The organism is Aequorivita sinensis (assembly GCF_006346335.1).
GTDB lineage: Bacteria > Bacteroidota > Bacteroidia > Flavobacteriales > Flavobacteriaceae > Aequorivita > Aequorivita sinensis.
On the sequence record NZ_VDMC01000009.1, the window covers coordinates 1 to 105,331 of the forward strand.

Genomic DNA, 105,331 nt, shown 5'->3' on the forward strand with positions numbered 1-105,331 from the left:
CTATCTCCCAAAAGCGGAGTAACAGGGGTAATAATAACATTGCCTCCCACTCCAACTTCAAAAACACTATGGTCAGGGTTGTAGCTTAGGTGTATTATGCCTTCCTCTCGGTCGGGCCTCCCTCGTCGGAGGCAGGAGGGATAATATTGGTTTTCTTCAATTAAGGTTACCATCCCATCATTGGGGTCTTGAGTGTATTTAGCACGAATATTTATGCCTTCCTCTCGGCCTGCCATCACCCTCTCGGTCGTGCCTCCCTCGTCGGTGATGAGCCCTCGTCGGAGGCAAGAGTGGTCGGTATAGTTAAAAACATAATTATAACTTGTGCCACCCCCAGACGCTAACACTTTTACATACCCTTCGGCAGTAGGAAAGAAGTCTAATGCTGTGTTTTTGTATTGAAATCCACTTGTGCTGAGCAAAGTCGAAGTATCCATGTACTCAGTTGTTGTAATTGTTGAGCGGAATGTTGCTTTCTTTTTTAGTTTTATCCCTGTGGCATCGTAAAAATACTCAATTTTTCCGCCATTGTAAAATGTAATTTCTGTAGGTAGATTTAAGTGGTTGTATTTTATGTTAGTAATTTGCTTGTCTTTGTTTTCAATTAAATTGCCATATTCATCATAAAAAAATTCTTGTGAGCTTGAAGTGTTTTGGTCATCATATCCATCAGGATCTAATTCATAATCGCGAACATTAATTAATTTATTGCTATTATTGTTTTCGTCATATCTATAAACCAAATCGTCTATTCCCCCGCTGGTGCGCGATTGTATCGCGTTCCTCGCACAATTTTAATTAAACTATCCTATTCACCCGCTACAGCACGACTCCTATCCACGCTACAGCAAAAAAAAATCGACGGAGTCAATCCTTTTTTATGGTTCTCTGCATTTCAATAAAAAGCAAAATTTTTCAACCAAAATACTTAAAAACTATAAAATCTCTAATTTTTTTCTTTCCAGAAAGAAACGGTACCTAGCTTCGAGATGGAATTTTAAGACTGTGGAAAACCACGCGATGTTCTCGAAGCTTCGGGAATGCGGGAGCGGGGAAACCACATGAAGCTCACGTGACTTCAAAAATGCCGGAGCGGAGTTTTCGATCTACAGATTTCATGAATTGTAAACATATAAGTAAACTATGGCAACCAATCCAATTAATAAACAATTTTGAATGTATAACCAACCAAAGCGTTTTTCTTCAACTCGCGCTCATTGTAAAAAGTGTTGAATTTTTTCTTGCCCAAATGAAAAAAATACCGAATAATAGCACCAAACCATTCAGAAGAATTTAATTCTGCGTCTGCTTCATTTTGCCATTCCATACCTTCTTTATCGTCAGCTTTTTTCATAATTAATCACAATCAAAAATAAATAGTTATGGCAGCAAAATAAAAACAGCTATTCCTACAAATACCACAATCTGCAACCACTTTAAAACAGTATTTATGCGTTTCCACTTCATTAGCAAATTAGATATTCGTCCTGCTAAAAGCGCTATCAAGCTGAAAACAAAAAAAGAAACTATCATAAAGGTAATTCCCAACACATAAAACTGGTAAACCGTATTGCCTTCTTTATCCCAAAGAAAACCAGGGAAAAACGCCAAAAAGAAAATCATTACTTTAGGGTTTAACAAGTTCATTATCACCCCCGTTTTAAAGAGCTGCCAATATGTTTTTTTTGGAGCATTATTGGTAAAAGTAATTTCTGAATCACTTTTAAAAACCGAATACGCTAAATAAAGCAGGTAGCAAGCTCCCAAAATTTTAATGCCGTAGAAAACTTCTTCGGAAGTTGTTATTATCGCAGAAACTCCAAAAGCCAATAAGGTGGTATGCACAATACATCCACTAATTAAACCAGCTGTTGTGGCTATTCCACTTTTAGTGCCATTTACTAACGATTGTGTAAGCACATAAATATTGTCTGGCCCCGGAGAAAGTGCAAGTGCCAAAGTTGCAATGGTAAAAGAAATTAGGGTTTCAATCATAAAAAATGACTTAGTACTATAAGATATACGACCTAGGATTTGCTCTAATATACTTTTAAATATTGATTGCTGATAATTGAAAACGCTAAATAATTTGTCTTACGTCTTATGTCTTATTGTCTTAAGTCCTTTTAAGAATGGCTTTATTTATTCGTTTTATTAAACCCGGTCCTTCATAAATAAACCCTGTGTACAGCTGAACCAAACTCGCTCCAGCTTCAAGCTTTTCGAGTGCATCTTCAGCTGAATGAATTCCGCCTACTCCAATTATTGGAAACGATTTATTACTCTTTTCTGAAAGATAACGGATTACTTCTGTGGCACGCGTATTAAGAGGTTTTCCACTTAATCCTCCCATTTCGATTTTATTCTCTGAAGTAAGTCCATCTCGTGAAATAGTAGTATTTGTGGCAATTACACCATCAATCTTTGTAGTATTTACAATGTCAATAATATCGGTTAGCTGCTCATCTGTTAAATCTGGAGCGATCTTTAAAAGAATTGGCTTACGTTTTTCTTTTTTGTTATTTCTGTCTTGAAGCGTTTGCAACAAGTCGGTTAAAGGTTTCTTTTCTTGTAACGCACGAAGGTTTGGTGTGTTGGGCGAACTTACATTTACAACAAAGTAATCTACATAGTTGAACAATGAATCGAAACAAATGATATAATCATTAACCGCTTCTTCATTTGGCGTAACTTTATTTTTACCAATATTCCCACCAATTAAAACCCTTCTTTTATCTCCAAGTGCAGGGTTTTGCTTTAACCTTTCTACGGCTTCTGCTACTCCCCCATTATTAAACCCCATTCGGTTAATAACAGCTGAATCTTCCTGTAATCGGAATAAACGAGGCTTCTCATTTCCGGCTTGAGGTTTTGGAGTAACGGTTCCAATTTCGATAAAGCCAAACCCGAGATTTGACAATTCTTTATAAAGTTTTGCATCTTTATCAAAACCTGCTGCAAGACCTACGGGGTTTGGAAATTTTAAACCAAAAAGCTCGCGTTCAAGTTTTTTATCTTCAACTTTATAAATACTTCGGAAAAGACCTCCAAAACCAAGTTTATGGCAGAATTGAAGTAATGAAAATGTAAAATGATGAATTTTCTCAGGATCGAAGCTGAAAAATATGGGACGGATGATAGTTTTATACATAATTGCAAAATGTGGTACAAAAATACACTAAACTATGTATTTGTTATTTTGAATATGCTTTATTTTGTATTGTAAATGAAAAAGACATGATTGAAAAACAACACATTATTGACCGCTTTAAAAGTTATGTAACTATTGACACCGAAAGTGACCCAAATAGCGACACAACTCCGAGTACCGAAAAGCAATGGGATTTAGCAAATAAACTAGCTGAGGAGCTAAAAGAAATAGGTATGGAAGACGTAAGCATCGACGAAAACGCTTACATTATGGCTACTTTGCCATCAAATGTTCCACATGATGTTCCGGTAATTGGTTTTGTATCGCATTTTGATACTTCCCCTGACTTTACAGGTGCCAACGTTAAACCTCAGATAATCGAAAATTATGATGGGAAAGACATTGTTCTGAATGAAGAACAAGATATCGTTCTTTCTCCGGATTATTTCGAAGACTTATTGTTGTACAAAGGTCAGACCCTTATCACTACTGACGGAACAACACTTTTGGGTGCCGATGATAAAGCTGGAATTACCGAGATTGTTTCGGCTATGGAATATCTAATTAATCACCCTGAAATAAAACACGGAAAAATTCGTGTAGGTTTCACTCCCGATGAAGAAATTGGTCGTGGCGCACATAAATTCGACGTAGAAAAATTTGGTGCTGAATGGGCCTATACTATGGACGGAAGTCAAGTGGGTGAATTAGAATACGAAAACTTTAACGCAGCAGGTGCCGTAGTTACAATTAAAGGAAAAATTGTACACCCAGGCTATGCAAAAGGGAAAATGGTAAACAGTATGTACATTGCTACAGACTTTATCAATTCCTTACCAAGACTTGAAACACCAGAACACACAGAAGGTCGTGAAGGGTTCTTTCACTTACACAATATAAAAGGAAGTGTAGACGAGACGCAACTTCAATATATTATCCGCGATCACGACAGAGGGCATTTTGAAGCTCGAAAAGAAATGATTCAAAAACTTGCTGATGATTTAAATGAACAATTTGAAACAGAGGCTGTATCGGTTGAAATAAAAGACCAATATTTTAATATGCGTGAAAAGGTGGAGCCTGTAATGCATATTGTAAATATAGCTGAAGAAGCTATGTTACAAGCAAACATCAAACCTTTAATAAAACCTATTAGAGGTGGAACAGATGGCTCGCAATTAAGCTTTATGGGACTTCCTTGTCCAAATATTTTTGCTGGTGGTCATAACTTCCACGGTAGATACGAGTACGTACCTGTTGAGAGCATGATTAAAGCGGTAGAAGTAATTGTAAACATTGCGAAAATTACAGCTGAAGACCTTACTAAATTTAAGACAGAAGCAAAATAAACGCTGAAAAAATAAGCACCAAATTCCAAAGATATTCTTATGGAATTTGGTGCTTTTATTATTGTACAAATCAAAATTTAATCACTCCCTTATAATTACACAATTGGAGTATACTTTTATTAATTAACGGCTTAATATTAAGTTCACCAATTAAAGTTAATTTTAAAAACCTGATCAATCCATTTAACATTAATATAAAGTTGTCAAATATCAAGTCTTACGTCTTAAGTCCTACAGCGCAGCGGTCATACGTCTTACGTCCTACAGCGCAGCGGTCTTACGTCTTACATCCTTCAGCGCAGCGGTCATACGTCTTACGTCCTTCAGCGTAGCGGTCTTAAGCCCTATGTCTTACGTCCTTCAGCACAGCGGTCTTACGTCTTAAGTCTAAAAAAATACACAACCGAATTTTAGTGTTAAATGAACAAATGAGTAAGTGTATAAATTAGCAATCCTACAAAACCACCTACCAAAGTACCGTTTATACGTATAAACTGAAGATCTTTTCCCACTTCCAACTCTAGTTTCTCACTGAGTTCTTTCCCTTTCCAACCAGCAACAGTGCTACTTATAAGCGCTTCTACTTCATCTCTATTTTTTAATGTCATTCTATATAAAAAATGACGAACCCAACTATTTATCCTATTGCTAATGTCTTGATTATCAATAAGGCTATGCGATAACTTTTGAATATTACTTTGTAGATATCCTTGTAATTGTGAGTTAGGATTTTCTAGGTTTTGCAATAAAAGACCTTTAATAGATTGCCACGCATCATCGGTGTAAGATCTTAAGTTTTGCTCAGTTAATACTTCTTGTTTTAACTTCTCAAATTTCTCCTTCCATTGCTCAGAAACAAGAATTTCTTCAGAGAATCCTTGTAAATTTTTCGTAAGTTTTTTCCGAATAAAATGCTCCTTATCCGATTCTATTTCATCAATAAATTTTATCAAACCTTCAACTACTTCATTTGAAATTTTTCTACCAGCTAAAAAAGCGATAAATGGTCTGTTTTCAGATAATCGGTGAAGTATCATCTCTTGGCTTTCATTGATGTACTCTTTAATTTCAGGTAGTAGAATTTCCAATAAGGTGATATGTTCATTTTTATCAATAAAGTATTTAATACCTGAGGATGAAATTTTCTGAAAATCAATTTCACGTAAAATCTCCGTCCCTTTGTTTGCTAAAAATTGTTCTACATCCTTATCCTGAAGGTCTGAAATGATTTTTTGAGTAAGATTAATAATTTCTTTCTCCAGAATTTTTTGACTAGCGGGCTTATTTAGCCATTCCGAGACCCATTTTACAACATTTAATTTTTCTATATACGGCCGTATATTTTCGGGATTTAAGAAGTTGTCTTTTACAAACTTCCCTAAATTTTGTCCTAGATCGTCTTTTTTTCGCTCTATCAAATTTGTGTGAGGTATAGGAATTCCAAGAGGATGTTTAAAAATAGCCGTTACAGCAAACCAATCAGCCAGCGCTCCAACCATCCCAGCCTCCGAAAACGCTTCTACATACCCCATCCAAGCTTCACTACCTTGATGTTGAAGGTAAACCATCACTCCATATACAATCGCCATAAAAAAGAATAGCCCAGTCGCCAATCTTTTGTGTTTTCGCAATTGATTCTTCTTAATGTCGGACATAGTAAATACGGCGATAAATTAGGAGATAATATTTAAAACTAGCAAATTAGATATTCTGAAGAGCGTTTAGCCTCACAAGAATTCTCTAAAATAAAAAACTCCCTCAACTATATAAAATAGAGAAGGAGTTTTTAATTCAAAAAGGAACAATTTTCTATTTCTTTTCTTTAACAGGTGCGTTTAGTTTTGCTGTTCTTTCCATAGAAATGGCAGATCTTTCAAACTTCATTTTTCCAGCAAGGCTTTCAATAACACAAGTTCCATCATCAGACAGTTCTAATATTTTACCGTGCAGTCCTCCTGTTGTAATAACTCTATCGCCTTTTTTAAGCTGAGCAGCGAACTGCTTTTCTTGTTTGGCTTTTTTCATTTGTGGGCGTATCAAGAAAAGATACATCACCAAAAACAATAATATTATAGGTAAAAAACCTTGTATTTGTTCCATAGTAATTTTTAAATTCCAGTAAGTAAATTATGAGGTTGGTAGCTGTTTTGCTCCACCTTTAGGGGTAACGAAAGCCTTAATAGTTAAGGTTTCTACTCCTGCTTTAGTATTTGTAGTAATAGTTACAGTCTTGCTAACTTGGTTTTGACCAGCACCGTTGAATTTAACTAAAAGTTCACCAGATTCTCCTGGAGCAACTGGTTCCTTAGTATATTCTGGAACAGTACATCCACAGCTACTTTTAGCGTTAACTATCATTAATGGAGCATCTCCAGTGTTTTTAAATTTAAATACGTGCTCAACAGGTGTATTTTGCTCGATAGTTCCGAAGTCGTATTGACCTTCTTCAAAAGTCATTACTGGAAATTTTCCAGATTCTGCATCACGTGCTTCTGCTGCTGCTACATTTTCTTCGTTTACCTTATCTGCTGCATTATCTTTACAAGAAGAAAACGCAAAAACAGAAAGTATAGCTACAAATAAAACTGATTTTTTCATTTTTTTAATTTTTTATGTTTTTAGCAGGGCAAAAATAAACAATATTTTACTCTTATTGAAGCCCTCTTCCCATTTTATTAAGATCCCCATTTTCGGTAAACTCTTTTACCAATTTATCTAAGATACCGTTTACGAAAATGCTACTTTTTGGGGTAGAGTATTCTTTTGAAACTTCTAAGTATTCGTTTATTGTTGCACGAACAGGAATTGATGGGAAATATAAAAATTCAGCAATAGCCATTTTTAAGATAATCAAATCTATATCGGCAATTCGATCTTGATCCCAATTTGGAGTTTTTCCTTCAATTTGAAGATTTAGCTTCTCTTCATTTAAAATTACTTTTCTAAAAAGTTGAAGCGCATACTCACGGTCCTCATCATTTTTGTATGTATCAGGAACTAAAAGATCAGAAGCATTCTTTTCTGAAATTTTTCCTAACATTTTAACGATGGCAGTATTTACAATTGGAAAGTCGTCTATCCAAGTAAGACGTTTATCTTCTAAGTAATCGTAAAGCTTGTCGTTAGGAGCAATCACTTCTTTGTAGAACTTCGCAATGAAAGCTTGATCCTCTTTAAGGGTAGTATCTTTTCTATCTAAATAAGTTTGATACCAATCTTTTTCGCGTAGTTCTTTAAAAACAATACTTACATATTCGTTGTCTAACGCCCAATAGTTAAGTTTTTTCTTATCAATTATTTCAGAAAAAACGGCATTGTTGGCTATAATATCTAATACTTTGTTATCTACAAAAGTACGACTAGGATTTTTTTCAGAATCGGTAGCAAGATATTTATTTTGTGACTTAGCGAGAAAATCTTCTGCCTGATCTTTTACCGCAACTAACAACTCTAACATTAGTAAATACAAATCTTGCATTTGACCAATACTGTGATGAAGAAACTTTTCTTGTACATCGATGTTCGGGTTTACACTATGATTGTAAGCATAAACAGTCTGCAAAACTTTTACTCGGATATGTCTTCTAGTAAGCATATTATTTTTTAAAAGAACTTGTTTTTAAAATAGCAACGCACAAGAACATCTTGTGCGCTGCAAATATAAGAAATAGTGGTGTTGTAGTACTAAAAAGGTTTGTACTATTTTTCGTTTTTTCTTGCGTCTATTCTAGCTTGTGCAATATTGAAGGCTGCTTGATGTGTTGTAATTTTATCACTTTCAGCTGTTTTCAAGATCTCAAGAGTAGTATTGTAAATGTTTTCTGTCTTGCTCATTATCTCCTTACGGCCATAATTCTCAAGTTCAGCATATACATTTATAATCCCTCCAGCGTTAATTAAAAAGTCTGGAGCATAAACTATACCTCTTTCACGTAACATTTTACCGTGCTTTTGCTCATCGGCAAGTTGGTTGTTAGCTGCACCAGCAATAATCTTTGTGTTAAACTGGCTAATAGTTTGATCGTTAATTGTAGCACCTAATGCACAAGGAGCATAAATATCCATTTCTTCTGCATATAGATTGCTACCTGTGTAAATGTTCACATTGTATTTATCGCGAACTTCTTCTAAGCGCTCTTGGTTGATATCTGAAATATAAACTTTAGCACCTTCTTCACTTAAATGCTTAACAAGGTTTTCACCAACGTTACCAATTCCTTGAACGTAAACTACTTTCCCATCTAAATTATCTGAACCAAATTTATAGTTAGTTGCAGCTTTCAGTCCCATAAAAACACCGTAAGCTGTAATTGGAGAAGGGTTTCCTGAACCCCCGTTTGCTTCAGAAACACCAGTTACGTGAGGTGTAACTGTGCGTACTAAATCCATATCAGCCGTTGTCATTCCTACATCTTCTGCAGTAATATACTTTCCGCTTAATGAATTTACAAACTCACCGAACTTCAACATGTATTCTGGCGTTTTTTGAGTTTTAGCATCACCAATTAAAACTGCTTTACCTCCACCAAGATTTAAACCTGTAATTGCACTTTTATAAGTCATACCACGAGAAAGACGCAATACGTCATTCAATGCTTCCCACTCATTTGCATAGTTCCACATTCTAGTACCACCTAAAGCTGGTCCTAAAACAGTGTTGTGGATACCAATTATTGCTTTCAATCCAGTATCTTTGTCGTTGCAAAAAACGATTTGCTCGTGATCATCAAAAGACATTTGCCCAAATACAGGGTCTATTTTATGTAGTTCGTTTGTATTGATTACCTCAGTTTTCATAACTATTTTAATTTTTGTTTATCCTTTAAAAAGGCAGTGCAAAAGTAACTTTTACTTGTTAATTCCACAAAGCAAAGGGTGTTAATTTAAGAACTTTAAAAAAACATTCAATTTATTTCTAATGAAAGAATTAAAATATCTAAACAAATACTTTTTAAAATACAGGTGGCGACTTCTGTTGGGAGTGTTTATTACCATAGTTGCAACGGTATTTAAACTAGCCGTCCCTATGAAAGTAGGAGATTCTGTAACTGTTGTAAAACAATACTTAAATGGAGAAGTAACCGATTTAGCTTATGTTAAACACGAGCTTCTAATTAATATTTTACTTTTACTAGGCGCTGCATTGCTTTCTGCTTTTTTCACATTTATGATGAGACAAACATTTATTGTGGTTTCTAGATATGTGGAATACGACTTAAAAAACGAGATTTTTCAACATTACGAAAAACTTTCTTTAGGCTTTTACAAACAAAATCGAACTGGCGATTTAATGAACAGAATAAGTGAAGATGTTTCTAAAGTAAGAATGTATGTTGGGCCCGCGCTTATGTATAGCATTACTACAATTACACTTTTTATTGTAGTAATAAGTTATATGTTTTACACCGCACCTATTCTAACTTGGTATGCTATTGCTCCACTCCCAATTCTATCGATTGCTATTTATAAACTAAGTGTGATTATCAATCAACGCAGTACTATAGTTCAACAGTATTTATCGAAACTAACAACTTTTACTCAAGAGAGTTTTAGTGGAATTGCCGTTATTAAAGCCTACGGAACCGAGGAAAGCATTAATGCTAATTTTGAAGAGTTAGCCGAAGGGAGTAAAGTAAAAAACATAGACCTTGCAAAGGTACAAGCCCTATTTTTTCCCTTAATGATGTTACTTATTGGCGTAAGTAATATTCTAGTTATTTACATTGGGGGAAGTAGATATATTAACGGTCAAATTACCGAATTTGGAACTATAGTCGAGTTTTTAATTTATGTAAATATGCTTACCTGGCCTGTAGCAGTTGTAGGCTGGGTGACTTCTATGGTACAAAGAGCTGAAGCTTCACAGGAACGCATAAATGAGTTTCTAAAAACAGAACCTGCCATTAAAAACCTTGTTACAGAAAGTACACCTATTGATGGAGATATAGAATTCAACAATTTAACTTTCACTTATCCCGATACAGGAATTACGGCCTTAAAAAATGTATCTTTCTCAGTAAAACCTGGAGAAACTCTTGCAATTGTAGGAAATACAGGATCTGGAAAATCAACCATTCTAGAGTTGATAGGTAGATTATATGATGTTGAAGAAGGAATGCTAAAGATTGACCAAACTTCGATCAGAAACCTCAACCTCGATAATTTACGCAACAGCATTGGGTATGTACCACAAGATGCATTTTTGTTTAGCGATTCGATAAAAAATAACATTCGTTTTGGTAAGGAAGAAGCAACTGAAGAAGAAGTTGTTAATGCTGCCAAAAACGCTGCGGTTCACAAAAACATTATTGGATTCAAAAAAGGATATGAAACTATTTTAGGAGAACGTGGGCTTACATTGAGTGGTGGACAAAAGCAAAGAGTTTCTATTGCAAGAGCAATTATTAAAGATCCACAAATCTTATTATTTGACGATTGTCTTTCGGCTGTAGATACAGAAACTGAAGAAGAGATTCTTCAAAACCTATTTAAGATTTCTAAAGATAAAACCACTATCATTGTAAGCCATAGAATTTCTTCAGTTAAAAATGCAAATAAGATTATTGTTTTAGATGAAGGAAAAATTATCCAAAAAGGGTCCCACGAGGAGTTAGTTAACATCGAGGGTTATTATAAGGAACTGTATTCAAAACAGCTTTTAGAAAAAGAAATGTAATTTACTTTGGCTGGTTTGGTTTTTTTTTAGATTTTTGGCGACACCTAGTAAAAAATAATAGAAATTATGAGTGAGCACTATACGATGGAGCAAGAAGAAATTTTTTCAAAAGTAATGCGTGCAGGAAGACGCACCTACTTTTTTGATGTAAGGTCTACAAAAGCAGGAGATTTTTACCTTACTATTACCGAGAGTAAGAAATTTACAAACGATGACGGGTCTTTCCACTACAAAAAACACAAAATTTATCTATACAAAGAAGACTTTACTGAGTTTAAAGACACTCTTGAAGAAATGATAAATTACATTATAGATGAGAAAGGCGAAGAAGTTATAAGCGAACGTCATCAAAAAGATTACAAAAAGGAAACAGACAACACGTCTAATCCTGTTGAAGAAACAGTTGAACAAACTGCTACTACTGATACAAGTACTTTTACAGACATCAGTTTCGACGATATTTAGTAGTTGAAAAACAAAAATGTAAAACCGGCACGAATAATTTCGTAGCCGGTTTTTTTATTTCTTAAAAATCAATGTTTTAAATAGATTTACAACTTAAAATGCATTGAAACACTCAATCCTTTAATTTTATTTCAAAAAGATTATCTTTGCCGCCCTTTATAAAAAACATTATGTTCGCAAAAACACTTCAAAACTTCACTCAGAATCCAAAAAACGACATTCTATCAGGACTTACTGTTGCTCTTGCATTGGTTCCAGAAGCGGTAGCTTTTTCATTTGTAGCTGGTGTAGATCCTTTAGTGGGACTTTATGGTGCTTTTATAATGGGACTTGTAACAGCTCTTTTTGGTGGTCGTCCTGGTATGATTTCTGGGGCAACCGGCGCTATGGCGGTTGTTATGGTACACCTAATCCAAAAAGGAAATGAGGTTGGACTTACATTAGCCGAACCCGTTCAGAACCTTGGACTTCAATGGCTTTTTATAACGCTATTATTTGTAGGAGCTATTCAAATAATGGCTGGTGTTTTTAAGTTAGGGAAATTTGTACGACTTATCCCCCACCCTGTAATGATGGGATTTGTAAATGGTTTAGCAATTGTAATTTTTCTTTCTCAACTAGGTCTATTTAAAGAAACTCGCGGAACAGTACCTCAATGGATTTCCGGTTTGGACCTATGGGTAATGCTAGCGCTAGTTGGATTGACCATGGGTATTATGTTCGGTTTACCGAAAATCACCAAAAAACTTCCAGCTGCTCTTATTGCAATAATAGTAGTTGCAGCAATTACAATATTCGGAGGTCTAGATGTGAGTACTGTTGGCTCGTTTATTCGCGATGGTGGCGGATCTGGTTTAAAAGGTTCATTGCCGATGTTCCAAACTCAGATTTTTGGATTTATTGAAACTTTAGACGGACATTGGGGATTGATATTTTCTACTGCTTTTATATTGGCTGCTGTAGGTTTAATTGAATCGTTAATGACATTGAACCTTATTGATGAAATGACCGAAACTCGTGGTAGTGGAAACCGAGAATGTGTAGCTCAAGGTGGAGCTAACATTCTTAACGGTCTTTTCGGTGGAATGGGTGGCTGTGCAATGATTGGGCAATCTATCATTAACGTAAGTTCTGGTGGACGCGGAAGACTTTCCGGAGCTACAGCTGCAATAGCTTTACTGTGTTTTGTGCTATTTGGTGCTCCTCTTATTGAACAAATCCCTATTGCTGCATTAGTTGGAGTTATGTTTATGGTTGTGATTGGAACTTTTGCTTGGAGTAGTTTTAGAATTCTGCATAAAATTCCAGTTTCGGATGCTATAGTGCTTATTACAGTATCAGCGGTAACAGTTTGGCTAGATCTTGCAATAGCAGTGTTTATAGGGGTTGTTATGAGCGCCTTAGTTTTTGCTTGGAAAAGTGCTACAAGAATTAGAGCTAGAAAGAGAATTAAAGAAGACGGAACCAAAGTTTATGAAATCTGGGGACCTTTGTTCTTCGGGTCGACTACAGCATTTAACAGTAAGTTTGATGTTTCAAGCGATCCAGATTCGGTAGAAATTGACTTTATAGAATCTAAAATATCAGATCATTCTGGTGTTGAAGCTGTTCGTAATATTGCCAATAAATACCTTGATAACGGAAAGCAAATTAAACTAACGCACCTTAGTCCAGATTGTAAAGCGTTACTACTTAAGTGGAACCCAGAATTCGAAACAATTATAAAAAGTTCTGTTGAGGATCCGCGCTATTATGTAGTTACCGATACCTTAGATGCCGAAGCTTAATTAGGTTTTATTTTCTGGTGAAGTAAAAATCTGTTTTAGTTGGCTCACCCTCTATCTCTACTTCAATCCAAGTGTGTAAAGAGTCTTTGGCAGGGTTGGTATAGGTTACCTTTTCAGGGAAGTCTATATTTTGATTATCGAAAACAAATTTGCCTTCTTCTGATGAAATAAGTGTTAAGGTGTAAGGTTTAGGATTTTTTTCATCAACTTTTAGAAAGGATAAAAACAATTTGTTTTCTTTCTCCTCTAAGGCCATTGTTAGTGCTTGTTCAGGTTTACCATTAACCTCAACAAAGCTAAAGCCTGTATATGTACTATCATTTTCTTTAGACCATGATTCTTGGGAATATTCACCCTCAGTCTCGTTTGTCCAAGTTCCTATCAACCAATTTAGTTGATTTATTTTATCGTAATTTTTTACAACAACCTCTTTTTGTATCTGTTCTGCCTGAGTATTGTTTTTACATGAAATAATTAATACAGAAAGGAATATTAGAAATAAGTACTTCTTCATTTGTTGGTTTGTTATTTAGCCGTGGCATAAAATTTATAAAATTCGCAATCCGTTTTCAACAGGTTTATCTGTTCGCAATAAGGTGACATTTTTGCCATCTACAGCTCCCAAAACCAGACATTCACTCATAAAATTTGCAATTTGTTTCTTTGGAAAATTTACAACTGCCACTACTTGTTTCCCAATTAATTCATCTTTATGATAGCGTTTTGTTATTTGAGCTGAAGTTTTTCTTTGTCCTATTTCTTCTCCAAAATCTATTATAAGCTGATATGAAGGGTTTCTCGCTTCAGGAAAATCATTGGCTTCTAAAATAGTTCCAACCCGCATTTCCACCTTTTCGAAATCGGTCCAAGTAAGATTATTCGTCATGGGTAATTCTAAGTTTTTGAATCATTTCTGAAGAAACCACACTTTGGTCGGCACCATAAGCATCTACAAGAAGGCCTTTAATCCCTCCTTTGGTTTCAATTAAATAAAGAATAGTATTATCTCCCGGGTCGGTCATACCTTCAAAACGGTAATATTTTACAACATCCAGCTCCCCAGCTTTCCACTTCTTTTTAAGGTTTTTAGATTCTATTCCTTCCTCTACAAGATTAAAGTCTTCAGTATAACCTTCCTTTTGTAAATCTTGAATAGCTACAGATAGTGATGAATATGATTTTTTCATAATATTTTGATTTAATCTTTAAAGTTAACTGAGAAATTAAACATCGGCAAAGAATTATAAATTCTTTAATAAAATTATTACGCAGATTGTAAGTTTTAGCCCTCTGTCCTTAGTTAATTAACCCCTTAAAAATTGTATATTTAGACCTGAACACAATACATTTATTTTAAAAACAATATGGCAGACACTGAATCAAATATGCTACCCCTTGGCACCAAAGCCCCAGACTTTGTACTTACAGATGCAATAACAAACAAACTTGTTGCGCTAAAAGACATTCGTGGTGAAAAGGGTACTGTAGTTATGTTTATTTGTAACCACTGCCCTTTCGTAAGACACGTAAATGAAGAATTAGTTCGCATTTGCAACGATTACAGGGTGATTGGTTTTGGTTTTGTTGCAATCAACAGCAACGACATCATTAAGTATCCAGCAGATTCCCCTGCGGAAATGTGGCGAACTGCCCAGAAAGAAAGCTATCCTTTCCCATATTTATTTGATGAAACTCAAGAAATAGCAAGAGCTTATGATGCAGCTTGCACGCCAGATTTTTATCTTTTTGATGATGAACTTAAACTGGTTTACCGCGGACAATTAAACAACAGCCGACCTGGTAATAGAATTCCTGTAAATGGCCGTGATTTACGCGAAGCTATGGATAACATCCTTAATAATAATCCGCAGCGAAAGGATCAAAAACCAAGTATTGGATGCAATATCAAGTGGAAAAAATAAATTCCAACAATCAAATTAATCTATGAGTCAATTATATAATAAAACCGTTTTAATCACAGGCGGAGGGTCTGGTATTGGAAAGATAATGGTTCGATTAATGCTTGAGCGTAAAGCAAAAGTTATTATTTGGGATATTAGTCAGGAAAATATCAACCACACGTTAACTGAGTTTTCCAATAACAAAAATCTTTTTGGATTTAAAATAGATGTTTCTAATCCTGAAGAAATTAAAGAAACAGCTAATCGAGTAAAGCAAGAAATAGGAATTGTTGACGTACTAATCAACAACGCTGGAATTGTTGTAGGGAAATATTTCGACGAACACACAAATACAGACATTGCTAAAACTATGGAGATTAATGCCATTGGACCGATGTATGTTACTAAGGAATTTCTTGATGGCATGTTAAATCAAAATTCAGGGCATATTTGCAATATCGCGTCTTCCGGAGGACTAATTTCCAATCCAAAAATGTCGGTTTATGCCTCTAGCAAATGGGCAATGATTGGATGGTCTGATAGTCTTCGATTAGAAATGATGCAAAAAAATAAAGCCATTAAGGTTACTACCATCATGCCTTATTACATCAATACAGGGATGTTTGATGGTGTTCAATCTAAGATTCCAATTCTCGAACCTGAAGCAGCGGCGCTTACTATTATAAAAGCAATTGAGAAAGATAAAAAGATGGTAACTATTCCGGGGTACATATACCGCTTCACACGATTAGGACAAGCATTACTTTCTATTAATGCTTTCGATTGGTTTGCTGGCAAGGTGCTCGGTATATACAAAACAATGGAACATTTCGTTGGAAGGAAATAATAGTACTAAAAAAAAATCTTCATTACACCAAAAGTGGAATAATGAAGATTTCTTAAGATAATGATATAAATACGTAAACTTATTTTACGTCCATTAATTCAACGTCGAAAATTAAATTTGCATTTGGAGGAATTACTCCACCAGCTCCGCGCTCACCATAAGCAAGGTTAGAAGGAATTACAAATCTAGCTTTATCACCAACTTGTAATAAGGCAATACCTTCATCCCAACCTTCAATTACATGACCTTTTCCTAATGGAAAGTCAATTGGTTGTCTTCTCTTGTATGAAGAATCGAATTCGGTTCCGTCAGTTAGCATTCCTTTGTAATGTACAGAAACTGTCTTTCCTTTTTCAGCTTTCTTACCATCACCTTTAATGATGATTTTATAATGAAGTCCGCTATCTGTTTTCTCAAAACCTTCAGCTACTTTCTTAAGTTCAGCTTCTTGTTGTTCTTTCATTTTTGCAATTCGCGCTTCTCTTTCACCAGTAAAACTTCTAAAAGCTTCTACTGAATTCCACTTTTCAGCTTCTTCTCCTACGCGAATAATTTCAACTTTTTGCAAAGTATCCCCTTGAGCAACACTATCAACAACATCTTGTCCTTCTACTACATTTCCAAATACAGTGTGTTTATTATCTAACCAAGGCGTCGCCACGTGAGTAATAAAAAACTGACTTCCGTTAGTTGCCGGACCTGCATTAGCCATAGAGATTACACCTGGAGTGTCATGGCGAAGGTCTGGGTGAAACTCGTCATCAAAATTATATCCTGGACCTCCTGAACCTGTTCCTTTTGGATCACCTCCTTGAATCATGAAATCTGGGATTACACGGTGGAATTTTAATCCGTCGTAATAAGGTTTCCCTTGTGGAATTGCTGAGTTTTCTAAATTCCCTTCTGCTAAAGACACAAAATTTCCAACTGTTCCTGGAGTTTTATCGTGTGTAAGTTTAATAAGGATTTCTCCTTTTTCTGTTGTTATTTTTGCGTAGATTCCGTCTTGCATTATATTTATATTTTAAAAGATGTGCAAAGGTACTTAATTCTGAATATAGAATTCAATGTTCAGAATTGAAAATGTAACAAAAGCCTTTGCAATTCGTCATACAAACACTAACCACCAAAAACTTTTCTGTGGAAAACATTCTCACAATAAACAATCTTACTAAAAAATTCGGTTCACTTACTGCTGTAAACAACCTATCTTTTACCATCGAGAAAGGCAATGTTTACGGGATACTTGGTCCAAATGGAAGCGGTAAAAGTACAACACTAGGCATTGTGCTTAATGTAGTAAACAAAACTTCAGGCGACTTTCAATGGTTTAACGGAGATATTTCTACTCATGATGCTTTAAAAAAAGTAGGGGCTATTATTGAGCGACCTAACTTTTACCCGTATATGACGGCAGTACAAAACCTTAAACTGGTTTGTAAAATCAAAGAAGTTTCTGAAGCTAAAATTTTAGAAAAGCTAGAATTAGTTGGTTTATCCGATAGAAAAGATAGCAAGTTTAGCACCTTTTCACTAGGGATGAAACAACGATTAGCCATTGCTTCAGCCTTATTAAATGACCCTGAAATATTAATTCTAGACGAACCTACAAACGGTCTTGACCCGCAGGGAATTCATCAAATTAGAGAGATTATTAAGAAAATTGCTTCCTTAGGCACCACGATATTACTCGCTTCGCATTTGCTAGATGAAGTAGAAAAAGTGTGTACTCACGTGGTTATTCTTAGAAAAGGAGTTAGTCTGTATTCAGGTAGTGTAGATGCTATGAATGCAAGCCACGGCTTTTTAACCCTTCAAAGTAATAATATGGAACTATTGGAACAAGCTTTAAAAGGCAATTCTGCTTTTGGAACTGTTAAACGTGAAGGAGAATATCTAATAGTTTACCTAAACCAACCTATGGATGCAACTGAGGTAAATAAATTGCTTTTTGAAAAAGGTGTTACGCTTTCACATCTTGTAAAACGAAAAGAAAGCCTTGAAGAACAATTCCTTGAACTAACCAAACAAAACTAATTGCAGATGCTACGATTATTAAAAATAGAACTTTTTAAACTGAAACATAGCCGCTCTGTTAAAGTTATTTCGAGTATTTATTTTATACTTATCACTTTTATTGCCCTTATTGCTTCTATAGAATTCAATTTTGGAAATATTCACTTTAGAGTTGCAGATCAAGGAATTTTCAACTTTCCTTTTATTTGGCACTTTAATACTTATATGGCAGCCATCCTAAAGCTATTCTTAGCCATTGTTATTGTTTCCTTGATGAGTAATGAATATAGTTATCGCACACTAAAGCAAAACCTAATTGATGGCCTTAGCAAAAAGGAGTTTGTGCTTTCTAAATTTCTTACCGTGCTTTTGTTTGCAAGCATTTCTACCATATTCATATTTATAGTAACATTAATCCTAGGTTTAAGTTTTTCCGATTATAATGAAATAGGAATAATTTTTAGCGATTTGGAGTATATAGCAGCGTATTTTATAAAACTCGTTGCCTTTTTCTCTTTTTGTTTATTCCTAGGGGTATTGGTTAAGCGTTCTGCCTTTGCACTTGGATTCTTAATTGTTTGGCAAGTAATTGAATGGTTATTATACGGTTTAATGAAATGGCAGTTCTTTAGAGATACTGAAATTGCAGACAAAGTAGCTTTGTTTTTTCCCTTAAATGCAATGGCAAACCTAATAAAAGAACCGTTTAGCCGCTTAGGAGTTATTCAAACCGCTGCAAACCAGTTAGGCGAAAATTTTACAAAGGATTATGCAGTTGGTTGGTTAAACATCCTAATTGTAATTGTATGGACGTTTTTATTCGTCTATTGGTCTTATGCAATCCTAAAGAAAAGAGATCTATAACTTATAAATTCACACATAATCATTTGACATAGCTTAACGGTATACTTTAATTCAATATTAATTTACCAATTACATAAAAGTTGATATCTTGGCATTTCTTTTAAAATCTGATAAAATGAAAAAAATATTCTTCTTATTGTTGCTATTACCTATACATCTTTTTGCTCAAGAAACTCCTTCTTCTGAGAAATTTTGGAATAATTTAAAATCACATTGCGGTAAAGCTTATGAGGGAGTAATTACAGCTGGTGGCAAGGAAGGTGATGGTTTTATGGGAGAAAAACTTGTTATGCATGTAAGAAGTTGTGAAGAAAATACCATCCGCGTTCCGTTTTTTGTAGGTGAAAATAGATCAAGAACTTGGGTATTAACCTTACAAGATGACAATCGCATCCTTCTAAAGCACGATCATCGTCACGAAGATGGAACTGAAGAGGATGTTACTCAATACGGAGGGTTAAGCTCTAATACTGGTTTACCTAATATTCAGTTTTTTCCTGCAGACCAACATACAAGCAATATGCTTCCTTTAGCTTCTACAAATGTTTGGTGGTTTACACTTGATGATACTTCAATGACCTACAATTTACGTAGAATTGGGAGCGACAGAGAATTTACTGTAAAATTCGATTTAACTAAAGAAGTTGAAACTCCTGCAGCACCTTGGGGGTACGAGAAGTGAGATGTGAGATGTGAGATTTGAGATGCTAGATGTTAGATGCTAGATGCTAGATGCTAGATGAAAATTAATTCACTTCTGCATAAATAAAAAAAAATCTTTACCAGCTTCCGCCACCGCCGCCGCCAAAACCGCCTCCTGAAGATCCACCTCCAGATGAACTGCTTGATGGTGAACTAACCATAGTAGATTTAGTAGTCGTTATAGTATTGGTAAATGATCTGGAGAAGTTATTCATTGTCATCACTCCTGTTGATGAAGAATACCAAGTAGGAGGTTGTATATCAAGAGCTTCAAATTTCTTAACCCAATTGCTAAGTAATCCAAAAGCTAGCGCATAGCTCATCGTAGATTCAAAGTAGTTAGGGCTATCTTTTAATAGCATTTTTAGTTTATTCTCTTCTGCTATTTTTATAAACTGTTTAAACCCTTTTAATTCAGATAAAACTTGAGTTCCTTTCGCGTTTTTCTTTACCAGATGCACTGTCATATAAAGTAAAAATGCGAAAACTGGAACAAGTGCAATTACCGCAATCGGACCCCAAAATACCAAAAAGATAAAAAGTAGAATAAGATCTATAATTATTAGACCTACTATTGCTCCAATTTGAACTTTATTCGCTTTAGAATCATAATATACTTGGGCTTGTTTTTTTAATAATGTTTTTGCTTTATCCATTTTTGTGTAAAATGAATTTTTCAAACTACTTATTAAAACACTTTTTTCACTAGAATTATATCTACTGCCAAAAATTCCATTAAAAAGTTCTATTTCATAGGGTGAAGCACCTTCTGGTAAAGGTCGTAAACGTGTAATTTTAGTATCACTCTTACCAAACCAATTTTCTTTTGGAATCTCCTCTATGGCTATAATACCACGTTCTCCCCAATACGGTAATAAAGCAATAAGATCTTCTGTATCTCCTTTATCATTTATTAAATACCCTGCCATAGCTGGGTCTATGCCACTTGGAGGAAAATAACTTGTAGTCGCTATTACCTTATCATCCTTCCCGTATTTATTCCAAACTAAATAAAAAACAAAGACTAAAGCTCCCAAAATAATAGTCCAACCATAGTCAGTCCAAAATGGCCAAAAGGGTTTTATTTCTTTTATAGAGCCTAATGGCAATTTTACAAGTGCTGTTACACTCTCTCCGCTTGTAGAATTAAAGTCTCTAGTACTTTTAACCAAAAACACTCCATCGTCATAACTAACCTCAAAATAAGGTGAAACTGCAGATTGCCCTCGCTCACCCGAATACACATAGATATTGTCTAAATCCAAATCAATGCTTTCAGGAATATGAATAGTAAAATCTAATTTTTTAAAGGGTGCCAACCAATTATCTGGTTTAATATTCCAATAGAAATGAGTGTTTTCTTCTCCATAGAGAAAGGCATTGTAAACCCTGTATTTAATTTCGTAGTGCTCCGGACCGATTATAGTTTTATCCTTATCCCCAATTTTAATTTCAAAATCATTGCTTACTTTTCGTGCAAAAAATGGCGTTGTTGAATACTTATGCTTTGAAACATCAATATTTTCAATATCAATTTTACGCTTTTCATCCGTTCCATCTTCCGTTTTAATATCGTATTGAGTTTGTATGGTACGATATATCCCGTGTTTGGGAGCTGTGAAAGTAATGTCGTAATTCTCTACAACATCAAAATACCCCTCTTCACTTAAATAAATATCAACCTTTGCATAATCAACAGTAAAATCCTGAGAAGAAGCTTTTAGGAAAAAGAATATTCCAAAAACTAGTAGAACCAGTTTTTTATTGAACCGGCAATTAAACTTTAGTTTTATGAAATAATTGAAAAGCATCTTAATTGCATATGTTTTAATAAAATTTAATCGAAACTCACTTTTACATTTTTGCGTTCGGCTTCATCAGCTTCAAAGTAATCGAAATGCTTATACCCAAACATTCCAGCAAATAAAACACCAGGCATACTTTCGCCATAGGTATTATTTTCACGCACCGTACCATTGTAATACCTTCTACTGCGTTCAAGGTTTACTTCAATTTCATTTAACTTCTGCTGCAGGTCCAAAAAGCTTTGATTAGCTTTTAAATCTGGATAAGCTTCACCTAATGCAAAAATACTGCGTAACGATTGTTGTAATTGACTTTCTGCTTTTATCTGGCCATTTATATCGTCGGAAGGAACCGACATAGCAGCATTACGCGCATTAATCACACTTTCTAATGTGGTTTTTTCGTGGGCTGCATATCCTTTTACAGTTTCAATAAGGTTTGGAATTAAATCGTATCGACGTTTTAAAGCAACATCAATATTACTCCAAGCATCTTTCACTAAGTTTTTGTTCTTTACAAAGCGATTAAAAACAATAACAAGCAAAATCGCAATCACTACTATAACTCCGAAAATAAAAAGCATAATATTCATAATTGTTTAGGTTTTGATTTGATAATCAATTGACTAATAAAAGTAATAAATTCAATTTAAATACTTTCATACATTTTTTTTAATAACTAAATAGTACGTTTTAAATAAACTCGATTCGTTTGTAGTTGTTACTTTTATCATTCCTTATAAAAGATTTCACTTGCAACAATTAAAATTATTTTCCCTAATTGCAGATTCAGAAAAGAACTTACTTCCAAGAGATGGCGAGGTTAATTATTTCGGAAAAATATTTTCTGAAGAAGTGGCAAACCGTTATTTCGAAATTCTTCTAAATTCTATTTCTTGGAAAAATGATGAAGCATTCATCTTTGGAAAAAAAATTATCACAAAACGAAAAGTAGCTTGGTACGGTGATAAGGAATTTAATTATACCTATTCAAAAACAACAAAAAAAGCGCTTCCATGGACACCAGAATTACTTGAGCTTAAAAGGTATATTGAAAAGAAAAGTGGTGAAACTTATAACAGTTGCTTACTTAACTTATACCACACTGGTGCAGAAGGAATGGCTTGGCATAGTGATGATGAAAAAGATTTAAAAAAGAATGGAGCCATTGCTTCTGTTAGTTTTGGTGCAGCGCGTAAATTCGCTTTTAAGCACAAAGAAACCAGAGAAACGATTTCTGTAAACTTAGAACACGGTAGCTTATTAGTAATGAAAGGTGAAACTCAAACCTATTGGTTACATCGATTACCGCCAACTAAAAAAATAAATTCAGCAAGGATCAATCTGACGTTTAGAACTATTGTAGATTAATTTTTAAAGTTTATCAACTACAACACTTACGTATAAATGATTTTATTGATTAGAATAATTCATTTGTATCTTTGATGAAAAAACATAAACCTATGAGACTCCTTCCTATAATTGGATTTCTTTTCATTTTTATTTCCTGCAAGCAAGAAGAAAAACAACTTACAGCGCAACAGATTATTGACAAAACAATTGAAACTGCTGGAGGAGATAAATACGACAAGGCCAAAATTGAATTCACTTTTCGTAAAAATAAATACACTAGCGAAAGAAAAAACGGTCTTTATAAATTAACCCGAACAATAAACGATTCTTTAGGAGAAACTTTTGATGTGCTTACAAATAGTAGCTTTGAAAGACAAGTTGATGGTGTAAAAGTAAGCTTGTCCGACTCACTCTCGAATCTGTATTCCAATTCGGTAAATTCTGTACATTATTTTGTGCAACTACCCTACGGTTTGAATGATGAAGCCGTAAATAAAAAATTAGTTGGAGAGGCTGAGATTAAAGGCAAGAAATACTACGAAATTGAAGTAACGTTCGCCCAAGAAGGCGGTGGAGAGGATCACGAAGATATTTATATGTATTGGATAAATAAAGATGATTTTACTACGGACTATCTCGCTTATAAATTCTACACTGGAAAAGGTGGCATTCGTTTTAGAGAAGCTTTCAACCCAAATTTTGTAAAGGGAATACGTTTTGTTGATTACAAAAACTACAAAGCTGAACCTTGGGAAAATGTAGATATGAAATCTCTAGACGAGCTCTTTACTCAAGGAAAATTAGAGTTGCTTTCAGAAATAATTACAGAAGATATTTCAGTCGATATTATAGAATAAAAAAACTCGGTCTTTAAAAATAAAGACCGAGTTTTATACATACTAATCGAGAGCTTTATTTCACAAAGAACACTGCATTGGCTAGAAACAGTTTTCCATTCTGCCAAAACGAACGGAAGGAAACATCGTCAACCATATAAACTACACTACCACTACCCTTCTTTGCCTGAGCAAAAACAATAGAGTTTTTAAGTGAAGCTTTTGCATGTTCACCAGTAAATCCAGAAACACTTACAGCGTCTCCTTCAATGTAACCAACATTATATCCATCCTCTAAAAACTTGTAAGACTTATTACCCAATTTCATACTGTAATAAGTATCGTCATAACCAAAAGCTAAAGGGTGAGTGTTGTCTAACTTCACTTTAAAAATACTTCCAGTAATCATATCCTTAGTACTTTCCATCTCACGTTCAGCATAAGGTATTAAGTTTTTATCTGAAGCTTCATCTTCTTTTTCCTCATCGTTTTCAGAAGCATTTTTGTTTAAATCAAAACCTTTTTTACCTTCAAAAAGAGCTACAGCATTTCCTATAGCTATTAAATTACCGCCTTGGCTAACCCAATCTTCAAGTATTTTAAAGTTGTCATCGTTTAAAATTGAGTTGTAATTTCCTTCTGGTAATATTAAAACATCGTACTCACTCCACTTAACCCTTCCTACACTTTCTGTATTTATTGAAGTGATAGGATATTTTAATTGAGTTTCAAAAAAGTGCCAAAGGGCTCCATAATTTAATGAAGAGGTTCCTGCACCTTGAAGCATTGCAACTTTTTTATTCTTAATTAAATGCACGTACTGTGATCCAAAATCTGTCAACTCATCAGCATAACTAGTTGGGGAAGCATAAAGCTCTCGCTCCATTCTATTGGCTATTTCGATAAGTTTTGTATCAAATTCTGAATTCGTTTTATTGTCGCTTCTTGTGATAATTAAACTCCCTCGACCAAAGCTATTTCCATTAAAGCCAAGTTCTTTTTCTGAAAAACGTACTTTAATGTTATTCTTTAATAATTCAGAAAGAAATGTAGCGTCTTGTAAACTATTCCACTTAGCTATATAACCAGCGGCATTAGGAGAAGCAATATTCGAAACTGCTGATTTCTTCACTGTGCTGTTAGCAGGAACCAAACTAGTACTCGCAATGCCATCCAACCCAAAAGCATAAGGCAAGCTCCATGCTGTAATATCGTAAGTAATTGGGGTTGACAGTGATGTTGTAGGTTCAAAAAGCACTTGTACCATCTTCCCTTTAGGTTGATTTGTACTAACCACTAAAGCATCTTTAGCGTCTATTGTTGCATTTTTTGATGTTGAATAGCTAAAACCTTTTACTTTACCGCCATCTGCAAATCCGTATTTAATATCGTGACGATCTAACATTTCGGTTAGACTTTTAATTTTATCTGCATTTCCTTTTAATACAAAACTCTTGAATTTTAGATTGTCATTTTGAAAGAATTTTCCGAATTCTGAATTAAGAGTTTTCGCTTGTTTTGAAGCAACTTCAATAGTTGATAATCCTGTTGTGGTATGATGAGCAACACGATCTACAAGTGTAAGTTCAATATTTTCATCATTCATAATACCTAATCCAGCCATACCGTGCCCAGCTTGCTCATAAGTCATCCCAATGGCTCCCATATACATTGGGTAAGTATCGCCATAACTTGGGTACAATAAGTCAAAACTCTCACGGGTGAAGTATAACCATCCATTTTCATCAAAATACTTGGCATTATTCTTTCCTATTTGATGTTGAAAGTCGCGTTGCCAAGGAGTAATTATTTCGTGATATGGCTCTGCTCCTGGCGCAAAATAATATGGGTTATTTATAAACTGTTCGTGAAAATCTACGTGTAGATGCGGCATCCACTGATTGTATATTTTTAAACGTTGTTGCGTTTCTACCTGACTTGCCCACATCCAATCGCGATTTAAATCGAATAAATAATGGTTTGGTCGTCCACTTGGCCAAGGCTCTTTATGCTCTGTAGCGTCTTGCGAAGTGTTATAAGGTTTAGCTTGCACTTGATTGTACCAATTTACATATCTATCTCGCCCATCTGGATTAACACCAGGATCCATAATTATAACAGTATTTTGAAGATAATCTTGGTGTTCTGTCAGTAACTTATAGATTGTATTCATTGCTGCTTCACTACTACTCGCTTCATTTCCGTGTACATTGTAGCTTAACCAAACAATAGCTTTCTCAGGGTTTGCATTTCCTGAAATAATTCCAGCATTTTTTAAATTATCAGTACGAATCTTTTCAATGTTTTTAAGATTCTCTTCAGAAGAAATAATGGCATAGGTCAATCTTCTACGCTCGTTTGTAATTCCATAATCGGAATATTGAACAAGCGAACTATTTTCAGCAACGTGTTCAAAATATGCAACTACATCGGCGTGTCTTGAAAAATGAGTACCTATTTCATAACCTAAAAATTCGGCAGGTGATTTTAACTGCGCGAATATAAAAACAGGAAAAATTAAAAATAAAATAATGAGAAAACGATTCATTCTGAAAGTGTTTAAAATAAATGATAAAGCTAAAGAAACAATTTGAAATAATGCTATTGAATTTAGAGCAAAGACAAGGCTTAACCCTATTAATAGCTGAAATTTAATTAGCAGTAAGTTTCAATAATTGATAGCTAATTAATTAAAGGTAAATGAATGAGATAGGTTTGTTTGTAACAACTTAATAAAACAAGGTAAACTTTAATTTACTCTCTATTTTTCTTTGGAAAAGTTTCCTCTAAAGCAACTTGTCCGTCTTTGTAATATTTCCAAAGTCCATGCTTTTTACCGTGTTTGTAGTGGCCTTCAATTACAACATTTCCATAAGCATCGTAGTAAAAAACCTGTCCGTGAATTTGGTCATTAGTATGAGGAAGTTTTTTAAGAAGCACCCCCTCAACTGAGTAATAATTGTCTTCTCCGTCCTTTTTCCCGTGCTTGTAATCGGTTTCCTGGGTTATTTTTCCATTTGGGTAATAGGTTATAACTTTTCCGTGAAGTTCATCGTTAAGATAGTTTTCTCGAGACATAACTACCTTAGATTTTTCGTGATAGTAAACCCATTCACCTATTCGCTCTTTACCTTGCATCTTACCTTCACTTACAAGTTTTCCTTTTTTAGTAAAATACTTGACATCGGCAATATTATCACTCTTGTTAAATGTTTTAATTATGGTAGGCTGATTTTTGCAGTCTTCACAATAAAACTTGAATTCTCCAACTTCTTTTCCGTGTTCAAACTTACCTTCATATCGCAATTGTTCCGTTCCAGGATATGTCTTTTTCCAAATTCCGTGACGTTTACCATCTGCATCCATTTGGTTTATATCATTCTGAGAAAAACCTGCTATAGACGAGATAAAAATTCCTAAGAAAAGTAAGGCATTAAGTATTTTCATAGTGTTTGTAATATTTCAATAAAGATAACGAAGAAGCTTTAATTCTATTTTACTATTATTTGTGAATTGAAGAAGGGTTTCTAAATATGCTGAAATATCAGCCTACAAAGAAACCCTTCTTTATTAAGTTTAGAAAATATTATCGTTTTCCAGCTCGCTTTTGTTCCTCAGCCTGCTCCATCATTTCAGCCATTTTACGCTGAAATTTATTTTGCTTTTTTGGTTGCGCTTTTTTCACCTGAATTTTAGCGTGAATCTTTTCTTCATCAATAATGAAGTTTTTGATTACAAGCATAATCCCGATAGTAATAAGGTTTGAAACAAAATAGTACAGCGATAAACCACTTGCGTAGTTGTTGAAGAAAATCAACATAAACAATGGTGAAAGGTACATTATGAATTTCATATTAGGCATTCCTGGTTGCTGCTGTTGCTGCATTGTCTGTCCTGTTGTCATCATCATATAAATGAAGATAGCAATAGAAGCTAAAATTGGGAATAAACTCACGTGATCACCATAAAATGGAATATGAAATGGCAACTCTAAAATTGTATCATAGCTTGAAAGGTCTTCTGCCCATAAGAAACTCTTCTGTCTCAAATCGAATGCCGATGGGAAAAAGGTAAATAAAGCATAGAACACAGGAATTTGCAATAAAGCTGGTAAACAACCCTTCAGCGGACTGGCACCTGCGGAAGTTTGCAACTTCATAGTTTCCTGTTGAATTTTAAGCTTATTGTCCTTGTACTTTTCTTTAATTGCATCCATTTCAGGTTTTAAAACCTTCATTTTAGCCTGAGCAAGATATTGCTTGTACTGAACCGGAGAAAGCAATAGTTTAATTAAAATGGTAAGTACAATAATTGCGATTCCCGCAGGTAAGAAGTCTGATAACAACCCAAATAATGGAATAATAACATACTTATTAATAAACCCGAATATTCCCCAACCTAGCGGCATAGCCTCATCTAAGTTACGGCCGTATTCTTTAAAGATTTTATAATCTGAAGGACCGTAATACATATTCATAGTATGGGCCAACTTTCCACCTTTAGGTTCTATAAGCATTTTAGCTCCGTACTGTTTTGTATATACAGTATCTATTTCTTCATCTTTTACTAAATCTACAGATGTAAGTTTTACCTCTTTAAATGGAGTATCGGTAAGTAGCATCGAACTAAAAAAATGCTGACGGAAATTCATCCAAGTAACATCTTTTTCTAATTCGTCGTCATCACCAGATGGAGATAATTTTGAGTGCTTTTCGCCATCGTATTCGTAGGTTAAACGAGAATATCTGTTTTCATACGAAATACTTTTTGCGTGACGATATCCTTTTAATCTCCAGTCTAAATACATAGGCTGAGATGTATTTAATACACCATCTAAACCTTGACTATTAATACTGAAGTCAAGCATATACTCACCAGGCTTCAAGGTATAGCGATATTCCAAGAATCCATTTTGTGAAGTTTTTAGCTTCATAGAAAGCACTTTATCTTCACCGTTTTTACTTAACGTAGGCTCGAAGTATAAATCTGCTGTGTTTAAATTTCTATTTTCAGCTGTAAACTGAAGGTTTAATGAAGCGTTTCCATCTTTAATAAGATAGATTGGAACAGAATCAAATTTTGTAAAATTCTTTAATCTAGCTTCAGAAATATATCCTCCTTTGTTACTTACTTTTAGGTAAAGAACATCATTTTCAAACACTGTACTTTCATCGGTTGCAGAAGGCAATGTGCTAGAATAAGCAAAAGAACCTAATTGGTTTTTCAATTGCTCATAAGCTAATGAATCACTTGCAGAACCTAGCTTCATTGAATCTGAAATAGCTCCAGCCAATGTTGTGTCTAGCGGTCCTTTTTCTGATGAAATAGCCTCACTTGCTGCAGCTTCAGTTTTTGCTTGTTCAGCTTGTAATTCTTCCTCGGTAGGTTTATTCATATAAAGCATCCAAATAAGGATACCACCAATCAATAAAAAACCTACGAGTGAGTTAACGTCAAATTTCTTTTCTTCCATACTAAGTCGCGGACTTGTACCGCAATCGTTTTAATGCATTCCGAATTTATAATTCGAAAGTTTTAGTTTAATTTAATCGTTTTGTTTCGTTGTAATCTTAGTTATTAACTTAGATTTAAACTTATAAGACAGCTAGGTAAACAATAATCCCGCCTTTTATTGACCTTACGCCAAATTGTCTTAGTTATTTTTTTCTGAATGCTCGTGCATTGCTTTTACAAAAGCCACAAAAAGCGGATGCGGATTGGCAACCGTACTTTTATATTCAGGATGGTATTGAACTCCAACAAACCAAGGGTGACTTGGAATTTCTACAATCTCTACCAAATTGGTGTTTGGATTACTACCTGTAGCAATCATACCTGCAGCTTCTAATTCATCTCTGTATTTATTATTAAACTCGTATCTATGGCGGTGACGCTCTTCAATAGAGTTTGAACTATATATCTTACTAGCTAAGCTACCTTCTTTTAAATCACATTTCCATGAACCTAAACGCATAGTTCCTCCCATATCCTCTAGGTTCTTCTGATCCTCCATAATACTAATTACAGGGTCTTGAGCTTTTGGATTCATTTCGGTACTATTTGCATCCTTTAACTTCAATACATTTCTAGCAAACTCAATAACCGCCATTTGCATTCCTAAACAAATACCCAAGAACGGTAGGTTGTTTTCACGTGCGTATTGAACAGCCGCAACCTTTCCTTCAACTCCTCGTTCTCCAAATCCTGGAGCAACAAGAATTCCATCAAGTTTAGAAAGTTTGTTTCCAATAGTTTTTGCGTTGATGTGCTCTGAATGTATAAAGTCTACATTTACTTTAACTTCATTTTCAGCACCTGCGTGAATAAAAGCTTCTAAAATAGATTTGTAGCTATCTTGTAATTCAACGTACTTTCCAATTAAACCAACTCTAACCTCAGCTTTCGGATTTTTGTGTCTTTTCAAAAAGTCATTCCAATGCTTTAAGTCTGGTTCATTTGAATCTACTAGGTTTAATTTTTTAAGAGTAACCTTGTCTAGGCCTTCTTCAAACATTAAGTTTGGAACATCATAAATTGTAGAAGCATCAATAGATTGAATTACAGCTTCTTGTTTTACATTGCAGAAAAGTGCAAGCTTTCTTCTTAAATCAAAAGAAAGTTCGTGTTCTGTTCTACAAACTAAAATATCTGCACGGATACCACTTTCCATTAAAGTTTTAACCGAATGTTGGGTTGGCTTGGTTTTCAATTCACCTGCAGCAGCAAGGAAAGGAACAAGTGTTAAATGTATAACTAGAGCGTTATCATCCCCCATTTCCCATTTTATCTGACGAACAGCTTCTATGTATGGTAAAGACTCAATATCTCCCACAGTTCCACCAATTTCAGTAATAACGATATCGTAATCGCCTGTTTTACCTAAAAGTTGGATACGCTCTTTAATTTCGTTTGTGATATGTGGAATTACTTGAACAGTTTTTCCTAGGAATTCACCACGACGCTCCTTTTGGATTACACTTTGGTAAATACGTCCTGTTGTAACATTATTTGCTTGAGAAGTTGATACGTTTAAGAAACGCTCATAATGCCCTAAATCTAAATCGGTTTCAGCACCGTCATCTGTAACATAACATTCGCCATGCTCGTATGGGTTTAAAGTTCCTGGATCTACGTTAATGTAAGGATCTAGTTTTTGAATAGTTACACGGTAGCCTCTAGCTTGTAATAGTTTAGCTAGCGATGCTGCGATAATTCCTTTTCCTAATGATGATGAAACCCCGCCCGTAACGAAGATGTATTTTGTAGTGCTCATGGATACCTCTGCTGAAATGATTATACGGGATGCAAAGGTACATTTTTATTGTGGAAAGGAAAGGTTTAAATTTCAAAAATGAAATACTCTATTTTGAAAATAGATATCCGTCAATTGTTAGAATTAAGATATTTTTTTCCCAATTAATAAATGATTTGTTCCATTTACCTTTTTAAGTGAATAAAACTTGAAGTTAATTCCGAAATTATCAATAATTGAGGAAGCTATTTCTGTATCCTTTTCTAAGTTCACTCCTATATTAAAAACCAACTCTCCATTAATACTGATGAGTTTTGAAACATTGTCACAAAATTCCTTTTTGAAAAATATTGAAGGTACAGTAGTGTCTATAAAAAGATCTATTATGATTAGCTGAAATTTATTTTTAGAAGTTTTTACATACTCGAAAGCATCAGCTTGGACAATTTGCAAGGTGTTTGAAGGAGAAATACCGAATTCATCCTTAGCCAACTTTATGATTTCAGGATCGATTTCTACAGCAATGATATTTTTTTGATATTCAAAAGTTTCACGAAGAGACTGGATAATACTACCACCGCCTAAACCTAAAAGCAATAAGTTTTCAACCGACTTTAGATTTACTTTAGTCAAACCTATTTCTAATATTTTTTGAAGTGACCCGTAAGAATAATTTGCGTTTTTTGTGTCTAAAACCCTCTTACCATTAACATAGGAGATTTCTAAAGTACCATTAAATTCAGAAGGAAATTTTCTCGTAATTGGCCAGATGTAGCTTAAAATCTTTTTCATAATACATTTTAATTTTTGCAGCTTTATCCTTTACCAAAAGATACAAAGTTTTACTTTTTGATAAGCTTTTTCACTAAGCCTTCTAGCCCATTGAGTTTAAGCTCGTACATTTCGGCCATCATCCTACCAAGCTTACCCTCTGGGAAACCCTTTTGCTTAAACCATACGAAGTAATACTCAGGAACATTCACCAAATAATAACCCTCATATTTTCCGAAAGGCATTTTATAGTTAGCAAGTTCAATTAAGTGATTAGGGTCTGGGCTATTTCCAATGTTCATATTCGGCGAGCTGTTGGGCGATAAATTTTCGCCAGTATAATTCCTGTTTTTCGTTTCGAGAGTGATCAGTTTCGGCATCAAATCTCGTTTGCATTGCCCTTCTTTTCTGTTCAACTTCTCTGTAAATTTTTTCAATTTCGAATTGCACCCTCTTTGAGAATTGCTTTCCTTCTAAATTCTTTTTAAGCATTCGAGCATGTAATTCTGATATGTCAAAATGAAGCTGTTCGTGTTTCAGAATATGATCATTTACTTTTTCAGGAATATACCAAGAATTACTCGGCTCAAAAAAACTTGATACCGAATAGTCAACACTAACTTTATTATTCTTGATTGAATATGAATACTGAAAGCTTATTCCCGAATTGGTTGTTGCAACAAAACTTGCACTACGTATAGGTTTACCGCGAAAATCCTTCCAGCTAAGCATATAACTTTCACTCCACGTAATTTTTTCAGAATTGTTCTGAGGGAGTGTTAGCAAGAAAATTAATAATGCAAAAAAAAGTTTCATAATAAGTTGAAGCCAATAACATCGTCGAAATTAAAATAATTGACTCTCAACTGAAAAAGAAAGCTGATTGCTTTCTTAGCCCCAATTAAACTCAATTACTTTTTCAATATCCGGGTGAAGACTCTGTATAACAGGGCAACTTCTCCCTGTATTTTCTAATATTTTTCTCGATTTTTCGTCAATACCAGCAGGGAAATTTAGGACTATTTCAATTTTAGAAATACGACGAGGGTTTGCAGCCATGGTTTTTGTTACCATTGCTGTTGTTCCATCCATATTTACATTCATATCTCTCGCCTTAATCCCCATTACAGTTATCATACAATTAGCGAGTCCTGTAGCCACAGTATCTGTAGGTGAAAATGCTTCTCCTTTTCCGTTATTATCGGTTGGAGCGTCTGTGATATAGGTGCTTTTAGATTGTAGGTGTTCGTTCTCTGTACGAAGATTTCCTAAATATGTTACTTTAGAAGTACTCATTCTACTACTTCAAATTTAAGTTCATTATTGTATTTTAGAATATAAGCCGCTTCATTGCAATACCCTTCAGTATCAGACTTTTTATATCGAAATTTATTTTCAATATACACTGTTTGATTTTCAGGTAGTACAGCATCGTAAATATCTTTTTCTGAAGCCATACGCAACAAAACATCGTAGGTTACATCAAAACCTCTAATAGCGTATCTATTCGGTAACACACCGTATTTATTTTTATAGCTTACTAAAAAAGAATTGCGTTCGTCTTCATCTATTTTTCTGTTTACAGAAGGAAATGTAAAATCTAATTTTGCTAAACGTCTACTCGATACTTCGTGCCATTCGTAAGCGTCGTTTTTATCGAAAGTAAATAAGCGAAGCTTATAGCTTGGAGACATTCCAGCCAATACATTTACAGCACTACTAATGAGCACAGGATTTTCCGACTCAAGAACAACCCAATTTTCCATTTCGCTATTTACTACAGCAGAAATATCACTAGAACCTACATATCCTCCACCTCTTGGCACTACTGTTTTTGCAGTTGGAATTGCCGATAGTAGCATTTCTTTTTGTTTAGCTCTTTTTGAATCTGAAATTATAATAATATTTCTACCTGATGAATGCTTTACCAAATATTGAATCATTGTTTTTTCAAGAATTGAATTGGTAGGTATGGTTTGAAAAAGATTCTTATTCATAGCCATATCTCTATTGCTTAAAGGAGAAAAAACTGGAATTTTATCTCTCTGAAGCATATCTGAAGCTTTCTCGACATTCTTCTGTAGTAAAGGACCAATTACGGCATCTACATCTTTAAAGTTTCCATTTGAAATAATAGATGCAACTTTACTTTCACTTCTTTCTGTATCGTAAACATTAAGAGTAACAGGAATGCCTTTATCCTTTGCAAACTCAGCAGCCATTAATGCTCCGCTATAAAAATCTAAAGATACACGAAGCGTAGGATCTCTTTTAATTAGATCGCTATCGCCTTCAGTTGAGTCGTCTGGACTTCCTGGTAAACGAAATGGCAACATAAGCGCTACCGTTTTCATTCTCTTGTTGTCTATTCGGTCTTCAAGATTGATATCGGTATAAACATCGGAAGAAGAGTAATCTGATTCTTTAGGTAGTTTAAGAATCATTCCTTCTTTTAATCCATCTTTTGCATATGGATTTAAAGCAATAATTTCATCTTGGGAAAGACCAAATTTCACTTTCAATCTATAAAACCCTTCTTTTGGTAATACCTCGTAATACTGAAATTTATCTTCGTCGATTTCAGCATCTTCCATTACAGTATCTTCAGGGACAATAATTATTGAACCTTTCTTTAAACCATCGCCTAACTCTGGATTTAGCGCATCTAATTCCGCAATACTAATCCCGAATTTTCTCGCAATTCCAAACTTAGTTTCCTTAGCTTGAACTTTATACTCTTGGGTGCCAGACGGTAATTTATTATCAGCTTCATTGATAATTACCTCAGTACTTTTTGAAGACGCTGGAATTAATATTCTTTCACCGTTTCTTAAGCCTCTTGAGTATAACTCCTTATTTAACCTCTTTATATCATCAACACTAACATTGTATTCTTGAGCTATGCCGTATAAAGTTTCTTTTCGTTTAACTCTATGCTCGCGGTAGTTATTTTTTTCTGTTCCCGAACTAATAATGTTATTAGAAGGAATAATCAATATACTATTTGCCTTTAATCCATTTCTAGATTCAGGGTTCAAATTGTAAATTGTTTCTTCAGAAATATTATATGCATCTGCAATACTCGATACAGTTTCACCTTTCTTAACAGCGTGACTCTTGTATTGTTGTTGAGCTGCAGATCCACAACTAACCATAAATAACAACGTAACTGAAACGTATATTAAACACTTCAACATAGGGATAATCGAATTTTTAAGTTTGTCAAACATAGTCTCAATTTCAGTTAAAATTAAACATGATCTAGGGGTTAAATCAATTTCAGCAAAAAAGAAACATTACAGAAATCTTATTCCCACTCTATCGTTGCAGGCGGTTTAGAGCTGATATCATAGACTACTCTATTAACGCCTTTAACGCGATTTATTATATGATTACTTACTTCTTGTAAAAATTCATAAGGTAAATTTACCCAATCTGCAGTCATCCCATCGGTAGACTCTACTGCTCTAAGGGCAACTACTTTCTCATAGGTTCTCTCGTCTCCCATTACCCCTACACTATTTACAGGTAATAGAATTGCTCCAGCTTGCCATACCTTATCGTATAAGTCCCACTTTTTCAATCCATTTATAAAGATAGCATCAACCTCTTGTAATATACGAACTTTTTCGGCCGTTATATCTCCTAATATTCGAATTGCTAAACCTGGTCCAGGGAAAGGATGTCTTCCTAATAACTCAGGGTCGATTCCCATTTCTTTTCCTACACGCCTAACCTCATCTTTAAAAAGCATACGTAATGGCTCTACGATTTTTAATTTCATAAAATCTGGTAAACCTCCTACGTTGTGATGACTTTTAATGGTTACTGAAGGTCCGTTTACAGAAACACTTTCAATAACATCTGGGTAGATAGTTCCTTGACCTAACCAATCCACACCAGTTAATTGATGTGCCTCATCATCAAATACTTCAATAAAGGCATTACCAATAGCTTTACGTTTCTTTTCAGGATCACTTACATCTTTCAAAGCTTTCAAAAATCGCTCCGATGCATCAACACCTTTTACGTTTAGCCCCATATCTTTATATTGGTCTAGAACGCTATCAAATTCGTTTTTACGAAGCAACCCGTTATTTACGAATATACAGAATAGGTTTTTGCCAATTGCTTTATTAAGAAGAATAGCAGCAACAGTAGAATCTACTCCACCACTTAATCCTAACACAACTTTTCCATCTCCTATTTGCTCTTTTAAAGATGCAACAGTAGTTTCAACAAAAGCGGCTGGTGTCCAAGTTTGAGGTACTTCAGCAATATTCACTAAAAAGTTTTCTAACAATTGCTTTCCGTGCGTTGAATGGTACACTTCAGGATGAAATTGAATAGCGTAGGTTTCTTCGCCTTCAATTCTATAAGCAGCGTTTAAAACATCTACAGTACTTGCTAAACGTACTCCATTTTCAGGAAGTTTCGCGATTGTATCGCTATGACTCATCCAAACATTAGTATTTTCTGGAATATCTTTAAAGAAAACTTCGTCATCTTTAATCATAGATAACTTCGCTCTTCCGTATTCACGTAAGTTTGATGGTTCTACACTTCCGCCATTAAAATGTGCTAAATACTGTGCACCATAACAAACCGCTAAAAGTGGCTTATGGCCTTTAATTTTTGAAAGGTCTGGATGTGGAGCATCTTCAGCACGAACAGAAAATGGACTTCCAGAAAGAATTACAGCCTTATAAGGATCTAGGTTTTCTGGAACTTTATTGTAAGGGTGGATTTCGCAGTAAATATTCAACTCTCTAACGCGTCTAGCGATTAATTGAGTGTATTGCGATCCAAAATCTAAAATGAGGACATTATTTTGCATAGGCAAAAATACTGTAAATTGTTAATTTGGTTAAACTGTTGTGAGTAATTTTTCAATGTATTTTCAACAAAAGTATAATTGTTGATTTGCTATTCTTTTAATTTCATTTAAAAAATCACGAACACACGAGTTTTTATAATCCTTCGTGCATTCGTGATTCTTCATTTAGCATAAATTAAAGCGTTTCTTTTAACCAGCTAAAGAACTCTCGTTGCCATACCAACGCATTTTGTGGTTGAAGCACCCAATGATTCTCTTCTGGAAAATAAAGAAGTTTACTTTTTATATTTTGTAATTGCGCTGCTTGGAACGCTTGTAATCCTTGCTCAATAGGCACACGGTAGTCTTTACCACCTTGTACAATTAAAATTGGAGTATCCCATTTATCAACATAGTTAATTGGGTTGAACTCATTGTATGTTTTCTGTGCTACTTCATTTTCTTTCTCCCAATAAGCACCACCCATATCGTGGTTTACGAAGAATAACTCTTCAGTGGTACCATACATTGATTGGTTGTCGAAAACACCGTCATGAGCGATAAAAGATTTGAAACGACCTTCGTGATTTCCGGCAAGCCAGAAAACTGAATAGCCACCAAAACTTGCACCAACAGCACCAAGTCTATCATTATCTACATAAGGCTCTTTAGCAATAGCATCAATAGCATCTAGGTAATCTTGCATTGCACCACCACCCCAGTCGCCGCTAATTGCTTCATTCCATTCTACACCGTGACCTGGCATTCCTCTTCTATTAGGAGCTACAACAATATAACCTTGCGATGCCATTAATTGGAAATTCCAACGAAATGAGTAAAATTGAGATAAAGGAGACTGTGGTCCACCCTGAGCATAAAGCAAGGTTGGATATTTTTTTGTTTTATCGAAGTTTGGAGGTAAAACCACCCATACTAACATTTGTTTACCATCTTTAGTAGTTACCATTCTTTTTTCAACTGACGGTAAATCCATTTTACCATAAAACTCTGTATTAACTTGAGTAAGTTGCTTAAAAGTTTTTTTCTTTAAATCGAAAGAAAAAATCTCTGTAGCGTGGTTCATATCGGTACGTGTAACGATTAATTGACCATTATTTTCTGCTACTATTCCCGTTACATCAAATTGACCTTGTGAAAGCTGCTCTACTACAGGCATTTTTCTAGATCTTTCAGGATGATCAACTTTAAAAAGTTGTCTTGTTCCATTTACAGGAGCTGTAAAATAAATGTCTTTATTATTGTTTGCCCATATAAAGTTAGCAACAGTTCCATCCCATTGTGCTGTTAGGTTTTGTTTCACACCATCTTTTAGCACTATTATATCATTTTTATCGGCTTCATAACCTGGAGTTTTCATTTGTAACCAAGCTAAAGCACCATCTTTCGAAAATGCAGGGTTTGTATCGTACCCTTTATTTTCTTCAGTAATATTTTCAGTTTTTTTACTTGCTAGGTTGTACTTATAGATATCTGTATTAGTACTTACTGCATATTCTGTACCTGCAACCTTTTTACTTACATAATAGATATTTTCACCTTTTGGGTCCCAAACATAATCTTCATCACCACCAAAAGGAGCTTGTGGTGTGTAATATGGCTGCCCTGGTGTGATATCAGTTTCAGCACCAGTTTTTACATCTTTATAAAAAACGTGATTAAAACTTCCGTCGTTGAATTTATCCCAATGACGGTAATCTAATGCCGTATACACATAAGCATCACTTTTTGGTAAGTCGTTATAAATATCTTTTCCAGTAATGTCATTAACGTGAACTGGTTTGTGCATTAATAAGTATTTCCCGTTTGCCGATAGATTTTTATCTGCTACTTTAACTTCTTCTTTAGTAACTTCTGCAAAATTGCCACCCGTTACTTTCATAGCGTAGAATTTTGAATCGAAGCTATTTTCATCCATATTAGGAGTTGTAACTTTATAAAAAAGCACTTCTCCATTGTCAGAAATTCCAATCGGACTTACTTTTTTTACTTGCCATAATAGCTCAGGCGTCATCGTTTTTTGAGCGAACATGATGCCAGCAGTAAGAAATGCTAGCAGGAACGTTATTTTTTTCATTTCAAAAGTTTTTAAAAATGCAAAGTTACTCAAAAAAACTATGTGGGTTGCACTAGATATAGATAGTAATGAATGTTCTAATTTTTCGTGGTATCTTTGCACACTTTTTAAATTAAGAAATAACAGAAATGCGCACGAAATCCCTAAAGAAAAATAAAATTAATGTAGTAACACTAGGTTGTTCTAAAAATGTATATGACAGTGAGGTACTTATGGGCCAACTGCGTGCTAGTAATAAAGAAGTAGTACACGAAGAAGAAGGAAACATTGTGGTAATTAATACCTGTGGTTTTATTAACAATGCCAAAGAGGAAAGTATTAACACTATTCTTGAATACGTTCAGAAAAAAGAAGAGGGAATTGTAGATAAGGTTTTTGTTACAGGATGTTTATCTGAAAGGTATAAACCAGACCTTCAAAAAGAAATTCCAAATGTGGATGAATATTTTGGCACAACCGAGCTTCCAGGTTTATTAAAAGCTTTAGGTGCAGACTACAAACACGAATTGATTGGTGAAAGAATTACAACTACACCAAAAAACTATGCGTATTTTAAAATTGCTGAAGGTTGCGACCGCCCATGTTCTTTTTGTGCTATTCCAATTATGCGTGGAAAACACCGAAGTACTCCAATGGAGGAATTGGTTGTTGAAGCTGAAAAACTAGCAGCGAAAGGAGTTAAAGAACTTATTTTAATAGCACAGGATTTAACTTATTACGGTTTAGATTTATACAAAAAGAGAAATCTTGCAGAGCTACTTCAAAAGCTTGCAAAAGTTGAAGGAATTGAATGGATTCGTTTGCATTATGCCTTCCCTACAGGATTCCCAATGGATGTGTTGGAGGTGATGCGCAATGAACCTAAGATATGTAATTATATAGATATTCCATTACAGCATATTTCAGATTCTATTTTGAAATCGATGCGTCGTGGAACTACAAAGGCGAAGACAACCAAATTATTGGAAGACTTTAGAGCTGCCGTTCCTGAAATGGCGATTAGAACTACTTTAATTGTTGGTTACCCTGGTGAAACCGAAGAAGATTTCCAAACTTTAAAAGAATGGGTGAAAGAAATGCGTTTTGAGCGTTTGGGTTGTTTTACATATTCTCACGAAGAAAATACTCACGCTTACAATCTGGAAGACGATGTTTCGGAAGATGTAAAAATGGATCGCGCCAACCAAATTATGGAAATTCAATCTCAAATATCTTGGGAATTAAATCAGCAAAAAATAGGTAAGGAATTCCGTGTGGTAATCGATAGAAAAGAAGGTGGATACTTTGTAGGAAGAACTGAATTCGACAGTCCAGATGTTGACAACGAAGTATTAATTAATGCTGAAGATGATTATTTAAGAACTGGAGAATTTTTTAACGTAAAAATTACCGCTGCTGAAGACTTTGATTTGTATGCAGAAGTTGTAAAATAAAACTTAAACATCTTATTTTATATAAAACAAAAAAGCGAGAAATTTCTCGCTTTTTTTGTTTAACTAATCATTCTTTATTAAGAATATTATTTTGAGCAATTAACACTAACTACTTTTTCTTTCTTGTTTTAAAATTTCCCTTAATAGTCGCTTCTTTCTTATTTTGTGAATAAAGCGTACCCTCAAAGGTTCCTTCAGAATGATTTTCACTATGCGAAATTAAGTTAACTTTCACCTTACCTTCTTCTCCGTTCTCGTTTTCATTAAAAGAGCGGTAAGCTTCCTTTCCGAGCGGGCCATCGTGTGATATACTTGTAAGCGTAATCTGCGCATCAAGTGGTTCGTCATAAACTTTGTTTTCTAAAGGGGTTTTATACTTATTCAATTTCAGCATTATAACTATACCATCCTTATCCATATTAACAGAAAGGCTACTGGGAGAAGATAGATTCCCTCTTTGTTTAGGAGAATTTAATTTGATGGTTTTCCCATCTTCTAGCTGTATTTCAACATAGATATCATCGTTGCTTTCTACTATCGAAGAGGCTTTATTATTTGCCCCATTTTCATTGTTTGCATTGTTTTTACAACCTATCAAAACAAGACAGAAAATCCCTATAACAAACAATAAAGGTTTTATTTTACACATAATTATAAACTTTTAAACCATTCTTGGTAGTTGTTACCTAAAAAAGGCACCGGTTTTTCTTTTCCGTTCAATGCTCCCATTAGTCCAATAACCCATAGTACAATTATGAAAATACTACCTAATAATGAAACTATCCACCCCAAAATAGGAATGATACTAATAACGGATAATGCTAAACTCGTAAGCCCTAACCCAAGAGATTGGCGTAAGTGATAGGAGGCAAATGAATTCTTTTTATCGTTGTTCATCAGAAAAGCTATCAACAAGCCAAAGATGGTTATGTAGGCAATAATTGCAATAGTCTTTCCTTCTTCAATAGTATTTGAAGGTTGGCCCTCCTGAGTATTTTCTTTCTCGTACATAATTATTGTTTTTAAATCGACCCTTCATTAATATCAAACTTGTGTTATTAATGAAGGGTCGAGTATAATTAATTAATAATATGAGGTTAACATTTTAGCAATTTATATTTCCTCACAAATATCACCACCAGCATTGTTAGCAAAAGTGAGGTCATTATATACCAAACTAGCGTTACTAGCCATCTTTCTTTCAACAATTCCGCATCCACCACTGTTAGTAATATGAACGCTGTTTAAGGTTAAGTTTACAGCATGAGAAGTTTGTCCTCCTAAAGAAAGACCCCCTGGTTGATTAAACCAATCCCAAGTAGATTGTCCTGCATCGGCTATCACTGCATTCTCAATTTTATTTAAGTTGCTTATACTTTGAATAATATTTATTCCTTTCCAACTACCTTGTCCGTATTGCCCAGAGAAGTTTACTGGATTTTCTGCTGATCCTAACACTTCTAATACAGTATTACCATGATACACTTGGATACCATAATTTTCTGCAAAAACAATATTACATCCTTCGGTAATCTTTAAATGGCCTGGCCTTTCATTTTCTCTATCTTGTCTAACAAATATATTTTCTTCAATAAAGAATGGTACACCAGGATTTAACCATGTGTGTACAGGACCATTTACCTCGTCTTCAATAAATCCACGATTATATATAGATTCTGAATTTACATAAATTTGATTCATTCCATTATCGGCATAAAGGCTTGCCGTTCCGTCTAGAAACTTAATTTTTCTCGCTGCAATTTGCATTGGATAACCTTGATTCCCAATTACAGTATTAGCTTCCCACCCATCTATATTAGCAGATGTACTAACAAAAACTCCATCTCCTTTATTATTGCGGATAATAGTATTTTTAATTTCGACTTTACTTCCATTTACATTTGTCAAAGCAGGTAAGCTTCCATCAGTGCCTCCAGCATATTCTATTATAGTGTGATTTAATATATTATTTAAATCTCCCGAATCCATATAAATTCGATTCCATGCTCCTGGAGTTTGACTTGTACCTGTAAATACTATTGGTTTATCTTCGGTACCATTCGCTATTAACGCACCTGTTCTAGTGTCGTAATCGTCGATAATTAATCCTCCTCCTTGTTCAAATGCGATTGTAACACCTGGCTCTATTGTTAACGGAGCTCTTACTTTAACGGCACATGGCCATATATAATCTATTCCAGAACCTCTATCTTCTAGCACCATTGCTTCAGTAATTGTAGAACAATCTAACACTAAAGGCTCTACTACTGGGTCTGGTTCACCACCATCGTCATCGCTACTACAACTTGTTAAAGCAATAAAAGCTAATGGTATGTATAAAAGGTTTTGAAATTTAAATTGAAACTTTTTCATGTCTGAATTTTTATTGTTTATAGTTATGATATTTATTAATAATTCTAATTATATACCTAAAGTTTCCCCAAAATATCATTTATGGTGTAACCACTTAGGTCGAAATATTTAGGGTCTGACGATTTTTTAAAAGAAGTAATATCCATTATTGAACTAGGGTTATCGCTTTTTTTATCATAATAAATACTTCTAACCATCATTCCTTGTGGGTAATTCTCGTCTATTTTAATAGTCGAAGCTTTTGAAAAATCTTTAATCTGTCCGCCAAAAAGATGGTTTCCACTAAGGTCGATACTAATATCTTTGGTAACCCAAGCATCCATTTTAATATCTTCTTTCGGATTGGTATAAACGTATTTTCGGGCCTTATACCCGTTTACTTCTTTTACCTCATTAGTTCGCTTCCACTCACCATTGCTATCTTCTAAATCAGCTTGATCTCCCGCCATTTTCTCGGCCATTTTCTGAAAATTTATCATTGGCATTTTCATCGCTGTTTTTTCTTTTTGATTCACCATATACGTGGCCGCACCCTTATAATCAAATAGCATTCGACTTTCATTTTTATCACCTTCATTCATAATCATACATTCGCCAGTTTCACCAAAAACCATTTTTGCAGTATTAGTGTCGTCTAATTTTCCGTTCTTTTTAAACGATTGCATTTTCATCACTAATGTTGCTTGTACAGGGTTCTCTGGCACTGGATAGCGTGTATCATTTTCATAAGTAATATCTTCTATCGCTTTGCGCCCTTTCTCCCTTTGTGGCTCTGCATGCTTCTCGCGCATGTCTTTTTCAACTTTCTGTTGAATTTTTCTTTTAATAAAACCTCGTTGTCCTTGCACTGGCGCTATAAAAGCTAACAACATTAAAGTTGTCACTATAGCTGTATAAATCTTTTTCATGATATTATTTTTTATTCTTTTATAAAGAATTCCACAAACAAACCTATCGATGCTGTTAGAGTATTACAACCCCTAATTAGAATTTGGAGGTTATGATTTAGAATTTGGAAAAAATATTTTTTATATAATTAAACAAATAAAAAAACCCAGACATTTAAATGACTGGGTATAAAAATTTCAATCCAAAACAGCTTAGTAATCCATTATTTTACTTTTTATTTAAAGCGGAGCATTGTCTCTAATATTTCATTAATTTGTTTTGCTTTTTGACGCGACACTGGAATCTCAACATCATCGTGCATAATTAAACTCCCTCCGTCGTGTTTTAATATTCCCTTTACATACTGAGGATTTATTAAATGAGATTGATGCACTCTTATAAACCCCTTTTCGTATAATAGCTCCTCTATTTCTTTTAAAGTTCGACTGATTAAAATCTTGTGTTGATCTTTACAGAATATATTGGTGTAATTACTATCCGATTGACACCGCACTATATTTTGAATCTCTACAATTTTGTATCCTACTCCTGTTGGCAACGCTATTTGAGAAATATCTTTTTTAGGATCTTGCATATAATCATTGAGAATCTGCCACTGTTTGGTAGATGTTTTTTTCCGACGGCTTTCCCAACCAGATAATGCTTTTACAATACTTCTCTCTGTTATAGGTTTTAAAAGGTAATTTATAGCGCTATAACGAAATGCTTTTATCGCATATTGATCATAAGCAGTTGTAAAAATTACGTCAAAATCAATTGGTAATAAATTATCAAGTAAGGTAAATCCATTCAAATTTGGCATCTCAATATCTAGAAACAATAAATCAGGTGGATTTTTTTTAATAAACTCTAATCCTTCAAGTGGATTTGTAAAAATCCCCGTGATGGTATAATCTGAATGTGCCCTTTCGATTAAATGTTTTAATACATTAGTACAATGCGCCTCATCATCAATTATTATAATTTTTGTCATGATTTAAGTTTCATAGGTTAATGTAATTTTTGTTCCTAAAACTACTTCATCTTTTTCAAGGTCTGTAATTTTAAGACGTATTGACTTATTGCTCAAATGATTAAAAAGTGTTAATCGATCTTGAACTAGACTTGTGCCCATAGCCTCGTGCAATCTTTTTTTCTTGGCACTCTCCTTTCTGCCGATTCCATTATCTAATATAGTGATTATTAAATCGTCAGAAGTATCAAATATAATCGATAATTTTTTCTCGGCTTTAAGACTTGGTTGCAAACCGTGCCAGATTGCATTTTCAACCAAAGGCTGCAACAGTAATGGAGGTATTTGATATTGTGAAAGTTCCTCCTTAGACGCTACTTCAATATCATAAGAGAAGCTAGACCCCATTCGACTGCGCTCCAAAGAAAGATATAATTCTAAAATCTCCAACTCCTCTTCTACAGTTATTTGTTGATGTTTACTACTATTTAGTATTCCTCGTAGTAAAGCAGAAAATTCATCTAGATAGGTAATTGCATCATCATTTCTAGAGGTCATTATTAAATGCTTAATAGCACTCAAACTATTGAAAATAAAGTGAGGGTTCATTTGTGAACGCAACGCTATCATTTCTGTTTCCCTTATTTTCTGAGTAAATTCATCTTTAATCTTCTGCTCTCTGTCTTTTTCAATCTCAGAATAAACCTTAATTAGTTCTTCAGTTTTTTTGTGAACTTTCTCATCAAGCTTCCGATTCATATTTTCTTGCAAGGCTTGGTTTTCTTTTAATTGAACAATTAATTCTTTGTTAGCTATAGTTTTTTCTTTTTGAAGTAGAAGTACATTTTCTCCTAATGCAAGTGAAAAACATATTACCTCAGCCAATAGTCCTATTTGGAAGATGATATTTGGAGCTTGAGTAAAGTTAAAGAAGTGGCCCGGAATGAAATTCAATTCTGCATAAGCAACATAGGACGACAAAACTGCACCAATAAAAAAGAACGTTTGTCCTACTATAAAATAACTTATAAGCGGATGTTTTACCTTATAAATAATCCAAAAAATCAGTATAAAATTAAGTGGAATAATTATTAATCTCACAATAACAAACACTGTTTCGGCAAACATATTTCCAAAGAAAAAATAGCTGAAAATAAAATGTGAAAACGCATACACAAAACAAAATCTCCCTAAGTATGATAATACTTTCGCTAATAATTTATCATAGTACTTAACTTTCAATAAGTGTTTTATAAATAAAATATAAAATCCTATAAATACAAATTGAACGGGTTGAAAAGCAGAAGCAGAAAGTGTTGGAATGTAGGAAAACAAATTACCAAAAGATGCAGAAGTAGTTCTCAATACTTGAAAACCATAAATTATTTGAAAAAGTAAATATCCTAAATAATATAGGTATAGTTTCTTCCAAAGCCGCAACCAAAACACCAGAGCAAAGACAAAAATTGTTGTTATGGTTATTATATAAATATATATAAAGGAAATTGATGCATCTTGTTTTGCATTTATGTTATGCAATGTCTCCCAATAACTAAGCTTGGAATTAAGTGTGGGTGGATCTATTTTTTTGTTTAAAGGATTGTGTAACTTTATAAATACTTGAGAAGTTTGAAATGGATCTAGTGCTATTTCAGTAAAATAATAATCAGACTTGTTTGTGCGATTTGGTAGGGGAATTAACCTTCCATTTTTAAATACCTTAACATCGTTTTTAAATTCCTGGTATATAGTATTACTTGGGGTGTCACTATATATATAATTGCGGATAGTGTCCTTGGAATTATTTTTTAAGTCGAATTTTAACCAAAGTGCTTGTTTAGAGTTTACAGACAATTCTGAACTGTAGGGGCTCCACGAAATACTCTCCCTAACATCTTCGAAGCTAGAACCTTTATCATTAATAAGCGCTTGAACTTCTTTACTATTGATGAGTTCAAATTTAGACACAATTGAGTCAGCCATTATTTGACCCTGTAACGATGTCAAATTAGCTAAAAGACAAAAAACAAATAAAACAAGGGAAGTTCTCATGTCTGTAGCTAATATACCATTCTACCATCGCTTATACCTCAACATTTTAGTAAATAGCGGCTATTAATTAGTATTTGGGAAATTAAAATACATTTAAACCGAATACTCAGTAAGATGAACCAAATACTAATTTAGTATTGATACTACATTATATCAAAGGTATATTTGATTCAAAATTATTTTTTGACGCTATGTTTAGTAGTGAAATAGAATATAATTACTTAGTAAGAAAAGTTAACATTTGTTTGTTTATTAAGTTTAATTAGAGGGGGACTCCACTGTTATAATTTAAAGAGCCGAATTCTCTATATAACAGTGGAGTATAAAACTAACCAAATTCAACAAGCCTTTCCGAAGCAATTGCTGCATTGGAAAGGCTTTTTAATTGTTGAAACTTCTTAATTCTGTACCTTTGATATAAAAGTGTCAAGATGGGCTATCCAAGATTCAAACTTCCAAAAACAGTCTTATTTACCATCAGTGCGCTTTATGTGTTTCTGATGATTGCCACCTATATTCTTTACTATAAGGAGCCTGTTATTGTGTGTGCTGAACGGATGTTAATAGCCCAAGGTTTTGCTATGGTAATTCAAATAATTTTAAATTACATCGCATATCGCTCAAAACACAAAATTGTGATTCTCACCATCTTATTTATTAGTACTATGCTCTTTTTAGGGGCTCTTTCTGGATTTTTCAACCTTGGATTAATGTGTGAATTCTATGGATACTAATTTGAATACAAAAAAACTTCTAATTATAGGCCATACATACCCTGAGCCTTCAACTACCGCGGCTGGCGGGAGAATGATGCAATTGATACAATTTTTCACTGGAAGTAATTATGAAATAACCTTTGTAAGTACTGCTTCAAAAGGTGAAAAATCGGCTAACTTAATAGCTCAAAATATTGCTACTAAAAACATAAAACTCAACGACTCTACATTTGATGATTTTGTAAAAGAATTAAATCCAACAGTAGTAATGTTTGACCGTTTTATTACTGAAGAACAATTTGGTTGGCGAGTATCTGAAAACTGCCCACAGGCATTGAAAATTCTAGATACAGAGGATCTGCACTTCTTAAGAAACGCAAGAAAGGAAGCTATTAAAAAAAATAAACCAGTTTCTGAAGCGAACCTATTCTCAGATTCTTCAAAAAGGGAACTCGCAAGTATTTTAAGATGTGATCTCTCCTTAATAATTTCGGAATATGAGATTGAGCTTTTAAGGAACACTTTTAAGATTTCCTCAGATATACTTTTTTATCTACCGTTGTTGACTGACGCTAATACGGAATTCAAAAACACTGTTTCATTTACGGAAAGAGAAAACTTTTTAGCAATCGGAAATTTATTGCACCCGCCTAATGTAGATTCCGTTTTACAACTTAAAAAATTATGGCCTAAAGTAAAAAAGCAAATACCCTCAGCTGAACTCCACGTTTACGGTGCATATGCTCCTCAGCAAATTCTTCAACTTAATAATAAAAAAGAAGGTTTTATTGTAAAAGGTTGGGCAGAAGACATTAAAGAGATAATGAATAATTATCGTGTACAGCTTGCTCCAATACGTTTTGGTGCTGGATTAAAAGGAAAGCTTTTCGATGCAATGCAATTTGGCCTACCTTCAATTACCACGGAAATTGGCGCTGAAGGTTTAAATGGAAATTTAGCCTTTGGTGGAATTATAACCACTTCAGATGAATACTTCATCACTAAAGCAGTTGAACTGTATTCAGATGAAAACGCCTGGCAAAATGCTCAGGAAAATGGGTTTAGAATTATTAAAAAACGTTTTTTAGATGAATTGTTCTCTGAAAAACTCAAGGCGAGAATTACTTCCCTTGTTGAAAACATAACAAACCACCGCCAAGAGAATTTCTTGGGTCAGGTGATACAACATCACACACTACAAAGCACAAAATACTTAAGTAAATGGATTGAAACTAAAAATCAAATTCCTCAAAGTTCATCGCCAGTTTGTTTTGCGAATAGCGATGAAGTACGCGATGAGTATAAGTAGTAAATTTCCCTAAAACACATTATAAGATTAAACCCATTGCGTAGCTTTGTGAAGTAGCAATATTGATTTACTTTTATTTAAATTCAACAGAAAAACACCAAACACTATCAATGATTATAAAGAGAATTTTTCAAGTTATTATTCTGTTGTTCTTAAGCGTGTTTTTTTTGACATTTTATTCCAATTATACAATTACAAACACAAGCAAAGGCAAAACGTTCAACAACGTAAATTCCATAAAGAAAAACAGAGTTGGCGTAGTACTAGGAACAGCAAAGTACTATAAAGACGGAGGAATAAATTTATATTTTAAATACAGAATTGATGCAGCTGTAGAGTTGTTTAAGAATGATAAAATTGATTTTATCTTGGTAAGCGGCGATAACAGCTCGAAAAGCTATAATGAGCCAAAAACATTTAAAAAGGAATTGGTTAAACGCGGCATACCTGAAAATGTAATATTTTTGGACTATGCTGGTTTTAGAACATTAGACTCCGTTATCCGTGCTCATGCTATCTTTAGTCAGGATAGTTTTACCGTAATTTCACAACAGTTTCACAACGAACGCGCTATATATCTCGCCGAAAACAACGGTTTAAACGTAATTGGTTTTAACGCAAATGATGTGGGTGGGAGAAATGGTTTTAAAGTGAAACTACGCGAATATTTCGCAAGAACGAAAGCTTTTTTAGATATCATTTTCAACGTTGAACCCAAGTTTTACGGTGAAAAAGTTGAAATTAAATCTGCTTAATAACCAAACCGCCCTAATATATAACCGCAAAATTATTTAATGAATATCAAATATATAGACGATCAGAATTTTAGCAATATTGACTCCTCTAAAGATAATTTAGAAATAGCCGAATATGAATTCTGCACTTTTACAAATTGCAATTTTGCTAATAGCAACCTTTCTGGAAGTAGATTTTCAGACTGTAAGTTTGTAGATTGTAATTTCAGCAATAGTAATTTGTCTAAAGTATCTTTTCAGGATGTGAGGTTTAAAAATTGTAAAATGTTAGGGTTACAATTTGATTCATGTAATGAATTCGGATTTGCTGTTTCATTTGATGAATGCCTATTGGAGCATTCAATTTTCTACAAAATGAAGTTGAGCAGAAGTATTTTTAAAAAATCACAATTGCAATTTGTAGATTTTACTGAAGCAGACTTAAAAGGTGTGAAACTTACGGGATGTAATTTTCAGAATGCAACTTTTCAAAATACGAATTTGGAAAAAGCTGATTTTCGAGAAGCTAAAAACTATTCTATTGATCCTGAACAAAACAGATTAAAAGGCGCTAAATTTTCACTACCTGAAGTAATTGTACTTTTAGATAAATATCAAATTGAAATTCATAATTAATAGACGTTAAGCATTAGCTAACAAACAATCTCTTCTCGCTTCAATTCACTATTTTTGTAAAGCTTTGAAAAAGAACATATGAAGTTTAAAATAGAATCAGAATTTCAACCCACTGGAGACCAACCACGGGCTATAAAATCATTAGTTGAAGGACTTAATTCCGATGAAAAATATCAGACACTTTTAGGTGTAACTGGTTCGGGAAAAACTTTTACTGTTGCCAATGTGGTAGAACAAGTACAAAAACCTACCTTGGTTTTAGCTCATAATAAAACTCTTGCTGCTCAACTTTATACAGAGTTTAAAAATCTGTTTCCAAATAATGCAGTGGAATATTTTGTATCCTACTACGATTATTATCAGCCTGAAGCTTTTATTCCGAGCAGTGGAACCTATATTGAAAAAGATCTTTCTATAAATGAAGAAATAGAAAAAATGCGATTAAGCACTACTTCTGCCCTATTATCTGGACGAAGAGATGTGCTAGTAGTTTCTTCCGTTTCGTGTTTATATGGTATTGGTAACCCTGTTGAATTTAAGAAAAACGTTATTTCGTTAGAAAAAGGACAAATAATTTCGCGAACCAAGTTGCTTCACCGCTTGGTTCAAAGTCTTTATTCTAGAACTGAAGCCGAATTTAATCACGGACGATTTCGTATAAAAGGAGATACCGTTGATGTTTTTCCTGGTTATGCCGACGATGCATTTAGAATTCATTTTTTTGGAGATGAAATTGAGGAAATTGAAGTATTTGATCCTTTAAACAACAATATAAAAGCGAAGTACGATCGATTAAATATTTATCCTGCCAATATGTTCGTAACATCACCAGATGTGTTACAAAATGCTATTAAAAGCATTCAGGATGATTTGGTTTTACAGATAGAGTATTTTAAAGAAATAGGAAAACACTTAGAGGCGAAACGTTTGGAAGAGCGCACAAATTTCGACCTGGAAATGATTCGCGAACTTGGATATTGTAGCGGTATCGAAAACTATTCGCGCTACTTAGACCAACGTTTGCCCGGTACTCGCCCCTTCTGCCTATTAGATTATTTTCCTGATGATTACTTGATGGTAGTAGATGAGAGTCACGTTTCTATCCCCCAGGTTAGTGCAATGTACGGTGGAGACCGTTCTAGAAAAGAAAATTTGGTTGAATACGGATTTCGCTTACCAGCTGCAATGGATAACAGACCACTTAAGTTTGAAGAATTTGAAGCTATTCAAAATCAAGTTATTTATGTGAGTGCAACTCCTGCCGACTACGAATTAGAAAAGAGTGGCGGTGTGTTTGTAGAACAGATTATACGCCCAACTGGACTTTTGGACCCACCAATTGAAGTTCGACCTAGCCTCAATCAAATTGATGATTTACTAGAAGAAATTCATCTTCGCATTGAAAAAGACGAAAGGGTTTTGGTAACTACATTAACCAAAAGAATGGCAGAAGAGCTTACCAAGTATTTAATTCGTGTACAGGTGAGAACTCGTTATATCCACAGTGACGTAGATACTCTGGAACGAGTGGAAATTATGCAGGATTTACGTCTAGGTCTTTTTGATGTATTAGTGGGAGTGAACCTTCTCCGTGAAGGATTAGACTTACCAGAAGTTTCATTAGTCGCTATTTTAGATGCTGATAAGGAAGGTTTTTTAAGAAGTGAGCGTTCTCTAACCCAAACTGTAGGTCGTGCTGCTAGAAACCTAAATGGTAAAGCTATAATGTATGCTGATAAAATAACCAAAAGTATGCAAGAGACAATTGATAGCACAAACTACAAAAGAGAAAAGCAAATTGCATACAATAAAAAACACGGTATCACGCCAACAGCAATTAAGAAGTCTTTTGAAAATTCACTAACAAAGTCTAAACAAGAAGCATATTCGTTTGAAACAGCTGAAAGCCTTGCTGCAGAATCTGAAGTGGAATACCTAACTAAAGCTCAAATTGAAAAGAAAATCCGAGATACTCGTAAAGCGATGGAAAAATCGGCCAAAGAGTTAGATTTTATGATGGCTGCTAAACTTCGTGATAAAATTAAAACGTATCAAAAACAGCTAGAGGAGGTCTGAATATTATAAAATATTCTTTATATATTATAGTCAGTAGTATACTAACAAGAGATTTAATTTTACAATGCTTTTAACGACTTTCATAAAATCTATTTTGTATTTTACTCTTTCTATGATTTCAACTCAAAATATCAATTTAGATAACAAAATAATTCCAGAAAACATTAAAAAAGAGGTAATCGAAGCAATTTCGTATTATCCTGAACTCTATGACACTGCCATAGAGTTTAAATTTAAGAACAATATAAAAAAGTCTACAATGCAAGCACAACCGAGGTTTGCAAGTTTTTTTAAATCGAAAGAAAACAGGGAATATGTTATTTTAATTAGCAGAAACATTCAAATTGAAGGTGAAAAATTCACCATAGATGATATTCCTTCCGATGTAATAATTGGTTGGATTGGACACGAATTAGGTCATGTTATGGACTATCGAAATAGAACAAATGTTGGAATGCTAATATTTGGGTTGAAATATCTTTTCTCTTCAGCACATATCAAAGAAGTAGAGCGCGCAGCAGATACTTATGCTATTGCTCACGGCATGGGTGATTATATTTTAAAAACAAAGAACTTTATACTCGATAACGCCAATCTTTCAGAGAAATATAAAGAACGAATTCGAAGATTGTACATTTCACCTGAAGAAGTTATGGAACTCATCAACAAAAATAAAGTTGAGGAAGAAATTGAAATAGTTGAAAAAGAAGGTTAGATCCATTTTTAGACTTAAAAGCATCTAGTAAAATGTATGAAATAACAATATAAAATTTCGAAATTAAACTGGCCAAATTTAAAACCAAAGCTATTAAATACTAATTTTAAATAATGGATATAGAAAAGGACTATTTAAAACGAGAAATTCAAAAACTCAATTTAGTATTAGTCAGTTTAATTGATAAAATTAGTGGGATTAATTCAAATAACACAAACAACGAAATTAGCAGTATAAATGAAGTTCTAGAAAATGAATTTGACTTATCATTAGAAAAAATATCTAATATTAAAACTGCAGACTTAATAAAACATATATCGACGTTACATGAATCTCATATTGAAAAAATCGCAAAATTAATATATCAGTTTGTGGTTAAAATATAATCTCTTGATTTGGGAGAAAATTATGAATTAAATAAAACTGCTGAAAAAGGAATTATTATAATTGAATTCTTAAACCAAAAATCAAAAATGTTTTCAGTCGAAAGAATGAATATGAAGAAGACGTTACAACTTTATCTATAGACAATAACATGTTTTTAAACATTAAATAAACATTGCATATTTCCCAATATCGACTATTTGTTATCAAAATTCGTTAAGAAACTATTCGCCTGCCTATACACCCAGTTTCTTTACAAATTCCTCCCATTCCGCAAACTTTTCTTCTCCCATCACCTTTTCCATTTTAACCTGCCCACCTTTCTTTTTATTCTTGGCACTCCAATCTTGAAAAACCTCTAAACTTACTGTAGATACTTTTACCCCTTTTAAAGCTTTCGATCTAGCTACAGCATAATTTTTATTTGCTTCTTTTAAAGCATTATCTAAGGCTTCAGCTAATTTTTCATCGCTAATTTCAGTATCTGTACCCAAATACCAATGATGATAAAACTCTTCATCTATCTTAACAGCAGCAAGTGTAAATTCAGGAATTTTTATGTCGAATTTCTCTTCCAGTTCACGCAGGGCAACCTCCATTTTATTTACAGATAGTTGTGACCCCACCACATTTAAAAAGAATTTGGTGCGACCTGTAATCTTAATTTCAGCTTTTTCTACATCTGTAAAAGCGATGGTATCACCAATTAAATAACGCCAAGCGCCAGAAACCGTACTTATTATTAAAACATAATCTGTATCAACCTCAACCTCTTCAAGTGTTAATGCAGGAGCATCTTGAGACAGTGACCCATCATCATTGATATAATCTGGGTTAAACGGAACAAATTCAAAATAAATACCATTATCGGTAACTAATTTCATTGAGGTTGTTTCGGGTCTATTCTGAAAAGCTAAAAACCCTTCTGAAGCTAAATAAGTATCAATAATTATAATAGGATGCGCCAGTAGCTGATTAAAACTCTTTTCATAAGGCTGAAAAGCAACACCTCCAGAGGTATATGCTTGTAGGTTTGGCCATATTTCATGTATGTTTTTTGCACCGTGATATTCTATCACTTTTTTCATCATAAGTTCCATCCAAGAAGGAATTCCGCTCAATGCCCCTATATCCCATTCCCGTGCACGTTTAGCTATTGTTTCCACCTTTTCGTCCCAATCTTCCATCTGTGCGATTTCTTCGCCAGGCTTGTAGTATCCGCGAAACCAAAATGGAATATTACTAGCGCTAATCCCGCTAATTTCACCTTCTAAAAACTGGTCTTGTTCTTCTAGGTTAGTACTACTACCCAACATCATTATTTCCTTTTCAAAGAAATCTGATTGTACATCAAAATTTGCTAAAGCACCCACTTGTTTAATCCCTGCATTGCGAATAGCTTCAACCATTTCATCAGTTACAGGAATTTTTTTTGATGTTTTTCCAGTAGTTCCACTACTTCTAGCAAAATATGTAGGTACACCCGGCCAAGTAATATCTTCTAGCCCCTCTTGTGTTTTTACCCACCACTTCTCTTCCATTTGGTGATAGTCGAAATAAGGAACTTTTTTAGAAAATTCCTTCTGTATATCCTCAGCCTCTAAAATTTTAGAAAAGCCATAGTATTTTCCGAAAGCCGTATCCTTAGCCTTTTCAAGTAAATTTTTTAAAACTTCTTTTTGAGATTCTACTTGGGATTTTTCAGAAACTATCGCATCGCGCAAGTCGATAGCAGTCTTGATTATTGAACCTAATATTGCCATATTTTTAGTTTTTTATGAAACTACAATTTTTAAAAAATGTACATATAGAAATTAAATCAATTTTAACCTTTTTAATTTGCCCTTCAGTTATGGTATCTTTACAAAAAATCTATAAATGCATCATCCAGATTCTGTAAGAATTAATAAAGCTATAAGCGATAGTGGCTTCTGCTCACGTCGTGAAGCCGACGCCTTAATCGAAAAAGGGCGCGTAACAATAAATGGCGTAAAAAGTACACTTGGCGATAGGGTTATGCCTAATGATGAAGTACGTGTTGATGGGAAATTAATTAAGGAAAATGAGAATCTTGTTTATATAATGCTCAACAAACCTGTTGGAATTACTTGTACTACCGATACGCGTTATGAAGATAATGTAATAGATTTTGTGAAACATCCTGAACGAATTTTCCCAGTTGGAAGATTAGATAAACCTAGTGAAGGCTTACTTTTACTAACTAATGAAGGAGATATTGTAAATAAAATTTTACGTGCAGGAAACAAACACGAAAAGGAATATATCGTAAAAGTGGACAGACCTGTTACAGATGAATTTATAAAAAGAATGGGGTCTGGAATTCCTATTCTTGATACTGTTACAAAGCGCTGTAAAGTTGAAAGAGTTAGCCGATTTGAATTCAAAATATTCTTAGTTCAAGGTTTGAACAGACAGATTCGCAGAATGTGTGAATACCTTGGTTATGAAGTTGTAGCGTTGCAACGAATAAGAATTATGAATTTGGAATTAGGCGACTTACCCATTGGTGAATGGCGTGATCTAACTGAAGAAGAATTAAAAACTTTAAAAGATTCTGTAAAAGACAGCGATGGGCAGCCTAAACCGCATCCTAAAGCCGACTTTGATGAAAAAAGAGCCATAAGGCCCACAAGACGTCGTGAAATAGACAATAAGAAAAGTAAAACTCTTAGAAAAGATAAGCCACAAGCAAGAAAAGATCGCGGTGAAAAAAGAGGTGATTCTAATATTAAAAGTACAGGAGGAAGACGAAGAAGAGGTTAACTAAAAAGCATAAAAAAACCGCGTACCGATTGAGTAGCACGCGGTCATTTTAACTAACTAACCAAATTAAATTTCAATTATGAAATCTCAACCATTCTCTTTAAAACTTTCTTTTCTTCCATTTTAGGCAAAGTAACTTTTAATACTCCATCTTCATAGTTTGCCAAAATATCTTCAACTTTTACATTTTCAGGTAGTTTGAATGATTTTTCAAAACTTCCAAAATTGAATTCTCTTCTTTTATATTGAACTGCATTATCATTTTTCTGCTCTTGTTCTTGAGATTCCTTAACTTCCTTATAAGTAATCTTTAAGGTATCTTCCTCAACCTCAATACTGAAGTTTTCTTTGTGCAAACCTGGTGCAGCCAATTCGATTACAAAATTCGATAAATTTTCGATAATATTTACCGCTGGATTGCTAAAAGTTTCATAATTATTTAATCTATCCAGACGGTTTTCTAAGAATATATTATCTAATAAGTTAGGTAACCACATATTATTGTTATTAACTGTTTTCATAGCGTTATATTGTTTTATTTTTTACTAATTTCAATTACAATTAGTCAATAACAATTCCATTTATAAAAACCAGACAATCTGACTTGTTTCAACTAAATCTAACTGTCTTTTTGTCATTTAAAAACATAATAATGAAGTATTTCATTAATCGACTGTCAACTTTCTTTAATATGCTAGAGGGTAAAATAGCTTTCTACCCTAGTATTTTTGCCTTAGGAGGATTTTTTTTAGCACTAAGCATGATATTTATTGAGCAACAAGGAGTTTCTCAAAAAGTGCTTAAAATATTTCCGATGTTGATGGTAGAGGATGGAGACACCGCTCTTAATGTTCTTAGCACTTGTATTGGCGGATTGATAGCCATGATGACTTTTAGTTTTTCAATGGTAATGCTTTTACTAAGCCAAGCATCTAGCAATTTCTCCCCTCGTCTACTTCCAGGTTTAATTTCGAACAAAACCCATCAAGTTATTTTGGGAGTCTTTTTGGCTTCTATTATATACTGTATTTTCACATTATTTTCCATAGACCCTAGCGAAGACAAATACACCTTGCCTGGAATATCAATTCTAATAGGCGTAATGTTTACCGTACTGTGTTTATTTTCATTTATATTTTTCATTCACAATATTTCCCAAAGCATTCAGATAAATAATATTATGGACGGGATTTATAATAAAGCCACAAAGCGTCTAGAAGAAATTATTGAAAAGGAAGAAGCTTCTTCTAAAATGCTTCCGGAAATATTCCCTGATACTTCCGATTGGCACACCTACAGTTGTTCTAAAAGTGGATATTTCCAAAATATTTCAATCAAAAATATGAATGCATTATGTTTAGAACACGATATCAGAATCTATATTACCATTCCCAAAGGGTTATTTGTATTGAAAAACAACTCCATGTTAAAGGTCAACAAACCAATTGACGACAAATTAGTGGAAGAAATATTTTCGAACATAAACTTTGCTCGAGGAGAATACATTCAAGATAATTACACCCTTGCCTTTAAGCAAATTACCGAAATTGCGGTAAAAGCTATGTCACCAGGAATCAACGACCCAGGAACCGCTATAAATGCCATAGACTACCTAACAGAGCTCTTTGCTCTTCGTTTAAGAAAAAATGATAGAGGTGTTATTATAATTGATGGAAAAATGAATTTAAAAATAGCGATAATTCATTTTGAAGAGCTATTGTACAATGTTATGGCTTCGCTAAGAGCTTATTGTAAGCACGACCCCATAGTTGTACAAAAATTAATAACCATGCTAACCTATTTAGACAAACAATCTATTAGAAATAAGGACTACAACATTGTTGTAAAAAATGAATTAAAAGCCTTGGTTGACGATATGGATTTTAGTTCTGAAAAAGATAGGAACAAGATGGTTTCGTTAGCTAACCTGGATTTAAAATCATAAAAAAACCTCTCATCTGTTAAGATGAAAGGTTTTATATAACTAAAGATTAGGCAAATAAATTAAGACAATACTTCCTTAACTTTATCTGCAGCTTCTTGGAATTCAATAGCACTCTGAACATCTAAACCACTATTGTCTATTAATTCTTTTGCGATATCTGCGTTTGTCCCTTGTAGACGAACAATAATTGGCACATTAATAGTTCCCATATTATTATAAGCATCAACAATACCTTGGGCTACACGGTCGCAACGAACGATACCACCAAATATATTTACTAAGATTGCTTTTACGTTAGGGTCTTTCAAAATTAATTTGAATGCTGCTTCAACGCGCTCTGCGTTTGCAGTACCTCCAACATCTAAGAAGTTAGCAGGCTCACCACCAGCTTGTTTAATCAAGTCCATAGTAGCCATTGCAAGACCAGCACCGTTAACCATACATCCAACATTACCATCAAGATCTACGTAGTTAAGACCTTTTTCTTGAGCTTCAACCTCTACTGGATTTTCTTCACGCTTATCGCGCATTTCCATATAATCTTTATGACGATACATTGCGTTATCATCAAGACTTACCTTAGCATCAACAGCAATAATTTTATCATCACTAGTTTTTAAAACTGGGTTAATCTCAAATAGAGATGAATCTGATTCGTTATAAGCTCTATAGAGTGCAGAAACGAATTTTGTCATTTCTTTAAAAGCTTTTCCACTCAATCCCAAGTTAAAAGCAATTCTTCTTGCTTGGAATCCTAAAAGACCAACAGCAGGATCAATTTCTTCAGTAAAGATTAAATGTGGAGTTTCTTCGGCTACAGTTTCAATATCCATTCCACCTTCTGTAGAATACATAATCATGTTTCTACCTGTAGAACGATTTAAAAGAACGCTCATATAGTATTCTTCGGGCTCACTATCTCCAGGGTAATAAACATCTTCAGCAATTAAAACTTGGTGTACTTTTTTTCCTTCTGCAGAAGTTTGAGGAGTGATAAGGTTCATTCCTATTATACTTCCAGCAATTTCTTCAACCTCTTGAAGGTTTTTTGCAAGTTTTACTCCGCCACCTTTTCCACGGCCACCAGCATGAACCTGAGCTTTAATTACATGCCAGCTAGTTCCAGTGTCTTCGGTAAGTTTTTTTGCAGCTGCAACAGCTTCTGCTGGAGTAGTTGCTACGATTCCGCGTTGTATTTCAACGCCAAAACTGTTTAGTATTTCTTTTCCTTGGTATTCGTGTAAGTTCATAGTTGCGATTTTGTTCCTACTGCATTTTATCAGCAGGCTTGATTTATGGTTTGCAAAAATAACAAATGTAACAAGAATGCCCTAATGTTTTTTAAGGCTTTCCTTCTTGATGTAAAATTAAATTGAAAATTAATACTTTTCAAATATTTAGCCTCAGTTACAAACTATCCATATATATAACATTTCAGAAAGCAATTTGTTGAAAAATAGACTCAAATAATGAAAGATAAATAATTATTACAATTGAAAAGTTTATAGTTTTTAAAAAAAATAGTTAAAAAACCCGCAAATTGTAATTAATAAATCTATATTTGCATCTTATATTAATTATTTTATTTAAATACAATGAACAAAGGAACAGTAAAATTCTTCAACGACACCAAAGGTTTCGGTTTTATCACTGAAGAAGGAAACAACAAAGAACATTTTGTACACGTTACAGGACTTATCGACGAGATTCGCGAAGGTGACGAAGTAGAATTTGATCTTCAAGAAGGAAGAAAAGGATTAAATGCGGTTAACGTAAAAGTACTATAATATACTTATCACTTTTTAAGACAATAAACCTCGCTTTTAGCGGGGTTTTTTTTGCTCAAAACTTTCCTAACTTGATTTAAAGTGAAATAAACATTACCAATTGCCAAATAAATTTTTTTTTATTGTAATTTTAAGATTCCATTAAATTTCAATTACAATATGAAAAACACTACCCTATTTTTACTAGCACTGTGTTTGCTGACTTTTCAGCTCAATGCACAAGACACAAATCGAGAAGAAGAAAGGAGAGAGGCAAAAATTTTAAATGAGCCGTCCTCCATTTCTTTAGAAGAACTTATCAAACAAAAAAATGACACCTATGTAATCACTAAACAACACGTAAGTAGTATTAGCGGTGTTCATCACATCTATTTACGTCAAGCCATAAACGGAATAGAAGTTTACGGCACAGAATCTAGCATTCACATTGACAAGAATGGAAAGGTTTTAGTAGCACACAATAAGTTTTTAGCAGATATTCAAGCTACCTTAAAAAGTAATGCTCAAGGAATTTCTGCAAAACAAGCAATTACTTCTGTAGCCAGACAAATGAACTACAAAATTGGCAATCTGCAAGAAGTAAAAAGCATCGGCGGTAAAAATAAGGCTGCAGTTTTTAATAAAGCAGATATTTCTTCAGAAGACATTCCTGTTAAACTGATGTATTATTACAGACAAGGGATAGGTACTCAATTAGTTTGGGAGCTTTCCGTATCTGAAACTACGTCATCAGACTGGTGGAATTTCCGCGTTGATGCTTCAACAGGAAATATTATTGATAAAGACAATTGGACTTTATACTGTAATATATTAGGGGATCACGAAGACCACATTCACGCTGCTGAAAACTCAGCGCCTTTTGTTGGACCGATGAATGAGCCTTATAATTACAACAATACAAATTCTTCAACTACTACAATGGCTCCAGCAGCAAGCTATAGAGTATTTGCTATGCCTGTAGAAAGTCCAAATCACGGAACCCGTACCTTAGTTACAAACCCAGAAAACCTAACTGCATCCCCTTACGGATGGCATGACATTAGCGGTAATAATACTGCTGATTACACCAATTCTCGTGGTAATAACGTTGATGCATATGACGATGACAATGCAAACAACCAGCCAGACAACAAATACGCATTTAGCCCGGGCGGTAATTTAATTTTTGATTTCCCATTAAATACCAACTACAGTAATAGTGACCAATCAGAGAACGCTGCAATTACAAACCTTTTTTATTGGAACAATATTATCCATGACGTAACTTATCAATATGGTTTTGATGAAGCTAGTGGAAATTTCCAACACAATAATTATGGAAAAGGTGGAATAGGCAATGACCGCGTTAATGCAGAAGCCCAAGATGGATCGGGAACATGTAACGCAAACTTCGCGACTCCCCCAGACGGAAACAGACCTCGTATGCAAATGTATGTTTGTGATAACAGAGATGGGGATTTAGACAATATGGTAATTGTTCATGAATATGGTCATGGTATTTCTAATAGATTAAGCACCTTAGGCGGACAAGAACAAATGGGTGAAGGATGGAGTGACTATTATGGATTAATGCTTACTATGCAAAGCGGAGATTCTGGACCTGACTCTAGAGGTGTTGGAACTTGGTTAATTGGTGAAGGTCCTAATGGCCCAGGAATTAGAACCCATCCTTACAGTACAAATTTTGCAATTAACCCTCACACTTACGATGATATTAAATCAGAAGTTGCACCACACGGAGTAGGCTCTGTTTGGACCGCAATGCTTTGGGAAATGACATGGGAGCTAATTGCTGTACACGGATTCGATACAGATTTTTATAATGGAAGTGGTGGAAACAATATTTCTTTAGCCTTAGTAACAGAAGCGCTTAAACTACAACCAAGCAATCCTGGTTTTGTGGACGGTCGCGATGCTATTTTAGCAGCAGATATGGCATTATATGGTGGAGAAAACCAATGTGCAATTTGGGATGCGTTCGCCAGAAGAGGACTTGGTTATAGCGCTATTCAGGGCTCATCAAGCAGTAAAACAGATGGAACTGAAGCATTTGATTTACCACCAAACTTTTCAAGCTTAAATGTAATAGATGAAGTATGTCTATCAGACGGAGTTCAAACTGGTCTTTCAGGTGGTAACCCTGCAGGAGGAGTTTATAGTGGACCTGGAGTAACAGATGACGGAAACGGAACAACATTTACATTCGACCCAAGTGTTGGAGGTCCTGGATTGGTAACGGTGACTTATGCCGTAGATGATTTCTGTACTGGAGACCCAACTACAATTACAGATGAAATTAATGTAACAAATGAACCTCCTGTAATTATTTGCATGGGATCAGGTGGAGTGCCAATGACAGGCTCAAAATCTAGCTCACCTGGTGTTGCAATCCCTGATGGTAATACAAGTGGGGTTACAGTAACAATGGATGTAACTGAAGATGTTACAATAACCGATTTAGATGTAGATTTAAACATAACACATAGTTGGGTAGGAGACTTAATTGTTAGTATAAAATCTCCAGCAGGTACCACAGCTGTAATTGTTGATAGACCAGGAAGAACAAATTCGGGGTACGGTTGCTCTGGAGATGATATTGTTGCTACCCTTGACGATGAAGCTGCTACCTCTGTAGAAAATGAATGTTCGAGTTCAACACCAACTATTAATGGAACTTTTAAACCAAACAATCCATTGTCAGTTTTTGATGGTGAAAGCACTTTAGGAACATGGGAACTTAAAGTTTCGGATGTTGCAGGTGGTCTTACTGGTACACTAAACACTTGGGCAATAGATTACGATTATGAAATAGACGCTCCTGTATTAGATGTTACACTTGACGGTACCGGAAATGCTACTATAAATGCAGAAGCATTATTATACGACGTTACTGTTGAATGTGGTAGTTACACTGTACTTGCTGGAGACCCATTAGCTCCAACAGTAAGCTTTAGCTGTGCAGATGTTGGTCTAAATACGATTTTAGTTGAAGTAACAAATGACAGTGGAGCTAGCTCTACTTGTTCTGCTGTGGTTAATGTTATTGGTAACGGCGGTGGCGGTCCACTTCTTTGCCCAGGTGATATCACACAAGATAACGACCCAGGGGTTTGTGGCGCAGTTGTTACTTATACAGTAGACTCACCAGCAGGTTGTGGTGGTTCAGGAACTATTACACAAACTGCAGGTTTAGCAAGTGGAAGCACATTCCCTATAGGAACTACCGTTAACACTTTTGAATACGACGACGGAATCAATCCGATAGAAACTTGTTCTTTTTCTGTAACTATAAATGATACTGAAGCTCCTACAGCAGTTTGTCAGAATATTTCTGTACAATTAGACGCTTCCGGAAATGCAACTATTACAGCTGCAGATGTTGACGGAGGCTCTAGTGATAATTGTGCTGTTGATACATTAAGTATTTCAACTAGCTCATTTACTTGCGCAGATATAGGTACAAATAATGTTACACTAACCGTAACAGATGCAAGCGGAAACACAAGTACATGTGTAGCCGTTGTAACAGTTACCGATGACCTTCCTCCTACTATTACGTGTCCTTCAAACCAAACAGTTGATACTGATCCTGGAAATGAATTTTACGTATTGCCTGATTACTTTGGAACTGGAGAAGCAACAGCTGTAGATAATTGTACATCTCCTGTTACTATTACTTCTCAGAATCCTGCGGCAGGAACACAGCTTCCTGAAGGAGTTCACACAATCACGTTAACTGCTGAAGACGAGTATGGAAACGATGCTACCTGTACGTTTGAACTTACTGTTAATGAAGTTTTAGGTATTGGTGATAACAACTTAGATTCGGATAGTATACAAATGTATCCTAACCCGACTACGCACTCTATTACCTTAGGAAAATCAACAAGTCTTTCTCTTGAAAACTTGGAGATATTCGACTTAAGAGGAAGAGTAATTAAAACAATCGATCTTAGAAATATGCGAGCTGAAAAAGTTATCGATGTTTCTGAATTGGCCTCAGCGACATATTTTGTAATCATACAAGGTAAAGATGGTCAAGTAATAAAAAGACTTATTAAAGAATAAGTCTATAATTAACCTAAAAACAAAACCCTTCCGAAATAAATCGGAAGGGTTTTTGCTTTTTAAAATATTTAATAAGAAGGCTAAAAGCTAGCTACTTCCTTTTTTGCAGTTTGAAATTCTTCAACCATTTCTTTTAATATTACTCCAGCTGGTTTAATATCGTGGATCAGTCCAGAAACCTGTCCTATTTCCAATTCACCTTCAACTAAATCTCCCTCAAACATTCCACGTTTTGCACGAGCCCTACCCAAATGTTTGGCAAGCTCTTCTTTAGTAGGATTCGTTTTATACAACTCCATAACACTTTCAAAGAATTCATTCTTAAGCATTCTTACTGGAGCCAACTCTTTTAAAGTAAGTTGGGTATCTCCTTCTTTTGCGTCTACAACCATTTGTTTAAACGCATGATGTGACGAAGCTTCATCCGATGCCACAAAACGACTACCTACCTGTACCCCATCTGCACCTAAAATCATAGTAGCAAGCATAGCGCGACCTGTAGCAATACCTCCAGCAGCTATTAATGGAATCTGCAATTGTTCCTTTACCATTGGAATTAAAGTAAGTGTAGTGGATTCTTCACGACCATTATGACCTCCTGCTTCAAAACCTTCTGCTACAACGGCATCTACTCCTGCTTCTTGTGCTTTTAAGGCAAACTTTACACTACTAACAACGTGTACTACGGTAATCCCGTTTTCTTTAAGTTTAGAAGTATATGTCTTTGGATTTCCAGCCGATGTAAAAACTATTTTAATCCCTTCTTCAATTATTATATCAATAATTTTTTCAATATCAGGGTAAAGCATTGGCACATTAACACCAAATGGTTTGTCTGTGGCTTTTTGACATTTTATTATGTGTTCCCGAAGTACTTCAGGATACATTGAACCTGCTCCTAAAAGACCTAGTCCACCTGCATTAGAAACAGCACTAGCCAAACGCCAACCACTATTCCATATCATCCCACCTTGAATAATTGGATATTCAATTTTGAAAAGCTCTGTAATTTTATTCTGCACTATTTTTTTATGATTTTGTAACTTGTTGTCTTGTTGTTTGAAGTTATAGATGCAATATACATCCCTGAAGTTAGGTTAGATAAGTCAATGCGATTATTACTAGCCGCAATATTAGTTTGAAGTATTTTTTCACCTAAAACATTATACAATACAAATACAGCATTTTCTGCAGTTTTAGGAAATGAAATATTTACTTCAGTAGTAACTGGGTTTGGATATAAAGCAAATTGATTTTCTTGAAGTTCTTGTTCGTTCACTTTAAGTAATAGTGTGCTTAATGCTTCTCCAAAATTTGGAATTCCATAACCCATTAAATCTGTAGGATTGTTATACAAATGTGCAGACTCACGAATTGCTTGCATAACTACATCGTTTTTTAAAGTAGGAACAGCACTCCATAAAGATGCCACAGCTCCAGCAATTATAGGAGAACTAAAAGAAGTTCCATTAGAAGTTAATGGATCTCCCCAATAATCCGTGGTTTCTCCAAATCTATCTACAACAGCTGTATTAGCTCCTTGAGCCATTACATCAGGCTTTACTAGTCCGGCTGAATTTGGACCGTAAGAACTGAAATAAACATAATTTTCATTTGCATCAACCGCGCCTACAGTGAAAGAACCTGGCGCATCTGCAGGAGTTCCCACATAACCAAAGCCAGAACCGTCGTTACCAGCAGAAGTAACTGTAATCATACCTTTATCAAAAGCTATATTAGCTCCGCGAGCTGCAATAGTAGTTTCTCCATCTAAATCTGAATATTGATGAGTATATGCTGGTTTGTCATAATCCTGGTAACCTAAAGAAGTATTACTCACGTATACCCCTAAGCTATCGGAACGCTCCAATGCTTCAACCCAATACGCCTCCTCAGCAGGAGATTCTTCACTATCATCCTCTGTAATAAATAAGTAATAAGAAGCATTTGGCGCAGTACCTACAAATTCATTTGTAACCACCGCAGCTGCATCACTTAAGGTTAAAGCTCCGTGACCACCTGTTCCATTTGGACTCTCCACACGAGCAACAAAATCATAATACCCAAGTAATCTTCCTTCATCACGCATATGAGCATAAGCAGGGTTGTATAATACATTAGGATATCCATTATCCATAAATGCTACAGCAATATTTTGACCCGTAAAATCTTCTTGATGCAAAACATCAACACCAATCATTTCAGTCTGATTCTCAGCATTCCCATAATTATAAACTACTCTTAACTGCTCTTCTTGATCTATTTTATTCTGTAAAGACCTAAACTGTCTTTCAAATTCTCTAGGTCCAGGTCTGTTCATACTTTTATCAGCATATTCAATGTCCGAAACAAATGAAAGATTTAAAAGATTATTGATATTTGTTAAAGTTCCTCGAACATAAACAGCATTTAACCATTTTGATTTTGCAAGAACTGTAATACCTGTTGCAGCTTCTATCTGTGCTTTTTGCACTTCATTTAAAGGAACATCCCGTTCATCAATAGCAATACTTTGTGCTAATTTTCTATTTATTGCCGCTGTAGTTAAAATAGTTGCTGGGTCTGCCAATGCAGCCGAAACCACCGAAGGATCCTTAGGTTCTAAAAAAACTAAGGCATCTTCTAACTGTGCAAAACTTAGGGTTGATACAAATGCAAATACTAATAATAGGAATAATTTTTTCATATAATATTTTTAAGAGATAACACCACTGCCAAGTAACTCAGCTCCATTATACCAAGCCACAAATTGACCTTCTGTAATAGCAGATTGAGGATTATCAAAGATAATATAAAGTCCTGAATGCGTGCAGTGCAAAGTTGCTTTTTCTAATGGCTGTCTATAGCGAATACGAGCCATAACTTCCATTTTTTCATCTTCTTGAAGCTTTACATCTTCACGAACCCAATGAACTTCTTCATCCTTTACAAAAAGTCCGCGTCTATAAAGTCCTGGGTGACTTTTACCCTGCCCTGTATAAATAATATTTTCTTCAACGTCTGTGTCTATCACAAATAATGGCTCTTTGGTACCACCAACTGCTAAACCTTTTCGTTGCCCTTTAGTAAAATAATGCGCTCCATTGTGAACCCCAACTTCTTTACCATCAGTTTTTGAATACTTGTGTTTTGCTGAAAGAAATTCAAGTTCTTCCATTTCAGAAGTAAACTCTGGAGTTTCTACTTTATATTCAGGCAATGTTGCTGGAACTTCAACAATTATTCCATCTTTAGGAGCTAATTTTTGCTGAAGGAAATCTGGTAATCTCACTTTTCCTATAAAACACAAGCCCTGAGAATCACGTTTTTCAGCAGTGATAAGATTTTGTTCGGCTGCAATTTTTCTAACTTCTGGCTTTAATAATTCACCAATTGGAAATAATGTTTTGGATAGTTGTTCTTGCGAAAGTTGACACAAAAAGTAAGACTGATCTTTATTAGGATCTTTCCCTGCTAGTAAATGATGAATTTCTTTTTCAACGCCATTCTCTTCACTTATTGAAGTTGTTTTTCTGCAATAATGTCCAGTTGCGACAAAATCTGCTCCCAACCCCAGCGCTATTTTCATAAACACATCAAATTTAATTTCGCGATTACAAAGCACATCTGGGTTTGGAGTACGTCCCATTTGGTATTCACGGAACATATAATCTACAATTCGCTCTTTGTATTCTTCACTTAAATCTACAGTTTGAAATGGTATTCCTAATTTCTCTGCAACAAGCATGGCATCGTTACTGTCTTCTAACCAAGGACACTCATCTGAAATAGTTACAGAATCGTCGTGCCAATTCTTCATGAAAAGACCAATAACTTCATAGCCTTGTTCTTTTAATAAATAGGCTGCTACACTAGAGTCTACACCTCCGCTTAATCCTACTACAACACGTTTTTTCATGGGTATTTTTGAAAGAAACTATCACCTTTAATGGCCATAGTTTTTGGATGTGCAAAGATACAATTACTATGCCCGAAATTCAAACTGCAAATACAGTGACTTTAAACAATTTTAAAAGGCTTTTATTACAATCTGAAATTAACGTATCTTTAAAACCTGAGCCCACATAAATCGGCTATTTTTGTTCAAAATCTTTCATAAAGCACATGCCAATTAAATCTATTCCTTATAAAGAGACCGGTTATTTTTCTAAACTTATCTGCGACTATGTAGCAGAAGAAAAATCATTAATTCCTTTTTATAATCGTTTTCCAAACTTGGAGAACTTCAAACTTCAAATTGAAGAGAAACAAAATAGTTTTAATATTCGTCAAAGACGGTTATTGTCTAAACAGATTATGTTGCAATACGGGTATAACTCTATATCCCAAGCTACATTAACCAACCTAGACTTGCTTAAAGAAAACACTACTTTTACCGTAACAACTGGGCATCAGCTCAACCTTTTTACCGGACCACTATATTTTCTTTACAAAATATATTCAACGATAAACTTATGTGAAAAGCTAAAGGAGCACTATCCTAATTTTAATTTTGTTCCCGTTTATTGGATGGCAACAGAAGATCACGACTTTGAAGAGATAAACTATTTTAATACTTACAAAGACAATAATACTTCTAGGTTAGAAAAGGTTAAATGGGATAGAAATTCTTCTGGTGCTGTTGGAGAATTAAATACTGAAGGCTTAAACAAAGTTTTTGAAAAATTAAAAACACAATTTGGCAACAGTGAAAATGCTAAAGAGCTTCTTAAATATTTTTCTGACGCTTATTTAAAAAATGACAATTTAGCTGATGCCACTCGACACTTAGCCAATACATTGTTTTTTGAATCTGGATTAGTAATTGTTGATGGCAATGATGAAGTTTTAAAGAAACATTTCATTCCTTATGCTGAAAAAGAAATAAATGAAAACTTAAGTTTCAAAAAAGTTTCTGAAACCACTAAAAAACTAACAGACTTAGGTCATTCAGAACAGGTACATCCTAGAGAGATTAATTTATTTTACTTAAATAAGAATATTAGAGAACGTATCATTGAAAGTGAAGGTGATTTTTACGTGAATAACACTGAAATCTCATTTTCTAAGGAGGAGATTTTAGCCGAAATAAATGATAACCCACAATGCTTTTCACCAAACGCCTTACTACGACCATTGTATCAAGAAGCCGTTTTACCAAACCTCTGTTATATTGGTGGAGGCGGCGAACTAGCGTATTGGTTTCAATTGAAAGATTATTTTAATGAAGTAAAAGTTCCATTTCCTATTCTTTTATTGAGAAATTCAGCTTTAATAACTCCTAAAAAATTATTGGAAGAGCTAGAAACATATGACGTTTCTGTTAAAGATTTATTTCTTCCACAACAAGAGTTAATAACCAAGCACGTTCATAAAATTTCAGATATTGAAATTGATTTTTCTAAACAAAGAGAATTTTTAAAACAACAATTTAAAGATTTATATGTGCTAGCTGAAAAAACGGACAAGTCGTTTCTTGGTGCTGTTGCTGCTCAAGAGAAAAAACAACTTAACGGGTTAGATAAACTTGAATCTAGATTACTAAAAGCTCAAAAAAGAAAACTTTCTGAGAAATTAAACCCTGTAAAAAACATTCAAGATACTCTTTTCCCAAAAGGAAGTTTACAAGAGAGAAACCTAAATTTTTCAAACTTCTATTTAGATAATGGGGAAGAAATATTAGACATCATTAAAGAGAATTTAGATCCTTTAAATTTATCTTTTACAATTATTGAAGTTTAAGTTTCAACTTCACAAGAAACACAAAAACCCATCTTTAAATCTATAAAGATGGGTTTTTTTAATAAAGTTATATTATGTGATTTATTTGAAGAACGAATCCACAAATTCAATCTTATTAAATACCTGAAGATCTTCCATCCCTTCACCCACTCCAATATATTTTACTGGAATTTGAAATTGGTCGCTTATACCAATAACAACTCCACCTTTTGCAGTACCGTCAAGTTTAGTAACCGCTAGAGAGGTAACTTCGGTTGCAGCTGTAAATTGTTTAGCCTGTTCAAATGCATTTTGCCCAGTAGAACCATCTAAAACTAATAGCACATCGTGAGGCGCATCTGGAATAACCTTCTGCATTACACGTTTTACTTTAGTAAGCTCGTTCATTAAGTTTACTTTATTGTGAAGACGCCCTGCTGTATCTATAATTACAACATCAGCATTTTGATTTACTGCACTTTGCAAGGTATCAAAAGCGACACTGGCAGGATCACTGCCCATACTTTGTTTAACGATAGACACATCAGTTCTATCAGCCCATATTTGTAATTGATCAATCGCTGCAGCACGGAAAGTATCGGCAGCACCTAAAACTACATTCTTACCTGCTTTTTTAAATTGATAAGCCAATTTCCCAATGGTAGTAGTTTTACCTACACCGTTTACACCAACAACCATAATAACGTATGGTTTTTTATCTTGTGGTATTTCAAATTCGGAAGCGTTACCAGAATCTATTTCACTTAAAAGCCCGGCAATTTCTTCGCGAAGAATTTTATTTAGCTCATCCGTACCTAAGTATTTATCCTTAGCAACTCGCTCTTCAATTCTTTCAATTACTTTTAAGGTAGTATTTACACCAACATCACTAGAAACCAATACCTCTTCAAGATTATCTAAAACCTCATCATCAACCTTGCTTTTTCCGGCTACAGCTTTACTAAGCTTATCGAAGAAAGATGTTTTAGTTTTTTCTAGTCCTTTATCAAGTGTTTCTTTTTTCTCCTTGGAGAATATCCTTTTAAATATACTCATGGTTTCCGTGGTCGGTTAAAGGTTATAAATTTATGCCATTATGAGCTTAATTATATACCTGACTATTTTTTAAATAACAAAAATACGAAAAGCCACCTTCGTAAAAAAGTGGCTTTAACTCAATATTTTAATCTGGTTATTTTTTGTTTAACCAGTCGTTTACCATTTCTGGAGACATAATAGCCTCAGTAAATGTATATGCTCCTGATTTTTCCGATTTAACCATTTTAATAGCTTTGGTTAAACGTTTTGAACCTGTCTGTAACGATGCTACTGATTTCTTTGCCATTTTATCTCTTATTTAATCTCTTTATGAACCGTCATTTTCTTAAGAATTGGGTTGAATTTCTTCAACTCCATTCTATCCGGTGTATTCTTTTTGTTTTTGGTAGTGATGTAGCGAGAAGTTCCTGGCTTACCAGATTCCTTATGCTCAGTGCACTCCAAAATTACTTGTACTCTATTTCCTTTTTTAGCCATTGTAATAGACTTTATTGATTATTGCAATTATTTAGTTAAAAAGCCTTTTTCACGCGCTTCTTTCATAACCGCAGAAATACCTTTTTTATTGATATCTTTAATAGCAGAAGCTGAAACTCTAAGTGTTACCCACTTGTCTTCTTCTGGTATATAAAAACGCTTTTTAAGCAAATTTACATCAAACTTACGTTTGGTTTTATTCATCGCGTGCGACACGTTATTTCCAACCATCGCTTTCTTTCCGGTAAGTTCACAAACTCTTGACATTTCCTTAACTTTATTAGTTATTTTAAAACAGGGTGCAAATTTAAGTAATTCTTTCGTGTTGTACAACAAAAGGAAATTAGTTTTTTGAAATTTCTTTTAATAACATCTCAAAAGATTTGTTTGCCGCCTTTGTAATCACACGATAGCGATCATTTCCGAAATTAAATTTTTCTGAAAAAACTTCGTTTCGAGATGCTATTGCAATACAAACTGTCCCAACTTCATCTGCTCCATCCCCTTTTGTTGGTCCTGCAATTCCTGTTGTGGCAATTGCGTAATCTGTATCAAATAACCTACACGAATTTAAAGCCATACTTTCAGCAACTTCAACACTTACAACTGAAAATTCTTCAATAAGTGAAGCCGGCACACCTAAAACCTTTGTCTTTAATTCTGTTTTATACGGAATAATACTTCCTAAGAAAAAGGATGAAGCTCCAGGCTCCGCAGTTATCTGGCTTGCAATCGTCCCTCCTGTACAACTTTCTGCTAAGCTTAATGTTCGTTGCTTTTCATTTAAAATATGTGCAATCTTTCCAACTATAGTCGTTTCATCTTCAAAACCTATAGCAATATCCGAAAGCATATCAGATAAAACTTCCATTCGGGAATCTATACTTTCTTTTAAAGCATTTTCGTCGGTACCACTGGATGATAGTCGTAAACGTACTTTTCCTAATGAAGGCAAATACGCTAGTCTTATATTTTCAGGTAAATTATTTTCCCAATCTGCAATTCTATCTGCAACAGCACTTTCACCCATTCCATAGGTAAGTAGTGTTTTGTGGTAAATAAATGGCCTATTAAAGCGTTCTATTACTAGAGGCAAAACTTGATCCTTTAACAAATTTTTCATTTCGTAGGGCACGCCTGGCAATGAAACAAAAACAGTTTTATCCTTCTCCATCCACATTCCAGGTGCGGTTCCATAGTAGTTCATTAAAACTTTTGCTTTAGAAGGAACGAGTGCCTGTTGAATATTTGACGGCAAAGGCTCCCCTAGCTGATAGTTTTTAAATAATTGCTTAATATTTTCAACTATCTCTGAATCTTCAACCAACGTATCATCAAAATAATCACAAAAAGTACGTTTGGTAATATCGTCTTTAGTAGGGCCAAGTCCTCCAGTAACAATAATTAAATCGGCGTGTTTTTTAGCGTCTTCAAAAGCTTGCAATATATGCTCTCGATCGTCCTGAACCGAAGTAATTTGATACACTTTTACCCCTATCTTATCAAGCTCTTTCGAAATAAAAGCCGAATTTGTATCTACAATTTGACCAATGAGAATTTCATCTCCTATGGTTATAATCTCTGCTAGCATTTACATTGTTTTTTTAAAAGCACAACTTCCTTTGACAATTTTGAAGATTATGTCAGAATAATATTCCTTTACTTTATTTTTATTGAAAACATTTCTTTTTCTTCGATATACCCCTGTAAAACATCATCTACAGAAACAGGCCCAACACCTGATGGTGTACCTGTGAAAATAACATCTCCAATTTTTAAAGTGAAGTATTTTGAAATATTTTCGATTAAGGCATCTATTTTCCACATCATCTGCTTTGTGCTGCCTTGTTGAACAACCTCTCCATTGCGTTTTAAACTGAAGGGTAAATCGTCAATATCTTCAATCTCATTTTTTGATATAAAATTTCCAATTACAGCCGAACCATCAAATGCCTTCGCTTTTTCCCAAGGAAGACCATCGCTTTTTAGTTTCTTTTGTAAATCTCTCGCTGTGAAATCAATACCCAAACCTATTTCATCGTAGTATTTATGCGCAAACTTACGATCTATATGCTTCCCTATTCTATTGATTTTCACCAACACTTCAACTTCATGATGAACTTCATTTGTAAATTCAGGAATGTAAAATGGTTGCTTTTTTAATAGTATAGCCGAATCTGGTTTTAAAAACAATATTGGCTCATCAGGAACAACATTATCTAGTTCCTTAATATGTTCTGTGTAATTTCTTCCTACGCAGATTATTTTCATATTTTAAAAATTATTATTTGAAAGTAGAAATACTGTCAGTTATCAAAAGAGATGGTTTTCTTAAAGTTTTGTATTCAATTTCTGAAGTCTAATACGTGTAAGCACTTTTTTGGTGTACAATGGAAAATCGGCATTAAGCAACCAACCGAAATAACCAGAATCTTTATCTAATATTTCAGTTACTAACTTACCTTTATACTTTCCGAATGAAAAAACCTCTTCTCCATTCTCATCATAACTTATATATCCCGCAAAATCTGCATGGTCCTTATGGGAACTAAAATCTGCTAAGGAAGCTATATCATTCTCCAAGTCTGGATAACGCTCTAGTTGCGCCTTTAAAACCTCGTAAGTGGCATTTGTATCGGCAGCGGCACTATGAGCATCTAGAAGGTCTTTGTTACAGTAAAATCTATATGCTGCTCCTAATGTTCTCTTTTCCATTTTATGGAAGATGGTCTGAACGTCAACTGCAAGGGCTTTTTTCAAATCAAAGTCTATTTCTGCACGAAGCAACTCTTCAGCAAGCAGTGGAATATCGAATCTATTTGAGTTAAATCCACCAAGGTCACTATCTTTTATCAATCCATAAACTTTTGGTGCAAGATCTTTAAATGTAGGTTCGTTAGCAACCATTTCATCGCTAATTCCGTGTATAGCGGTAGATTCTGGCGGAATAGGCATTCCTGGGTTTACACGCCAAGTATGACTTTCTTTATTCCCATTTGGAAATACTTTTAGGATTGCAATTTCAACAATTCTGTCTTTAGCTACATTTACACCTGTGGTTTCAAGATCGAAAAAACAGATTGGTTTTTTTAGATTCAGTTCCATTTTTTTATTTTAAAAAAGTAAAGATACTTCTTATTGAAGTTTTGAAAGAATTTATAAAAAAGAAAAGGGGGATTTTGAATACAAAATCCCCCTTTACCGTATTGTTTATCTCAATTAAATCTCACGATTTACATCCCAATCTTCTAGGTAATCTGCAACACGCTTTACAAATTGCCCTCCTAATGCACCGTTTACAACTCTGTGGTCGTAACTATGCGACAAGAACATTTTGTAACGTATTCCAATAAAGTCACCTTCTGGAGTTTCTATTACAGCAGGTACTTTTCTAATTGCTCCAAGAGCTAAAATACCTACTTGTGGTTGATTAAGGATTGGTGTTCCCATAATGCTACCAAATGTTCCAACGTTAGTAACTGTATAAGTACCACCTTGGATGTCGTCTGGTTTAAGCTTGTTTTCACGAGCACGTACTGCAAGGTCGTTTACAGCCTTACTCATTCCAAGCAAGTTTAACTGATCTGCATTTTTAATTACAGGAACAATTAAATTTCCATCAGGTAAGGCAGCAGCCATACCTAAGTTTATATTTTTTCTTTTGATAATCTTATCACCATCTACGGCAATATTCATCATTGGAAAGTCTTTTAGCGCTTTCGCTACAGCCTCCATAAATATTGGAGTAAAAGTTAAGTTTTCACCTTCGCGCTTAGCAAATGATGCTTTTACTTTATTTCTCCAATTCCAAACATTAGTAACATCACATTCTACAAATGACTGTACGTGTGCAGATGTTTGAACACTTTCAACCATATGATGGGCAATTAATTTACCCATTCTAGACATTTCAATTATCTCATCACCACCATTTACCGATATCGGAGTTTTAGCTTTTGGAGCTTCTTTTGCCGCAGGAGCTGCAGGAGCTGTAGTTGCAGCAGCTTGTGCTGGAGCAACAGTTTTAGCAGAAGAACGGTTTTCTACGTAGGCAAGAATGTCATTTTTAGTAACTCGGCCGTCTTTACCAGTTCCAGATATACCATCTAACTCTGCTTGTGAAATACCTTCAGCAGCAGCAATATTCTTCACTAAAGGAGAATAAAAACGATCGCCAGTATTTTCAATAGGAGTATGAGTTTCTTGTTTTGCAGCTTCAAATTGCTTTTCAACTTCTTTTACAGCTTGTTCAGGTGTTGAATCGGCAGTAGCTTTTGAAATATTTTCAGTTTTTGGAGTTTCATCAGCCCCTCCTTCGGTTTCAATAATAGCAATGGTTTGTCCCACTTGCACAACATCATCTACATCAAATAGTTTTTCAACTAACACACCATCTACCTCACTGGGAACTTCGCTATCCACTTTATCGGTAGCGATTTCTAGCACTGCCTCATCAGCTTCAATAGTATCACCTACTTCTTTTAGCCAGTTTGTTAAGGTTGCTTCTGCAACACTTTCGCCCATTTTGGGTAGTTTCAATTCAAATTTTGCCATAATATAATTTCAATATCGAATTTGGAAGGCGCAAGCCTTATTTTAAAAACGTTGCAAAATTAGTCAAAATTTGCTCGTCTTCTGTTTCAAATTTCTTAAAAAACTACTACACCACCTTTTTCATCACTTTGGTCGCTCCCAATTATAAAGTTACAACCTCGCGGTTTTATCCTAAAATGGTTGCCTTTTCCTTTCAATTGTTTCATCAACCGAAAGATTTCACCATTTGTAACATAGTCATTATCAAAAACTAACAAGCTATTTTTTAAAACAACCTGCTCATGAACATTTTTTGATGCCATTTGAAAATGCAGCTTCATTTTATCTGAAAGCTTTTCAATTAAATCAACATTTTCAGTAAAAATATAATGTTTTTCTAGCTGTAAATTTTCTTTGTTTTTATTACTTGAGGTGAATCTATATGCATTTTTTGCAAGGGCAACCCCAAGAGAAACCGAGTTTTTAAGCAATGCATTATTATTAAAATGTTTTTCGTAAAAAATCTGCATTGCACCATAAAAACGCTCAAAATACGCTTTGTCCTTTTTAGTGCTTTCTCCCTTATAGTGAAGAACAGTACTTTTCCCTAAATAATGGTTTTTATATCCTGCTTTAGTAAATTTATAAGACAAGTCTATATCCTCACCATACATAAAGTAATCTTCATCAAATCCACCAACTTCATTGTAAATACTTCGTTTTACAAGCATAAATGCACCAACCAATATTTCAACTTCACCACTAGAGTTTTCTGTCAAATGAGAGGTATAATACTTTTTTGTAAAACCTAACAACTTAAGCATAGATACTTTTGGTGTTGGTAAATTTCGTTTACTTTCAGGCAAAAAATTACCTGTACCGTCCATTAAATAAACACCTAAAGCGCCAATATTTTTTACATTTTCAGAATATTTAATTGCATTTACAAGTGCGTCTTCAGCTACAACAGTATCTGGATTTAATATACACAAATACTCCCCTTTTGCTACGGATACAGCTTGATTATTTGCTTTACTGAATCCTACATTTTCCTTATTTTGAATAAGAATTACGTTTGGAAACTGAGTTTTTACCATCTCACAACTATCGTCCTTAGAATCATTATCTATCACGATAATTTCAGCTTCAATATTCTCAATAGCTTTTTCAACAGACAGTATGCACTGCTCTAAAAAGTACCGCACATTATAATTAAGTATAACTACAGATAATTTCATCAGTACAGATTATTTTGAAAAATTAAAGGCTAAGATGGTTTTATTATTTTGAAGGAATTGATTCAAATCTAATTGTTTTTTAAGGACGATTCAAATGGGATACGATGAAGTATACTTCGCCCTAAAGTTACCTCATCTGCATATTCCAACTCATCACCTACAGAAATACCACGAGCGATAGTAGTTGTAATAATGTTATAAGGTTCAATTTGTTTAAAGATATAAAAGTTAGTAGTATCCCCTTCCATAGTAGAACTTAAAGCAAAAATAAGCTCGGTAATATTTCCAGATTTCACTTTTTCAACAAGTGATGGAACCGTTAGATCACCAGGACCAATTCCATCCATAGGTGATATTTTACCTCCTAAAACGTGGTAATGTCCGCGATACTGACTTGTATTTTCAATTGCCATTACATCGCGAATGTCTTCTACCACACAAACAATTTTTTCGTTTCGGTTAGGGTTGGCACAAATCTCACATAGTTTTGAATCACTAATATTGTGACAATTTGAGCAAAAGTTTATCTCTTCCCGCATTTTTACCAAACTAGCAGCTAATTTCTGGGTTTGCTCTTTTGGTTGTTTTAATAAATGAAGTACTAAACGCAAGGCTGTACGTTTTCCAATCCCAGGGAGTTGGGACATTTCGTTTACCGCGTTCTCAAGTAATTTTGAAGAAAATTCCATAGCTAAAATCCTGCCGACAAGTTAAAAAAAATGCTTCAGAAAAAAATGATTTTCCTGAAGCATTCCTAACTTGGATTAAATTTGTATTAATTAATTACAAGCTTTTTAATTGCTGTACCTGCAGTTGTATTTAAACGCACAAAGTAAACACCTGAATTCAATGATGAAACATCCATAGTGTAATTGTTTGCGATAAATGCATCAGCTTGATACATTAATAGTTTTCCTGAAATATCAAAAATTCTAATTTCTGCATTTATTGGATTTTGTAATCCAATAGTAATTTGAGAATCCGCTGGGTTTGGGTACACACTTACAGTAGATTCAAAAGTGTTTTTATTAACTCCCATTGTACCTTCAACTACTGGAGAAACCCAAAGACCTCTACCATACGAACCTGCGTAAATCATTCCGTTTTCATAGTTAATCTCCAGCTCATTAATTTGAACATTTGGTAGTAGATTACTAAAAGGTTGCCATTCGGTAAAAGTGTTATCTATATAATAAATACCATAATCCATACCTAAATAAAGACCATCCTTACTGTTGTTTTGCCAAACAACTGCTAAAGCGGAAAAGTTTGGAAGATTTAAATTGTAACTACTCCACGTATCCCCTCCATCTTCAGATACCATCACTTTATTTGCACTTGTGGTAGCTACTGCAATTTTATTAGGATCTACAGGGTGAATTGCAATTGAATTAATTAGTCCTCCTGGAATTCCAACTTGCTCCCAATCTGTAGCACCACCATCGGTAGTTCTGTACATTAATGCACCTCTTGATGCATACATGATTTGATTGTTCCTTTCGTAAATTTTTAAATTGTTTAAGTTACCTCCAAAATTTTGAGAAACTGGAGTCCACGAAGCACCTAAGTTAGCTGATTTATAAACTCGATTGTACCCAACATATATAGAATTTTGAACTATTGGATCTTGCTCAAAAGGTGTTACCCAATTCCCTGAACCCGTTCCTGGCTCATTAATTTGAATAAGACTATTTCCTCCATTCTGAGTTCGGTATAATTGACCAAATTGACTAGTACCATACATAAAGTTTGTATTGTCCTTGTCTATAAAAGTTTCCATTCCGTCAGCACCAATCCAATCCCTCCATCCAGTTGAAGAAGTGTAGAAAGAAGTACCATTATCCTGCGACCCACCAGATACAACTACATCTTCTGTTTGTGAAATACCAATTTTATAAAATTGACGAATCCCTAGCCCTTCTGTAAGATCTTCAAAATATGAAGCGTTTATTGTAGCCGTGTTTTCAGCTTTAAAAATTCCTCCATCAGTAACCGCATAAAGTGTAGTTCCGTGGAATAGCATATCATCAATATCGGCGTGACAGTAGCCGATGTTTTGTGTAGCAGCATTTGCAGGAATCCAATCTGAAGTAATTTCAAAAGTCACTCCTGCATCCATAGATCTCCAAGAAAGAATACCTGCAATATGCACTTCATTAGCATCTGATGGATTTACAGCAATCGCCATATCTCTAGGAGCTTGTCCGTTATTGTCATTTCCAGTTGTACTATAACCAAAATAGTTTTTGTTACCGTGATTAAGCTTTGTAAATGTATTACCTCCATCTACAGATGAATAAAATCCACCAAATCTATTTTGAAACGCTTCTACCACATAAACTGCCTCTGGATTTGCTGCCGAAACACCTATCATTTTTGGGCCCGTATTAAATCCGCCGATGGTTGTAAAGGTTGCTCCTCCATCTGTTGATTTATGAAATCCAGTTCCTGAAGCATAAACTACTGAAGGGTCTCCTGGTTTAAATTCTAAGTCGTACCCTCTTGAGTCTGAAACTGCAGTTGTCCAGGTTGTTCCCCCATCTATAGTAGCATAAATTCCGACATTTTCGGCAGTTGCAAACATTATATCGCTATTGGTTGGGTGGATTAAGATTCTATTTACAACACTATTTCCTATTGTAGCTAATAAACTCCAAGTTGCTCCAGCATCTGTTGATTTAAAAATATCTCCGTTAGTTGCTCCAAAGAAGTAAGTGTTAGCATCGGTTGGATCCATAGCAACAGCATAAACCTTCATGTTTGAAAAGTAGTCATTTAAAGGAGTCCAAGTTTGAGCTCCATCAGTAGTTTTCCAAACACCTCCGGTGTTAGCACCAACAATAATATGGTTTTCGTTCCCTTCTTCTATCGCTACCGAAGTAATTCTACCTACCCCAGGATTCCATCCTGAAGTTGCGTTCCAATTATCTGGTCCCATTTCTTGCCAGCTATCTGGAAGAACCATTCTATTTTCAGCAGTACTGTTTACATATGCGTTCCAATTTTCTAGTTCTCTTAAACGATCAGCATTAGAAGCCAAATACCCGTCGTCTTGAACCATTCTAAGAGCGTTATACTCCCATCTCTTATATTGTTTATATCCGGTGCCACGGCCTTTATCCTTTCCTTCGAAATGGGCTTCGGCACTATCTATAATATCTTGCACTTTATAGGTGCCAGCATCAATCATTCGTAAATATTCTTGAGCCTGAATGGCTAAAGAACTAAATAAAAGGGTAAAAAGCAGTAGTAATTTAAAACGCATCTTTTTAGTTTTTAGGTAGTTATAAGTTAATTTGAGTAAAGCCATCAAATGTATTAAAAATAAAATGGGTAGGGAAACCAAACTTTGTATTTTTACGCAGACGAATTCCTAATTATTATAGTCTAATATAATATGCAACCCTTACACATACTTTTATTAATCATTGGATATTTTTTAGCTTTAATTTTTATTTCCTACTTAACTAATAAGGGGGGAAGTAATGCTGATTTTTTTAAGGCCGGAAAACAATCGCCTTGGTACTTGGTTGCGTTTGGTATGATTGGCGCTTCGTTAAGCGGAGTAACTTTTATATCAGTTCCCGGTTGGGTTGAAGCTTCGAAATTCAGCTATTTTCAGGTTGTTTTAGGTTATATAGTAGGTTATGCAGTAATTGGAACCGTTTTACTTCCACTCTACTATCGTTTAAACCTCACTTCAATTTATACATACTTAGAAGGAAGGTTTGGAAACGCTTCTTATAAAACGGGGGCTTCATTTTTTCTATTATCAAGGGTTGTTGGGGCAAGTTTCCGCCTCTATTTAGTAGCTGTAGTGTTGCAAAGTTTAATCTTTGACGATTTGAATATTCCTTTTTGGGTAACAGTAACTATTACAATTTTATTGATTTGGCTCTATACTTTTAAAAGTGGAATAAAAACCATTGTTTGGACAGATACTCTTCAAACCTTATTTATGTTAATTGCAGTGGGAGTTGCTGTCTATTATGTAGCCACAGATTTAGGACTTTCTGGAAGCAGTCTTTTTACATTTGTAGCTGAAAGTGAAATGAGCCAGATATTCTTTTTTGACGATTGGAGATCAGGAGATCATTTTGTAAAGCAGTTTATAAGTGGTGCTTTTATTGCAATTGTAATGACAGGCCTAGACCAGGATATGATGCAAAAAAACCTTACTTGTCGGAACTTAGAAGACGCTCAAAAAAATATGTTTTGGTTTACTATTGTACTTACAATTGTAAATTTTGTGTTCTTAACTTTAGGGTTATTACTTACTGTTTACGCTGAACAAAATGGAATAGATGCTCACAAAGATCAACTTTTCTCAACCCTTGCTGCGCAAGAAAGCGTATTTGGTATGGGTGTAGCCGTACTGTTTATCTTAGGCCTAATAGCTGCAGCTTATAGTAGTGCAGATAGCGCATTAACGGCATTAACCACCTCCTTTAGTATCGATATACTGGATATTGAAAAGAGATATGATGAAAAGAAACAAATTAAAATGCGAAAGCTCATTCACATTTTATTTTCACTATTATTAATACTCGTAATTATCATCTTTAAATATGTTATTGCAGATGATTCTGTAATATCCAAACTCTTTGTTTTTGCAGGTTATACCTACGGCCCTCTGTTAGGCTTGTATGCTTACGGTCTCTTTACAAAATGGAATGTAAAAGACAAACTTGTTCCATTAGTTGCAATTGCAACTCCATTCATAGGGTATAGTATAAGCCATCTAAGCTCATTGTACCTAAACTTTGAATTCGGATTTTTTATATTAATCTTAAATGGAGTACTTACATTCTTAGGTCTAATACTGATTCGTACCCAAAAGAACTAAAGTACAAGCAACCTCAGCTTCAATATTATTTTCTTTAAGAAGTGTGTAGAATTCAGGGTTTTCAGTACCTGGATTGAAGATCACTCGCTGTGGTTTTAGCGAAATAATATAGTTGTAGTATTCTTCTTGTCGTTTTGGATTTAGATATAAAGTTACTGTATCAATATCTTTAAAATCTTTCTTTTCTGTAACAATATTTACGCCAGCAACCTCACCTTCTTTTAAACCTACGGCTTCAACAATGTGATTGTGATTCACTAATCTATTTATTGCCAAATTAGAATATCGGTTCGGTTTTAAACTTGCGCCTAGCACTAATGTTTTTTTCATTTGATTTAGTTTTTAGGAAAAATACAATACAACGCTTTAAAATATCATAAATGTTAGTTAAAAAGAAGGTAGCAATGAAACATAATTACTTTTTGAACGTCTTTATTAAAGTAGAAGAAAGATATTATTTTACTGCAATAGTTTTACGTTGATGGTTAGTGTTAATAATTGCAGTAATATTTCAAACCCGAAGCAAAAACTTCGGGTTTGTTTGTTTTAAAACTCAAATGTTATTGTATTGTTAAATAAGGTTTTACAATGAAACAATTAAGATGGTTTTTCGTCTAACACATATAATCCTAAGTTTCATTTTTATAATTTATTTGAATTAGCCTTCAACGAATTATTCCTTATTTTAGGAAATTGAAATAGCCTTTCAGAAATACTGAAAGGCTATTTTATTCTATGAGTAAACAAAACTTTAAAATAGATTGTTTCGCTATCACATCTTTATTTTAAAAAATCAATTTACCATCTTATAATTGCACTTCCCCAAGTAAATCCACTTCCGAAAGCTGCTAACACTACAACATCTCCTTCTTTAATTTTACCTTGTTCCCAAGCTTCAGTAAGCGCAATTGGAATTGAGGCAGCTGTTGTATTTCCGTATTTCTGAATATTATTAAAAACTTGATCGTCTGTTAGTTTCAATTTGTGTTGAATAAATTGCGATATACGTAAATTAGCTTGGTGAGGAATTAACATATCAATATCTTTCACCTCAAGATTATTTGCATCCAAACCTTCCTGAATTACCTCTGCAAAACGAACTATAGCGTGTTTAAACACAAATTGTCCATTCATCACGGGATAATACGGAATATTTTCTTGAGGGTTTTCAGCTATAATTTCGGGAACCCAATGAGCTGTGCTAGGCCCTTGTAATGCAAGTTCATTTTTGTGTGCCCCTTCACTATGGAGATGCGTAGATAAAATTCCATTGGAACCCTCCTCATTTCTAGATAATACAGCAGCTCCTGCACCATCCCCAAAAATTACTGAAACGTTTCTTCCACGAGTTGTAAAATCTAATCCCCCACTGTGGTTTTCACTACCGATTACTAAAACGTTTTTATACATACCCGTCTTAATAAACTGATCGGCAACAGAAAGTCCATAGATAAAACCACTACATTGGTTTCGTACATCTAGTGCTGGAATCGTTCTCATACCCATCATTTCTTGTACTTCTACTCCACCTCCAGGGAAATACATATCTGGACTAAGCGTAGCAAAAACAATCATATCTATATCGTTAGGAAGCAGTTTAGCGCGGTCTAACGCTATAGTAGCGGCTTTAACTCCCATAACAGAAGTAGAATTCCCATCGCCCTTTTTAATATGTCTTCGTTCTTTAATACCTGTGCGCTCCTGAATCCAAGCATCATTGGTGTCCATTAATTTCGACAAATCGTCATTGGTCACAACATTTTCGGGAACATAATATCCAAGACCAGTAATTTTTGAAGTATACATTTTTTGCGTTTTAAATAATCGTGAAAGATACGCATATACTTTTTTTATGGAAGTAATTTAGACGTAATAAAGTATGCATGCATAATAGATTATAAAGACGAAACTAATAAATTCTCACATTTTAAAACATTCTCTGTACTCCTTATTTTATAAAACGCCTAGGATAATTATTTTGAATATCTTTAGGCTTTTAAAAATTTTAATATGAAAAACATTATTGCATTTGTTGCATTTTTATTTGTAACGACAACTTTTTTAGGACAAGAAAAATTAAAGTATCAAAAACCACCGAAAGAAATTTTAGAACTTGTTGATGCTCCTTTAGCTCCTTCAGTTTGGATTGACAGTAAAGGGGAAAACGTTCTGCTATTTTACCGCGATGCATATAAATCTATCGCCGAACTTTCTGAAACCGAACTTCGTTTGGGAGGTTTACGTATAAACCCTAAAACTAATATCGGAAGTAGAACAAGGTATTTCAACAATATAAAAGTAAAAGAAGCTACAGCAAAGGATGCAAAGCAAATCACTGGATTACCTGAGAATGCAAGAATTTCTAATTTCTCTATCTCTCCAAACGAAAAGATGGTTGCTTTCTTAAATACCTCAGACGATGGAGTTCAATTATGGATTGCAGATATTGAAAAAGGTAGTGCAAAGAAACTAAGTACACTTAAATTAAATGCAAATATGGGGAATCCCATCAATTGGTTTAAAGACAGTAATGCACTGTTAGTAAATGCTATTCCTAACAACAGAAAAGAGTTAATAAACACTTCAGAAGCTGTACCTGAAGGGCCTACAATTTCAGTAAGTGACGGAGAAAAAGCTCAAAACAGAACCTATCAAGATTTATTAAGTAGCCCTAATGACGAATATAATTTTGAGCAATTGGCGCTTTCAACGATAAAAAAGATTACACTTAACGGAGAAGTTTCAGATTTTCTACCTACTGCAATGTATGACGACATCGATTTCTCTCCAGACGGAAGTTATGTTATGGTAAACAACATAAAAAAACCATTTTCATATATAGTTCCTTACTACAGATTTCCATTTGAAACAAATATTTATGACAAGAACGGGAAACTGATTCAAAAAGTAAACGATGTACCATTAAATGAAGTACAGCCAAAAGGATTTATGGCTACTAGAGAAGGCAAAAGAAGCATGAGATGGCGCGCAGACAAACCAGCTACCTTATATTGGGCTGAAGCGCAAGACAAAGGTGATCCAGAAGTAAAAGTAAATCACAGAGATGCAGTTTATGAATTAGCCGCTCCTTTTAATGGGAAAGAGAAACTGCTTCTTAAAACTATCAATCGCTTTTCTGGAATTACTTGGGGGAATGATAACCTAGCAATTGCAAGTGATTACTGGTGGAACGACCGTAACACAAAGAGTTATATTTTCAATCCTTCAAATGCTTCACAAGCACCAAAAGTGATTTTCGATAGAAGTTATCAAGATAGATATAGCGATCCGGGAAATTTTGTAACTACAAGAAACAATTATGACGAAAGAGTTTTAGAAATCAACAATGGTACAGCTTATCTAATGGGTGACGGTTTTTCAGAAAAAGGACAATTTCCTTTTATTGATGAATACGATTTGAAAACTCAAAAAACTAAGCGTGTTTATGAATCTACTTATACCGATAAGTTAGAAAATTTAAACTCTGCTATTGATATGAAGAATGGGAAGATTTTAGTGCGAATAGAATCACAGAATGAATACCCTAATTATTACTTCAGAAACATCAAAAAGAAGAATGATTTGACTGCAGTTACTTCATTTGAAAATCCGTTTAAAAGCATCCAAGATGTTCATAAAGAAGTTATCAGTTACAAACGCGATGATGGTTTAGAGCTTGAAGGCACCTTGTATTTACCTATCGGATATGATGTAAATAGCAAAGAAAAAATGCCGATGATTCTTTGGGCTTATCCGCGTGAATACAAAGACAAAAGCAGTGCTGCACAAAGCACAACAAACCCTAACGAGTTTATATATCCGTATTACGGATCACCAATTTACTGGGTTACTCAAGGGTATGTAGTTTTAGATAATGCAGCATTCCCAATTGTTGGTGAAGGTGATGAAGAGCCTAACGACTCTTTTGTTGCTCAGTTAGTTGGAAATGCAAAAGCCGCAATAGATGCAGTTGATGAAATGGGATACATAGACAGAAACAGAGTTGGTGTTGGAGGACACTCTTATGGTGCATTTATGACAGCAAATTTATTAAGTCATTCAAATTTATTTGCTGCAGGTATTGCTAGAAGTGGTGCCTATAACAGAACCCTTACTCCTTTCGGATTTCAAAGTGAAGAAAGAAGCTATTGGGATTCTCCTGAAACCTATAACACTATGTCTCCTTTTATGAATGCCGATAAAATGAAATCTCCGTTGTTATTAATCCACGGAGAGGCGGATAATAACTCAGGAACATACCCCCTACAAAGTGAGCGATACTTCAATGCGTTAAAAGGTTTAGGTGCAACTGCTCGACTTGTTATGCTTCCAAAGGAAAGCCACGGTTACAGCGCAAAAGAAAGTGTTCTTCACGTTTTATGGGAACAACACGAGTGGCTTGAAAAATATGTAAAAAACAGAAAGAATAGCGGTGAATAATCACTTCAAAAAACAATTTATTGTAACAAAAAAGGGCGCATTAACAATGCGCCCTTTTTAAACAACCTAACCAATTAAATAATTGACATTTTACTTTTTCATAGCAATTTTATATCCAATTATTTAATGGTAAATATACCATTCTTTGTTTAGTGAAATTGTTAAAGGATTAAACAAAGTTTTGTTAAAGTTTAAACGTATTTCTTGTAATTGTTAATTTGAACCTCTGCCCCTAAGTCATTCATCAAATTATAAAGTCCAAAAAAGGTTCTGTTTATATATAAGAAGTGTTTGGAACCTCTATTTCCATTCATCTTTCTTAGTTCGGTATCTTTAGAGTATTTATTACTTAACTCGGCGATTTTCCCAAAAAACTCTTCATCTGAAAAGTCGAAAGTTTCACTGTGGAATGGTTTTGTAAACAAACTAAGCATCTCGTGAAATAGTTCTGAAAAGAATCGAGTTTCTTCTGGGGTATCTTCTTTTTTCAAAATTTCTAAAGCATACATTTTTTCTGAAAACACTCTAGGATTGTTGATATTCTCAGGTTGAGCCAACTCAAAGTAAGGAGCATAAAACTCCTCTGGCACGGTTTTGACACAACCAAAATCTATTGCTATTAGATTTGCATCAGAATCTACCATAAAATTCCCGGGGTGGGGATCGGCGTGAACTCGTTTTAATTGATGCATTTGGAACATATAAAAATCCCACAACGTCTGCCCCACTTTGTTGGAGTATTCAGGGTTTAAATTTGTTTTTACAAACTCAGACAAATGCTGCCCTTCCATCCAATCCATAGTTATAATTCGCTCGTTAGAAAGCTCTTCATAATATTTTGGAAACCTCAGATTCGGAATTTTGCTACACGCCTGTGTAATTTCTTTACTTTGAACGACTTCGAAAATATAATTGGTTTCTTCCAAAAGCTTCCCTTCCACTTCTTGAAAGTATTTGTCGCTGTCCTTGCCTTTTATATTAAACATCTTCATAGCAACTGGCTTTACCATTGCTAAATCGCTACTTATGCTTTCGGCAATTCCAGGATACTGAATCTTTACAGCTAAATTTTTTCCTTCTTTAGTTGCTTTATGGACTTGTCCGATACTCGCAGCCGCCACAGATTCGGCATCAAATGAATCGTAAATATTCTCTAGAGTATCGCCAAAATACTTTTTAAAAGTCTTACGCACTAAAGGTGCAGAAATTGGAGGTACTTGAAACTGAGCCAATGAAAATTTTTCAACATATGCCTTTGGCATAATGTTTTTTTCCATACTCAGCATTTGGGCGACTTTTAAAGCACTTCCTTTTAGGTTTTTTAGGCTGTCATAAATATCTTCAGCATTGCTTTCATTTAACTCATCTTTTGAATGTTGTGGGTTCACGAGTTTTTTACTGTAATATTTTAAATAATTTCCGCCGACTTTTGCACCAGTAGTCATTAACTTGGAAGCACGTTGAATTTTTTTTGTTGGAATTTTATCTATTGTCTTCATTATACCATCTTTTCTTTCCACAAAAATTTTCCAAAATCTAAAACACTTTCTAACGGCTGTGTATCGAATACATCAAAAATGGCTCTTACCGACTTTTCAATTGCAACATCTGTATTTTCAAACCCAGCAGAATTGTCCTCCATCCAATATTTCAACAGAAACAAGGTTTGTAACCAAGCGCCTTCAGAAAAAATTGTGACAGATTGTTTTAAAACTTTTAGCTTTTTATCTTCATTATTATCTCGAATTAATTCGGCCGCAAAGTGTTTTACATCTTTTCGAAGTCCCTTTAACTGACTCAAATTTTTCAACATACTTTGATGTTCCTTTAGCGAGAAAAGAAAGTAACTCCTATTGAGTGTAAGTAACTCAAAGAAGGTAAAGAAGAAGGTTAGCATTTTATCTTGATTTGAGTAACCTTGAAATGCTTCGTCATTATTTGCTAATGAAATTGTTTGTTCATAAAATGAACTCCAAATTTCCATTTGTAAACCTTCAAAAGAACCAAAGTGCTCGTAAAATTGAGTTTCTTCAAAATTGTTTTCCTTACAAAATTTAAAAACGCTTTTCGGAACTTTTTCATTTGTAAGAACTGATTCCATATACAAGGAAATAATTTTCTCCTTACTCATTTTAGTATTCGAATTTGATTTTTTTGAAGCAGGGGAATTCGTTTTTGCAGTCGCCATAGTACGTCTCGTATTTAATATTGAAAAAGGTGTAAATCTACCTAGGTAAGCAAAGATAGCTACTGTTTAACATTTTAAGCTAACTGTTAAACAAAATATTGTGTTAAAGTTTATTCCTTCAATAGAATGACAAGGTGTCAGCATTGTAACCCTTGGTATTTTTTTTGACTATGAAATGGTACTGAATACAATTACAAATTATATAAAATATAAAAAAATGAGCAAAGGAACTATTAATGTATCAGTGGATAATATTTTTCCGCTAATTAAGAAGTTTTTATACAGCGACCACGAGATATTTCTTCGTGAATTAATTTCGAACGCGACAGATGCAACTTTAAAACTCAAACACCTTGCTAATATAGGAGAGGCTGACGGAGTTGAGTACGGTAATCCAATAATTGAAGTAAAGCTTGATAAAGAAAAAAAACAACTACGCATTATAGACCAAGGTATTGGAATGACTGCGGAAGAAGTTGAAAAATACATCAACCAAATTGCATTTTCTGGAGCTGAGGAATTTATTGAGAAGTACAAAGACAAAGATGGGAAGGATGCTGGAATTATCGGGCATTTCGGACTTGGTTTTTATTCAGCTTTTATGGTTGCCGAAAAAGTTGAGATTATTACCAAAAGTTTTAAAGATGAACCTGCCGTACATTGGACTTGCGACGGTTCGCCAGAATTCACTTTAGAAAAAGCCGATAAAAAAGATAGAGGAACAGAGATTATTCTTCATATTGCTGAAGACTCTACAGAGTTTTTAGAGGAGTCACGTATCAGTGAACTATTGGTGAAGTATAACAAGTTTATGCCTATTCCAATTAAATTTGGAACTCGTACTGAAACACTTCCGAAGCCAGAAGACGCAAAAGAAGACGATCCAGCTCCAACTCAGGAAGTTGATAATATAATCAACAATCCTAATCCAGCTTGGACAAAAGCACCTACTGAACTTGAGGATAAAGATTATAATGAGTTCTATCGCGAAATGTACCCAATGCAATTCGAGGAACCTCTTTTCCATATTCACCTAAATGTAGACTATCCGTTTAATCTTACAGGAATTCTTTACTTCCCTAAGATGACGAATGATATGAGCATTCAGAAGGATAAAATTCAACTTTACCAAAATCAGGTTTTCGTGACTGATAATGTAGAGGGAATTGTTCCTGAATTCCTAACAATGTTACGCGGAGTGATTGATAGTCCAGATATTCCACTTAACGTATCTAGAAGCTACTTACAAGCAGATGGAGCAGTTAAAAAGATATCTAGCTACATCACAAGAAAAGTTGCAGACAAGCTTAAGAGCTTATTTAACAACGACCGTGAAGGTTTTGAGAAGAAATGGAACGATATTAAAATCGTTATTGAATACGGTATGCTTACTGAAGATAAATTCTTCGATAAAGCAAAAGACTTTGCTCTTTACCCAACTGTAGATAACGCTTTCTATACGTTCTCTGAATTAAAAGACAAAATAAAAGACGCACAGACTGATAAGGATGACAAGCTTGTAATTCTTTATGCTTCAAACAAAGAAGAACAACACAGTTATATTCAGGCTGCAAAAGACAAAGGATACGAAGTTTTACTATTAGATTCTCCTATTGTTACTCATCTACTTCAAAAAATTGAAGGCAGCGAAGAAAAAGTTTCTTTTGTACGAGTAGATAGTGATCACGTTGAAAACCTTATTAAGAAAGACGACGAGCAGATTTCTAAACTTTCTGATGAAGAAAAGGAAACGCTAAAAACTTTCTTAGACGGGGTTATACCAAAAGAAAAATTCACTGTTCAATTAGAGGCAATGGATAGCAATGCAAATCCATTTATTATTACCGAGCCAGAATTTATGCGTAGAATGAAAGATATGCAGAAAACCGGAGGCGGTGGTATGTTTGGAATGGGTGGATTCCCAGAAATGTACAATCTAATTGTAAACACAAACCACGAATTGGTAAGTGAAATACTAAATACTAAAACCGATAAGAAAAAGGAGCGTTTAGTTAATCAAGCTTTAGACTTAGCGAGATTGAGTAAAAACTTACTAAAAGGTGAAGAGCTTACTGCTTTTATAAAGCGTAGCTACGAAATGATTAAATAGTATTTAAGCAATACAAATAGATTAAATATTTTAAAAGCCTTTCTAAACATAAATTAGAAAGGCTTTTGTCTTTTTAAACAATTCGTTATTGTTGTAAATCTAAAAAAGACCTACATTTAAAAACTTAAAAAAAACAACTATGTTACCTTGGCATCAATATTTAATGGGAGTACTGCTTGTACTCGCTGGAATGAACCACTTTAGAAAACCTAAGTTGTATGAGCGCATTATGCCACCATATATTCCTGCACATAGCACTATGGTTATGCTTAGCGGAGTAGCCGAAATGGTTTTAGGATTTATGCTAATGAACAAAAACAGTCAAGAAATGGCGGCCTGGGGTATAATAGCATTATTAATTGCATTTATACCAGTACATATTTATATGTTGCAGGATAAAAAAGCTTCTATGAAGCTACCAAAATGGGCTCTAATTGTTAGAATTCCCTTGCAATTAGGCTTGATTTACTGGGCGTACTTATATACTTAATTAATACTAACTTTAGATCATTATGCATTAGGGAACAGAGAGCTAATCCGTTTCGCTTTAGAAAGCCAAAATACAGAGAAGCAACGACCTTCCCTATTCACCTCTCACCACTAAAACACTATCAACTAGCCAAAAATCTCATTCAATAATCCAGCTAATCGGACTCCTCCTTTTTGAAGTTGGAAGCGTACAGTTTCCATATATTTATACATATACCCATAGCTCAGCTTTTGTCCAACTTCAGTATTGGCATAGATATCCTCACAAAGCTCACGGCTTTCGTACATCCAATCTCTTACCGAACCACTTTTAATTGCTTCAATTTCTTCTTCATTAAGAACGTCAATATTTGAAGCTAGCTCAGTATAAGACATCTTGTACGAATCTATCATTTTGCTATCCCATACCTTATGTAGGTTAGTTCCATTTTTAAACCAAAGTACTTGGAAGTCATTTCCTCCCTTATCCTCAGCTAAACCTATATGTAGCGGTTGGTGTAAATCACCTATAAAATGAACCAGTAATTTTAAATGAAAAACTTTATCTTCTTTAGTGCTTTCGTCGTTCTTCAATACAGCGATACATGTTTCAATAGCCTGAATTAAATCCCCGCTTTCGCTTTTTGGGTGTTCATCATATTTTTCACCAAATGGAAAGCTTACATAATGCCAAGGACCATAAGAATCATAAGCTCTATCGCTTTTAATATCATCACCATGATTAGAAACTAAAGCTAAGGATTGACCTTTTAACAACTCAAAAATTTGTTTTTTAGCTGTTTCACTCAAATGTTTTTGAGCAATTTCACCTACTGCTCTATGACCCGTTTTTCCGAAGTCTTCAGATGCAAAAACTGTTGACAAACAAAACAAAAAGAAAGTAGGAATTAAGATAAGCTTATTCATGATATTTTAAAATTTAGGAATGCAAAGATAGCATCTTAAATAATTATAATCTTAAAACTTATTAAATGTTTCAGAATCGCGAATGTGCTTATACAATATTTCAATAAACGGCTTGTTAAAAGAATAAGAGAATTCAATTTGTGTTATCTTAGCAAGGTTAAATTTCAACGTTATAATTTTAGATAAAATGAAAAATATATTTATTGCTTTCCTGCTTTTTAGTAGTGTGATTTCTGCCCAAACTAAAAAATTTAACGCTGAAGATTTACGGATTACTCCACTTATAGATGGCACTTTATTAACTCCAGCTTCGGAAGAAAAAATTCCATTGGCAATTATAATTGCAGGAAGTGGTCCAACAGATAGAAATGGAAACCAGCAAATGATGGTGAACAATTCATTGAAATTCCTAGCTGAGGCGCTTTACGACCAAGATATTGCTACTTTTCGATACGATAAACGAATTGTAAAGCAAATGAAAATGCGCAATATCGATGAAAAAAACATTCGGTTCAGCGATTTTATAAAGGATGCTGATGCTATTCTGAATTATTTTAGAAACAAAAATGAATTTTCAAAAATTTATATCATTGGCCATAGCCAAGGTTCCTTAGTGGGAATGGTTACAGCGCAAAATGGTGCGGATGGCTTTATTTCTGTTGCAGGAGCTGGACAACCTATAGACGATGTGATTGTTTCTCAACTAACCAAACAAGCTCCAGGATTGGCAGATAGTGCTCGTAATGCTTTCGATGATCTTCGCGTAAATGGTGTTGCTAACAATTACAACCCAGGATTAGCTTCAATTTTTAGAAAAGAAATTCAGCCATTTATTGGGAGTTGGATGGCTTTCGATCCAAAAGAAGAAATTGCAAAACTAGATATTCCAGTATTAATCATTAACGGAACAAAAGATATTCAAGTATTAGTTTCGGAAGCAGAATTACTCAAAGAAGCAAAACCGGACGCTGAATATAAGATTATTGAAAAAATGAATCATATCCTTAAAGAAGTTGAAGGTAATGATTTGGAAAACAGCAAAACCTATAACATTCATAACCTGCCTATTATGCCAGAATTGGTGGAAACGATAAGTGGATTTATCAATAAGTAGAATATTAAAAAAATTAAGTTGTTATAAGATTCATACACCTCATAATTCTGAAATTAGAGTTCTAAAAATTTAAATTAAATATGTATTTTGCGCCAAAACTACCCATAATGCAAGATACAGCTACCGAAATTGTTAAGGACACTACTCCCTTTTTTACCAACGATACAATCGTTTTTGGAATTTTGATGATAGCCCTAGGCTTCATTTTTTATACTTCTTCACGCGAAGATGGTTTTTGGAAAAAATTCTATGGTGTAGTTCCCGCGCTTTTTATGGCGTATTTCCTTCCAGCTTTATTAACAACATCAGGTGTAATATCACCAGAGTGGACAACAATTTCTGAAACCGGAGAAACTACTACCGGAAAATCAAGTTTATATTATATGTCTAGTAGGTATTTATTACCTGCAGCCTTAGTATTAATGACATTAAGTATTGACTTGAAAGGAGTTCTTAATTTAGGTCCAAAAGCTTTAATTATGTTCTTTGCGGGAACCATCGGAATTGTTATTGGTGGGCCTTTAGCCGTGCTAATTGTAGGGTCTATTCATCCTGAAGCTGTGGGTGGCGAAGGTGCAGACGCAGTATGGCGTGGACTTTCAACACTGGCAGGAAGCTGGATTGGGGGTGGTGCAAACCAAACTGCCATGCTAGAAATTTATGGTTACAACCAAAAGCTTTACGGCGGAATGGTATTCGTTGATATCGTAGTCGCTAACATTTGGATGGCAATAATCCTCTTTGGAATTGGAAAATCTGCCAAAATTGACAAATGGTTAAAAGCAGATACTTCAGCCATTGAAAGTTTAAAAGAAAAGGTTACCGATTACGCTAAAAAAGTTGATCGCAACCCTTCACTTACAGATTTAATGGTACTTGCAGCAATCGCATTTGGAACTGTTAGTGTGGCACATTTTGGAGCTAACTTCCTAAGTGGATTTTTTACTTCTGTTGTAAGTGAAATGCCAAAAGGGATAACAAGAAACATTTTCACTTTCTTAGATAACAGTTTCTTTTGGATGATAACCATAACTACTATTATTGGTGTACTGCTATCATTTACAAAAGCCAGAACTTATGAAGGTGCAGGCGCTAGTAAATTTGGTAGTGTATTTATCTACATATTAGTTGCCAGTATTGGTATGAAAATGGACTTAACCCTCATCTTCGATAATTTATGGTTAATTGTTATCGGCTTAGTTTGGATGACTGTACACGCGGGACTAATGATTCTGACAGCAAAATTAATTCGCGCTCCATACTTCTTCCTGGCTGTAGGTAGTCAGGCAAATGTTGGAGGTGCTGCATCTGCTCCTATTGTTGCTTCGGCTTTTCACCCTTCACTGGCAACTGTTGGAGTTCTATTAGCAGTATTTGGATACGCTGTGGGAACGGTAGCCGCAATTTTATGTACTGTACTTATGCAATTAGCTTCAGCTGCTTAAATACAATTCATAAAGTTGTGTTTTTCTTTTGAAGTAAACAATTCTTTGGATATCTATTAAAGAATAAATTGTGAATAAAGAAACACCGAATCCATTATTTTCAACGATTATTTTTGAAAAAAAATAGTCATATTTGCAGGCTCGTAAAACAAAGCTACTTTAGCATAATATCATCTTTAAATAATTAAAATGCGCTATTTTCTATTAATTGCAATTGTACTTGTATCACTGGTTAGCTGTAATGAAACCAAGGATACAGAAGTTATGAATATTACTGGTACTGTAAAAGGTCTTAAAAAAGGAACAATATTGTTTCAGAAATTTGAAGACACAGTTCTAATTACAATAGATTCGGTGATTGTAGATGGTAATTCTAACTTTAAGTTTTCAGATAAGGTTGAGAGTCCAGAGGTTTACTATTTATATGTTAGACTTAAAGACGGAACATTAAAAGATGACCGTATCACTTTTTTTGCTGAAAATAGCGATATTAATATCACTACTAACTTAAAGAACTTTGGAAGTGCTGCAGTTGTTACAGGTTCAGAAAATGATAAGGCGTATAGAGATTATCTAAAACTGAAAAATAGATACGTAATTAAAAATCTAAGTTTAATCGAAGAAAGATTAAAGTTGAAAAACAACGCAAGTGAAGCTTCTTTAGCAAAAATTGAAGATAAACAGCGGGCTTTACATTCTAGCAAATATTTCGCAACTATAAATTTTGCTTTAAACCATAAGGAATATGAACTCGCTCCTTATCTTGTATTAAGTGAAGTCTACGATGCAAACATCAAGTATTTAGACACCGTTTACAATGCGCTTACCCCAAAAGTAAAAGACTCCAAATACGGTAAAGAATTGGAGTCATTTATTGTAAATCGTAAAAAAACAGATACTATATTATAGCGCGTTAATTTGGTCGATTAATTTTCTACCTCTTTCTTCTAGCTCAGCTTTTACAGCAGTAAAATGTTGTTTTTTATTGTCAACATCTTTTTGATTTACTTTCGCGATTAACTCGTCAAAAGTTGTGATAGCTTCGTCTATAATACCTTGTGATTTTTTGTTGTCTTTCTCTGCATTGGTTAATTCCCAAATGCTAACTGCACCAATAATATCACCTAATACGTAGTTTATGTCTTTTTTTAAATCTCTAACGTTTGCCATTGAATTGTTCTTACTTTAATTGTTTTTGTTGTATTCTAAATAATTGGGTGCAAAGATACGAACAATTAAGCTATGTACACTTCTAAAAAGCTTACTGAATTTGTAATAAATTTTATTTCAGGTAATTGAGCAGGTATTAAGACGGTTTCTCCCTTACTAATTGTTTCAGTATAACCATTAGTTTCTATTGTGGCTTCACCTTCTAAACACATATAAACAGTGAAAGATGGGATACTTTTTAAATCTCGAAGGTAATTTTCGGATAGATCTAATTTATTAACAGTAAAAAACTCAGTAACACCAATTTGTGAAGGAGTGTTTTTCTTGGTTTTATAAATCTGTTTTGATTCTTCCGATGAAAAGTCAATTGCATCTATCGCTAGGTCGGTATGCAATTCACGCATTTCTCCGTTAATGTCCGGCCTATCCCAATCGTATATTCTATAAGTGTTATCTGAGGTTTGCTGAATTTCAGCCAAAAGTATTCCAGCGCCTATAGCGTGAACAGTTCCTGGTTTTAAAATAAAAGCATCTCCTTTTTTTACAGATTCGGTTTTTAATACTTCGGTGATTTTCTTTTCTGAAAGGGCTTTTAAATATTTTTCTTCATTAATTTCACCATTAAAACCTATAATCAATCTTGAATCTTCCTCAACATCCAAAATATACCACATTTCGGTTTTCCCTAATGAATCGTGCCTTTCCTTGGCAAGTATATCGTCTGGATGAACCTGTACTGAAAGATCTTCACGAGCATCAATAAACTTAAACAATAAAGGGAAAGTGTTTTGGTAGTTTTTATAAACTTTTGCTCCAACTAACTTTTCTTTATAAACCTCTAATAACCAGTTTAAGTTTTTTCCTTTTAAACTTCCATTAACAACTTTAGAAACACTTTCTTCTACCCCAGAAATCTCCCAACTTTCACCTATATATTCATCGGCATCTTTATTAAATATTTCCTTCAACTTATTGCCACCCCATACTTTTTCTTTAAGTATAGGTTCAAATTTTAAAGGATAAAGGTGAGAAATTGTAATCATTAATGTCCGTTGTAAACAACAAAGTTGCGTGGGGTTTCGTATAATTTTATTGTAATATCGAATTTAGAATCTAGACGTTTTCTTAATTTATTCCAAATTACAATAGCTATATTTTCTACAGTAGGATTAAGATCTTTAAATTCAGGAACTTCTAAATTTAGATTTTTATGGTCTAAAGCGTCTTCAACTTCTTCTTTAATTAGATCTCTCAAAATATTAAGATCTATTAAAAATCCAGTTTCAGGATCTATTTCACCTGTTAGGCCAACCTCCAATTCATAGTTATGCCCATGATAGTTTGGGTTGCTACATTTTCCAAAAACCTGAAAGTTTTTTGCATCGTCCCATTCTTTTTTAAATAGACGATGAGCAGCATTGAAATGTGCTTTTCTAAATACAGTTAAACTCATACAACTAGATGTTGATAAAATTTATCGAAAATAATTTTAAACCAAGCTGTATAAATATCTGGATTCGCTTGAATATCATTTTTAACTTCTTCTAAACTCATCCATTTCCAGTCAGCTACTTCATCAGGATTTATGTTGGGTTCTCCTTCATACTTTCCTATTAGAATATGGTCAAGTTCGTGTTCGGTTAGACCATTATCAAAAGGAGCTTTATATATAAATGTTGTGGTTTCCTTTAAGTCTGTGGTAAAACCCATCTCTTCTGAAAGTCTTCTTTTTCCAGCATCTATAGAAGATTCCCCGTCTCGTTGATGACTACAGCAAGTATTTGCCCAAAGTCCAGGGGTATGGTATTTATGCAATGCACGTTGTTGAAGCATTAATTCATTTTTTGAATTAAATACAAAAACTGAAAAAGCTCTATGAAGCAAACCCTTTTCATGGGCTTCCATTTTTGGCATTAAACCAATCTTCTGATCGTTCTCATCGACAAGTATTACTTTTTCTTCTTCCATTAAAAACTTAGTTTTGGCTCAAAAATACGAAAACAGTAGCTGTATAAAAAGCAAAAAGCGTTCAATACAAAGTATTAAACGCTTTTATGAAATTTAATTTAGTCGAGTTAATTCTTTATAATAAACATAGACCTTCTATTTAATTGATGTTTCTCAGCACTACAAGGTACTCCATTCTCACATTCATTAACCAATTGCGATTCGCCATAGCCTTTGGCTGTTAACCTACTTCTATCGATTCCTTTTGAAATCAACCAGTTAAGAGTAGATTGAGCACGACGTTCAGATAAGGCTTCGTTATACGCATCACTTCCTCGTGAATCTGTATGAGATTCTATATGGATAACGATCTCTGGATACTCTCGTAAGGCAGCAAGAATTTTAGCTAGCTCTATTTCTGCATCTGGACGTATATACGACTTATCAAAGTCAAAATAAATTGGTTGTAAGTTTAATCTACATCCTAAATCATTCGGCGCACAAGGACCTTTGCTAAATAATGGAAGTGGCACATTGATAGTTCCTGTAAGTTCAGGAGTTTCAACAATTTCTTCGTGTGGATTATATCCTTCCATGGTCCCTCTTACTGTAAACTGCTTCCCACAATCTGCATCAAAACTATAAACACCATTCTCATCAGCAGTTGTTTGAGTTATGAGCTTATTATTCTCATCTAATAAGGAAACACTTGCACCAGCCAACATCTCTTTTGTTTCAGCATCGAACACTGTTCCTTCTATTAAAATAGTACAACTTTCCCGTACTAGGTAGATATTATCATCAACACTTCCGCGATCTCCATCTCTATTAGAAGATAGATATCCTATTCTAGATTCTTCATCTATAATAAACCCGAAATCGTCTTTTGCACTATTAGTAGGTGCTCCTAAATTTGTTGGACTTCCTAGTTTTCCTTCTTCATCTATTGAGGAAACAAAAACATCATAACCTCCTAAACCCGACCGACCATCACTAGAGAAATAAAGGTTGTTTTTATCGCTTACAAAAGGAAAAGATTCTCTTCCTTCTGTATTTATTTCAGGGCCTAGGTTAACTGGTGTACCATAGGTGCCATTTTCTAAAATGTCTACATACCAAAGGTCAGACATACCTAGAGTACCTGGCATATCAGATGAAAAATACAATCTTTTGCCATCCGGACTTAAAGCAGGATGCGCAACTGAATAGGCCTTATTGTTAAAAGGTAATTCCTCCACATTAGACCAAGTATTCTCACCCGTTTTCTCAGCTTTAAAAAGGCTTAGTCTAAGGGTTTTATGTTTTTTAGATTTATCCAGCTCTTTTTGTCCATCTATATAACTATTTCGAGTAAAGTAAATGGTTTTACCATCTTTGGTAAAAACTGCAGTAGATTCGTGATATTGAGTATTTACATCGCCTCCTAAAGGCTTTGGATTACTTAGCAACCCTTCTTCATCTCTATTAGCAATAAACAAATCTAAATAAGGCTCTTGAGTCCATTGATCTACATTTAATCCCGTTGCATTGGCTGCAGATGCATAAACCAATTTATCCTTCATATAAAAAGCAGGTCCAAAATCTGAAGTTCCTGAACTAATTGGAGACATCTCAATTACAAACTGTCGTGATTTAAAAACAGTACTCTTTAAATAGTCTATATCCTCATCGTAGGTTTTTATCACAAAACCAGTTCCTCCTTTTGCAGTATAAGCTTCTAATAGCTCACGGCTCTTATCGTGTTTACCAAGACTCTTTAAGGATTGGGCAGCTCTATAATAGTATTTAGGTTCAGTGTCATCTGGAAACGTAGTTACTAATTTTTCGTACCATTTTGCTGCGTTGGTATAATCTCCATTAAAATAATAGGTGTCTCCTAAGTTTTCATATATCTGAGCAGATTCGTATCCATCTTCAACTACTTTTAGATAGATTTGTCGCGCATCGATATAAGCATACTTGTCAAATTCTTTATTTGCCCTTTTTACATCTTTTACCTGCCCAAAAGTGCTTCCCGTTGAGAGAACTATAAAGGCTAAAATAAATATGTTACGTAATATTGTATTCATAGTCAGTATTTTTTAGAAGAATCTTGGGGTTAACACTCTTTCTGGTCTATTAAATATATCGAAACGAAGCATAACTTCATAGGAACCATCACTATAAGTTTCGATATCTGTTGTTTGATAATCATATCCAAAGCCTATAAAAATTGCATCTGAAGCTTGAAAACCTACCATTGCGCTCATAGCAGCACTCCATCGATAAGCCGCACCAAGTGTAAGCTTGTCATACAATAAGAAGTTGGCAGAAACATCTGCTTGTAAAGGCGATCCATTTACCATCTTAACTAAGGTTGCTGGTTTAAACTTTAAATTATCACTAATATCAAATACATAACCCGCAATTAAAAAATAATGCATACGCTCGGAAGCGGTTGTTTCAACTGTAGTATTTGCTAGGTTACCCTTATCAAAATGTTTAGTAGTTAAAAAGTTTGGAACCGATAATCCTGCATAAAACTTATCAGTATTATAATATACACCTGCACCAATTTGTGGTTGAAGCTTATTGTCTATATTATTTTGTTCAAAATAAGGATCAGAATATACATCGCGTGGTAAATTCAATTTAGAAAAATCTACATCTAAAATGTCTAAACCTGCTTTAAGACCGAATGATAACTTAGCGCTCTCCGAAGTATTAATCGAATAAGAATAGTCGATATTGAAATTCGTTTCAACAGCGGGACCAATTCTATCATTAACCACTGAAAGTCCTATTCCCATATTTTCACCCATTGGAGAATTTACAGTAAATGTACCTGTATTAGGCGCACCATCACCGAAATTAACCCATTGAGTCCTATACAGAAGACCAAAACTTAGAGCTTCACGATTTCCTGCGTAGGCAGGGTTAACCACCTGCGTATTATACATATACTGCGTGTATTGGGGGTCCTGCTGAGCATTACTTGAAAACGTGCCAAGTAAAATCAAAATTATTAGTGTTAGATAACTGTGTTTCATAGTTATGTATTTTTAATCCTGGGAGATATACTCCCAGGAATATTTGATTTTTCTATCTATTTATATATAAGTATCCAGTATAAGTATCCTTACCAGGGTTATCTCCTTGGAAAGTAAGAATATAGAAGTAAGTTCCGGTTGGCAACTCCTTATCTTTTTGAACAGTAACTCGACCTTCTGAAATACCTCTAAAAGTATTTATACTATCGTCTTCTCCCTGTCCATAACCGTCTGTTTCGTAAACCAATACACCCCATCTGTTGAATATCTTAACATTATTATTTGGGTAATTGTTAATTCCTCTTATCCAGAAGAAGTCGTTCATACCATCTCCATTTGGTGTAATACCATTGAATATCTCAAAGACAACGCCTAATACATCTGGAAGAACAACAACTGCTTCAGCTTCATCCTCTACAGTGGCTCCCGTATTATCCTCACCAGTTACGGTAGCTAGGTTTACAACTTGTCCATTATCAATATCTTGTTGCGTTATTGAATAAGTAGCAGTAAATGTTGTGCTATCCACTTCACCTGGTTGTAATACCTCTATTGGACCACCAGACATTACAATTCCTGGTAGCGGATCTGATATGGTGATGTTATAAAGTGTAACATCTCCTGTGTTAGTTACTACGAATGTGTAGCTAATGGTTTCTCCAACATCAGACGCACCATCCCCGTTTTCATCATTAAACACTCCTGATTTCTCTAATGAAATCGATGGATTATTACATAGTGAAGTTATTGTAGGATTATCTTCTAAATAGCTAGTATGATCTGAAAGGTCTGAAACAATGTTTCCTGCTGGCGCAATACCTTCTGCTAAAGCTTGGTTTTCAATAAATCCAGCATCAACATCAGTTTGCGATATAATATAGGTTGCAGTAAAAGTAGTTACATCTTCTTCACCTGCCGCTAAATCAATCGGACCACCAGTTACAGTTACCAACGGATCTGTTATAATTACATTGGTTAACGATACATTACCAGTGTTTTTAACACTAAATGTATATATAATCGTTTCATCTATTCCTGCACATCCATCATTGTTCTCATCCACTGGAGTACCAACTTTAATTACAGCAATTGAAGCATTCTGACAAAGTGTAATGATTATTGGATCGTCATTATCAATAGCTGTTCCTGAATCATCACTTACTACAGTCTGATCTGGAGCCGTTCCAGTAGCTGTCGCTTGGTTCACTACTTCTCCAGCATCAATATCTGCTTGGGTGATTGCGTAGCTCGCTTCATATATCCAAGTTTCTGTTACATCAAGCTCTCCATCCCCATCAGTGTCTCCACTTATTGGACCGGCTATTGGACCTCCTAATAATGGGTCGTCTACTATGATGTTAGACAGACTTACATTTCCTTGGTTAGTTACTGTGAATGTGTATGTAATAGTCTCGTCAACATCTGAACAACCATCGCCGTTCTCGTCATTAAAGACTCCTGCTTTTACAATCACAATTTCAGGCTTCTGACATAAGTCGATTATCGTTGGATCATCATTATTAATTTCTGTTCCTGAATCATCACTTACTACAGTCTGATCTGGAGCTGTTCCAGTTGCTGTCGCTTGGTTCACTACTTCCCCTGCATCAATATCTGCTTGGGTGATTGCGTAGCTGGCTTCATATATCCAAGTTTCTGTTACATCAAGCTCTCCATCCCCATCAGTGTCTCCACTTAATGGACCAGCTATTGGACCTCCTAATAATGGATCGTCTACTATGATGTTAGACAGACTTACATTTCCTTGGTTAATTACTGTGAATGTGTATGTAATAGTCTCATCAACATTTGAACAAGCATCGCCGTTCTCATCATTAAAGACTCCTGTTTTCACTATAACAATTTCAGGCTTCTGACATAAGTCGATTAATGTTGGTTCATCATCATCAATTGTCGATCCTGATAAATCAGATACTGTACTTTGGTCTGGAGCTGTTCCAGTAGCTGTCGCTTGGTTCACTACTTCCCCAGCATCAATATCTGCCTGGGTGATTGCGTAGCTGGCTTCATATATCCAAGTTTCTGTTACATCAAGCTCTCCATCCCCATCAGTGTCTCCACTTAATGGACCGGCTAATGGACCTCCTAATAATGGGTCGTCTACTATGATGTTAGACAGACTTACATTTCCTTGGTTAGTTACTGTGAATGTGTATGTGATAGTCTCATCAACATTTGAACAAGCGTCACCGTTCTCGTCATTAAAGATTCCTGTTTTTACAATTGCAATTGCAGGGTTTTGACAAAGTTCGATAACTGTTGGGTCGTCGTTTCCAATTGTCGATCCTGATAAATCAGATACTGTACTTTGGTCTGGAGCTGTTCCGGTAGCTGTCGCTTGGTTCACTACTTCCCCAGTATCAATATCTGCCTGGGTGATTGCGTAGCTGGCTTCATATATCCAAGTTTCTGTTACATCTAGTTCTCCATCCCCATCAGTGTCTCCACTTATTGGACCGGCTAATGGACCTCCTAATAATGGGTCGTCTACTATGATATTAGACAGACTTACATTTCCTTGGTTAGTTACTGTGAAAGTGTATGTGATAGTCTCGTCAACATCTGAACAATCGTCACCGTTCTCGTCATTAAAGACTCCTGCTTTTACAATTGCAATTGCAGGGTTTTGACAAAGTTCGATAACTGTCGGCTCGTCGTTTCCAACTGTCGATCCTGATAAATCAGATACTGTACTTTGGTCTGGAGCTGTTCCAGTAGCTGTCGCTTGGTTCACTACTTCCCCAGCATCAATATCTGCCTGGGTGATTGCGTAGCTGGCTTCATATATCCAAGTTTCTGTTACATCAAGTTCTCCATCCCCATCAGTGTCTCCACTTATTGGACCGGCTATTGGACCTCCTAATAATGGATCGTCTACTATGATGTTAGACAGACTTACATTTCCTTGGTTAGTTACTGTGAAAGTGTATGTGATAGTCTCGTCAACATCTGAACAATCGTCACCGTTCTCGTCATTAAAGATTCCTGTTTTTACAATCGCAATTACAGGGTTTTGACAAAGTTCGATAACTGTTGGGTCGTCGTTTCCAATTGTTGATCCGGATACATCACTTACCTCTGTCTGGTTAGGAGTAGTTCCTGTAGCTGTCGCTTGGTTCACTACTTCCCCAGCATCAATATCTGCCTGGGTGATTGCGTAGCTCGCTTCATATATCCAAGTTTCTGTTACATCAAGCTCTCCATCCCCATCAGTATCTCCACTTATTGGACCGGCTAATGGACCTCCTAATAATGGATCGTCTACTATGATGTTAGACAGACTTACATTTCCTTGGTTAGTTACTGTGAAAGTGTATGTGATAGTCTCATCAACATTAGTACAACCATCATCGTTCTCATCATTGAAAACTCCTGTTTTCACAATCGCTATTGCAGGGTTTTGACAAAGTTCGATAACTGTCGGCTCGTCGTTTCCAATTGTCGATCCTGATAAATCAGATACTGTACTTTGGTCTGGAGCTGTTCCGGTAGCTGTCGCTTGGTTGACTACTTCCCCAGCATCAATATCTACCTGAGTAATTGTGTAGCTCGCTTCATATATCCAAGTTTCTGTTACATCAAGCTCTCCATCCCCATCAGTATCTCCACTTATTGGACCGGCTAATGGACCTCCTAATAATGGATCGTTTACTATGATATTAGACAGACTTACATTTCCTTGGTTAGTTACTGTAAAAGTATATGTGATAGTCTCGTCAACATCTGAACAGTCATTATCGTTCTCATCATTGAAAACTCCTGTTTTCACAATCGCTATTGCAGCGTTTTGACAAAGTTCGATAACTGTTGGGTTGTCTCCTACATAACCATCATTGTTAGAGATGTCGGTTACTTCTGCACCTGCTGGTGTCGTACCAACTACTTCTGCAGAATTTGTAAATGTTCCATTATCTATATCAGCTTGTGTGATGGTATAACTTGCTGTAAATGTAGTAGTGTCCTCTTCACCCGGTGCCAATGTGATTGGACCTCCTGATACAGTAACGCCTCCAACTAAATCACTTACCATTACATCGGTTAGGGTAACATTTCCAGTGTTCTTAACAGAGAAGCTATAATTGATTACATCACCAACCGCTAATGTTGAACATCCTGTAGTTGGATCTACTTCAACATCTGAAGTTTTGATAAGAGCAATACTTGCATCTGTACAAATAGTTACAACTGTTGGGTTGTCACCTACATAACCATCATTGTTAGAGATGTCGGTTACTTCTGCACCTGCTGGTGTCGTACCAACTACTTCTGCAGAATTTGTAAATGTTCCATTATCTATATCAGCTTGTGTGATGGTATAGCTTGCTGTAAATGTAGTAGTGTCCTCTTCACCTGGTGCCAATGTGATTGGACCTCCTGATACAGTAACGCCTCCAACTAAATCACTTACAATTACATCAGTTAGGGTAACGTTTCCAGTGTTCTTAACAGAGAAGCTATAGGTAATAATATCACCAACCTCTAGTGTTGAACATCCTGTAGTCGGATCTACTTCAACATCCGAAGTTTTAATAAGGGCAATACTTGCATCAGTACAAATAGTTACAACTGTTGGGTTGTCACCTACATAACCATCATTGTTAGAGATGTCGGTTACTTCTGCACCTGCTGGTGTCGTACCAACTACTTCTGCAGAATTTGTAAATGTTCCATTATCTATATCAGCTTGTGTGATGGTATAGCTTGCTGTAAATGTAGTAGTGTCCTCTTGACCTGGTGCCAATGTGATTGGACCTCCAGATACGGTAACACCACCTACTAAATCACTTACCATAACATCAGTTAGGGTAACGTTTCCAGTGTTCTTAACGGAGAAGCTATAAGTAATGATATCACCTACCTCTAGTGTTGAACATCCTGTGGTCGGATCTACTTCAACATCTGAAGTTTTGATAAGTGCAATACTTGCATCAGTACAGATAGTTACAACTGTTGGGTTGTTGCCTGTATAGCTTGAGTTATCTGATTCATCATCCACTTGGGTGTTGCTAGGCGTTGTACCAACTACCTTAGCTGTGTTCTCAAACTCACCTGCATTAATA

Annotated in this window: 91 protein-coding genes and 1 pseudogene; 31 read left to right on the forward strand and 61 right to left on the reverse strand. The window is 34.6% G+C overall.

Annotation, left to right across the window (positions count from 1 at the left end; all coding sequences use genetic code 11):
- From FHP04_RS10215 to FHP04_RS10230, 4 genes and pseudogenes are all read right to left on the reverse strand, one after another.
- Positions 1-743, reverse strand: a pseudogene (locus FHP04_RS10215) (hypothetical protein); the annotation flags it as partial.
- 416 nt (positions 744-1,159) lie between these two features.
- A complete protein-coding gene (locus tag FHP04_RS10220; RefSeq protein ID WP_139856011.1) occupies positions 1,160-1,354 on the reverse strand; it encodes a hypothetical protein in 195 nt (64 codons plus the stop codon).
- 26 nt (positions 1,355-1,380) lie between these two features.
- Positions 1,381-1,995: a LysE family translocator gene (locus FHP04_RS10225; protein WP_139856012.1), complete on the reverse strand. Its 615-nt coding sequence runs from the start codon at positions 1,993-1,995 to the stop codon at positions 1,381-1,383.
- A 121-nt stretch (positions 1,996-2,116) separates the two neighbouring features.
- The gene (locus tag FHP04_RS10230; RefSeq protein ID WP_139856013.1) at positions 2,117-3,151 is read right to left on the reverse strand and encodes a quinone-dependent dihydroorotate dehydrogenase; all 1,035 of its coding nucleotides are present in this window, start codon (positions 3,149-3,151) and stop codon (positions 2,117-2,119) included.
- Between the two features lie 86 nt (positions 3,152-3,237).
- Here FHP04_RS10230 and pepT point away from each other — a divergent pair, with 86 nt between their 5' ends.
- On the forward strand, positions 3,238-4,500 hold the full coding sequence (pepT, locus tag FHP04_RS10235; RefSeq protein WP_139856014.1) for a peptidase T: 1,263 nt from the start codon (positions 3,238-3,240) through the stop codon (positions 4,498-4,500).
- Positions 4,501-4,916: 416 nt separating this feature from the next.
- Here the strand turns inward: pepT and FHP04_RS10240 are convergent, their stop codons facing one another.
- The 5 genes from FHP04_RS10240 to FHP04_RS10260 form a co-directional block, all read right to left on the reverse strand.
- Positions 4,917-6,155: a DUF445 domain-containing protein gene (locus FHP04_RS10240; RefSeq protein WP_139856015.1), complete on the reverse strand. Its 1,239-nt coding sequence runs from the start codon at positions 6,153-6,155 to the stop codon at positions 4,917-4,919.
- A gap of 154 nt (positions 6,156-6,309) precedes the next feature.
- Complete coding sequence (yajC, locus tag FHP04_RS10245) at positions 6,310-6,600, reverse strand: preprotein translocase subunit YajC (RefSeq protein WP_139856016.1); 291 nt, start codon at positions 6,598-6,600, stop codon at positions 6,310-6,312.
- 27 nt (positions 6,601-6,627) lie between these two features.
- Positions 6,628-7,098 carry a DUF1573 domain-containing protein gene (locus FHP04_RS10250; RefSeq protein WP_139856017.1) on the reverse strand — a complete coding sequence of 157 codons (471 nt, stop codon included), beginning with the start codon at positions 7,096-7,098 and terminating at the stop codon, positions 6,628-6,630.
- A gap of 52 nt (positions 7,099-7,150) precedes the next feature.
- Positions 7,151-8,095 (reverse strand): transcription antitermination factor NusB, encoded by a 945-nt coding sequence (nusB, locus tag FHP04_RS10255; protein WP_139856018.1) that lies wholly within the window; start codon positions 8,093-8,095, stop codon positions 7,151-7,153.
- A 104-nt stretch (positions 8,096-8,199) separates the two neighbouring features.
- The gene (locus FHP04_RS10260; RefSeq protein WP_139856019.1) at positions 8,200-9,297 is read right to left on the reverse strand and encodes a Glu/Leu/Phe/Val family dehydrogenase; all 1,098 of its coding nucleotides are present in this window, start codon (positions 9,295-9,297) and stop codon (positions 8,200-8,202) included.
- A 121-nt stretch (positions 9,298-9,418) separates the two neighbouring features.
- On the opposite strand from FHP04_RS10260, the gene FHP04_RS10265 reads away from it, so the two are divergent.
- The 3 genes from FHP04_RS10265 (at position 9,419) to FHP04_RS10275 (ending at position 13,428) form a co-directional block, all read left to right on the forward strand.
- Entirely contained in the window at positions 9,419-11,176 is a 1,758-nt protein-coding gene (locus FHP04_RS10265; RefSeq protein ID WP_139856020.1) for an ABC transporter ATP-binding protein, read from the forward strand.
- 66 nt (positions 11,177-11,242) lie between these two features.
- Positions 11,243-11,641 (forward strand): PUR family DNA/RNA-binding protein, encoded by a 399-nt coding sequence (locus tag FHP04_RS10270; protein WP_139856021.1) that lies wholly within the window; start codon positions 11,243-11,245, stop codon positions 11,639-11,641.
- Positions 11,642-11,811: 170 nt separating this feature from the next.
- Positions 11,812-13,428, forward strand: coding sequence for a SulP family inorganic anion transporter (locus FHP04_RS10275; RefSeq protein WP_139856022.1), 1,617 nt, complete (start codon positions 11,812-11,814; stop codon positions 13,426-13,428).
- A gap of 7 nt (positions 13,429-13,435) precedes the next feature.
- Here the strand turns inward: FHP04_RS10275 and FHP04_RS10280 are convergent, their stop codons facing one another.
- Genes FHP04_RS10280 through FHP04_RS10290 form a run of 3 tightly spaced genes read right to left on the reverse strand, consistent with a single transcriptional unit; the run spans position 13,436 to position 14,615 of the window.
- Positions 13,436-13,942, reverse strand: coding sequence for a DUF6265 family protein (locus FHP04_RS10280; RefSeq protein WP_139856023.1), 507 nt, complete (start codon positions 13,940-13,942; stop codon positions 13,436-13,438).
- 33 nt (positions 13,943-13,975) lie between these two features.
- Entirely contained in the window at positions 13,976-14,314 is a 339-nt protein-coding gene (locus tag FHP04_RS10285) for a tRNA-binding protein (RefSeq protein WP_139856024.1), read from the reverse strand.
- Positions 14,304-14,615 carry a phosphoribosylpyrophosphate synthetase gene (locus tag FHP04_RS10290; RefSeq protein ID WP_139856025.1) on the reverse strand — a complete coding sequence of 104 codons (312 nt, stop codon included), beginning with the start codon at positions 14,613-14,615 and terminating at the stop codon, positions 14,304-14,306. Before FHP04_RS10290 ends, FHP04_RS10285 begins: the two co-directional genes overlap by 11 nt.
- Before the next feature lie 177 nt (positions 14,616-14,792).
- Between FHP04_RS10290 and FHP04_RS10295 the strand changes: the two genes are divergently transcribed.
- Positions 14,793-15,350, forward strand: a complete 558-nt coding sequence (locus FHP04_RS10295; RefSeq protein ID WP_139856026.1) for a thioredoxin family protein — start codon at positions 14,793-14,795, stop codon at positions 15,348-15,350.
- 22 nt (positions 15,351-15,372) lie between these two features.
- Positions 15,373-16,176 (forward strand): SDR family oxidoreductase, encoded by an 804-nt coding sequence (locus FHP04_RS10300; protein WP_139856027.1) that lies wholly within the window; start codon positions 15,373-15,375, stop codon positions 16,174-16,176.
- Positions 16,177-16,255: 79 nt separating this feature from the next.
- Here FHP04_RS10300 and FHP04_RS10305 read toward each other — a convergent pair whose 3' ends face one another.
- Entirely contained in the window at positions 16,256-17,188 is a 933-nt protein-coding gene (locus FHP04_RS10305) for a peptidylprolyl isomerase (protein ID WP_139856028.1), read from the reverse strand.
- 128 nt (positions 17,189-17,316) lie between these two features.
- On the opposite strand from FHP04_RS10305, the gene FHP04_RS10310 reads away from it, so the two are divergent.
- From FHP04_RS10310 to FHP04_RS10320, 3 genes are all read left to right on the forward strand, one after another.
- Positions 17,317-18,213 (forward strand): ABC transporter ATP-binding protein, encoded by an 897-nt coding sequence (locus FHP04_RS10310; protein ID WP_139856029.1) that lies wholly within the window; start codon positions 17,317-17,319, stop codon positions 18,211-18,213.
- A 6-nt stretch (positions 18,214-18,219) separates the two neighbouring features.
- A complete protein-coding gene (locus FHP04_RS10315; protein ID WP_139856030.1) occupies positions 18,220-19,056 on the forward strand; it encodes an ABC transporter permease in 837 nt (278 codons plus the stop codon).
- Between the two features lie 115 nt (positions 19,057-19,171).
- On the forward strand, positions 19,172-19,738 hold the full coding sequence (locus FHP04_RS10320; RefSeq protein WP_139856031.1) for a hypothetical protein: 567 nt from the start codon (positions 19,172-19,174) through the stop codon (positions 19,736-19,738).
- 97 nt (positions 19,739-19,835) lie between these two features.
- On the opposite strand, the gene FHP04_RS10325 is transcribed toward FHP04_RS10320, so the two are convergent.
- Positions 19,836-21,569 carry a DUF2207 domain-containing protein gene (locus tag FHP04_RS10325; RefSeq protein WP_139856032.1) on the reverse strand — a complete coding sequence of 578 codons (1,734 nt, stop codon included), beginning with the start codon at positions 21,567-21,569 and terminating at the stop codon, positions 19,836-19,838.
- A 26-nt stretch (positions 21,570-21,595) separates the two neighbouring features.
- Positions 21,596-22,147: a LemA family protein gene (locus FHP04_RS10330; RefSeq protein ID WP_246051413.1), complete on the reverse strand. Its 552-nt coding sequence runs from the start codon at positions 22,145-22,147 to the stop codon at positions 21,596-21,598.
- Positions 22,148-22,316: 169 nt separating this feature from the next.
- On the opposite strand from FHP04_RS10330, the gene FHP04_RS10335 reads away from it, so the two are divergent.
- Complete coding sequence (locus FHP04_RS10335) at positions 22,317-22,934, forward strand: alpha-ketoglutarate-dependent dioxygenase AlkB family protein (RefSeq protein WP_139856034.1); 618 nt, start codon at positions 22,317-22,319, stop codon at positions 22,932-22,934.
- A 92-nt stretch (positions 22,935-23,026) separates the two neighbouring features.
- Positions 23,027-23,773, forward strand: a complete 747-nt coding sequence (locus tag FHP04_RS10340) for a DUF6503 family protein (RefSeq protein ID WP_139856035.1) — start codon at positions 23,027-23,029, stop codon at positions 23,771-23,773.
- 55 nt (positions 23,774-23,828) lie between these two features.
- On the opposite strand, the gene FHP04_RS10345 is transcribed toward FHP04_RS10340, so the two are convergent.
- The 11 genes from FHP04_RS10345 to FHP04_RS10395 form a co-directional block, all read right to left on the reverse strand.
- Positions 23,829-26,300 (reverse strand): M14 metallopeptidase family protein, encoded by a 2,472-nt coding sequence (locus FHP04_RS10345; RefSeq protein ID WP_139856036.1) that lies wholly within the window; start codon positions 26,298-26,300, stop codon positions 23,829-23,831.
- Between the two features lie 206 nt (positions 26,301-26,506).
- Entirely contained in the window at positions 26,507-27,199 is a 693-nt protein-coding gene (locus tag FHP04_RS10350) for a toxin-antitoxin system YwqK family antitoxin (RefSeq protein ID WP_139856037.1), read from the reverse strand.
- Between the two features lie 139 nt (positions 27,200-27,338).
- Positions 27,339-29,225, reverse strand: coding sequence for a membrane protein insertase YidC (gene yidC / locus FHP04_RS10355; RefSeq protein ID WP_139856038.1), 1,887 nt, complete (start codon positions 29,223-29,225; stop codon positions 27,339-27,341).
- Between the two features lie 180 nt (positions 29,226-29,405).
- Positions 29,406-31,025, reverse strand: coding sequence for a CTP synthase (locus FHP04_RS10360; RefSeq protein WP_139856039.1), 1,620 nt, complete (start codon positions 31,023-31,025; stop codon positions 29,406-29,408).
- A gap of 123 nt (positions 31,026-31,148) precedes the next feature.
- Positions 31,149-31,796 (reverse strand): spermidine synthase, encoded by a 648-nt coding sequence (locus FHP04_RS10365; protein ID WP_139856040.1) that lies wholly within the window; start codon positions 31,794-31,796, stop codon positions 31,149-31,151.
- A 50-nt stretch (positions 31,797-31,846) separates the two neighbouring features.
- The gene (locus tag FHP04_RS10370; RefSeq protein ID WP_139856041.1) at positions 31,847-32,077 is read right to left on the reverse strand and encodes a DUF3820 family protein; all 231 of its coding nucleotides are present in this window, start codon (positions 32,075-32,077) and stop codon (positions 31,847-31,849) included.
- Positions 32,061-32,591 (reverse strand): DUF922 domain-containing protein, encoded by a 531-nt coding sequence (locus FHP04_RS10375; RefSeq protein WP_139856042.1) that lies wholly within the window; start codon positions 32,589-32,591, stop codon positions 32,061-32,063. Before FHP04_RS10375 ends, FHP04_RS10370 begins: the two co-directional genes overlap by 17 nt.
- A 75-nt stretch (positions 32,592-32,666) precedes the next feature.
- Entirely contained in the window at positions 32,667-33,071 is a 405-nt protein-coding gene (locus FHP04_RS10380; RefSeq protein ID WP_139856043.1) for an OsmC family protein, read from the reverse strand.
- Positions 33,068-35,005 carry a LysM peptidoglycan-binding domain-containing protein gene (locus FHP04_RS10385; protein WP_139856044.1) on the reverse strand — a complete coding sequence of 646 codons (1,938 nt, stop codon included), beginning with the start codon at positions 35,003-35,005 and terminating at the stop codon, positions 33,068-33,070. Before FHP04_RS10385 ends, FHP04_RS10380 begins: the two co-directional genes overlap by 4 nt.
- A 77-nt stretch (positions 35,006-35,082) precedes the next feature.
- Positions 35,083-36,612, reverse strand: a complete 1,530-nt coding sequence (guaA, locus tag FHP04_RS10390; protein ID WP_139856045.1) for a glutamine-hydrolyzing GMP synthase — start codon at positions 36,610-36,612, stop codon at positions 35,083-35,085.
- Positions 36,613-36,787: 175 nt separating this feature from the next.
- The gene (locus FHP04_RS10395; protein WP_139856046.1) at positions 36,788-38,686 is read right to left on the reverse strand and encodes a S9 family peptidase; all 1,899 of its coding nucleotides are present in this window, start codon (positions 38,684-38,686) and stop codon (positions 36,788-36,790) included.
- A gap of 128 nt (positions 38,687-38,814) precedes the next feature.
- Here FHP04_RS10395 and rimO point away from each other — a divergent pair, with 128 nt between their 5' ends.
- Positions 38,815-40,119: a 30S ribosomal protein S12 methylthiotransferase RimO gene (gene rimO, locus FHP04_RS10400; RefSeq protein WP_139856047.1), complete on the forward strand. Its 1,305-nt coding sequence runs from the start codon at positions 38,815-38,817 to the stop codon at positions 40,117-40,119.
- A gap of 109 nt (positions 40,120-40,228) precedes the next feature.
- On the opposite strand, the gene FHP04_RS10405 is transcribed toward rimO, so the two are convergent.
- The 6 genes from FHP04_RS10405 to FHP04_RS10430 form a co-directional block, all read right to left on the reverse strand.
- Positions 40,229-40,768 (reverse strand): hypothetical protein, encoded by a 540-nt coding sequence (locus tag FHP04_RS10405; protein WP_139856048.1) that lies wholly within the window; start codon positions 40,766-40,768, stop codon positions 40,229-40,231.
- Positions 40,769-40,770: 2 nt separating this feature from the next.
- On the reverse strand, positions 40,771-41,130 hold the full coding sequence (locus FHP04_RS10410) for a DUF4870 domain-containing protein (RefSeq protein ID WP_139856049.1): 360 nt from the start codon (positions 41,128-41,130) through the stop codon (positions 40,771-40,773).
- A gap of 102 nt (positions 41,131-41,232) precedes the next feature.
- Positions 41,233-42,492 carry a hypothetical protein gene (locus FHP04_RS10415; protein ID WP_139856050.1) on the reverse strand — a complete coding sequence of 420 codons (1,260 nt, stop codon included), beginning with the start codon at positions 42,490-42,492 and terminating at the stop codon, positions 41,233-41,235.
- 56 nt (positions 42,493-42,548) lie between these two features.
- Entirely contained in the window at positions 42,549-43,400 is an 852-nt protein-coding gene (locus FHP04_RS10420) for a hypothetical protein (protein ID WP_139856051.1), read from the reverse strand.
- 215 nt (positions 43,401-43,615) lie between these two features.
- Positions 43,616-44,374 (reverse strand): LytR/AlgR family response regulator transcription factor, encoded by a 759-nt coding sequence (locus FHP04_RS10425; RefSeq protein WP_139856052.1) that lies wholly within the window; start codon positions 44,372-44,374, stop codon positions 43,616-43,618.
- Between the two features lie 3 nt (positions 44,375-44,377).
- Positions 44,378-46,336: a histidine kinase gene (locus FHP04_RS10430; RefSeq protein ID WP_246051414.1), complete on the reverse strand. Its 1,959-nt coding sequence runs from the start codon at positions 46,334-46,336 to the stop codon at positions 44,378-44,380.
- A gap of 500 nt (positions 46,337-46,836) precedes the next feature.
- Here FHP04_RS10430 and FHP04_RS10435 point away from each other — a divergent pair, with 500 nt between their 5' ends.
- The 7 genes from FHP04_RS10435 to FHP04_RS10465 all read left to right on the forward strand — a co-directional run bounded on the left by FHP04_RS10435 (position 46,837) and on the right by FHP04_RS10465 (position 52,977).
- Entirely contained in the window at positions 46,837-47,139 is a 303-nt protein-coding gene (locus tag FHP04_RS10435) for a hypothetical protein (protein ID WP_139856054.1), read from the forward strand.
- Positions 47,129-48,430, forward strand: a complete 1,302-nt coding sequence (locus FHP04_RS10440) for a glycosyltransferase (RefSeq protein WP_139856055.1) — start codon at positions 47,129-47,131, stop codon at positions 48,428-48,430. The genes FHP04_RS10435 and FHP04_RS10440 overlap by 11 nt, the downstream gene beginning before the upstream one ends.
- 110 nt (positions 48,431-48,540) lie before the next feature.
- Positions 48,541-49,185, forward strand: coding sequence for a SanA/YdcF family protein (locus tag FHP04_RS10445; RefSeq protein WP_139856056.1), 645 nt, complete (start codon positions 48,541-48,543; stop codon positions 49,183-49,185).
- A 39-nt stretch (positions 49,186-49,224) separates the two neighbouring features.
- Positions 49,225-49,800 carry a pentapeptide repeat-containing protein gene (locus FHP04_RS10450; protein WP_139856057.1) on the forward strand — a complete coding sequence of 192 codons (576 nt, stop codon included), beginning with the start codon at positions 49,225-49,227 and terminating at the stop codon, positions 49,798-49,800.
- A gap of 78 nt (positions 49,801-49,878) precedes the next feature.
- Complete coding sequence (gene uvrB, locus FHP04_RS10455) at positions 49,879-51,876, forward strand: excinuclease ABC subunit UvrB (RefSeq protein WP_139856058.1); 1,998 nt, start codon at positions 49,879-49,881, stop codon at positions 51,874-51,876.
- A gap of 112 nt (positions 51,877-51,988) precedes the next feature.
- A complete protein-coding gene (locus FHP04_RS10460) occupies positions 51,989-52,591 on the forward strand; it encodes a hypothetical protein (RefSeq protein ID WP_179951784.1) in 603 nt (200 codons plus the stop codon).
- Positions 52,592-52,704: 113 nt separating this feature from the next.
- Positions 52,705-52,977 carry a hypothetical protein gene (locus FHP04_RS10465; protein WP_139856060.1) on the forward strand — a complete coding sequence of 91 codons (273 nt, stop codon included), beginning with the start codon at positions 52,705-52,707 and terminating at the stop codon, positions 52,975-52,977.
- A gap of 234 nt (positions 52,978-53,211) precedes the next feature.
- Here the strand turns inward: FHP04_RS10465 and FHP04_RS10470 are convergent, their stop codons facing one another.
- Positions 53,212-54,738 carry a GH3 family domain-containing protein gene (locus tag FHP04_RS10470; RefSeq protein ID WP_139856062.1) on the reverse strand — a complete coding sequence of 509 codons (1,527 nt, stop codon included), beginning with the start codon at positions 54,736-54,738 and terminating at the stop codon, positions 53,212-53,214.
- Positions 54,739-54,853: 115 nt separating this feature from the next.
- Here FHP04_RS10470 and rluF point away from each other — a divergent pair, with 115 nt between their 5' ends.
- A complete protein-coding gene (rluF, locus tag FHP04_RS10475; RefSeq protein ID WP_139856063.1) occupies positions 54,854-55,759 on the forward strand; it encodes a 23S rRNA pseudouridine(2604) synthase RluF in 906 nt (301 codons plus the stop codon).
- 77 nt (positions 55,760-55,836) lie between these two features.
- Here the strand turns inward: rluF and FHP04_RS10480 are convergent, their stop codons facing one another.
- The gene (locus FHP04_RS10480; RefSeq protein ID WP_139856066.1) at positions 55,837-56,280 is read right to left on the reverse strand and encodes an Hsp20/alpha crystallin family protein; all 444 of its coding nucleotides are present in this window, start codon (positions 56,278-56,280) and stop codon (positions 55,837-55,839) included.
- Positions 56,281-56,411: 131 nt separating this feature from the next.
- Here FHP04_RS10480 and FHP04_RS10485 point away from each other — a divergent pair, with 131 nt between their 5' ends.
- On the forward strand, positions 56,412-57,704 hold the full coding sequence (locus FHP04_RS10485) for a DUF2254 domain-containing protein (RefSeq protein ID WP_139856068.1): 1,293 nt from the start codon (positions 56,412-56,414) through the stop codon (positions 57,702-57,704).
- 59 nt (positions 57,705-57,763) lie between these two features.
- On the opposite strand, the gene sucC is transcribed toward FHP04_RS10485, so the two are convergent.
- On the reverse strand, positions 57,764-58,954 hold the full coding sequence (gene sucC / locus FHP04_RS10490) for an ADP-forming succinate--CoA ligase subunit beta (RefSeq protein ID WP_139856070.1): 1,191 nt from the start codon (positions 58,952-58,954) through the stop codon (positions 57,764-57,766).
- A 345-nt stretch (positions 58,955-59,299) separates the two neighbouring features.
- On the opposite strand from sucC, the gene FHP04_RS10495 reads away from it, so the two are divergent.
- A complete protein-coding gene (locus FHP04_RS10495) occupies positions 59,300-59,491 on the forward strand; it encodes a cold-shock protein (protein WP_139856072.1) in 192 nt (63 codons plus the stop codon).
- A 159-nt stretch (positions 59,492-59,650) separates the two neighbouring features.
- Positions 59,651-63,559, forward strand: a complete 3,909-nt coding sequence (locus FHP04_RS10500) for a M36 family metallopeptidase (RefSeq protein ID WP_139856074.1) — start codon at positions 59,651-59,653, stop codon at positions 63,557-63,559.
- 80 nt (positions 63,560-63,639) lie between these two features.
- Here FHP04_RS10500 and FHP04_RS10505 read toward each other — a convergent pair whose 3' ends face one another.
- From FHP04_RS10505 to mnmA, 3 genes are read right to left on the reverse strand one after another with little or no spacing between them, the layout of a single operon-like run.
- Complete coding sequence (locus FHP04_RS10505) at positions 63,640-64,581, reverse strand: NAD(P)H-dependent flavin oxidoreductase (protein WP_246051415.1); 942 nt, start codon at positions 64,579-64,581, stop codon at positions 63,640-63,642.
- Positions 64,581-66,245 (reverse strand): S8 family peptidase, encoded by a 1,665-nt coding sequence (locus FHP04_RS10510; RefSeq protein WP_139856078.1) that lies wholly within the window; start codon positions 66,243-66,245, stop codon positions 64,581-64,583. Before FHP04_RS10510 ends, FHP04_RS10505 begins: the two co-directional genes overlap by 1 nt.
- Before the next feature lie 9 nt (positions 66,246-66,254).
- Positions 66,255-67,457: a tRNA 2-thiouridine(34) synthase MnmA gene (gene mnmA, locus FHP04_RS10515; RefSeq protein ID WP_139856080.1), complete on the reverse strand. Its 1,203-nt coding sequence runs from the start codon at positions 67,455-67,457 to the stop codon at positions 66,255-66,257.
- Positions 67,458-67,663: 206 nt separating this feature from the next.
- On the opposite strand from mnmA, the gene bshC reads away from it, so the two are divergent.
- Positions 67,664-69,280: a bacillithiol biosynthesis cysteine-adding enzyme BshC gene (gene bshC, locus FHP04_RS10520; protein WP_139856082.1), complete on the forward strand. Its 1,617-nt coding sequence runs from the start codon at positions 67,664-67,666 to the stop codon at positions 69,278-69,280.
- An 81-nt stretch (positions 69,281-69,361) separates the two neighbouring features.
- Here the strand turns inward: bshC and ftsY are convergent, their stop codons facing one another.
- From ftsY to FHP04_RS10575, 11 genes are all read right to left on the reverse strand, one after another.
- The gene (gene ftsY / locus FHP04_RS10525; RefSeq protein ID WP_139856084.1) at positions 69,362-70,315 is read right to left on the reverse strand and encodes a signal recognition particle-docking protein FtsY; all 954 of its coding nucleotides are present in this window, start codon (positions 70,313-70,315) and stop codon (positions 69,362-69,364) included.
- A 136-nt stretch (positions 70,316-70,451) separates the two neighbouring features.
- On the reverse strand, positions 70,452-70,604 hold the full coding sequence (locus FHP04_RS10530) for a DUF4295 domain-containing protein (protein WP_139856086.1): 153 nt from the start codon (positions 70,602-70,604) through the stop codon (positions 70,452-70,454).
- Between the two features lie 8 nt (positions 70,605-70,612).
- A complete protein-coding gene (rpmG, locus tag FHP04_RS10535) occupies positions 70,613-70,795 on the reverse strand; it encodes a 50S ribosomal protein L33 (RefSeq protein WP_045081706.1) in 183 nt (60 codons plus the stop codon).
- A gap of 27 nt (positions 70,796-70,822) precedes the next feature.
- Complete coding sequence (gene rpmB, locus FHP04_RS10540) at positions 70,823-71,062, reverse strand: 50S ribosomal protein L28 (RefSeq protein WP_014782807.1); 240 nt, start codon at positions 71,060-71,062, stop codon at positions 70,823-70,825.
- Positions 71,063-71,138: 76 nt separating this feature from the next.
- Positions 71,139-72,386 carry a competence/damage-inducible protein A gene (locus FHP04_RS10545; RefSeq protein WP_139856088.1) on the reverse strand — a complete coding sequence of 416 codons (1,248 nt, stop codon included), beginning with the start codon at positions 72,384-72,386 and terminating at the stop codon, positions 71,139-71,141.
- A gap of 68 nt (positions 72,387-72,454) precedes the next feature.
- The gene (locus tag FHP04_RS10550; RefSeq protein WP_139856090.1) at positions 72,455-73,066 is read right to left on the reverse strand and encodes a fumarylacetoacetate hydrolase family protein; all 612 of its coding nucleotides are present in this window, start codon (positions 73,064-73,066) and stop codon (positions 72,455-72,457) included.
- Between the two features lie 60 nt (positions 73,067-73,126).
- Positions 73,127-73,900, reverse strand: a complete 774-nt coding sequence (locus FHP04_RS10555; RefSeq protein ID WP_139856092.1) for a 3'-5' exonuclease — start codon at positions 73,898-73,900, stop codon at positions 73,127-73,129.
- A 114-nt stretch (positions 73,901-74,014) separates the two neighbouring features.
- The gene (locus FHP04_RS10560) at positions 74,015-75,349 is read right to left on the reverse strand and encodes a dihydrolipoamide acetyltransferase family protein (RefSeq protein ID WP_139856094.1); all 1,335 of its coding nucleotides are present in this window, start codon (positions 75,347-75,349) and stop codon (positions 74,015-74,017) included.
- 95 nt (positions 75,350-75,444) lie between these two features.
- Positions 75,445-76,566: a glycosyltransferase family 2 protein gene (locus FHP04_RS10565; RefSeq protein ID WP_139856096.1), complete on the reverse strand. Its 1,122-nt coding sequence runs from the start codon at positions 76,564-76,566 to the stop codon at positions 75,445-75,447.
- Between the two features lie 68 nt (positions 76,567-76,634).
- A complete protein-coding gene (gene recR, locus FHP04_RS10570) occupies positions 76,635-77,255 on the reverse strand; it encodes a recombination mediator RecR (protein ID WP_139856098.1) in 621 nt (206 codons plus the stop codon).
- Positions 77,256-77,341: 86 nt separating this feature from the next.
- A complete protein-coding gene (locus FHP04_RS10575; protein ID WP_158319135.1) occupies positions 77,342-79,831 on the reverse strand; it encodes a T9SS type A sorting domain-containing protein in 2,490 nt (829 codons plus the stop codon).
- Positions 79,832-79,963: 132 nt separating this feature from the next.
- On the opposite strand from FHP04_RS10575, the gene FHP04_RS10580 reads away from it, so the two are divergent.
- On the forward strand, positions 79,964-81,412 hold the full coding sequence (locus FHP04_RS10580) for a sodium:solute symporter (protein WP_139856102.1): 1,449 nt from the start codon (positions 79,964-79,966) through the stop codon (positions 81,410-81,412).
- On the opposite strand, the gene FHP04_RS10585 is transcribed toward FHP04_RS10580, so the two are convergent.
- Together FHP04_RS10585 and FHP04_RS10590 are read right to left on the reverse strand one after the other, a co-directional pair.
- The gene (locus FHP04_RS10585) at positions 81,383-81,742 is read right to left on the reverse strand and encodes a CoA-binding protein (protein ID WP_139856104.1); all 360 of its coding nucleotides are present in this window, start codon (positions 81,740-81,742) and stop codon (positions 81,383-81,385) included. The two genes, FHP04_RS10580 and FHP04_RS10585, sit on opposite strands and share 30 nt — an antisense overlap.
- A 468-nt stretch (positions 81,743-82,210) precedes the next feature.
- Positions 82,211-83,218 carry a 3-oxoacyl-ACP synthase III family protein gene (locus FHP04_RS10590; RefSeq protein WP_139856106.1) on the reverse strand — a complete coding sequence of 336 codons (1,008 nt, stop codon included), beginning with the start codon at positions 83,216-83,218 and terminating at the stop codon, positions 82,211-82,213.
- Positions 83,219-83,422: 204 nt separating this feature from the next.
- On the opposite strand from FHP04_RS10590, the gene FHP04_RS10595 reads away from it, so the two are divergent.
- Complete coding sequence (locus tag FHP04_RS10595) at positions 83,423-85,852, forward strand: alpha/beta hydrolase family protein (protein WP_139856108.1); 2,430 nt, start codon at positions 83,423-83,425, stop codon at positions 85,850-85,852.
- Positions 85,853-86,043: 191 nt separating this feature from the next.
- Here the strand turns inward: FHP04_RS10595 and FHP04_RS10600 are convergent, their stop codons facing one another.
- Positions 86,044-87,351, reverse strand: a complete 1,308-nt coding sequence (locus FHP04_RS10600; protein WP_139856110.1) for an ABC1 kinase family protein — start codon at positions 87,349-87,351, stop codon at positions 86,044-86,046.
- Positions 87,351-88,040, reverse strand: a complete 690-nt coding sequence (locus FHP04_RS10605; RefSeq protein WP_139856112.1) for a TetR family transcriptional regulator C-terminal domain-containing protein — start codon at positions 88,038-88,040, stop codon at positions 87,351-87,353. Before FHP04_RS10605 ends, FHP04_RS10600 begins: the two co-directional genes overlap by 1 nt.
- 217 nt (positions 88,041-88,257) lie before the next feature.
- On the opposite strand from FHP04_RS10605, the gene htpG reads away from it, so the two are divergent.
- Both htpG and FHP04_RS10615 read left to right on the forward strand, forming a co-directional pair.
- Positions 88,258-90,150 carry a molecular chaperone HtpG gene (htpG, locus tag FHP04_RS10610; RefSeq protein ID WP_139856114.1) on the forward strand — a complete coding sequence of 631 codons (1,893 nt, stop codon included), beginning with the start codon at positions 88,258-88,260 and terminating at the stop codon, positions 90,148-90,150.
- A gap of 139 nt (positions 90,151-90,289) precedes the next feature.
- On the forward strand, positions 90,290-90,640 hold the full coding sequence (locus FHP04_RS10615; RefSeq protein WP_139856116.1) for a DoxX family protein: 351 nt from the start codon (positions 90,290-90,292) through the stop codon (positions 90,638-90,640).
- Positions 90,641-90,765: 125 nt separating this feature from the next.
- On the opposite strand, the gene FHP04_RS10620 is transcribed toward FHP04_RS10615, so the two are convergent.
- On the reverse strand, positions 90,766-91,545 hold the full coding sequence (locus tag FHP04_RS10620; protein WP_139856118.1) for a S1/P1 nuclease: 780 nt from the start codon (positions 91,543-91,545) through the stop codon (positions 90,766-90,768).
- Positions 91,546-91,732: 187 nt separating this feature from the next.
- On the opposite strand from FHP04_RS10620, the gene FHP04_RS10625 reads away from it, so the two are divergent.
- The 3 genes from FHP04_RS10625 (at position 91,733) to FHP04_RS10635 (ending at position 95,013) form a co-directional block, all read left to right on the forward strand.
- The gene (locus FHP04_RS10625; RefSeq protein WP_139856120.1) at positions 91,733-92,659 is read left to right on the forward strand and encodes an alpha/beta hydrolase; all 927 of its coding nucleotides are present in this window, start codon (positions 91,733-91,735) and stop codon (positions 92,657-92,659) included.
- Between the two features lie 107 nt (positions 92,660-92,766).
- On the forward strand, positions 92,767-94,104 hold the full coding sequence (locus FHP04_RS10630) for a DUF819 family protein (protein WP_139856122.1): 1,338 nt from the start codon (positions 92,767-92,769) through the stop codon (positions 94,102-94,104).
- Between the two features lie 189 nt (positions 94,105-94,293).
- Complete coding sequence (locus tag FHP04_RS10635) at positions 94,294-95,013, forward strand: DUF4369 domain-containing protein (protein WP_139856124.1); 720 nt, start codon at positions 94,294-94,296, stop codon at positions 95,011-95,013.
- Here FHP04_RS10635 and FHP04_RS10640 read toward each other — a convergent pair.
- The 7 genes from FHP04_RS10640 to FHP04_RS10670 all read right to left on the reverse strand — a co-directional run.
- Positions 95,008-95,274 (reverse strand): hypothetical protein, encoded by a 267-nt coding sequence (locus tag FHP04_RS10640; protein ID WP_139856126.1) that lies wholly within the window; start codon positions 95,272-95,274, stop codon positions 95,008-95,010. The genes FHP04_RS10635 and FHP04_RS10640 overlap by 6 nt on opposite strands.
- A gap of 65 nt (positions 95,275-95,339) precedes the next feature.
- A complete protein-coding gene (locus FHP04_RS10645) occupies positions 95,340-96,317 on the reverse strand; it encodes a type I phosphomannose isomerase catalytic subunit (RefSeq protein ID WP_139856128.1) in 978 nt (325 codons plus the stop codon).
- Positions 96,317-96,727 (reverse strand): 6-pyruvoyl trahydropterin synthase family protein, encoded by a 411-nt coding sequence (locus FHP04_RS10650; protein WP_139856130.1) that lies wholly within the window; start codon positions 96,725-96,727, stop codon positions 96,317-96,319. Before FHP04_RS10650 ends, FHP04_RS10645 begins: the two co-directional genes overlap by 1 nt.
- On the reverse strand, positions 96,724-97,242 hold the full coding sequence (idi, locus tag FHP04_RS10655) for an isopentenyl-diphosphate Delta-isomerase (RefSeq protein WP_139856131.1): 519 nt from the start codon (positions 97,240-97,242) through the stop codon (positions 96,724-96,726). The genes FHP04_RS10650 and idi overlap by 4 nt, the downstream gene beginning before the upstream one ends.
- Positions 97,243-97,349: 107 nt before the next feature.
- Positions 97,350-99,290 carry an OmpA family protein gene (locus FHP04_RS10660; protein ID WP_139856132.1) on the reverse strand — a complete coding sequence of 647 codons (1,941 nt, stop codon included), beginning with the start codon at positions 99,288-99,290 and terminating at the stop codon, positions 97,350-97,352.
- Positions 99,291-99,302: 12 nt separating this feature from the next.
- Complete coding sequence (locus tag FHP04_RS10665; protein WP_139856133.1) at positions 99,303-100,250, reverse strand: PorP/SprF family type IX secretion system membrane protein; 948 nt, start codon at positions 100,248-100,250, stop codon at positions 99,303-99,305.
- A gap of 52 nt (positions 100,251-100,302) precedes the next feature.
- Positions 100,303-105,331: gliding motility-associated C-terminal domain-containing protein (locus FHP04_RS10670; protein WP_139856134.1), on the reverse strand; the 5,029-nt coding region annotated here is incomplete at its 5' end.

What these genes read in the sequence shown, in the direction of transcription:
- FHP04_RS10220 (WP_139856011.1), bottom strand. Translation starts at nt 1,354, where the DNA reads ATGAAAAAAGCTGACGATAAAGAAGGTATGGAATGGCAAAATGAAGCA.
- FHP04_RS10225 (WP_139856012.1), bottom strand. Translation starts at nt 1,995, where the DNA reads ATGATTGAAACCCTAATTTCTTTTACCATTGCAACTTTGGCACTTGCA.
- FHP04_RS10230 (WP_139856013.1), bottom strand. Translation starts at nt 3,151, where the DNA reads ATGTATAAAACTATCATCCGTCCCATATTTTTCAGCTTCGATCCTGAG.
- pepT (WP_139856014.1), top strand. Translation starts at nt 3,238, where the DNA reads ATGATTGAAAAACAACACATTATTGACCGCTTTAAAAGTTATGTAACT.
- FHP04_RS10240 (WP_139856015.1), bottom strand. Translation starts at nt 6,155, where the DNA reads ATGTCCGACATTAAGAAGAATCAATTGCGAAAACACAAAAGATTGGCG.
- yajC (WP_139856016.1), bottom strand. Translation starts at nt 6,600, where the DNA reads ATGGAACAAATACAAGGTTTTTTACCTATAATATTATTGTTTTTGGTG.
- FHP04_RS10250 (WP_139856017.1), bottom strand. Translation starts at nt 7,098, where the DNA reads ATGAAAAAATCAGTTTTATTTGTAGCTATACTTTCTGTTTTTGCGTTT.
- nusB (WP_139856018.1), bottom strand. Translation starts at nt 8,095, where the DNA reads ATGCTTACTAGAAGACATATCCGAGTAAAAGTTTTGCAGACTGTTTAT.
- FHP04_RS10260 (WP_139856019.1), bottom strand. Translation starts at nt 9,297, where the DNA reads ATGAAAACTGAGGTAATCAATACAAACGAACTACATAAAATAGACCCT.
- FHP04_RS10265 (WP_139856020.1), top strand. Translation starts at nt 9,419, where the DNA reads ATGAAAGAATTAAAATATCTAAACAAATACTTTTTAAAATACAGGTGG.
- FHP04_RS10270 (WP_139856021.1), top strand. Translation starts at nt 11,243, where the DNA reads ATGAGTGAGCACTATACGATGGAGCAAGAAGAAATTTTTTCAAAAGTA.
- FHP04_RS10275 (WP_139856022.1), top strand. Translation starts at nt 11,812, where the DNA reads ATGTTCGCAAAAACACTTCAAAACTTCACTCAGAATCCAAAAAACGAC.
- FHP04_RS10280 (WP_139856023.1), bottom strand. Translation starts at nt 13,942, where the DNA reads ATGAAGAAGTACTTATTTCTAATATTCCTTTCTGTATTAATTATTTCA.
- FHP04_RS10285 (WP_139856024.1), bottom strand. Translation starts at nt 14,314, where the DNA reads ATGACGAATAATCTTACTTGGACCGATTTCGAAAAGGTGGAAATGCGG.
- FHP04_RS10290 (WP_139856025.1), bottom strand. Translation starts at nt 14,615, where the DNA reads ATGAAAAAATCATATTCATCACTATCTGTAGCTATTCAAGATTTACAA.
- FHP04_RS10295 (WP_139856026.1), top strand. Translation starts at nt 14,793, where the DNA reads ATGGCAGACACTGAATCAAATATGCTACCCCTTGGCACCAAAGCCCCA.
- FHP04_RS10300 (WP_139856027.1), top strand. Translation starts at nt 15,373, where the DNA reads ATGAGTCAATTATATAATAAAACCGTTTTAATCACAGGCGGAGGGTCT.
- FHP04_RS10305 (WP_139856028.1), bottom strand. Translation starts at nt 17,188, where the DNA reads ATGCAAGACGGAATCTACGCAAAAATAACAACAGAAAAAGGAGAAATC.
- FHP04_RS10315 (WP_139856030.1), top strand. Translation starts at nt 18,220, where the DNA reads ATGCTACGATTATTAAAAATAGAACTTTTTAAACTGAAACATAGCCGC.
- FHP04_RS10320 (WP_139856031.1), top strand. Translation starts at nt 19,172, where the DNA reads ATGAAAAAAATATTCTTCTTATTGTTGCTATTACCTATACATCTTTTT.
- FHP04_RS10325 (WP_139856032.1), bottom strand. Translation starts at nt 21,569, where the DNA reads ATGCTTTTCAATTATTTCATAAAACTAAAGTTTAATTGCCGGTTCAAT.
- FHP04_RS10330 (WP_246051413.1), bottom strand. Translation starts at nt 22,147, where the DNA reads ATGCTTTTTATTTTCGGAGTTATAGTAGTGATTGCGATTTTGCTTGTT.
- FHP04_RS10340 (WP_139856035.1), top strand. Translation starts at nt 23,027, where the DNA reads ATGAGACTCCTTCCTATAATTGGATTTCTTTTCATTTTTATTTCCTGC.
- FHP04_RS10345 (WP_139856036.1), bottom strand. Translation starts at nt 26,300, where the DNA reads ATGAATCGTTTTCTCATTATTTTATTTTTAATTTTTCCTGTTTTTATA.
- FHP04_RS10350 (WP_139856037.1), bottom strand. Translation starts at nt 27,199, where the DNA reads ATGAAAATACTTAATGCCTTACTTTTCTTAGGAATTTTTATCTCGTCT.
- yidC (WP_139856038.1), bottom strand. Translation starts at nt 29,225, where the DNA reads ATGGAAGAAAAGAAATTTGACGTTAACTCACTCGTAGGTTTTTTATTG.
- FHP04_RS10360 (WP_139856039.1), bottom strand. Translation starts at nt 31,025, where the DNA reads ATGAGCACTACAAAATACATCTTCGTTACGGGCGGGGTTTCATCATCA.
- FHP04_RS10365 (WP_139856040.1), bottom strand. Translation starts at nt 31,796, where the DNA reads ATGAAAAAGATTTTAAGCTACATCTGGCCAATTACGAGAAAATTTCCT.
- FHP04_RS10370 (WP_139856041.1), bottom strand. Translation starts at nt 32,077, where the DNA reads ATGAACATTGGAAATAGCCCAGACCCTAATCACTTAATTGAACTTGCT.
- FHP04_RS10375 (WP_139856042.1), bottom strand. Translation starts at nt 32,591, where the DNA reads ATGAAACTTTTTTTTGCATTATTAATTTTCTTGCTAACACTCCCTCAG.
- FHP04_RS10380 (WP_139856043.1), bottom strand. Translation starts at nt 33,071, where the DNA reads ATGAGTACTTCTAAAGTAACATATTTAGGAAATCTTCGTACAGAGAAC.
- FHP04_RS10385 (WP_139856044.1), bottom strand. Translation starts at nt 35,005, where the DNA reads ATGTTTGACAAACTTAAAAATTCGATTATCCCTATGTTGAAGTGTTTA.
- guaA (WP_139856045.1), bottom strand. Translation starts at nt 36,612, where the DNA reads ATGCAAAATAATGTCCTCATTTTAGATTTTGGATCGCAATACACTCAA.
- FHP04_RS10395 (WP_139856046.1), bottom strand. Translation starts at nt 38,686, where the DNA reads ATGAAAAAAATAACGTTCCTGCTAGCATTTCTTACTGCTGGCATCATG.
- rimO (WP_139856047.1), top strand. Translation starts at nt 38,815, where the DNA reads ATGCGCACGAAATCCCTAAAGAAAAATAAAATTAATGTAGTAACACTA.
- FHP04_RS10405 (WP_139856048.1), bottom strand. Translation starts at nt 40,768, where the DNA reads ATGTGTAAAATAAAACCTTTATTGTTTGTTATAGGGATTTTCTGTCTT.
- FHP04_RS10410 (WP_139856049.1), bottom strand. Translation starts at nt 41,130, where the DNA reads ATGTACGAGAAAGAAAATACTCAGGAGGGCCAACCTTCAAATACTATT.
- FHP04_RS10415 (WP_139856050.1), bottom strand. Translation starts at nt 42,492, where the DNA reads ATGAAAAAGTTTCAATTTAAATTTCAAAACCTTTTATACATACCATTA.
- FHP04_RS10420 (WP_139856051.1), bottom strand. Translation starts at nt 43,400, where the DNA reads ATGAAAAAGATTTATACAGCTATAGTGACAACTTTAATGTTGTTAGCT.
- FHP04_RS10425 (WP_139856052.1), bottom strand. Translation starts at nt 44,374, where the DNA reads ATGACAAAAATTATAATAATTGATGATGAGGCGCATTGTACTAATGTA.
- FHP04_RS10430 (WP_246051414.1), bottom strand. Translation starts at nt 46,336, where the DNA reads ATGGCTGACTCAATTGTGTCTAAATTTGAACTCATCAATAGTAAAGAA.
- FHP04_RS10435 (WP_139856054.1), top strand. Translation starts at nt 46,837, where the DNA reads ATGGGCTATCCAAGATTCAAACTTCCAAAAACAGTCTTATTTACCATC.
- FHP04_RS10440 (WP_139856055.1), top strand. Translation starts at nt 47,129, where the DNA reads ATGGATACTAATTTGAATACAAAAAAACTTCTAATTATAGGCCATACA.
- FHP04_RS10445 (WP_139856056.1), top strand. Translation starts at nt 48,541, where the DNA reads ATGATTATAAAGAGAATTTTTCAAGTTATTATTCTGTTGTTCTTAAGC.
- FHP04_RS10450 (WP_139856057.1), top strand. Translation starts at nt 49,225, where the DNA reads ATGAATATCAAATATATAGACGATCAGAATTTTAGCAATATTGACTCC.
- uvrB (WP_139856058.1), top strand. Translation starts at nt 49,879, where the DNA reads ATGAAGTTTAAAATAGAATCAGAATTTCAACCCACTGGAGACCAACCA.
- FHP04_RS10460 (WP_179951784.1), top strand. Translation starts at nt 51,989, where the DNA reads ATGATTTCAACTCAAAATATCAATTTAGATAACAAAATAATTCCAGAA.
- FHP04_RS10465 (WP_139856060.1), top strand. Translation starts at nt 52,705, where the DNA reads ATGGATATAGAAAAGGACTATTTAAAACGAGAAATTCAAAAACTCAAT.
- FHP04_RS10470 (WP_139856062.1), bottom strand. Translation starts at nt 54,738, where the DNA reads ATGGCAATATTAGGTTCAATAATCAAGACTGCTATCGACTTGCGCGAT.
- rluF (WP_139856063.1), top strand. Translation starts at nt 54,854, where the DNA reads ATGCATCATCCAGATTCTGTAAGAATTAATAAAGCTATAAGCGATAGT.
- FHP04_RS10480 (WP_139856066.1), bottom strand. Translation starts at nt 56,280, where the DNA reads ATGAAAACAGTTAATAACAATAATATGTGGTTACCTAACTTATTAGAT.
- FHP04_RS10485 (WP_139856068.1), top strand. Translation starts at nt 56,412, where the DNA reads ATGAAGTATTTCATTAATCGACTGTCAACTTTCTTTAATATGCTAGAG.
- sucC (WP_139856070.1), bottom strand. Translation starts at nt 58,954, where the DNA reads ATGAACTTACACGAATACCAAGGAAAAGAAATACTAAACAGTTTTGGC.
- FHP04_RS10495 (WP_139856072.1), top strand. Translation starts at nt 59,300, where the DNA reads ATGAACAAAGGAACAGTAAAATTCTTCAACGACACCAAAGGTTTCGGT.
- FHP04_RS10500 (WP_139856074.1), top strand. Translation starts at nt 59,651, where the DNA reads ATGAAAAACACTACCCTATTTTTACTAGCACTGTGTTTGCTGACTTTT.
- FHP04_RS10510 (WP_139856078.1), bottom strand. Translation starts at nt 66,245, where the DNA reads ATGAAAAAATTATTCCTATTATTAGTATTTGCATTTGTATCAACCCTA.
- mnmA (WP_139856080.1), bottom strand. Translation starts at nt 67,457, where the DNA reads ATGAAAAAACGTGTTGTAGTAGGATTAAGCGGAGGTGTAGACTCTAGT.
- bshC (WP_139856082.1), top strand. Translation starts at nt 67,664, where the DNA reads ATGCCAATTAAATCTATTCCTTATAAAGAGACCGGTTATTTTTCTAAA.
- ftsY (WP_139856084.1), bottom strand. Translation starts at nt 70,315, where the DNA reads ATGAGTATATTTAAAAGGATATTCTCCAAGGAGAAAAAAGAAACACTT.
- FHP04_RS10530 (WP_139856086.1), bottom strand. Translation starts at nt 70,604, where the DNA reads ATGGCAAAGAAATCAGTAGCATCGTTACAGACAGGTTCAAAACGTTTA.
- rpmG (WP_045081706.1), bottom strand. Translation starts at nt 70,795, where the DNA reads ATGGCTAAAAAAGGAAATAGAGTACAAGTAATTTTGGAGTGCACTGAG.
- rpmB (WP_014782807.1), bottom strand. Translation starts at nt 71,062, where the DNA reads ATGTCAAGAGTTTGTGAACTTACCGGAAAGAAAGCGATGGTTGGAAAT.
- FHP04_RS10545 (WP_139856088.1), bottom strand. Translation starts at nt 72,386, where the DNA reads ATGCTAGCAGAGATTATAACCATAGGAGATGAAATTCTCATTGGTCAA.
- FHP04_RS10550 (WP_139856090.1), bottom strand. Translation starts at nt 73,066, where the DNA reads ATGAAAATAATCTGCGTAGGAAGAAATTACACAGAACATATTAAGGAA.
- FHP04_RS10555 (WP_139856092.1), bottom strand. Translation starts at nt 73,900, where the DNA reads ATGGAACTGAATCTAAAAAAACCAATCTGTTTTTTCGATCTTGAAACC.
- FHP04_RS10560 (WP_139856094.1), bottom strand. Translation starts at nt 75,349, where the DNA reads ATGGCAAAATTTGAATTGAAACTACCCAAAATGGGCGAAAGTGTTGCA.
- FHP04_RS10565 (WP_139856096.1), bottom strand. Translation starts at nt 76,566, where the DNA reads ATGAAATTATCTGTAGTTATACTTAATTATAATGTGCGGTACTTTTTA.
- recR (WP_139856098.1), bottom strand. Translation starts at nt 77,255, where the DNA reads ATGGAATTTTCTTCAAAATTACTTGAGAACGCGGTAAACGAAATGTCC.
- FHP04_RS10575 (WP_158319135.1), bottom strand. Translation starts at nt 79,831, where the DNA reads ATGCGTTTTAAATTACTACTGCTTTTTACCCTTTTATTTAGTTCTTTA.
- FHP04_RS10580 (WP_139856102.1), top strand. Translation starts at nt 79,964, where the DNA reads ATGCAACCCTTACACATACTTTTATTAATCATTGGATATTTTTTAGCT.
- FHP04_RS10585 (WP_139856104.1), bottom strand. Translation starts at nt 81,742, where the DNA reads ATGAAAAAAACATTAGTGCTAGGCGCAAGTTTAAAACCGAACCGATAT.
- FHP04_RS10590 (WP_139856106.1), bottom strand. Translation starts at nt 83,218, where the DNA reads ATGTATACTTCAAAAATTACTGGTCTTGGATATTATGTTCCCGAAAAT.
- FHP04_RS10595 (WP_139856108.1), top strand. Translation starts at nt 83,423, where the DNA reads ATGAAAAACATTATTGCATTTGTTGCATTTTTATTTGTAACGACAACT.
- FHP04_RS10600 (WP_139856110.1), bottom strand. Translation starts at nt 87,351, where the DNA reads ATGAAGACAATAGATAAAATTCCAACAAAAAAAATTCAACGTGCTTCC.
- FHP04_RS10605 (WP_139856112.1), bottom strand. Translation starts at nt 88,040, where the DNA reads ATGGCGACTGCAAAAACGAATTCCCCTGCTTCAAAAAAATCAAATTCG.
- htpG (WP_139856114.1), top strand. Translation starts at nt 88,258, where the DNA reads ATGAGCAAAGGAACTATTAATGTATCAGTGGATAATATTTTTCCGCTA.
- FHP04_RS10615 (WP_139856116.1), top strand. Translation starts at nt 90,290, where the DNA reads ATGTTACCTTGGCATCAATATTTAATGGGAGTACTGCTTGTACTCGCT.
- FHP04_RS10620 (WP_139856118.1), bottom strand. Translation starts at nt 91,545, where the DNA reads ATGAATAAGCTTATCTTAATTCCTACTTTCTTTTTGTTTTGTTTGTCA.
- FHP04_RS10625 (WP_139856120.1), top strand. Translation starts at nt 91,733, where the DNA reads ATGAAAAATATATTTATTGCTTTCCTGCTTTTTAGTAGTGTGATTTCT.
- FHP04_RS10630 (WP_139856122.1), top strand. Translation starts at nt 92,767, where the DNA reads ATGCAAGATACAGCTACCGAAATTGTTAAGGACACTACTCCCTTTTTT.
- FHP04_RS10635 (WP_139856124.1), top strand. Translation starts at nt 94,294, where the DNA reads ATGCGCTATTTTCTATTAATTGCAATTGTACTTGTATCACTGGTTAGC.
- FHP04_RS10640 (WP_139856126.1), bottom strand. Translation starts at nt 95,274, where the DNA reads ATGGCAAACGTTAGAGATTTAAAAAAAGACATAAACTACGTATTAGGT.
- FHP04_RS10645 (WP_139856128.1), bottom strand. Translation starts at nt 96,317, where the DNA reads ATGATTACAATTTCTCACCTTTATCCTTTAAAATTTGAACCTATACTT.
- FHP04_RS10650 (WP_139856130.1), bottom strand. Translation starts at nt 96,727, where the DNA reads ATGAGTTTAACTGTATTTAGAAAAGCACATTTCAATGCTGCTCATCGT.
- idi (WP_139856131.1), bottom strand. Translation starts at nt 97,242, where the DNA reads ATGGAAGAAGAAAAAGTAATACTTGTCGATGAGAACGATCAGAAGATT.
- FHP04_RS10660 (WP_139856132.1), bottom strand. Translation starts at nt 99,290, where the DNA reads ATGAATACAATATTACGTAACATATTTATTTTAGCCTTTATAGTTCTC.
- FHP04_RS10665 (WP_139856133.1), bottom strand. Translation starts at nt 100,250, where the DNA reads ATGAAACACAGTTATCTAACACTAATAATTTTGATTTTACTTGGCACG.